Source organism: uncultured Anaerococcus sp. (assembly GCF_963512375.1).
In the GTDB taxonomy this organism is placed as follows: Bacteria; Bacillota; Clostridia; order Tissierellales; family Peptoniphilaceae; genus Anaerococcus.
Genome location: NZ_CAUPMI010000007.1, coordinates 1 through 84988 on the forward strand (window position 1 = coordinate 1; position 84988 = coordinate 84988).

The 84988-nt window shown below is 34.5% G+C and carries 84 protein-coding genes and 1 pseudogene; 31 read left to right on the forward strand and 54 right to left on the reverse strand.

The window, feature by feature from the left end:
- Positions 1–1170 precede the first annotated feature (1170 nt).
- The gene (locus RRB46_RS04295) at positions 1171–2496 is read left to right on the forward strand and encodes a hemolysin family protein (protein WP_311537640.1); all 1326 of its coding nucleotides are present in this window, start codon (positions 1171–1173) and stop codon (positions 2494–2496) included.
- A gap of 51 nt (positions 2497–2547) precedes the next feature.
- Here RRB46_RS04295 and RRB46_RS04300 read toward each other — a convergent pair whose 3' ends face one another.
- From RRB46_RS04300 to RRB46_RS04340, 10 genes are all read right to left on the reverse strand, one after another.
- Entirely contained in the window at positions 2548–3414 is an 867-nt protein-coding gene (locus RRB46_RS04300) for a hypothetical protein (RefSeq protein WP_311537641.1), read from the reverse strand.
- Positions 3415–3530: 116 nt separating this feature from the next.
- A complete protein-coding gene (locus tag RRB46_RS04305) occupies positions 3531–4004 on the reverse strand; it encodes a PTS sugar transporter subunit IIB (protein ID WP_311537642.1) in 474 nt (157 codons plus the stop codon).
- Between the two features lie 95 nt (positions 4005–4099).
- Entirely contained in the window at positions 4100–5023 is a 924-nt protein-coding gene (locus RRB46_RS04310; protein WP_311537643.1) for a sugar phosphate nucleotidyltransferase, read from the reverse strand.
- Between the two features lie 2 nt (positions 5024–5025).
- Positions 5026–6051, reverse strand: a complete 1026-nt coding sequence (gene galE, locus RRB46_RS04315) for a UDP-glucose 4-epimerase GalE (protein WP_311537644.1) — start codon at positions 6049–6051, stop codon at positions 5026–5028.
- 9 nt (positions 6052–6060) lie between these two features.
- Positions 6061–7161, reverse strand: coding sequence for a sn-glycerol-3-phosphate ABC transporter ATP-binding protein UgpC (locus tag RRB46_RS04320; protein ID WP_311537645.1), 1101 nt, complete (start codon positions 7159–7161; stop codon positions 6061–6063).
- Positions 7162–7171: 10 nt separating this feature from the next.
- The gene (locus RRB46_RS10625; RefSeq protein WP_399529911.1) at positions 7172–7351 is read right to left on the reverse strand and encodes a DUF6903 family protein; all 180 of its coding nucleotides are present in this window, start codon (positions 7349–7351) and stop codon (positions 7172–7174) included.
- Position 7352: 1 nt separating this feature from the next.
- Positions 7353–9512 (reverse strand): 1,3-beta-galactosyl-N-acetylhexosamine phosphorylase, encoded by a 2160-nt coding sequence (gnpA, locus tag RRB46_RS04325; RefSeq protein WP_311537646.1) that lies wholly within the window; start codon positions 9510–9512, stop codon positions 7353–7355.
- A complete protein-coding gene (locus RRB46_RS04330; RefSeq protein ID WP_311537647.1) occupies positions 9509–10363 on the reverse strand; it encodes a carbohydrate ABC transporter permease in 855 nt (284 codons plus the stop codon). Before RRB46_RS04330 ends, gnpA begins: the two co-directional genes overlap by 4 nt.
- 9 nt (positions 10364–10372) lie before the next feature.
- Complete coding sequence (locus RRB46_RS04335; protein ID WP_311537648.1) at positions 10373–11263, reverse strand: sugar ABC transporter permease; 891 nt, start codon at positions 11261–11263, stop codon at positions 10373–10375.
- A gap of 52 nt (positions 11264–11315) precedes the next feature.
- Positions 11316–12749 (reverse strand): carbohydrate ABC transporter substrate-binding protein, encoded by a 1434-nt coding sequence (locus tag RRB46_RS04340; RefSeq protein ID WP_311537649.1) that lies wholly within the window; start codon positions 12747–12749, stop codon positions 11316–11318.
- 447 nt (positions 12750–13196) lie between these two features.
- Here RRB46_RS04340 and thrS point away from each other — a divergent pair, with 447 nt between their 5' ends.
- The 8 genes and pseudogenes from thrS to RRB46_RS04380 all read left to right on the forward strand — a co-directional run bounded on the left by thrS (position 13197) and on the right by RRB46_RS04380 (position 22922).
- Positions 13197–15119 (forward strand): threonine--tRNA ligase, encoded by a 1923-nt coding sequence (thrS, locus tag RRB46_RS04345; RefSeq protein ID WP_311537650.1) that lies wholly within the window; start codon positions 13197–13199, stop codon positions 15117–15119.
- Positions 15091–16296: an ATP-grasp domain-containing protein gene (locus RRB46_RS04350; RefSeq protein ID WP_311537651.1), complete on the forward strand. Its 1206-nt coding sequence runs from the start codon at positions 15091–15093 to the stop codon at positions 16294–16296. Before thrS ends, RRB46_RS04350 begins: the two co-directional genes overlap by 29 nt.
- A 69-nt stretch (positions 16297–16365) precedes the next feature.
- A complete protein-coding gene (locus tag RRB46_RS04355) occupies positions 16366–17727 on the forward strand; it encodes an MATE family efflux transporter (RefSeq protein WP_311537652.1) in 1362 nt (453 codons plus the stop codon).
- Between the two features lie 183 nt (positions 17728–17910).
- Positions 17911–18113, forward strand: a pseudogene (locus tag RRB46_RS04360) (helix-turn-helix domain-containing protein).
- 65 nt (positions 18114–18178) lie between these two features.
- Positions 18179–18832 carry a response regulator transcription factor gene (locus tag RRB46_RS04365; protein WP_311537653.1) on the forward strand — a complete coding sequence of 218 codons (654 nt, stop codon included), beginning with the start codon at positions 18179–18181 and terminating at the stop codon, positions 18830–18832.
- The gene (locus tag RRB46_RS04370; protein WP_311537654.1) at positions 18820–19692 is read left to right on the forward strand and encodes an ATP-binding protein; all 873 of its coding nucleotides are present in this window, start codon (positions 18820–18822) and stop codon (positions 19690–19692) included. Before RRB46_RS04365 ends, RRB46_RS04370 begins: the two co-directional genes overlap by 13 nt.
- 88 nt (positions 19693–19780) lie before the next feature.
- Entirely contained in the window at positions 19781–20458 is a 678-nt protein-coding gene (locus RRB46_RS04375; RefSeq protein ID WP_311537655.1) for an ABC transporter ATP-binding protein, read from the forward strand.
- On the forward strand, positions 20421–22922 hold the full coding sequence (locus RRB46_RS04380) for an ABC transporter permease (protein WP_311537656.1): 2502 nt from the start codon (positions 20421–20423) through the stop codon (positions 22920–22922). The genes RRB46_RS04375 and RRB46_RS04380 overlap by 38 nt, the downstream gene beginning before the upstream one ends.
- A gap of 193 nt (positions 22923–23115) precedes the next feature.
- Here RRB46_RS04380 and RRB46_RS04385 read toward each other — a convergent pair whose 3' ends face one another.
- Positions 23116–24315, reverse strand: a complete 1200-nt coding sequence (locus tag RRB46_RS04385) for a hypothetical protein (RefSeq protein WP_311537657.1) — start codon at positions 24313–24315, stop codon at positions 23116–23118.
- Positions 24316–24467: 152 nt separating this feature from the next.
- On the opposite strand from RRB46_RS04385, the gene RRB46_RS04390 reads away from it, so the two are divergent.
- The gene (locus tag RRB46_RS04390; protein ID WP_311537658.1) at positions 24468–24947 is read left to right on the forward strand and encodes a GNAT family N-acetyltransferase; all 480 of its coding nucleotides are present in this window, start codon (positions 24468–24470) and stop codon (positions 24945–24947) included.
- Positions 24948–25109: 162 nt separating this feature from the next.
- On the opposite strand, the gene RRB46_RS04395 is transcribed toward RRB46_RS04390, so the two are convergent.
- The gene (locus RRB46_RS04395; protein ID WP_311537659.1) at positions 25110–25286 is read right to left on the reverse strand and encodes a hypothetical protein; all 177 of its coding nucleotides are present in this window, start codon (positions 25284–25286) and stop codon (positions 25110–25112) included.
- A 256-nt stretch (positions 25287–25542) separates the two neighbouring features.
- Positions 25543–26256 (reverse strand): hypothetical protein, encoded by a 714-nt coding sequence (locus RRB46_RS04400; RefSeq protein WP_311537660.1) that lies wholly within the window; start codon positions 26254–26256, stop codon positions 25543–25545.
- Between the two features lie 329 nt (positions 26257–26585).
- Here RRB46_RS04400 and RRB46_RS04405 point away from each other — a divergent pair, with 329 nt between their 5' ends.
- The 4 genes from RRB46_RS04405 (at position 26586) to RRB46_RS04420 (ending at position 32227) form a co-directional block, all read left to right on the forward strand.
- The gene (locus RRB46_RS04405; RefSeq protein ID WP_311537661.1) at positions 26586–28511 is read left to right on the forward strand and encodes an acyl-CoA dehydrogenase family protein; all 1926 of its coding nucleotides are present in this window, start codon (positions 26586–26588) and stop codon (positions 28509–28511) included.
- A 12-nt stretch (positions 28512–28523) separates the two neighbouring features.
- Positions 28524–29777 (forward strand): FprA family A-type flavoprotein, encoded by a 1254-nt coding sequence (locus RRB46_RS04410; RefSeq protein WP_311537662.1) that lies wholly within the window; start codon positions 28524–28526, stop codon positions 29775–29777.
- A gap of 199 nt (positions 29778–29976) precedes the next feature.
- Positions 29977–31728 (forward strand): dihydroxy-acid dehydratase, encoded by a 1752-nt coding sequence (gene ilvD, locus RRB46_RS04415; RefSeq protein ID WP_311537663.1) that lies wholly within the window; start codon positions 29977–29979, stop codon positions 31726–31728.
- 85 nt (positions 31729–31813) lie between these two features.
- Positions 31814–32227, forward strand: a complete 414-nt coding sequence (locus RRB46_RS04420) for a hypothetical protein (RefSeq protein ID WP_311537664.1) — start codon at positions 31814–31816, stop codon at positions 32225–32227.
- Between the two features lie 94 nt (positions 32228–32321).
- On the opposite strand, the gene RRB46_RS04425 is transcribed toward RRB46_RS04420, so the two are convergent.
- Positions 32322–34238: a BglG family transcription antiterminator gene (locus RRB46_RS04425; RefSeq protein WP_296129252.1), complete on the reverse strand. Its 1917-nt coding sequence runs from the start codon at positions 34236–34238 to the stop codon at positions 32322–32324.
- Between the two features lie 247 nt (positions 34239–34485).
- Here RRB46_RS04425 and RRB46_RS04430 point away from each other — a divergent pair, with 247 nt between their 5' ends.
- The 4 genes from RRB46_RS04430 to RRB46_RS04445 are packed head-to-tail and all read left to right on the forward strand — an operon-like array spanning position 34486 to position 38886.
- Positions 34486–34923 carry a fructose PTS transporter subunit IIA gene (locus RRB46_RS04430; RefSeq protein ID WP_311375882.1) on the forward strand — a complete coding sequence of 146 codons (438 nt, stop codon included), beginning with the start codon at positions 34486–34488 and terminating at the stop codon, positions 34921–34923.
- A 10-nt stretch (positions 34924–34933) separates the two neighbouring features.
- On the forward strand, positions 34934–35239 hold the full coding sequence (locus RRB46_RS04435) for a PTS fructose transporter subunit IIB (protein WP_296129248.1): 306 nt from the start codon (positions 34934–34936) through the stop codon (positions 35237–35239).
- An 18-nt stretch (positions 35240–35257) separates the two neighbouring features.
- Positions 35258–36274, forward strand: a complete 1017-nt coding sequence (locus RRB46_RS04440) for a PTS fructose transporter subunit IIC (RefSeq protein ID WP_296129246.1) — start codon at positions 35258–35260, stop codon at positions 36272–36274.
- Positions 36274–38886, forward strand: a complete 2613-nt coding sequence (locus RRB46_RS04445) for a glycoside hydrolase family 38 C-terminal domain-containing protein (protein ID WP_311537665.1) — start codon at positions 36274–36276, stop codon at positions 38884–38886. The genes RRB46_RS04440 and RRB46_RS04445 overlap by 1 nt, the downstream gene beginning before the upstream one ends.
- 129 nt (positions 38887–39015) lie before the next feature.
- Here RRB46_RS04445 and RRB46_RS04450 read toward each other — a convergent pair whose 3' ends face one another.
- The 4 genes from RRB46_RS04450 to RRB46_RS04465 all read right to left on the reverse strand — a co-directional run bounded on the left by RRB46_RS04450 (position 39016) and on the right by RRB46_RS04465 (position 41824).
- Complete coding sequence (locus RRB46_RS04450) at positions 39016–39612, reverse strand: PepSY domain-containing protein (RefSeq protein WP_311537666.1); 597 nt, start codon at positions 39610–39612, stop codon at positions 39016–39018.
- Between the two features lie 142 nt (positions 39613–39754).
- On the reverse strand, positions 39755–40324 hold the full coding sequence (locus RRB46_RS04455) for a PepSY domain-containing protein (RefSeq protein WP_311537667.1): 570 nt from the start codon (positions 40322–40324) through the stop codon (positions 39755–39757).
- Between the two features lie 126 nt (positions 40325–40450).
- Entirely contained in the window at positions 40451–41065 is a 615-nt protein-coding gene (locus RRB46_RS04460) for a PepSY domain-containing protein (protein WP_296129234.1), read from the reverse strand.
- A gap of 156 nt (positions 41066–41221) precedes the next feature.
- Positions 41222–41824 carry a PepSY domain-containing protein gene (locus RRB46_RS04465; RefSeq protein ID WP_296129231.1) on the reverse strand — a complete coding sequence of 201 codons (603 nt, stop codon included), beginning with the start codon at positions 41822–41824 and terminating at the stop codon, positions 41222–41224.
- A 370-nt stretch (positions 41825–42194) separates the two neighbouring features.
- Between RRB46_RS04465 and RRB46_RS04470 the strand changes: the two genes are divergently transcribed.
- From RRB46_RS04470 to RRB46_RS04505, 8 genes are all read left to right on the forward strand, one after another.
- Positions 42195–42716: a radical SAM protein gene (locus tag RRB46_RS04470; protein WP_311537668.1), complete on the forward strand. Its 522-nt coding sequence runs from the start codon at positions 42195–42197 to the stop codon at positions 42714–42716.
- 143 nt (positions 42717–42859) lie between these two features.
- Positions 42860–43540 carry a response regulator transcription factor gene (locus tag RRB46_RS04475; protein WP_296129225.1) on the forward strand — a complete coding sequence of 227 codons (681 nt, stop codon included), beginning with the start codon at positions 42860–42862 and terminating at the stop codon, positions 43538–43540.
- Complete coding sequence (locus RRB46_RS04480; protein ID WP_296129223.1) at positions 43521–44633, forward strand: HAMP domain-containing sensor histidine kinase; 1113 nt, start codon at positions 43521–43523, stop codon at positions 44631–44633. The genes RRB46_RS04475 and RRB46_RS04480 overlap by 20 nt, the downstream gene beginning before the upstream one ends.
- A gap of 41 nt (positions 44634–44674) precedes the next feature.
- A complete protein-coding gene (locus RRB46_RS04485) occupies positions 44675–44812 on the forward strand; it encodes a CD1871A family CXXC motif-containing protein (protein WP_199792195.1) in 138 nt (45 codons plus the stop codon).
- On the forward strand, positions 44805–45674 hold the full coding sequence (locus RRB46_RS04490; protein ID WP_311537669.1) for a 4Fe-4S binding protein: 870 nt from the start codon (positions 44805–44807) through the stop codon (positions 45672–45674). The genes RRB46_RS04485 and RRB46_RS04490 overlap by 8 nt, the downstream gene beginning before the upstream one ends.
- Entirely contained in the window at positions 45664–46338 is a 675-nt protein-coding gene (locus RRB46_RS04495) for a TlpA disulfide reductase family protein (protein WP_311537670.1), read from the forward strand. Before RRB46_RS04490 ends, RRB46_RS04495 begins: the two co-directional genes overlap by 11 nt.
- 144 nt (positions 46339–46482) lie before the next feature.
- Positions 46483–47781, forward strand: a complete 1299-nt coding sequence (locus tag RRB46_RS04500; protein ID WP_311537671.1) for a C39 family peptidase — start codon at positions 46483–46485, stop codon at positions 47779–47781.
- Complete coding sequence (locus RRB46_RS04505; protein ID WP_311537672.1) at positions 47778–49064, forward strand: C39 family peptidase; 1287 nt, start codon at positions 47778–47780, stop codon at positions 49062–49064. The genes RRB46_RS04500 and RRB46_RS04505 overlap by 4 nt, the downstream gene beginning before the upstream one ends.
- Before the next feature lie 26 nt (positions 49065–49090).
- Here the strand turns inward: RRB46_RS04505 and RRB46_RS04510 are convergent, their stop codons facing one another.
- On the reverse strand, positions 49091–49948 hold the full coding sequence (locus RRB46_RS04510) for a hypothetical protein (RefSeq protein WP_311537673.1): 858 nt from the start codon (positions 49946–49948) through the stop codon (positions 49091–49093).
- Positions 49949–50005: 57 nt separating this feature from the next.
- Here RRB46_RS04510 and RRB46_RS04515 point away from each other — a divergent pair, with 57 nt between their 5' ends.
- Genes RRB46_RS04515 through RRB46_RS04525 form a run of 3 tightly spaced genes read left to right on the forward strand, consistent with a single transcriptional unit; the run spans position 50006 to position 52443 of the window.
- Positions 50006–50656, forward strand: coding sequence for a hypothetical protein (locus RRB46_RS04515; protein ID WP_296129203.1), 651 nt, complete (start codon positions 50006–50008; stop codon positions 50654–50656).
- A complete protein-coding gene (locus tag RRB46_RS04520; protein ID WP_311537674.1) occupies positions 50643–51539 on the forward strand; it encodes a CPBP family intramembrane glutamic endopeptidase in 897 nt (298 codons plus the stop codon). The genes RRB46_RS04515 and RRB46_RS04520 overlap by 14 nt, the downstream gene beginning before the upstream one ends.
- A 28-nt stretch (positions 51540–51567) precedes the next feature.
- Entirely contained in the window at positions 51568–52443 is an 876-nt protein-coding gene (locus tag RRB46_RS04525) for a helix-turn-helix transcriptional regulator (protein ID WP_311537675.1), read from the forward strand.
- 118 nt (positions 52444–52561) lie between these two features.
- Here RRB46_RS04525 and RRB46_RS04530 read toward each other — a convergent pair whose 3' ends face one another.
- Entirely contained in the window at positions 52562–52684 is a 123-nt protein-coding gene (locus RRB46_RS04530) for a hypothetical protein (RefSeq protein ID WP_265213392.1), read from the reverse strand.
- A gap of 447 nt (positions 52685–53131) precedes the next feature.
- On the opposite strand from RRB46_RS04530, the gene RRB46_RS04535 reads away from it, so the two are divergent.
- The gene (locus RRB46_RS04535; protein WP_311537676.1) at positions 53132–53467 is read left to right on the forward strand and encodes a hypothetical protein; all 336 of its coding nucleotides are present in this window, start codon (positions 53132–53134) and stop codon (positions 53465–53467) included.
- Between the two features lie 28 nt (positions 53468–53495).
- Complete coding sequence (locus RRB46_RS04540; protein WP_106461324.1) at positions 53496–53762, forward strand: hypothetical protein; 267 nt, start codon at positions 53496–53498, stop codon at positions 53760–53762.
- A 374-nt stretch (positions 53763–54136) separates the two neighbouring features.
- Here the strand turns inward: RRB46_RS04540 and RRB46_RS04545 are convergent, their stop codons facing one another.
- The 34 genes from RRB46_RS04545 to RRB46_RS04710 all read right to left on the reverse strand — a co-directional run.
- Positions 54137–55564: an ABC transporter ATP-binding protein gene (locus RRB46_RS04545; RefSeq protein WP_311537677.1), complete on the reverse strand. Its 1428-nt coding sequence runs from the start codon at positions 55562–55564 to the stop codon at positions 54137–54139.
- Positions 55552–56247 carry an energy-coupling factor transporter transmembrane component T gene (locus tag RRB46_RS04550; RefSeq protein ID WP_311537678.1) on the reverse strand — a complete coding sequence of 232 codons (696 nt, stop codon included), beginning with the start codon at positions 56245–56247 and terminating at the stop codon, positions 55552–55554. The genes RRB46_RS04545 and RRB46_RS04550 overlap by 13 nt, the downstream gene beginning before the upstream one ends.
- A complete protein-coding gene (locus RRB46_RS04555; protein ID WP_019118518.1) occupies positions 56234–56824 on the reverse strand; it encodes an MptD family putative ECF transporter S component in 591 nt (196 codons plus the stop codon). Before RRB46_RS04555 ends, RRB46_RS04550 begins: the two co-directional genes overlap by 14 nt.
- Before the next feature lie 10 nt (positions 56825–56834).
- Entirely contained in the window at positions 56835–58568 is a 1734-nt protein-coding gene (locus tag RRB46_RS04560; RefSeq protein ID WP_019118519.1) for an ABC transporter ATP-binding protein, read from the reverse strand.
- A gap of 1 nt (position 58569) precedes the next feature.
- Positions 58570–60300 carry an ABC transporter ATP-binding protein gene (locus RRB46_RS04565; RefSeq protein ID WP_311537679.1) on the reverse strand — a complete coding sequence of 577 codons (1731 nt, stop codon included), beginning with the start codon at positions 60298–60300 and terminating at the stop codon, positions 58570–58572.
- A 57-nt stretch (positions 60301–60357) separates the two neighbouring features.
- Positions 60358–60996: a TetR/AcrR family transcriptional regulator gene (locus tag RRB46_RS04570; protein ID WP_311537680.1), complete on the reverse strand. Its 639-nt coding sequence runs from the start codon at positions 60994–60996 to the stop codon at positions 60358–60360.
- Between the two features lie 193 nt (positions 60997–61189).
- Positions 61190–61999, reverse strand: a complete 810-nt coding sequence (locus RRB46_RS04575) for an N-acetylmuramoyl-L-alanine amidase (protein ID WP_311537681.1) — start codon at positions 61997–61999, stop codon at positions 61190–61192.
- Entirely contained in the window at positions 62000–62401 is a 402-nt protein-coding gene (locus RRB46_RS04580; RefSeq protein ID WP_094206258.1) for a holin family protein, read from the reverse strand.
- A 1-nt stretch (position 62402) separates the two neighbouring features.
- Positions 62403–63782, reverse strand: coding sequence for a hypothetical protein (locus RRB46_RS04585; protein WP_311537682.1), 1380 nt, complete (start codon positions 63780–63782; stop codon positions 62403–62405).
- Positions 63775–65664: a hypothetical protein gene (locus RRB46_RS04590; protein WP_311537683.1), complete on the reverse strand. Its 1890-nt coding sequence runs from the start codon at positions 65662–65664 to the stop codon at positions 63775–63777. The genes RRB46_RS04585 and RRB46_RS04590 overlap by 8 nt, the downstream gene beginning before the upstream one ends.
- 82 nt (positions 65665–65746) lie before the next feature.
- Positions 65747–66109, reverse strand: coding sequence for a hypothetical protein (locus RRB46_RS04595; RefSeq protein ID WP_019125120.1), 363 nt, complete (start codon positions 66107–66109; stop codon positions 65747–65749).
- Positions 66110–66210: 101 nt separating this feature from the next.
- On the reverse strand, positions 66211–69276 hold the full coding sequence (locus RRB46_RS04600) for a phage tail tape measure protein (protein ID WP_311537684.1): 3066 nt from the start codon (positions 69274–69276) through the stop codon (positions 66211–66213).
- Positions 69277–69288: 12 nt separating this feature from the next.
- The gene (locus RRB46_RS04605; RefSeq protein ID WP_311537685.1) at positions 69289–69453 is read right to left on the reverse strand and encodes a hypothetical protein; all 165 of its coding nucleotides are present in this window, start codon (positions 69451–69453) and stop codon (positions 69289–69291) included.
- Positions 69454–69470: 17 nt separating this feature from the next.
- Positions 69471–69827 (reverse strand): hypothetical protein, encoded by a 357-nt coding sequence (locus RRB46_RS04610; protein ID WP_102197781.1) that lies wholly within the window; start codon positions 69825–69827, stop codon positions 69471–69473.
- Positions 69827–70423, reverse strand: coding sequence for a major tail protein (locus RRB46_RS04615; RefSeq protein WP_311537686.1), 597 nt, complete (start codon positions 70421–70423; stop codon positions 69827–69829). The genes RRB46_RS04610 and RRB46_RS04615 overlap by 1 nt, the downstream gene beginning before the upstream one ends.
- Positions 70413–70760: a hypothetical protein gene (locus RRB46_RS04620; protein WP_311537687.1), complete on the reverse strand. Its 348-nt coding sequence runs from the start codon at positions 70758–70760 to the stop codon at positions 70413–70415. The genes RRB46_RS04615 and RRB46_RS04620 overlap by 11 nt, the downstream gene beginning before the upstream one ends.
- Complete coding sequence (locus tag RRB46_RS04625; protein WP_311537688.1) at positions 70753–71133, reverse strand: HK97 gp10 family phage protein; 381 nt, start codon at positions 71131–71133, stop codon at positions 70753–70755. The genes RRB46_RS04620 and RRB46_RS04625 overlap by 8 nt, the downstream gene beginning before the upstream one ends.
- Positions 71130–71462, reverse strand: coding sequence for a phage head closure protein (locus tag RRB46_RS04630; protein ID WP_311537689.1), 333 nt, complete (start codon positions 71460–71462; stop codon positions 71130–71132). Before RRB46_RS04630 ends, RRB46_RS04625 begins: the two co-directional genes overlap by 4 nt.
- Positions 71449–73293: a hypothetical protein gene (locus tag RRB46_RS04635; RefSeq protein WP_311537690.1), complete on the reverse strand. Its 1845-nt coding sequence runs from the start codon at positions 73291–73293 to the stop codon at positions 71449–71451. The genes RRB46_RS04630 and RRB46_RS04635 overlap by 14 nt, the downstream gene beginning before the upstream one ends.
- A gap of 9 nt (positions 73294–73302) precedes the next feature.
- Entirely contained in the window at positions 73303–73575 is a 273-nt protein-coding gene (locus RRB46_RS04640) for a head-tail connector protein (RefSeq protein WP_004835105.1), read from the reverse strand.
- Between the two features lie 10 nt (positions 73576–73585).
- Positions 73586–74776 (reverse strand): phage major capsid protein, encoded by a 1191-nt coding sequence (locus RRB46_RS04645; protein ID WP_311537691.1) that lies wholly within the window; start codon positions 74774–74776, stop codon positions 73586–73588.
- A 4-nt stretch (positions 74777–74780) separates the two neighbouring features.
- Entirely contained in the window at positions 74781–75467 is a 687-nt protein-coding gene (locus RRB46_RS04650) for a head maturation protease, ClpP-related (protein WP_311537692.1), read from the reverse strand.
- Positions 75454–76695: a phage portal protein gene (locus RRB46_RS04655; protein ID WP_399529932.1), complete on the reverse strand. Its 1242-nt coding sequence runs from the start codon at positions 76693–76695 to the stop codon at positions 75454–75456. Before RRB46_RS04655 ends, RRB46_RS04650 begins: the two co-directional genes overlap by 14 nt.
- An 80-nt stretch (positions 76696–76775) precedes the next feature.
- Entirely contained in the window at positions 76776–77270 is a 495-nt protein-coding gene (locus tag RRB46_RS04660) for a hypothetical protein (RefSeq protein ID WP_311537694.1), read from the reverse strand.
- A 51-nt stretch (positions 77271–77321) separates the two neighbouring features.
- Positions 77322–78911 carry a terminase TerL endonuclease subunit gene (locus RRB46_RS04665; RefSeq protein WP_311537695.1) on the reverse strand — a complete coding sequence of 530 codons (1590 nt, stop codon included), beginning with the start codon at positions 78909–78911 and terminating at the stop codon, positions 77322–77324.
- A gap of 97 nt (positions 78912–79008) precedes the next feature.
- Positions 79009–79296 carry a transcriptional regulator gene (locus RRB46_RS04670; RefSeq protein WP_311537696.1) on the reverse strand — a complete coding sequence of 96 codons (288 nt, stop codon included), beginning with the start codon at positions 79294–79296 and terminating at the stop codon, positions 79009–79011.
- A gap of 96 nt (positions 79297–79392) precedes the next feature.
- Positions 79393–79698, reverse strand: a complete 306-nt coding sequence (locus RRB46_RS04675; protein WP_311537697.1) for a hypothetical protein — start codon at positions 79696–79698, stop codon at positions 79393–79395.
- A gap of 91 nt (positions 79699–79789) precedes the next feature.
- A complete protein-coding gene (locus RRB46_RS04680; RefSeq protein WP_311537698.1) occupies positions 79790–80014 on the reverse strand; it encodes a DUF4314 domain-containing protein in 225 nt (74 codons plus the stop codon).
- A gap of 45 nt (positions 80015–80059) precedes the next feature.
- Positions 80060–81502 carry a DNA (cytosine-5-)-methyltransferase gene (gene dcm / locus RRB46_RS04685; RefSeq protein WP_311537699.1) on the reverse strand — a complete coding sequence of 481 codons (1443 nt, stop codon included), beginning with the start codon at positions 81500–81502 and terminating at the stop codon, positions 80060–80062.
- Entirely contained in the window at positions 81495–82730 is a 1236-nt protein-coding gene (locus RRB46_RS04690) for a site-specific DNA-methyltransferase (protein WP_311537700.1), read from the reverse strand. The genes dcm and RRB46_RS04690 overlap by 8 nt, the downstream gene beginning before the upstream one ends.
- On the reverse strand, positions 82727–83509 hold the full coding sequence (locus tag RRB46_RS04695; protein ID WP_311537701.1) for an S-adenosylmethionine synthetase N-terminal domain-containing protein: 783 nt from the start codon (positions 83507–83509) through the stop codon (positions 82727–82729). The genes RRB46_RS04690 and RRB46_RS04695 overlap by 4 nt, the downstream gene beginning before the upstream one ends.
- A 5-nt stretch (positions 83510–83514) precedes the next feature.
- A complete protein-coding gene (locus RRB46_RS04700) occupies positions 83515–84087 on the reverse strand; it encodes a P27 family phage terminase small subunit (protein ID WP_200226310.1) in 573 nt (190 codons plus the stop codon).
- A gap of 128 nt (positions 84088–84215) precedes the next feature.
- Positions 84216–84572: an HNH endonuclease gene (locus tag RRB46_RS04705; RefSeq protein WP_311537702.1), complete on the reverse strand. Its 357-nt coding sequence runs from the start codon at positions 84570–84572 to the stop codon at positions 84216–84218.
- A gap of 111 nt (positions 84573–84683) precedes the next feature.
- Positions 84684–84988, reverse strand: a 305-nt coding sequence (locus RRB46_RS04710; RefSeq protein ID WP_311537703.1) for a DUF1492 domain-containing protein, incomplete at its 5' end; no start/stop codon positions are given.

Consider the following 84988-nt stretch of genomic DNA (forward strand, 5'->3'; position numbering starts at 1 on the left):
GGATTGAGAACAAAATGTAGTATTTATTACTACAACTATAATATACGAGGAGGTTGGACAAATAATATGGGGGTTAGGGGGCTTCCCCCTAAAGGACCCCCTTATTTGGGATTTTTTATCCAAGATAATATTGTTATTTAGTGTTTTTCTTCGGAACTTTATCTTTTATTAAATTATATTCATTTACAATTGTATCTTCGTACCTAGGGGGAACCCAAGGGGGCGGCAGATGCCCCCTCACCGGTTCCCCCTAAGACCCCCTTACGCTACACCCCCGACTGCTCCTAAAGCGGAGTGCGAACAGAGAAGATTGCCTAACGGCAATCCACTCTTGGTAGACATAGTTCCTTGTTTTAGTTATCCTTACTCTTACTGATTTTGACATTCCGATGCCTAAAAATCTCAATCTAGTCCAAATTTATGTTTTGTATACACTCTACATCTTAGTAGTTACAGAATTTTTATTTTTACTCGTGCGTCAGGAGATTTTCTTAACGGCATCTCCATTTACAAAATCTCCCGACCTTGGGAGATTTATTCTGTATTTTGAGAGAATATTAACGTCTGATTAGTTCTAAAGCTCGTTTGCTTCGCAAACATTGCGATTAGAGAGTCTAATAAACTAATTTATAGAGAGATTTAAAAGCAAAAGTCACCGTAAAGAAAATCACACTGACAACTAGACTAAAATACAAATACTGTAACTACTAAGACGACAAGTAACTATAAAGATAACAGTTAGACTAGATTGTGATTTTTAGGGGACTTTTAATTTTAAATCAGTAATAACAAGGCTAAATAAATACGAAGTAATCCACCATAATAAAGAAGATTTTTGAAAAAAATCTTCCTTTTTTGCCCTCCGCTAAGGAGTCGCTTGCGGGGGGTAACGGAGAGGGGGTATAAGGGGGAGGCCGATGGGGACCCATGCGAAAGGGTCCCTGGGCCTCCCCCTTTGTACGAAGGGATAGGTTTATAATTATAATTTATTATGAGATGACAGTACGAAGAATTAAAGGTTATAATACTATTATCTTTATAATTAAGAATGGGGTATTAGGGGTAACACCCCTAAAATAATTTATCTTGGATAAAACACCCCTTTGACTTTAGCCCCAACACTTGATATAGTTATAGTAATTGATTATTTTACAATAAGGAGAGATTTTTATGGAAACTGGGCCCTACCACAGTTTGATTACGATTTTAGTTACAATTGTATTAATTTTATTAAATGGATTTTTGACTAGCTTACATACTTCGCTTATTTCCCTTAATGGAGCTAAGCTTAGGGAGGCGGCTGAGTCTGGAGATGATAAGGCGGCTAGCCTTTTTAAGCTGGTTACCGATCAGGATAGGCTTAATCAGTCTTTTGCTATGATTAATGCCTTTTTATCCCTTACTACCCTTGCTTTTTTGGCTAAGAGGATTAGGGATATGTCTTTGCTTGCTTCCTTTATTTCAGATACTTCTGTTTTATTTTTTATAATCATTGCTTATATCATTATTAAGATAATTTTTGTAGACAAGATTCCGCAGAGGTTTGGGGTTAGAAATCCTATGGCACTTTCTTCTGGGGCAAGCGGCCTTGCTAGGCTTGTTATGGTCCTTACCAGTCCCTTGGTTAAGTTTACCGACCTTATTACCAATTTTATTATGAAGATTTTTGGGATTAAGGCTAAGGATATACAAAGGGAAGTTACTGGCGAGCAGATTAAATCTATTGTCCAGATTGGAGAAGACCAGGGAATTATTCGACCTATGGAGTCTAAGATGATCCATTCTATCATGAGTTTTGATGATATCTTGGCTGAGGAAATTATGACTGCTAGGACTGATGTCTTTATGATTGATATTAACGATAAGGATAGGACTTTCCTTGAGGAGTTTGTCAAAATTAGGCACAATAGGATCCCTGTATATGAGGATGATGTGGATAATATTTTGGGTATTATCTATACTAAGGATTATCTTTTGGAGGCGACTAAGGTTGGCCTTAGTGATGTTAATATCAAGGATATCCTAAGACCGGCTCATTTTGCTCCTGATAAGATTGAGGCTGACAAGCTCTTTTCTGATATGCAGAAAAACCACATCCATATGGCAATTCTTATCGATGAATATGGTGGATTTTCTGGAGTTTTGACTATGGAAGACTTGATTGAGGAGATTGTAGGAGATATGGAGGATTCCTTTGACTATGATATTCCTGACATTAGGATTAATAATAAGAATGTCTTTGTGGTTAAGGCTTCTATAGGCATCAAGGACTTAAATGAGAAGATTCCAATTGATATAGATGAAGAAAATGAAAATTACGATTCGCTCGGCGGCTTTATTATTGATAAGCTTGGCTATATACCAGAAAAAGATGCCAAGGAGACTATTATCTATAATGGCTACGAGATCAAAATCCTTTATATGGAGGATAACAGGATTAAGGCCTGTAGGATTCGAAAATTGAAGGAAGATGAAGATAAAAAAGAAGAGGAATAAAAAAGTCATTGCCCGCCTAGCTTTTGCTAGGTTTTGGCCAATGACTTTTTTCTATTCTTCTGCTTCTAGGTTTGGTTTTAGGATTATGGTTTTTAATTTGCCTTCCTGATCAAAGCTAAAGAGTATTTCTATGTTGTCCTTATTTTTTGATACAGCAGTTATGAAGATATTTACCATGTCTTTCTTATCCTTTAGATCTATGAGATTTGGGTTGGATAGGAATTGGTATTCCATGCCTGTAATTTCACCTGCTTCATCAAAGGCTGCTTGTAGGTCTTGGTAGATTTCTTCCTTATCTACTAAATCTGGAGTTTCCTGGTCAAATTCTTCTTTTCTTTGGTTGTAGATTAAGTTTACCAGGTCGTTGGCCTTTTGGAGGTTGTCTTGGTATTTATCTGTCATGTATTTTTGCTCTTTTTCGAAGGTGTATGGGCTTATTTGATAATTGGTAAGTTTGCCATCCTTATTCCTTACGAGGGTAAATTCCAAGCTTCCTTCTTCATTTATGCTTATTACCCTGAGTATTGTTTCATCTGTCGTATCGCTTGTTTCGTTTGTTATAGCCTTTATCCCGCCTATGTGGCCATAGTCATCTATTGGTTTAAAGGATGCGGCAATTTTGTCATTATCCATAAGCTTTCTATAATCATCGGCTAAGAGGTTTGAAAATTCTTCGCTCCTTTGCTCATCGACTAGTCTTAAGACATTTAAGATGAAGCTTTTATCATTATCTTTTATATTTTTCCCTATAAAGGTGTATTTAAGCCAAGCTTCTCCTATATCATCTTTTACCATGACACTTTCTAGCTTATTTTCTGTATTTTCTTCTACTGGGGCCTTAGGTTTTTCTTTTTTTCCGCATCCTGCAAGGGCTAGGGCACAAAGGCCTAGGGCTAGTAGTTTTTTTATTTTTCTCATATATCCTCCTTGAACTTATTCTTATTTTACCATAAAGGCTTGAAAAATCTTCTTTGAAGGATTTTATTCCCTAATAAGTGGCACAAAAAAGCCAACCCATATGGATTGGCTAATAATTAAAATAATAGGTTTTCGTCTGAAGGAGCATCGCTTGATAGGATTCTTAGGTCAAGGGCTACACCCTTGTCGTGAATTTTCTTAAAGTTTGCTCTATCTTCTGTACTTACAAAGACATCATCGATTACTTTTTCTTTGCCTGGTAGTTCTCTCATGTTTCCTACGTTGATTGATTTGATATCAAGACCAGCATCCAGTAGTTTTAGGGCATCTTCTGGGCCTTCTACTAGGATTAGGACCTTTTTGCCGTCGTGGTCATCTTTTATTTTTTCGATTAGGTTTTCAACGCTTAGAAATCTTGAGTCAGCGTAAAGTGGAGTTGCTATGTTCATTAGCTTTTGTGTTTCTCTATCTTCTGCTACTTTGTCATTGGCTACTACTATTAGGTTAGCGCCTTCTTCTTTTACCCAGCTTCTTGCAACTTGTCCGTGTAGAAGTCTGTCATCGATTCTTACAAATACTATTTCTACCATTTTAGCCTCCTTATTTATTTTGTAATGATTGTTTAATTAATTTTATAATTTCTCAAATACTATATATCACTTATAATTTAATTCAAATTAATTTTTTACTTAGACCAGATATTTTCTGGATAGACCCCATCATCTAGCATTTGTTTAAAGGCTTCTTGAGCTAGGGCTAAATCCTCTTTGTAGGTGATTCCTATCCATTTTTCGCTTGTTGGGATTATTGTTACTTCTGCCTTGTCACTTCTTATTAGCTCATCTATCATTTCTGGTAGGACGTATTCGCATTTTTCTAGATTATCCTTGTTTTTTTCTAGGTAGGATATAAAGTGCTTTTCGCCTAGGTCTATAAACTCAGGGAAGGATGCCCAGAGATTCATTGATACTAGGGATTCTAGGTTGAGGATGTCAGAGTCAAGATTTTCCTTTGATGAGAAGGTCTTAGCTTCCTTGTCATAAGAAATTTCGTGGGTTTCTATGATTTTTACTAGCTTGTTATCTTCATTTCCTAAAGATACTCCTCTTGTGACTGTACCGTTGTCTGATAGGGTGTTTTTAAGCTTGTAGCCTGCCATGGCGATTTGAAGCTTGCCATTTTCATCTGCAGGAGTCCTTACCAAGAAGTCGTGGAGGTCTTTAAAAACTGATTTGCCATAATAATCATCTGCATTTATTACAAGAAATGGATCTTTTACAAGGCCTTTTGTGGATAGGACTGCATCTACTGTGCCCCAAGGTTTACTCCTGTCCTTTGGAGATTCAAAGCCTCCTGGCAGACTCATATCTTGGTATGCATATTCTACTTCGATTATTTTTTCTATCCTATTGCCTATTATTTCTTTGAAGTCTTTTTCTATGTCACGCCTTATGATAAAGACTATCTTGTCAAAGCCTGCTTCGATTGCATCAAAGATTGAATAATCTATGATTGTATAACCATTTTCATCCATCTTGGCTAGTTGCTTGATGCCTGCTCCGTATCTTGATCCTATGCCCGCGGCAAGGACCACTAGACTTGTTTTCATTCTTACTCCTTTTCTTCATAACCATTTGGGTTATTTTTTTGCCATCTCCAAGAATCTTCGCACATCTCATCGATTCCATTTTCTGCCTTCCAACCAAGAAGTCTGTAGGCCTTAGAGGCATCTGCGTAGGTTCTTGCTATGTCTCCTTCCCTTCTTGGGACGATTTTGTAAGGGATTTCTCTTCCAGATGCCTTTTCAAAGGCCCTTAGGACCTCAAGGACTGAGTAGCCCTTACCTGTGGCAAGATTTATTATCTCAACACCTTTTAGCTCGTCTATTTTATCGCAAGCTAGGACATGACCCTTGGCTAGGTCTACTACGTGGATATAATCCCTAACTCCAGTGCCGTCGACTGTATCATAATCATCGCCAAAGACTCTTAAATAGTCAAGTTTTCCTACTGCTACCTGGGCGATGTATGGGAGGAGGTTGTTTGGAATGCCTTGTGGGTCTTCTCCAATTTTTCCTGATTTGTGGGCTCCGATTGGGTTAAAGTACCTGAGTAATACTACCTTCCAAGAAGAATCTGATGTGTAAAGGTCAGTCATGATTTGTTCCATCATTGACTTAGTCCAGCCGTAAGGGTTGGTGCATTCGCCTTTTGGGAAGTCTTCTGTTACAGGTACCTCTTCTGGGTCTCCATAGACAGTGGCTGATGATGAGAAGATTATATTTTTACATCCAACTTCATTCATAGCCGCTAGGAGGGAGAGGGTTCCTGTGATGTTGTTATGATAATATTCTAGAGGTTTTTTTACAGATTCTCCTACAGCCTTAAGGGCTGCACAGTGGATAACTACGTCGATTTTTTCGTTTTTTAGGACTTCTATGAGCTTATCCTTATCTAGGACATCTGCTTCATAGAATGTTAGCTTTTTGCCAGAAATTTCTTCGACCCTGTCTAGGGCAATGGTTGAAGAATTTATGAGGTTATCATAAATTACGACTCCATAATCCTTTGCTAAAAGCTCTACTGCTATGTGGCTACCGATGTAGCCGCATCCTCCAGTTATCAATACATTTTTCATGTCTACTCCTTATAAAAGAATGTTTTTCTGGGAGTCCTTATCAAAAAAGTGCATTTTTTCTTCATCCATGTATAGGGTGATTTCGCTGTGTTTAGCAATATTTTCATCCATGCTCAAAACTGCGTTTATCTCTTGGCCACCTACATTGAGATAGGCATATTGTTGGGCTCCTAATAGCTCTATAAAGTCCACAAGACCTGTAATTTCTGAATCAGTCTTTCTGTATGAACTGTAGATATGCTCAGGTCTAATGCCTAGGACCAAGTCTTTTTTGATATATCCCTTGGATTCTAATTCGTATCCTTTTTTCTTACTTATGTGAATTTTGGTAAATTCATTTACTAGATAGTAATTATCTTCTTCTTTTATTACTTTACCATTAATTAGGTTCATTTGTGGAGAACCGATGAAAGTTGCTACAAATAAATTTTCTGGCTTGGTGTAAACATTGATAGGGCTATCGACTTGTTTGATTTCCCCATCTTGCATTATGACTATCCTATCAGCCATGGTCATGGCTTCTGTTTGGTCGTGGGTTACGTAGATAAAGGTGGTATCAAGCTGTTCGTGGAGCTTGGTGATTTCTGCCCTGGTTTGGACCCTGAGCTTGGCATCAAGGTTTGATAGGGGCTCATCCATCAAAAAGACCTTTGGATCTCTGACTATGGCTCGGCCTAGGGCTACCCTTTGCCTTTGACCACCAGAAAGGGCGGCAGGTTTTCTTTCTAGGTATTGGACAAGACCTAAAACTTCTGCTGCAGCCATAACTTTCTTGTCAATTTCTGGCTTTGGCACCTTGGCAATCCTTAGGGCGTAGGACATATTTTCCCTGACTGTCATTTGTGGATAGAGGGCATAGTTTTGAAAGACCATGGCTATATCCCTGTCCTTTGGCTCTACATCATTTACAAGCTTATCTCCTATATAAAGCTTGCCCTTAGAGATTTCCTCAAGACCTGCCACCATTCTTAGAGTTGTAGACTTACCACAACCTGATGGGCCTACAAATACAACAAACTCCTCATCTTTTATTTCTAAGTTAAAATCTTTAACTGCTGTGAATTTATTATCGTAAATCTTATATATATTTTCAAATTTTAATCCAGCCATCTAGGCCTCCTTAAGCGTGTCTCTTGTTATAAAGGTATAAAACTAAAAGTAATATTGCAAGTGATATGAATTGGACAAGGAGAGGAAGGTAACCTTCTTTCCTGTGGCCTAAAATTTGGAGGATGACTCCTAGGACAAAGAGTAAGCCCAAAGCCCAATTCGCAAGTTTCTGTTTTTTATAATAATCCATACTAGTCCTCACAATAAATAAGTTCGCCGCCGGCAAGTTCTATTTCGTGGCCGCAGCCCTTGCCATCATAGACGGTGCTTATTACCCTATCATTTGAATTATTTATCACGCAATATTTCTTTAGGTCTGGATAGGCTGTCACCTCTAGCCTTAGGTCATCTGCGTAGTATTTCTTAAGGTCATCTTCCTTGTGGGCTACATAGTGGATGGCTCTTTTGAGAAGTCTGGTGTTTTCTAGACTATAAGGAAGGCCCATAGCATAAAAGCTCCTGCCCTTGCCGTAGTCCTTGGCTGCAAGATAGACTTGGTCATTTTCATATTTTAGGATTTGGGTATCTTCATCAAGAGCATAAATATTTGCCTTAAGCTCCCCATAATCGTAAGATTTTAAATCTTCTGTGATAAAGTGGCTGTCAATTTCTTTTGTAAAATACCTGTCATAGCCTTGGGAGTAGCCTTTTTCCATATCAAGGCCAAAGACATCAGCTAGTTGGAAAAATCTACCGTTGGCAAGATAGGCTGAAGGCTCGCCGATTCCTATTAGGCCGCCGCCTTCGTAGACAAATTTTCTAATATTTGCCACGACTTCTGGGTCTAGGAAATTTTCTCCGCCAGAAAATGAAGTATAGGCATCGCCTGCATTTATGATTACATCAATTGATGGGTCAATTCCCTTTCTCACATCGTCAAAGCTTATAAAGGACACATCCATATCCATACCTGTCAAGGCTTCCATCATACCTGCATAGGCATAGGCAAGTTTGAATTTTTTGCCGTGGGCAACTACATAGGCTCCCCAGGTTCTTAGAGATCCCCAAGAGTTAAGTATTGCGACCTTGCAAGATGTGTAGGCCTTAGCCTTTGAAGAGATTTCATAAATTTCCCTAAATTCATCGGCAACCTTTGTTATATAGTCGATAAATTTTGGAAACTTGTAGGCAAGTGATAGGTAACCACCATAGCCAATCCTATCTAGAGGGCTCCTTAGGAGGGCACGTCTAGCCTTAACCCAATTGTCCTTGGCTTCGATTGATGGGTCGTTGCCTTCGTAGAACTCATCTGGGAAGAAATATGGCAAGAACCTGCCTTCTGTAAATGGCACATCTATGTCAGCTATGATCCTAAGGGTCGCCCCATCTCCTACAGAGCCTACAACTCCATCAAGACCAATATCTTTAAAATATTTGCCATATGGTTCTGTTCCAATCCAATGGTCGCCCAAAAACATGATAGCCTTTTTATTGTATTTATGGACTAAATCTACAAGTCTTTTGGCCTTTTGGGAGACAAATCTTTGTTGGAAGTCTATATAGTCCAAAAATTCTTTGGAAGGAATCCTGTAAGGGCTGTTGTAATAGCCTTGGTCGATGAAATCTTCGCTCTCAAGCCTGTAGCCGTATTCTTTTTCAAAGGCTATCATAGCTTCAGGGGATACGCTGTTTTGGTAACCGAACCAATCTACGTATTTTTCTAAGCCGTCCTTGTTAAAAATTAGGGAAAATTGATAGAAGAAGGTTGTAAATCTGACTACATCAGTTTTTGGATTGGCCTTAAGCCAATTTTCTAAGTTTTCTTCTACGAATTTGCTTGATTTTTCATACCTAACATCAAAAGGGATGTGGTGGGCAACTTCATCTCCCCAGTCATTTGTGATATGGTTATACATCTGCACTGGATCCCAGATGCCGTAGGCTAGGAAATTGACTGTGTAGACGTGGAAGGGCTCTGTTTTTATCTTTACAAGATTATTCTCCTTATCCACTTCCCACAAGCTAGGGTCAAGCTTAGCCCCTCTTGTTCTATCATAGACATCCCACCATTCTTTTGGGTCATAGTCATAATCTGCTCTTATTTGGTCCTTGTAATAGTCTCTTAAAAAGTCAATTTCTGTCAATTCTCCCTTTGCAGTTACAAAATCGCTTATAAGGTAGAATCTTGACATCTCAAAAGGCACGGTTTGGGCAAAATCGTTGTGGCCCCTGGTTGGGAAGAAGTTGGTGTAAATATCAACTCCTTCTATGTCTTTTATATCTTCTGGAAGATAGGTTCCATCAGAATCTCTTAGGGCATCAGCCCCTAGTTTTTCAATCATTTCGATAGTTTCGTCATAAAAATTAGCTTCGCTTGGAAGGGTGAGCCTTCCTCTTTTCTTATTTGTCATCCTTTATCTCCTCCTACCATCATTCCTTCGGTGAGTTGTTTTTGTACTAGTATATAAATTATTAGGGTTGGGATCATTACAATTACAAGACCTGCGTAGAGCCTGCCGTAGTTTGCAGCTCCCCTTGCAGCTTGTTGTAGGTTTATAAGGCCTACTGGCAAGGTTCTCTTGCTTGGCTCGGTCATGAGTGTTAGGGCAAGTATATATTCATTCCAAAAGCTTAGGAAATTGAATAATATTACTGTAATAACAGCTGGCTTTGCCATTGGAATCATGATATCTACCATGGTCCTAAAATATCCTGCCCCATCTATATAGGCTGCTTCCTCATAAGATTTGGAAATGGAAGCAAAGAAGTTTGTCAATAGATAAACTGTAAATGGGACTGCTGTTGATGCATATATGAGGGCTAAGATAAACCTGTTATTTAAAAGGCTTGTTGGAAGAGCCTTTGACGCATCTCTTAGGAGTAAAAATATTGGAATTACTATATAAGATAGGTTTATAAAAAGTCCTGCCTTGATATATGAATTTACAAAACGTCTACCTTTAAAGGTCATCCTAGCCAAAATATATGAAAATGGGAGGGCTATGGCAAGTAAGATTATTAGGGCCATAAGGGTCACTATCACAGAATTTAGGAAGTACTCACCCATGTTGGCCGCTGACCAAGCATCCTTAAAATTGTCTAGGTAAAAGGATAGGGGAAGGGCCCAGGGATTTTCATAAAATTCTGCATTTGTCTTAAGAGATGCCATAAAGACCCAAGCCACAGGGATTAGGATCGATAGGGTAAAAAGTATAAGACATAGGTAGGTGAATATTTTAAAAAGTTTTGTCTGATTTTTCATAAGTTGCTCCTAGTATTGCATGATATCTCTTTTTGTCAATTTATGAATTATAGCTGATAGGACAAAAGAGAATATAAATACAACTACGCCTATGGCAAGTCCATAACCAAAGGAGGAATTTGTGTAAGCTTGTTCATATTGGTAGTTAAGCAGGGTAAGGCTTGCCCCGTCAGGACCTCCACCTGTAAGAGCCTTGATTATCTGAAAGGCAATATTTATGTTGCTGATTACATAAAAGGTGAGGGTGGTTCTGATTGTTTCCCAGCTTAGGGGAATGGTTATATCAAAAAACTGACGCATCTTGCCAGCCCCATCTAGGTTTGCTGCCTCATAGAGGTGTTCAGGGATTTGGCTTATGGTTGACATATACATTACCATATAATATCCTACAGCCTGCCAAATCATGGCAAAGGCGATGGAATAGACAACAAGCATCCTGTCACCTAGGAATGCTGTATTTGTTCTTGCCGGATTAAAAAGTCTCATAAAGCCGTTTATAAGTCCTTGGTCCATCCCATAAATAGAAGCAAAAATTGAGGCAATTACTGCTATTGATAGGATATTTGGAATATAGAATATGATTCTAAAAAAATTCCTGCCCCTAAGCTTTTCGCGAGATAAGATTGAGGCGAAGACTATGGCCAATACTATGGTTACTATTGTTACGATTACTATGAGAAAAATTGTGTTTTGGAAGGCTCTTATGAAATTTTTGTCAGTGGCTAATAGCTTGAAGTTAGAAAGGCCTACAAAGCTCCTCTTTCCAGAAAGCCCTCCGGTTTTAAAGAGGGATTCGTAAAATACCTTGATAGTTGGATAGATCATAAATAAGGTATAGAGGATTAGAGAAGGAGTAAGGCCAAGGGCTATAAATCTTTTTTTGTCCTTAGAATTTTTCATATAAACTCCTTATAAAAATTAAAGGGCGGTTGCCCGCCCTGATTATTAAATATTATTGAGCTTTTATAGCATCTGAAATTTTACCTGCTGCTTCTACAACATCTTTTTGCCAGTCTGCTACACTCTTATCGCCATTTGCTACTGAGTTTACAGCATCAAATAGTTCAGTTTTCATATCCACACCTTCTACTGCTGGTGCTTGAGCCCAACCACCTACTGCAGCTTTTACGCCTTCTTCGTAGATTGAGTAGAATAGTTTTTGGTTTTCATCTGTCATCATTGCTTCAACGCCATTTATTGGTTGAACGGCTCCGCCGTTTTCTAGGAAGGCTTTTGTTGCAGCATCTGAATATAGGTAAGCGATAAATTCTTTTGCAAGCTCAGGTTCTTTGCAAGTTTCTGTTACAAATATTTGTTCAAACCATGAATAAGCGTATCTTTCTCCATCTTTCATTGATGGTAGAGCCATTAGACCCCACTCAAAATTATCAGAAACGCCTTGAGCATCCTTCATCTCTTCTATAATCCATGTACCATTTGGCATGAATAGAGATTCATTTTTCATAACTTGTAATTGGTTTTGGGTAAATGATTCGTTATTTGCTTGGGCAACTGTGTTTGGATTTAGGTATTTTAGAATCTTGTCTACAGTTTCAAAGTATGGTGTCGCTTCTTTTTCCCAAGCTTCCTTGTCATAGTTCATTAGCTTATCAAATAATTCAGCTCCACCGATTTCATAAAACATTGCAAAAGAGAAGGTATCAAAATAACCAGTTGTTGGATAGGTAAATAGTGAAATACCATCTTTTTTGGCTTCTTCGCCTAGGGCTAGGAACTCATCCATTGTCTTAGGAAGTTCGTATTTGCCGCCACCTTCTTTAAACATAGCCTTGTTATACCATAGACCTGTTGGTGAATAGAAAAGTGGGGCAAGGTAGGTTTTGCCATCCCCATATGGGTTTGTTACAGCTGTATCTGTAAAACCTGGGATTATTTTAGACTTAACTGTAGCATCCTCTCCAGGAACTGTCATATCTAAAACATCTGTAATATCCATAAGCATTTTTTCTTTGATCATTGTTTCTGTTAGACCAGATTCTTGTCCGATGTTGTTATAGATTACATCAGGAGCATTTCCTGCTTGGATTTCTGGTCTGATAACTTCGTGGATATTTTTTTCAAATTGTGCCTCAACCTTAGCACCTGTCAATTCTTCAAAATCAGCTATGACTTTTTTCCAGCCTTCTGTACCATAACCGCCATCAAGACCTGCAAGGGTTAGGGTTTTGCCGGCAAATTTCTTGTCAGAAGCATCATTTGCAGCATCCTTGTCATCTTTCTTTTCGCTATCTTCCTTTTGGTCTGCGTTTTCACTAGTTTCTGCTGGGGCATCTTTTGTGGTATCCTTTGCCTCTTGGTTGCTAGAGCATGCTGTAAAAGCAAAAATAGCTAATAGGGCTAACATTGTTGTCTTCAACTTGTTCATTTTTTCCTCCTTGAAATGGTAATTACCTATATTTATATTATAAAGGTAATAAGACTTTCTGTCAAGATGAAAGTAAAACATTTTCACGGAAATTTTTTGTTGTTTGATTTAGAAAAACCGTGGAGATTTTGCTTATAATTAGCAAAATAATTTATAAAATATTTGAAAAGTTTAAATTATAAGGTAACATAAGTTTATAATTAATATTGACTTAGACAGGGACCTTTGATTTATAAAGTGTTTACAGAAAGAAACGATAGCTGAGAAGTTTTGGCACAAAGATTAAAGCACCACCCCGGAGTTTCTCATGTAATGTGAGGCGTTAAGGCGCGATAAGCCTTCTAATGAGACTAAAATTAGGTGGAACCACGAACGAAAGACGTATCGTCCTATAGCCGTAAGGGCTGGGACATACGTCTATTTTTATTAAAAAAACAAGGAGAGATTATGATTAAAATTAAATTACCAGACGGATTAATTAAGGAATATGAAAGTGGAGTCTTGGTAGGAGATGTAACAAAGGATATCTCTGAAGGACTTTATAGGGCAGCAGTCGGTGCTGTTGTAAATGGCAAGGTTATGGGCTATGAAGAGCCTATCAATGAAGATAGCGACTTTAGAGTTGTTAAATTTGAAGATGCAGAAGGTAAGGAAATATTCTGGCATACATCAAGCCATGTTATGGCTGCAGCAATAAAAGAGCTTTGGCCTGAGACAAAATTTGCTATAGGACCTGCCATAGCTGATGGTTTCTACTACGACATGGACCTAGACCACAGATTTACTCCAGAAGATTTAGAAAAAATCGAAAAGAAGATGAAAGAGATTGCCAAAAAAGACCTTAAGCTAGAAAGAGTTGAAATCTCAAGGGATGAAGCTCTTAAGCTCTTTAAGGAAGAGGGCCAAGACTATAAGGTTGAGCTTATAGAAGATTTACCAGCAGATGAATTAATTACCCTTTATAAGATGGGTGATGCTTTCACAGACCTTTGCAGGGGACCACACCTTGTTTCAACAAAGAAAATTAAGGCAATCAAGCTTAAAGCTATAGCAGGTGCTTATTGGAGAGGTGATTCTGATAAGACCATGCTTCAAAGAATCTACGGTATATCTTTCGAAAAGGCTAAGGAATTAGAAGAATACGAACTCTTGCAAGAAGAAATCAAAAGACGTGACCATAGAAAGATCGGCAAGGAAATGGACCTATTTGCCTTCCACGAAGAAGGACCAGGCTTCCCATTCTTCCATCCAAATGGCATGATTCTAATGAATGAGCTTCTTGATTGGTGGAGGGGTGTTCTTGATAACAATGGTTATGGGGAAATCAAAACACCACTTATCCTAAATGAAGACCTATGGCACAGATCAGGCCACTGGGACCACTACAAGGAAAACATGTACTTTACAAAGATAGATGATGAAGACTACGCAATCAAGCCAATGAACTGCCCAGGATCAGTTTTAACTTACGCATCTAACCAACATTCTTATAGGGACCTACCAATAAGACTTGCAGAATTTGGCCAAGTTCACAGACACGAGCTTTCAGGTACTCTTCACGGCCTATTCAGAGTTAGAACTTTCACCCAAGATGATGCACACGTTTATTGTCTTCCAAGCCAAATCAAAGAAGAAGTTTATAGAATGATCGACCTAGCTGACCTTCTTTACTCAACATTTGGTTTTAAATATACAATAGAATTATCTACAAGACCTGATGATTATATGGGAGATATCAAGGATTGGGACTTTGCTGAAGACCAACTAAAGGCTGCCCTTGAAGAGAGAAATATAGAATATCAAATAAACCCAGGCGATGGTGCCTTCTACGGTCCAAAAATCGACTTCCATCTACTAGATGCTGCTAAGAGAGAATGGCAATGTGGTACAATCCAGCTTGACTTCCAATTACCAGCCAACTTCAACCTAGAATATGTAGATGAAGATGGTTCTAAAAAACGTCCAGTAATGCTTCACAGGGCCCTACTTGGTTCAGTAGAAAGATTTATCGGTGTCCTAACAGAACACTTTGCAGGAAGATTCCCACTTTGGATTAACCCAAGACAAGTAACAATCATCCCTGTAGCAGACAGATTTGCAGAAAAGGCAAATGAATTAGCTGATAAAATCAAAGAAGCAGGCTTTAGGGTAAATGTAGATTCTAGAAGCGAGGGAGTAGGCTATAAGATTAGGGCTGCTCAAATGATGAGAGCAAACTACATGCTAGTAGTAGGTGAAAAAGAAATCGAATCAGGCCTATTAACTGTAAGAAACAGAGACGGCGAAGAAACTAAAGATGTCAAAGTAGAAGACTTCATCTCACAAATCTCAAAAGAAAGAGATGAAAAATCAAGGGAATCAATCTATTAATATGACCTATAATGCTATAATCCTAGGCACAGACCACAACTCCTACTCGGTAGCCAGGTCCTTTTATGAGGCCTATGGCAAAAAGCCAATAGTAGCAGGCTCTGCAGTCCTTGTGCCCTTCTATAAGTCAAAGATAGCAGATATATACACGGCCAAGGACTTTTCATCAGATGATGAGGTCTTTGTCAAAACCCTAAATGATCTAGCCAAGGAAAGGGATGAGGAAGATTTTATCTTCTTCGCCCCAACAGAGCATTACGTAGACTTGCTCTTAAGAAATATAGACAAGCTTGACTTTTCTTATAAGGTTCCTTATCCAAATCCAGAAGAAGCTTCTAAGCTAATCAAAAAATCTGAATTTTACAAGCTTTTGGAGAAATTTGGCCTCCCATATCCTAGGACCTTTAGGGCGGCTAGGGATAATTGGAAGGACCTAGACCTTGATGGCGAGCTCTTCCTAAAGGCTGATGAATACGATGATTTCATAGCAAGTGACATAAAAGTTAAGCAAAAGGGTTACCATGTAAAAGATAAAAACGAAGCCCTAGAAGTTTTGGAAAATATCTACGATAGTAAGTATCAAGGCCATGTCATTGTCCAGGAATTCATCCACGGCGGCCAGGGAAGCGAATATTCCCTAAACGGCTACAGGGCCAAGGATGGGTCCATATCAATGGTCCTTGCTAGAAACCTCCTATCAGATATGCGTCCTATGTGGGTAGGCAACCACCTAGTCCAGGTTGACCATGACGAAAAAGCCATGTATGACCTAGCAGAGGATATTGTGACTAACTTATCTTATGAGGGCCTTTTCAATTTAGACTTTAAAAAGGATAGTAAGAGTGGTAAGATTTATATCCTGGAGATGAATATTAGGCAAGGCAGGACCTTCTATTATTCAACCCTAGGTGGAGTCAATCTCATAAAGATAGCGACAGATGATCTAATTTTAGGCAAATCTGTTAGCGAGAGGACCAAAAGGCCTTTCATGCTTACAGCCATCAACAAGGATGTGGCAAGAAGCCATGTAGATCCTTCACTATTAGAAGAGTTTGACAAGAAAGAAAGAAATGAAAACTCAGCCATCCACATCATAAACAAGGCAGATGATGGCTTTATGAGAAGTTTGAAAGTTAAAGAAGCCCTAAAAAGGCAAGAAAAAGAATTATTTGACTAAGCTTAAAGAGATAGAAGCAAAAAAATGCGGCTATCTCTTTATATTGTAAAGAAAGTAAAAGGAGGTTTTATGAGCGAAAGAAAAGTTACAGAAAACAGAATGGGGACCATGCCCGTTGGCAAGCTCCTATTTTCTATGTCTTTGCCGATTATAATTTCGTTTTTGGTCCAGTCAGTCTATAACCTGGTCGACTCAATCTTTGTGGCAAGACTATCTGAAAAGGCCCTAACAGCGGTATCCCTATGTTTTCCGGTCCAAAATATAATGATATCTGTGGCTGTCGGCATAGGAGTAGGATCTGCAGCCCTTATTTCTAGATTTTTGGGCATGAATGATAAAAAAAGGGTAGGCCAAGTTGCAACCCACGGCTTAATCTTAGCGGCCCTTGCGGCAGGATTATTTGTTTTATTTGCAATATTTTTTACATCCTTTTATGCAAGCAGCCAGTCAAAAGACCCAGAGATAATTAGATATACAGAAGACTACCTATCTGTAGTCCTCATATTTTGTGGAGGAGTCTTTTTCCAGATATTTTTCGAAAAGACCCTCCAAACAACGGGTAACACAGTCTACACCATGATTACCCAAGGCATAGGAGCAGTTATAAATATAATCCTTGACCCAATCATGATCTTTGGCCTACTTGGCTTTCCAGCCATGGGTGTAAGGGGAGCAGCCCTTGCAACAATCATTGGCCAAGCAGGAGGAGCCCTAGTCGGCCTATATTTCCACACCTATAAAAATAAGGAAGTTAACTTCGAATTCCATAAGTTCCGCTTTCATGGAGATATACTAAGACAGATATTTACAATAGGACTTCCTTCAATAATAATGAGTGGTATCGGTGCCTTTGTCTTATTTTTTATGAATGCCATGCTTTATGGATTTGGATCATCTGCGGTAGCTGCTTATGGTATTATGTTTAAGCTCCAGTCCTTTGCTTTTATGCCAATGTTTGGTATTTCAAATGCCCTTCTTGCCATAGTTTCTTTCAACTACGGGGCAAGAAATAAGGAGAGGATAAAGGAGGCTATCAGACTTGCTCTAACAGCATCCTTTGCCATAGTGGCCCTTTCAGTTATCCTCATGTGGGCCTTCACCAATCAGATTTTTGACCTCTTTGCTGCCACTGATGTCATGAGAGAGATTGGTATACCAATGGTAAGGATTGTTTCCCTATCCCTTATTATTTCTATCCCATCAGTAGTGGGTGTAGGTGGAGTCTTTCAAGCTCTTGGCAATTGGAAGTTTCCTATCTTCCAGTCTTTCTTAAGACAGGTCATAATACTCCTTCCTATTTTTTATCTATTTACAAAAACAGGCAGGCTAGATATAGCTTGGTGGGCCTTTGTAATAAGTGAATTTATAAATTCCACCTTCTGTGTTTATTTCCTAAAGAGAGATATCAGAAATAAAATTGATGTTTTATAAAATTTAGCCCTCAGGGGCTATTTTTTGTGAATAAATCTATATTTGAAGATTTTGTTCTAATATAATTTTGATTGAAAAAGAGGGAATAAATCTGTCATAAAAATACACAAAGATTAACTTGTAGAATATAGTATAATATTACAGAAATACTGTACAAAGTAGAAGACTAGATTGAGGTGTATTATGGGATTTTCCTATGATAAATTATGGAAAAAATTAATAGATAGAAAGATGAATAAACTAGACTTACAAAAATCCATAAACAAACTCCTCACACTATAGCAAAAATGGGACGAGATGAGAATGTAAGTATGGAAATACTTGGCAGGATATGTAGGTATTTTAAATGTGATATATCTGATGTATTGGAGTATAGAGATGAGTGAAAACTTACATAAGAATTCGATACTATATTTGTGATTATGGAATTTAATTAATGGTGGTAGAAACTATGAAAAAGATATTAATAATTGAAGATGATAAAAATTTAAATAAAGGACTTTCTATAGCCTTAAATAAAGATTATGAAGTTTTTTCTGTAAACACAATTAGTGAAGCTAAAAATTTTATTGATAATGTCGATTTGATTTTACTTGATATGAACTTACCAGATGGAGATGGCCTTGAAATAATAAAAAAAACTAGAGAAAGTTCGTCAATTCCCATTATAGTTTTATCTGCCATAGATCTAGAAGCATATATCATTTCAGCCATAAATTTAGGTGCAGACGACTATTTAACCAAGCCTTTTTCTTTAGGAATCCTAGAAGCAAAGATAAAGAGAGCCTTTGAAAAAATAGTTTCTAGTGATTTAAATCTTTATAAGAAAGATGGTCTAGACTTTAATTTCAATGAAAATATTTTCTTTGTAGACAATAAAAATATAGATTTCACAAGGACGGAGACAAAAATTTTATACTACTTAATAAAAAACAAGTCTCAAGTTATTACTAAGGAATTACTATTTGATTTTGTTTGGGGAATAGATGATGAATTTATTGATCAAAATACATTGAGCGTCAACATTTCTAGGATAAGAAACAAATTAAAACCCTATGACCCAATAGAAACAGTCTTTGGAGTTGGTTATAAATGGCAGTTTTAATAGGTCTTTTAGTTTTTATAATTGGAATTCTTTTATATAAATATATTGTCTTGAGAAGTGAAATGCGTGAATTCTCAGACTATATTGACCAGGCTTTGGATGGAAATTTAGAAATTACAGAATTTGATGAAAAGGAATTATCTAAAATTAAATCAAAGCTCATTAAGTTTTTGTATGCCAGCCAAGTAAAAGAAGCGAAAATAAATACAGAAAAAAGTAAAACAAAAGATTTAATTGCAGATATATCACATCAAACCAAGACACCCATTACCAACCTTTCTTTATACATTAGTCTTTTAGAAGATGATCCCAAAGAAGAGTATCTTGAAATTATAAAGTATGAGCTTAAAAAACTAGAATTTTTGATACAAAATCTAGTAAAATCTTCTAGGCTAGAATCCGATATTATAGGACTACAAAAACATCAAGCAAATTTAAAAGACCTAGTAGAAGATGTTTTGAGAGAATTTAAAGTAATATTAGATGAAAAATGTATAAGCATAAATTTAAAAGACCAAGACTTAATTTTCAATTTGGACGAAAGATGGCTTAAAGAAGCCGTTCACAATCTAGTAGATAATGCTATAAAATACTCGCCAAATGGTTCTACAATTAATATTTCAGTTTATAAATCTTACCTAAACTATAATCTAGACATAGAAAATGAGTGCAAAGACATATCAGAAGAAACTTTGCCAAAGATATTTGAAAGATTTTATAGAGGAAAAAATTCAGTTTCCAAGGACGGCTTGGGTTTAGGTCTATTTATAGCCAGAGAAATTATAGAGAAACATGGTGGAAATATAAGAGCGTCTTTGGATGAAAATAGAATAAAATTTTCAGTAGACTTCCCTTTGTGAGAAGTCTTTTTTCTTACAAAACTGTAAGAAGTCTTGTAAGTACTTTGTAAGATATGAATGTTATATTAAATATAGAGAGGTGATAGATATGTTAAAAGTGGAAAATTTAAAAAGATATTATAAAACAAATGACGTGGAAGTAAGAGCTCTTGATGGAGTATCTTTCGAAGTAAAAAAGGGAGAATTTATTTCTATAATTGGAGCAAGCGGATCTGGTAAATCAACTTTATTACATTTGTTAGGTGGACTTGATTATCCTACAAGCGGAAAAGTTATTATTGATGGTACGGATATATATGCTCTAAAAGATGATGAGAGAACCATTTTTAGAAGAAGAAATATTGGTTTTGTCTTTCAAGCATATAATCTTTTGCCCATGCTAAATGTATATGAAAATATAATTATTCCCTTTGGTCTTGATGGGGATAAGGTAGATAAAAAATATGTTGATTCCGTAATAGACATTCTAGAGATAAGTGATCAAAAATATAAAATGCCTAACGAATTATCTGGTGGACAGCAACAAAGAGTTGCCATAGCAAGAGCCTTGGTTACTAAACCATCATTAATTCTAGCTGACGAACCCACAGGTAATTTGGATTCAAAATCATCTTCTCAAGTTGTTTACTTACTAAAAAAGATTAATAAAGAACTTGGAAATACTATTCTTATGATTACTCACGATGATGCTGTAGCTCAAGCTGCAGAAAAAACTCTAAGGATAGAAGATGGAAGGCTGGTGGGAAATAATGAAAGTCAAAAATAAAGCTTATATAAGGAGTCTAGCAAAAAATATTTTAAATGCGAATAAAAGCAGGAGAAATATTCTCTTATTAGCCATTGCTTTGACTTCTATACTTTTTACAAGTTTATTTTCCGTAGCCTTAGGTTTAGGGAAAAGTATGGAAACCCAAACGATGAAAACAATTGGTACAATCAGCCATGGTTCTTTTAAAGATATTTCTGACGAAGATGTAGAAATATTAACCCATGATAAGGATATAAAGGATTTTTCAGTAAGAGAGAAAGTTGGAATTCTTGATGATGAAAAAGTTATGGCAGAACTATCTTATATGGATAAAAAAGGATTTGAATGGTCTTTAATAGAAAAAGTTAAGGGAAAGTTTCCAGAAAAAGAAAATGAAGTATTTCTAGATATATCAACTGCTAAAAAATTAGGTTATAAGGGTGAAATAGGAGAAGAAATAGAAGTTCCTTTTAAAATAGAAAAAGCGTACACAGGAGAGGTTATCGAAAAGAAAAGTGATAAATTTATTATATCGGGGACTTTTCAAAATCCTATTGACTCCAATGTCGGTGTAGGTCAAATCTATTTATCAAAGGCTTATGTAGATAAATTATCGATTCCAAAAAATAATAGCGATTTGGAAGTAATGTTAAATAATTCTTTTAAGATAGGGGATAAACTTTTAAAAATTGCAGAGAGAAATGGTTATAAGGTGGCAGATAATCCTGGAAATCTATCCGACAAAGAAATAAGAATTGGTGTTAACTTTGCCTATCTTTTATCTGGTGATAGTAGTTTTGACTTTAAAACATTTCTACCCTTCTTAGCTTTTTTGATTTTAGTAATAGTCGCTGGCTACTTAATAATAAACAACATTTTTAAGATTTCAGTAAATGAAGATATTAAACTTCTGGGACTTTTAAAAACAATTGGAATGACAAAGCCACAAATCAAAAAACTCGTTCATCTAGAGTCTTTAGCAGTCGCACTTCCAGCAATAATAGTTGGAGATATAGTAGGGATTTCTATCGGTAAAATTATTTTAAATAAAATATTTGCAAATAATGAGATGTTAACGGATGTAAAATTATCAATCATCGTAATAATCTTAATTATCTTATTTTCGACAGCCTTTACTTTGCTTACAGTATTTCTATCGGTTATGAGACCTGCAAGATATGCAGCAAAAGTTTCTCCAATAGATGCCAGCAGATACAACGAAATCCAGATAAAAAAGAAATATAAAAGCGAGGATATTTCTCTAGGAAAGCTTGCTAGAAGACAAGTTTTCTCAAATAAATTTAGGTTTATATCTATTGTTCTTTCTATTAGCTTATCTGCAGTTATTTTAAATAGCGTTTTAACTTATACTGGTAATATTGATCTAGAAAAGGGGATTTCTGATGTTATTGCAACGGACTATAATATAGCAAGCCCAAAATATTTTAGGTATATGTACTCAGGAAGTGAGGACAGTATAAAGGATAATTTCATTGATGAAATAGAAAATCAAAAGGGATTTAAAGCTGGTGGAGCATTATACTATTATGGTTATGAGTACGATTATCAAGATATAAAAATAGAAGACAATAAAGTTGCTCCAATATTATTGGGAATAGATGATTATCTAATAAATAAACAAAAATTCATAGATGGAGAGTTTGATAAAGACAAATGGCAAACAGGAAATTATATTATCATAGGAGAATATGGAGATAAAAAATCTGCATTTAAAGCTGGTGATAAAATAAAAATCAATGTAAAAAATAAAATCAAAGAAGTCCAAGTGATGGGAAAGGTTGAATATAACTTTTCAATTGGTCTTAGATATTTCCCTGTAATTAAGGAAGATGTAAACGATGAATCTAGTCCTACTTTAGGCTTGGAATATATTTATATGAATCCGAATGAGTATAAAGAGCTTACAGGAGATCAAAGTATAATGTCCTATGGATTTGATGTAGAAGATAGTGAAAAGGAAAATTTTGATAAGTTATTAAAATCTTTTGAAAATAACCCAGACTTTTCCTATGACTCAAGAGATCTTCAAATAAAGTCTTTTAAAGATTTCAAAAATCTTATAGAATTTGTGGGTTATAGTTTATCTATAGTATTGTTTTTAATTTCTGTACTAAACTTTATAAATATTATTGCTACAGAAATTCTAAGAAATATGGTTAATCTATCAATCCTTGAAGCTATCGGAATGACCAAGCGTAATATTAAGAAATATTTAATCAAAAAGAATTTGATATATTCAATTTCAAGCTTAGTATTTTCTTTTATAGTAATGCTACTTGTAGATAAATTTATTTTGATAGATTTTATGGCAGAAACTAAGTGGACTTCCTATAAATTTGTAATCATGCCACTTATACTTGTAAACTTTGTAAATATAATCATTGGGATAATATTTACAGGGGGGTTCTATGAAAAGCACAGCCAAAACAGTCTTGTAGATAGAATAAGAAGTTTAGAATAACATTTTTTATGTTAACCAGAAATAAAAAAGGCTGTGGGCATTCAAACTCATAGCCTTTTATCTTGCCACCTGAAGACTCTATAAATTAGTTCTTCTAAAATTCCTAATTTAATGAGCCCTTTGGGCGCTTTTTTACAAAAAAACTAGCAAGCTCATCTTAAGATTTGCTTGCTAGTTTTGATTATAGACTTATTTATTTGTCTTCTTTTGTAGCAGCCTTGTAGATTTCTTCTAGGTAGCCTACTGTGTTATTAAGGGTTGCACCTGTTACTGCATCTACTGCTTTGCCATTTTCGTTTGCATCTATTACTTCTTTGATTTCTTCTGGAGTCTTGCCTACTACGAATTCTTCGATAGCCTTGTAGTTTTCGTCAAGGTTTTTAGTAGCCTTGGCCATATCCTTCATCATCTTTGAATATTCTTCGTTGTTTTCAAGTTTGCTTGAAAGCTTCTTAGCAGGATCTGCGTAGTTTTCGCCGAATTTCTTATCTGAGTTTGGTACTCCATCTTCTCCTATATATTGAAGTTCATCTATACTTGCTGCGACGATTTTGCCATCTTCTACTACTACAAATGTGTCTGTTACAGCATTATTTGCACCAGCTGTACCAAAGAATTGTTGAACTTTGATATTTGCAGGGTCACCTTCAAAGGCAACTGCATTGTCATCTTCTTGTGCTGTTTCGATGATTGCTTCTAGGTAGCCTTTTGTATCAACAAGTGTAGCTCCTGTTACAGCATCAATTGCCTTGCCATCTTCAGCGCCATCTACTACTTCTTTAAGCTCATCTATAGTTTTACCTTTAGCGAAATCTTGGATAGCCTTGAAGTTATCTGCGATTGATACTGTAGATTTAGCCTTTTCTGTCATAAGTTTAGAATAAGCTTCGCTGTTCATAAGTTTTGAACCAAGGATTTTGCCTTCTTTTGCACCTTTTTTGAATTCTGTGTCAGAATCTTGGTTTGGAAGGGCTACGAAATCTGATCCTTCGTCAAAATATTGGAACTCATCGATGCTTGCATCTACGATTTTTTCTCCATCTGTTACAACAGCAACTCTAGCAAATGAACCTTCTCCGTGTGGAGCTTTTAGGCTACGTCTTAGGACAAGTTTGCCCTCAAAGTTTGCCTTAAGATCTTCTACCCTATCTTTAGCTTCATCTTTAGCTTCGTTAGCAGCATCTTCAGCCTTATCCTTTGCATCTTCAGCGGCATCTTTTGCATCTTCAGCGGCATTTTCAGCCTTATCTTTTGCATTTTCTGCAGCATCCTTAGCTTCTTCAGCTACATTTTCAGCCTTTTCGCCAGCATCCTTAGCAGCTTGGTTGCCACATCCTACAAAAACTAATGAAAGAGCAAGAGCTAGGCTTGCTAACTTAATTTTGTTTGTCATTTTTCCTCCTATAACATTCCTTTATGCAAGTAGTTTGCGTTTTACTTGCAAATGTTTACCGTTTGACTATACCTAACCAATATGAAAATTCAAGCTTTTTTATTTTAGCAAAAATAATATAATTATAGGCGGAAAATAAAAGGAGAATAAATATGAGATTAATTATTACAAATAAGGCAGAAAATCTTGATTTAGACAAGTTGATGGAAGTTTATAAAGAATCTAATTATGAAAATATGATAAGCCTATCTTATGATTGCCTTGATGATTTAGAAAGTGCTTACAAGGAATATTTAAAGAAAGATTTTTTAGAAAATAAAGACAATTACCTAGCCGTATTAGCTAATGGACAATCTTACTTATCAGCCCTAAGGCTTCATAGGGGAGATGGTGGATATTTAATAGAAGCTATCGAAACAAAGCCTGAATTTAGAAATTTAGGATATGGGTTAAGCCTTCTTTTCCTTGTTAGAAAGAGGATTCCAGAAGGTTTTTATTTAAGATCTGAAGTTAGTGAGAAAAATATAAAGTCTCTTGGTCTCCATAAAAAATTGGCCTTTGATGAGAAGGAAAAAATTGGAAATACTATTATATTTATTAGCAAGGGGCAAAGAAAAAAGAAAGCCAAATAGAAAACAGATTAGGGAAACACTTTCGTAGGAAACTTTATTTTTGTTAAGAAAAAAATTATGGTTTATGGAGAGTATCTAATATTAGATCGCATCTATATTTTCTGTTTTCTATGGCTTTCTTTGTATGGAAACTATAAGTTGTATTTATTTTTTAATTTATGCTCATTTCTTGTTAGCCTGGTAGATTGCACCTAGGCCATAGCCAAGACCTAAGCATATAATAAAGGCTGGTACCATACCATCTTTGAGGGATAGACTTGCAAATAAACCAAGCATAGATCCTAGCTGCAGGCCTATAAGCTTGTAGTTTTTGGTAGCGTTTTCTTGGATATTAAACATAATTAGTCCTTTCTCATTTTCTATATCTATCGATTTATCATGATATCTTGCTCTTGCAAATATTATACCATAAAGATTTAACTTTATCAAGATAATGTATTATCCAAGTTCTAAAAAATTAAATTTTTATCAATTTTTTACAAACAAACCCCTAAATTTAACTATTTTCTTTTGGTAAAAATAATATTTTTATAAAATCAAGTAAAATTTTCAAAGAAAAAACCAGTAGTTTCCTACTGGTCATTAATTGTAGATTTTATGATGAAATTGAAACTGATTTAGCCACGCCATTTTCTACAAATATTATTAGGCCAAGGCCTGATTCTTTTACTTCTTCAAAATATTTTACAAATTCATCCCTTGTCATTTCTTTAGCTGGTGCCATACCGCCAACAGCTTCAAAAACAGTCTCATCATCTATGACAAATTTTTGGTCTTCCTTATTTTCGATTTCTTTTGCATTTTCATAGTCGGCTGGATCTTTATAATAGTCAAAAGATCCTGATACTATAAGCTTGTCATCTTCGATTTTTGCAGCATAAGATGTAGCGCTTATATAGTCATCGCCCTTTCCTTTTAGGCTGGCAATAAGGCTTGTAGAATACTTGCCATCTTCTGTAAGGGCATCTTCATCCTTTGTTTCGTCCTTAGCCTTGGCAGGTGCGTCTGCCTTCTTGTCTGTATTTTTATCTTCTTTTTTCATATCGTTTTTCTTAACTTCTATAGTTTCTTTTTTGATATTTTCATCATCTTTATCTGTATCTTCTGTAGGCACTTTAGCATCTTGATCATCAGAGGCTGGTTTATTATCACTTGCCTTGTTTTCTACATTCATATCTTCACTTGCACCTTCGCTTGCAACAGCTTCAGCTTCTGTAATTTCACTTGTTTGTGGTTTAGTATCATCACAAGCTACTAGGGCTAGTGCCATCATTGAAATTATTACTGGTTTTAAAAGTTTATTTTTCATATTCCACCTCACTATTATTATACCCTAAATGTAATTTTAAAAACTTAAAATTTATGTAAGAATCAATTAAAATGGGTATCTATATAACAAGTGAGCATGACAATTAGGAAAATGTTTTTATTAGAATGCCAAGATATTTAATTTTGATAAAAATTATCATGATGTTTTATCAAAGCTTGAAAGATGACACTATTCTTTTAGTTATCTTGGGAAAATTTGCTTTTCACTCAAACAAATTTATAAGATATTTGACATAAAAAATATACTTGACAAAACGTTTTCTTAATATTATAATTGACTCATAAGGATAATAATGTAAGGAGGATTATATGCTTTTTAAAACAACAGAACAACACGAAGAGCTTAGAAAAAAAGTTAGAGCTTTCGCAGAAGAAAAGGTAAAACCAATAGCCTTCGACCTCGATCAAAATAACCAATTTCCTGATGATATAGTTAAGGAAATGGGTGAAATGGGCCTTATGGGTATACCATATCCAAAAGAATATGGTGGAGCAGGCCTTGATGTTACCTCTTACGCTATAACAGTAGAAGAATTATCTAGAGTAGACGGTGGTGTGGGCGTTATTTGCTCAGCACATACTTCTTTAGGTAGCTGGCCAATCTTTGGTTTTGGTACAGAAGAACAAAAACAAAAATACTTAGTTCCACTTGCAAAAGGTGAAAAAATCGGTGCTTTCGGTCTAACAGAAGAAAACGCTGGTTCAGATGCTGGTGGTACAGAAACAACAGCAGTTCTTGATGGAGATTACTATATCCTAAATGGTAAGAAAATCTTCATCACAAATGCACCAAAAGCTGACATATATGTAGTATTTGCAGTTACTACACCAGGTATTGGTACACATGGTATCTCTGCTTTCATAGTAGAAAAAGAATTTGAAGGATTCACCTTCTCAGACCACTATGATAAACTAGGTATCAGATCATCTTCAACAGCAGAACTTCATTTTGACAATGTAAAAGTTCCAAAAGAAAACTTACTTGGTAAAGAAGGCCAAGGATTTAAGATAGCTATGGCTACCCTAGACGGTGGTAGAATCGGTATAGCTTCTCAAGCCCTAGGTATCGGCCAAGGAGCATATGAATCCGCACTTGCTTATGCAAAAGAACGTGAACAATTTGGTATGCCAATAGCTCACCTACAAAGAAATACATTCAAACTTGCTGATATGGCAACATACTTACGTGCAGCAAGACTAATGATCTATTCTGCAGCAGAATTAAAAGAAAATCACGAAAGATATTCTGCAGAAGCAGCAATGGCTAAACAAGTAGCATCAGACCTTGCAATGAAGATAACAACAGAAGCTATCCAACTATACGGTGGTTCAGGTTATATCAAGGGTGTAGATGTAGAAAGATTCTTCAGAGATGCTAAGATAACACAAATCTACGAAGGAACCAATGAAATCATGAGAGTAGTAGTTGGTGCTAGTACAGTAGGTCGTGCTCCAAAGATGAAGAGAGCAGGCTCTGCTGCTAAATCAGGCCCAATCGCAGGCGTTCGTAAAGGCGAAATCTTCGAAGGAGACCCAAAAGAAGCAGTTAAAAACCTAGTAGCAGCCCTTAAAAAAGACGGCTACGACTTTACAATAGGCATCGACCCAATGACACCAATTGGCGAAGCACAAAGAGTAGTAGTAGCAGGCCGTGGTATAGGTGAAAAGAAAAACATGAAGCTAATAGAAGACTTAGCTTACCAAGCAGGAGCAGCTATATCATCATCTAGACCAGTAGCAGAAACATTAAAATACGTACCACTAGATAGATACATTGGTATGTCTGGACAAAGCTTCAGAGGCAACCTATACATCGGTGTAGGTGTATCAGGAGCAGGCCAACACTTAAAAGGCATGAAAGATGCATCAACAATAGTAGCAATCAACAACAGCAAAAACGCTCCAATCTTCAATAACTGTGACTACGGTATAGTAGGCGATGCAATGGAAATCCTTCCACTATTAATCAAAGAACTTGATAATGGAAAAGAAAAGAAACCAGCACCACCACAACCAAAAATCAAAAGAAGTAAACCAAGAAAAATGGCTCCAAAAGAAGACGTTTATCTAGACCTAGGTTCAGGATATGAATACGACCCAGAAGTAGGCGATCCAAGCCAAGGAATAGAACCAGGAACACCATTTGACAAACTACCTGACAGCTGGGTAAGCCCAGTATCTGGCGAAGCAAAAGAAGAATTCATCAAAATGGAATTCCCAGAAGATAGAAAGTAGTAGGAGGAAATAATGTATACAGTTAGAAAAGTAACAGATGATTTATATTATGTAGGTGGCGATGATAGAAGACTTGCCTTATTTGAAAATATATTTCCAATTCCTGAAGGCGTATCCTATAACTCCTACCTATTAATGGATGAAAAAACAGTCCTAATTGATGCAGTAGACTGGGCAATTACAAGAGAATACATGGTAAACGTAGCAAGAGTACTAGACGGAAGAGACCTAGATTACTTAATCGTTCACCACATGGAACCAGACCACTGTTCATCAATAGAATTGATGCTACAAAGATATCCAAACCTAAAGATAATTTCTTCTGAAAAAGGAGTTATGTTCATGAGACAATTTGGTTATCATGTAGACGATAGATACATCGAAGTAAAAGAAGGCGACACAGTAAGCTTTGGTAAACACGAATTCACCTTCGTAGAAGCACCAATGGTACACTGGCCAGAAGTATTAATGTCATATGACTCATACGACAAAGTCCTATTCTCAGCAGATGCCTTCGGATCATTTATAGCAAACAACGGTAGACTATTTGCAGACGAAGTAAACTGGGATAGAGACTACCTAGACGAAGGACGTAGATACTACACAAACATCGTAGGAAAATATGGTACATTCGTACAAAAAGCCCTAGCAAAAGCAGGTGGCCTAGATCTCAAATACATCTGCCCACTACACGGCCTAGTATGGAGAGACAACTTCGGCTACATCATCGACAAATACGTACACTGGGCAACCTACGAACCAGAAGAAGAAGGTGTCCTAATCGTATATGCATCAATGTATGGTAACACAGAATTTGCAGCCCAAGCCTTAGCAAGCAAGCTATGTGAAAGAGGCATGACCAACATCTCCCTAAGAGACGTATCAAGCACTCACGTATCAACCCTAATAGCAGAAAGCTTCAAATACTCAAACATAGTCCTAGCATCAGTAACCTACAACCTAGGAATCTATCCAGTAATGCTCAACTACCTAGAAGACATGAAAGCTCTAAACCTACAAAACAGAGCAATCTCAATCATAGGTAACGGAACATGGGCTCCACAAGCAGCAGAAAAAATGGAAAAATTCATAGACGAAGAACTAAGACTAATGGACGTCCTACCAGAAAGCTTAGACATAGTATCATCACTAAAGAAAGCAAAAGAACCAGACATGGATGCCATAGTAGAAGGAATCTTCGACTCAATGAAGAAGAGAAGAGAAGAAAAAGCAAAAGCAGCTTCACAAAAGAAGGGCAAAAAATAAATAAAAATCTAAAGGCGAGGATTTCCTCGCCTTTTTGCGTGGAAATTTTTTCAAGCCTACTTATAGGAAATTGAAAGAAGGCTTGAAAAAATGAATCTGCTCCTTATAATGGTAAAAAGTAGAAGATATCAATTACAATTTAAAATTAATAGTGATAAGTCAATATAAAATCATTTTAAAATCATAAATAGGAGAAAAAATGAAATTAAGATCACAAGAATCTAGAAAAGTAGCACCTGAGCTTGACCCCTTAAGAATCGGCATGGGCTGGGAGGTGGAAGACCTATCTAAGGCTCAAATCTACATAGGGTCAACCTTTGGAGATTCCCATCCTGGTTCAGCCCATTTAGATAGCTTGGTTGAAATAGCTAGGAAGGAAATTTACGATAAAGGTGGATTTGGGTCAAGATATTATTACACAGACATGTGCGATGGGCAAAGTCAAGGCACAGATGGGATAAATTATTCTCTAGTAAGTAGGGAAATGATTGCAAATATGATAGAAATCCAAGCAAGTGCCTTACAGTTTGACTCTGCAATTTTTGTGGCATCTTGCGATAAGGGAGCGCCCGGATCTTTGATGGGCATGCTAAGGGTAGACTTGCCAGGACTATTTCTTCCTGGTGGAGTCATGGCGGCAGGGCCAGAAATGCTAACCCTAGAGCAACTTGGCATGTATTCTGCCCAATATGAAAGAGGAGAAATTACAGAAGAAAAATTAAACTGGGCCAAGCACAAGGCCTGCCCATCTTGTGGGGCCTGCTCTTTCATAGGCACAGCTACAACCATGCAAATAATGGCAGAAGCCTTAGGTCTTGCCCTACCAGGAAGTGCAGTCTTACCTGCCCTAGGAGATGATATTAAAAAATACGCTCAAATGGCAGGGGCTAGAGCCTTTGAAATAGCAGGCGATGAGTCTATGAAGCCATCTAATATTTTAACAAAGAAAAGCTTTGAAAATGCCATCCTAATCCACGCAGCCATATCAGGATCAACCAATGCCATGATCCACCTTCCAGCCATAGCCCACGAACTAGGTATAGAAATAGATGGGGATGACTTTGACAGAATTCACAGAAAGGTAAACTTCCTATTAAATATAAGGCCAGCTGGCAAATGGCCTGCAGAATTATTTTATTACGCAGGAGGCCTTCCAGCTGTGATGAAAGACTGTTATGACCTACTAAATCTAGATGAGATGACCATAACAGGCAAAACAATCAGGCAAAATCTAAAAGATTTAGAAAGAGATGGATATTTTGAAAAATGCCAAGACCTTCTTGATAAATTCAATGAGAAGTTTAAGCTAAATATCAAAAAAGAAGACATAATATTTCCTTATAACAAAGCAATAAGTGTGGGTGGGTCAGTAGCAGTTCTAAAGGGCAACCTAGCCCCAGAAGGAGCGGTCATAAAGCATACAGCTTGTCCTAAAGAGATGTTTGTGGCAGAACTTATCGCAAGGCCCTTTGATAGCGAAGAAGAATGCCTAAAAGCAGTATTAAATAAAGAAATTAATAAGGGAGAAGCCGTATTTATTAGACATGAAGGCCCAGTTGGAAGTGGCATGCCAGAGATGTTTTATACATCAGAAGCGATCTCTTCAGATAAGGACCTTGGAGCATCAATCGCCCTAATAACAGATGGTAGATTTTCTGGAGCATCAACAGGACCAGTAATAGGTCATGTAAGCCCAGAAGCAGCCAAAGGAGGCCCTATTGGCCTAGTAGAAGATGGAGATATAATCGAAATAAATATCCCTGAAAGAAGGCTAAATATAATAGGAATAAATAGGCAAAGATGCAGTAAGGAAGAAGTAGAAAAGGTCTTAGAAGAAAGAAGAAAAAATTATAAAAAAAGAAAGCCAAAATACAAGAGAGGAGCCATCAAAATTTTGATGGAACATTCAGTAAGCCCGATGAAGGGTGCTTATTTGGAATTTGATGATTAGGAATTTTCAAATACTTACAAAACTTGTAATTAAATTTTTTCTGATTTCATGGTATTATTTAATAAACAAAAATGAGGAGGATATTATGAAAAAAATATTCAAAATCCTTGCCCTAATTTTAATATTAACAGCCTGCAACTCTCAAGGCAAAGTCAAAAATCCAGCCACCCAGGAATATATAGTAGGAACAGGCAATATAAAGGGCAATGTAGATGTAGATAAATATTTGAAAATAGATCAGAGATTTGAAATAGGGGCAGATAAAAACGGAATGGCAGTATTTAAGGATCCTCACAAAGCCTACCAGGCCCTCACAGAAAAATACACAGATGGCATAAATCTAATCCAAAAAGAATTTGACCTAGAAGATTTAAGCGAAACAACCTACCAAGCCTACAAAATTTACGGCGGGCAAGTAGAAACAGGGACTCCAGAAGAAAAGGACCAAGCAAATTTTGTATCGAGATTCTTTGATATTTATGAAAATAGTTTTGAGTAATATTTTTATGAAATTTATGTTTTAATCTATGTAAAATATATGAAAATATAATATTTTAAAAAAATGACCTCTAAGTCAAGTTGTAGAGGTCATTTTATGATTTTGAAAAAAATATTTTCCAAAAATCATCTATGTTAGATGATTTTATAGATTTTAAAATCCTAGTGTCATCATTTAGAAAATCGCTAAGATATTTATAAAAATTTTCAATAGTGGATCTTTTTACTTTATCATTTAAATTTAGTAAAAAGACTATATTTACTGGTTTTCCCTCCCAATCAATCTCGCTTGTGCTAATATATAAACCCAGGAAATTATAATCTATTACTTGATTTAGAGGATGAGGAATAGCGACTCTATTTTCTAGGCCTGTACTAGCAAATTCTTCTCTTCTCATTAATTCTCTAAGAAAAATTTCCTTATCAATTATAACATCAATTTTATCGACCATTTCTTTAAGGAGTTCTTCTCTAGTGAATTTGTTGGATTTGTTAGGATTAAAGAAAATATTATTAGCAAAAAGATCTTTTATTTCTTGGATGGATTCTTCGCTCTTTAAAGCCATGAGAATCTTATCTACATCTTTTTTATATAGATAAGCACTTACCTCTATTATTGGGACCTCAGTTTTAAGTTTTATGGGAATTGTTGAAACTATTAAATCGTATGAACTTAAATCCATGCTTATTGCCATTAGATAATCACTTGTATCCAGTATATTTATATATTTTGAAAATTCATGCATAAATCTATACTTTAGCACTCTTGCTGTAGCTCTACCACTAGCACAAATTAGAAGTATGTTCTTTTTGTTTAGATTATCCCTTAGCTTAGCTAAGGAAGCGCTGAAGTGTAAGGCTATGTAACCAAGCTCATCTGGGTTTATATTAATTTTGTAAATATCGTTAATATAGGATGCACAGAGTTTTGCACATTCCATAGCTATGTGATCTCTTTTTATATCATCTAAGAGAGGGTTTTTAAGTTTGATACCGTATTTAATTCTCTTAATCATTGGTGTTAGGTGAATAGTGAGTGATGATTTTAAATCGGTATCGTTTGATAAGTCAATAGAGAGGGTGTTTCTAATTGCCATTAAGGATCGTTCAATGATTTGTTCAATGTTTTCGTTATATTCTGATGGAATATAGGAATCTATTTTACTAAGGAGATTTATATATAAATATTCAATTTCTTTATTGTCAAGCTTTACATTAAAAAGTTTTTCTGATTCTTTTGCTATACTTAGGCTCAATTTATATATTGATGAATATTTTTCATAAATTGGTTCATTTTTATTATCATTAGATATTAAAAATCCTATATTCACTCTTGAAATTGATATTATTAAATAGTTAATAAAGTTATTGTATTTAACGAGGTTTGTATCGAATCCATATTCCTTAAATTTATTTAGGACAAAGGAACTTATTTGATTAGTTCTATAAGTGCTTATTTTACTAACTTCTTGTAAGATGTTACTATTAAATTTAGAACTTTCTTCTATATATTTTACAATAAAAGATCTTACATCTATCTCTTGCGCTTCTATCTTCATTCCATAATGAGGTTTAGAAATTATATTTATGTTGTTTTCAGATAGAATTTCTCTAACAATTTTCAAATCTTGGTTTAATTGAGACCTGCTTATATATAATAAGTCTAGAAACTCATCAGATTTAAAATAAGATTTTTCTTTTACTAAGGTTAAAATTATTTGATTAACTCTATATTCTTGATTGTTAAGATCATCGTTAAAGGCATAATTAGGCCATTCTTCTTTGACAAACCTATAGAATTTATTTTTATCACTTAATATAAATCTATAACCAACACCTGATTTGGATTCAATACGTGCTCCGTTATTTTTTAAAAGTAAGTTTAATTCTTTGATATCTTCCCTAATCGTTTTACTAGAATATCCGACAATTTTAGAAATATCGTTTGCAGTATAAGCTTTAAAATCATCGGTAAGGATTTCAAATATCTTTTTAATTCTATTTTCTTTCATTTCCATCCTCTCTTTAGATATAAATAGCTCATTTAATCCTATTATATCATCTTTATAACTATTTATAATTTACATTTCTTCCACAAGTCTACTTAACTTGTGGAAGAAATGAATAAGGACAAATATAAGTATTTGATATATGATATAAGCAACAGGAAAAGGTATTCTTAATCAGATATCATTTTTCAAAAAGTAATATAAGGGGGCGATATTTTAGAAATGAAAAAATATGAAGGGAGGTATTTATGTGTCTTATATTGAAAAATCAAATATCATATACAATCTAGAGGCTAAAAATAAGTATGAAGCTATTAAAGCTCTAGCAAAGAAATTAGATGATAACGGTTATTTAAATGATTTTGATGTATTTTTAGAAGATGTAATTGAAAGAGAAAACCAAATAACTACAGGAGTTGGTAATGGGATTGCTATACCACATGGAAAAAGCAAGGCTATAAAAAAATCAGCTATAGCAATGGCAACTTTAATCAATCCCATTAACTGGGAAAGCCTAGATGGTGAAGAAACAAAATATGTTTTTTTATTGGCCATAAAGGATGGAGATGGAACAGAACATTTAAGGGTTTTAGCTAACTTATCAGCTAAATTGATGGATGATGCTTATATATCATCCATAAAAGAATCAAAAAGTTTAGATCAATTATACGAAGCAATTAATATTTAGGGGGTAATAAATGAAAATAGTAGCAGTAAGTGCATGTATAGCAGGAATAGCTCATACTTATATGGCTAAGGCTAATCTTGAAAAGTTTGCAAAAGAATTAGGTCACGAAATAAAAGTTGAGACCCAAGGAGCAATGGGATTTGAAGATAAGTTATCTGAAGATGACATTAATCAAGCAGATGTAGTGATTTTTGCTGTTGATACAGTAGTTAGTGAAAAAGATAGATTTGATGGTAAAAAAATTTATGAATTCGGAACTAATGAAGTAATAAAAGATGGTAAATCAGTTATCGAGAAGGCAACAGGTGAAATTTAATTATTAGGGGGAAGTTTTATGAAAAATAAAGGTAAGGAAATTTTAAGGCATTTACAGACTGGCGTTTCTTATTTGATTCCACTTTTAACGGCGGCAGGTTTGTTGACATCAATTGCTGTAATTTTTGGTGGTTTAAGCGTTTGGGATGAAACAGAAACATTCTGGGGAGTTCTCAGAATGATTGGACAAACAGGTTTGAATTTTATTGTTCCTATGATTTCAGCTTTTATAGCTTTTTCAATAGCTGATAGACCGGGTTTAGCACCAGGATTTGTTACTGGTATTATAGCTTACAATATGGGAACAGGATTCTTAGGCGGAATGATTACCGGTTTACTATGTGGTTATCTAGCACAAGAATTAAAGAAAATTCCTATTCCAGCTAGAGTTCAAACTCTTAAAGTTTTATTTATTATCCCTATAATTACAACCTTCGTAACAGGTTTGCTTTTATGGTATGTAATAGGTACTCCAATTTCAATGATGACAGAAGGGGTTTCTAATTGGTTAAATGGACTCTCTGGTGTAAATAATGCTATTTTAGCAGCTGTAATCGGTGCAATGATGGCTTTTGATATGGGTGGTCCTATAAATAAAATAGCCTATGCTTTTGGAATGGCAGCATTTACTGATGGAAACTACGCTATAAGTACAGCTATGCTTATTGCAATAGGCCTACCTCCATTTGGTATGTTCTTAGCTACTCTTTTAGCACCAAAACTTTATTCTGATTCTGAAAAAGAAAATGCAAAATCCGCTATAGTAATGGGAATTGTAGGAATTACAGAAGGTACAATACCATTTGCTGTTGCAGATCCGCTTAGAGTTATACCAAGTATAATGATTGGTACTGCTATATCAAGTAGTATGAATGCTGTATTTGGAATTACTCATGCCACAACAATGGCAACGTTCTTTGCGATTCCATTTGTTAACAATATACCTTTATACCTAGTATCTATAGCAGCTGGCGGTATTGCCACAGCTCTAATAGTTAATTTCTTAAAAGGTAGAAGTAAAAAGAAGGAAGCTTAATGAAAAAAATACACTTAGTAAATCATACTCATTGGGATAGAGAGTGGTATTTTACTCTCCAAGATTCACTGGTATTAAGCGATATAGTTTTTTCGAAAGTTATAAATGAACTAGAAAACAATCCAAATATGAAATTTGAGATAGATGGTCAAGCGTCTGTAGTTGAAGAATATTTAAGATGTAATCCTAACGATATAGGAAGGGTTAAGAAGTTAATAGAGAATAAACAATTGTTCATCGGACCATGGTATACACAAACTGATTGTTTATTAGTTACTGATGAATCAATTTTAAAAAACCTATTGATTGGTATTAGGGAAGCGAATAAAATGGGTGGATCATCTATGTGTGGGTATTTGCCAGATACTTTTGGCTTTAATGCCCAACTTCCTACTCTATTAAACCATGCTGGAATAAACAATTTTTTCTCATGGAGAGGAATTGACTATGGCGTTAATGTTGATGCACCGTATTATATTTGGAAGGGACTTAGCGGTAAAAAAGTTGTTGGAGCAAGCTTCCCATATGGATATTCTATTGGCGCAATTTTTAAAAAAGATTATGAAAATCCAGATTATTTTGCAAATACAAGAATAAAAAATCACGTGGATTTCATATGTCAGTGGAAAAATTTTAATAATATTTTAATGCCTGTAGGTGGAGATCAAAAAAATATTACACCGAATTTTGAGGAATATGTAGAAAAATTAAATGAACTATCTGATTATGAAATATTAATAAGCGATTATCAAACTTTTGCAGATGATTTAATTGAAGAGGATTCTTTAGTTGAATATGAAGGAGACTTAAGAGCTCCGAGATTTTCTAGAATCCACCGTACAATTGGTGGAATAAGAATGCCTCTAAAATTAGAGAATTTTGACATTGAGCAAAAAATGATAAGAAGAATTGAGCCTTTAGCAGTAATAGCAAAAAGTTTAGGTATACATTTATCAACTGAAATAATAGTTGAAATTTGGAAAAAAGTTCTTCAAAACCATGCTCACGATAGCATTGGTGGATGTGTATCTGATGATGTTACAAAAGATATTTTGCAAAGGATAAAAGAAGCAAATGAATTAGCAGATGGCGTTGAAAATTATATTAAAAAATATATATCAGAATCATTAAAGTTAGAATATAACGAAATATTAGTATTTAATACTGATCCTTATCCTTTTGAAGGTTATAAAGAGATAGAATTTATAAGCAAAGAGGAAAATATAAGATTTTTAAATCATGGAAAATCAATCCTTATAGATAAAGAGTATGTACCAGGTAGAAACAATATAAAATTATGGAACTCTGATGGTGACACATATATCAATGAAGACGGATATTATAAAATAAAAGCTAAAATCTATTGTAAATTACCAGCTATGGGCTACGAAGTAATTAGCTTTGAAGAGTCAGATACAGGTTTAGATAATCTTCGAAAAATGACAGGTGAGAATTATATTGAAAACAGTAAATATAGATTTGAATTCAATGATGGATCTATAGACATGATTTGTGAATCAAATGTATATAAAGATTTTATTAGGTTAAAAGATATGGGAAATGGAGGAGACACATATGACTTCTCGCCTATATCAGAAGATAAAGAGATAATATTATCTTGGGAAAACTTTGAAGTTTATGAATATGATGATTATAAGATCATGGTGGTTAGAGGAAGTGAGAAACTTCCGAAAAATCTAGAAAATAGATTAAGTAATAACGAAATGGAAGAAGTTTCTTATGAGCTAAAAATCACCTTGATAGAAGGCGAAAATGCCGAGTTTAACTTAGTTTTCGACAATATTATATATTCTCATAGACTAAGATTATCTGTTAATACAAATAGCGATGCTGGCAATTCTTATTCTCAAATTCAAAATGGATTCTATGAATATGATAATAAAATCATTGATGAAGACTGGAAAAATGTTTATGAAGAAAAACCAGTGAATATATACAATATGGATAAATCTGTATCTTGTACTAACGAAGAGCAAACACTAACTATATTTACTAATGGTTTGAAAGAATACGAAAAAAACGAGAATAGAATTGACATAACATTATTATCAACCACTAATCAACTTGGAAAACCAAATTTATTGTGGAGACCAGGAAGGGCTTCAGGGGATACAACAAATGCTGGTCACATCATGATGCCAACCCCATTAGCAGAAGAAATAGGATTAATTGAGTATAAGTTTGGCATTTTAGTAAATGATGGACCAATAGATGAGGAGTTAATATCAAAAGAAAGTGCGTTAAGGCTGTCACAAGATATAAGCTACCAAAAACAAGAACTAAATAAATTTATAAATAGATTAGATAATAAAATATGGTATGATTTTGAGTATTTAGAACTGCCAAGAGAGTATTCACTATTTGAAAATAAAGATAATGTATTAGTGACTTCAATATATCCTGCCTTTACAAATGATGGTGGTTTTGTAATAAGATATTCTAACCCAACAAATAAAGATAAGAATCTTAGGTTCGAAGGACTAGGTGATTGGGAAATAAAATATCTAGATGCGGCAGAAAACGAAATAGAAACAGATTCAATAATTAGAGCTTATGACTATAAGACGATTTCTATATCTAAAAGAGTTTGATAAAAATCAATCTGATAAATAGTTTATAATCAATTAAGATCTCTAGAAATAAAAATAAGCAAAAACCAGAGCTAAAGTATTATAAGCTCTGGTTTTGTATTGGTAGAATTTTTAGAATAAATCAAGGATTTACATTATCTTCTTATTGATAGCATTAACAGTAATTTCCTTGCCATCTTTTAATTCAAATTTGTATTTTTCGCCTTCGCCGTCGTTATAGAGTTTCCATTCTTCTATTTCTCCGCCGCCGTTTGATTCTAGGGCTATGTGCATGGCTTCTTCTGGTGGGATGGCCTTGCCTAGGTCTACTGGGTTTTCCTTATCGGCTTCCTTTTCCATTTCAGCTTCTGTTGTTTCTGCTGAGTTGGCATTTACCTTTAGCTTATATTCATCTCCATTTTTTTCGCCTTCAAAGGTATAGTAAGCTTCGCCATCTTCAACTTCATAGCTTACCTCTGTAAGATTGTAAGGAGCACCACCCACGTGGTTTTCAAATTTGTAGCTTGCAGCCTTTAGGGTTACCTTGTTATCTGGCATGACCATTTCAGCTGTAGTTTTTTCTTTATTGTCATCTGCTTGATCAGTAGCTTGTTCTTTATTATCGTCAGCAGGAGCTTCTGCTTTTTCTTCAACTTTAGTTTCTTCTTTGGTATCAGCTTTTTCACCATTGCATCCAGCAAAAACAAAACTTGTTGCTAGAAGTAGAGCTAGTATTTTTTTATTCATATTTTCCCCCTTATAAAAGCTTTGAACATTAGTATTATACCAAAAGGCCTATGTTTTACAAATTATAGAGTTTAATGTCTATTCTATATCAAAAGCTTTTTAGACTTGATAAATCAATTAAATTGTAGCAGGATTTTTTAGTCTATTTTATTATCTCTCCCGTTGACCCGTTGATTTTTATATCTCTGCCTTCTGCTATATTTATGTAGTAAACTGCCTTTTTATCTTCGATTTTTAACTCGTATCCCTTTACCCAAGCGCCTTTACTTTGCTTCTCTAGGGCCTTTTCCATTGCATCAACGCCAGAAATAATATTTTTGAAGTCTAGGGCGAGTTTTTTATTGTTAGTGTCTTTTTCGATTTTTTCTTCTAGGATTTGGGCATTGTCATCGATTTTTAGCTTATATATCTTTCCGTTTTTAAATCCCTCAATATTTAGGATGAAAAGCTCATTGGTAAATTCCATTTTTATTTTATCTATATTTATTGAATCCATGTCTGCCTCACCAAAGTTGTGGTTGTGGAATATTTTTAGGGCGTCATCTAAGCTTTTTGCAAAATCTGGGACAGGTTTCTTTTTTATTTTGGAAATTTTCGTATTTTTATTTTCAACTTGCCTTATACCTGTTTCACTATTTTCCTTATTTGTATTATAACATCCCGTTAGCAAGAAAACAAAGGCTAATAAACCTATTAACACTTTTTTATTCATCTATATCTCCATAAGAATCTCTTTGTTATTGAGATTATACTAAATAGCTTTGCCTTATCAATTTTTATTGGTTTGCTTTGATTTTAGCGAAAAAATAGACCCATTTGGGCCTATTAATTTTAGAATTTAGTCTCTTTTTATTATGTCGCCTGTTGTGGCGTCAATTTTTACGTCCTTGCCATTATCTAGCTCTATGTCGTAGACTACCTTGCCGTCTTCAATTTTTAGTTCATATTCTTTGACTTTAACATCTTCAGCTTGGCCTTCTAGGGATTTTTCCCAGGCGTCCTCACCAGAAATTATCTTAGTAAAATCTATGGCAAGTTTTTTATTATCGTCATCATCTTCGATTTTTTCTTCTAAAATTTTGCCATTGTTGTTTATCTTAAGCTTGTATTCCTTGCCGTCTTTAAAGCCTTCAATGCTATAGATTATATCCTTATCTAAGATTTCTACCTTAATTTTATCGAAATTAAAAGAATCAGCTGATGCATCTCCGAAATTGTGTTCGTGGAAAATTTTGACTGCGTCTTCCATATTCATGGCCACTTCAGGAGCTTTTTCTTTATCTGTGTCATCAGTTTTTTTGTCATCGTCAGAAACTTCTTTTACACCAGTATTTGTATCTTCGACCTGGCTTGTTTCTTGTTTAGGTTTTTCTGCAGGTTTTACTTCTTTATTACCACAGGCTCCTAAAATAAGGCTTGCTAAAAGAATTAGGCTTAAATTTTTGATTTTCATATCTTACTCCTCTTATATAATATCAGCTCAAAAAAGGAATTCCTGTTTTCTTAAATATATTATACCAGAGATTAGAAAAGTTCAATATTTCTTACAAAAGTTTTAAGATTTGTAAGTATGATAATAAAAAAATAGACCCGAAGGCCTATTTTAAAATTATTTAATTATTTCGCCAGTAGCTGCGTCGATTCTTACATCTTCTGCGTTTTCTAGGTCTATGTCATAGACTGCCTTGCCATTTTCTACTTCTAGTTCATATCCTTCGATATAAACATTTTCAGCTTGGCCTTCTAGGGCCTTTTCCATGGCTTCTTTGCCTGTGATTATAGCTTTTCTATCTATAGCCATTACCTTTGTGTCATCTTCTGCTTCTGTTTTTTCGCTGATGACTTCTAGAGTATTAGCATCTAAAACAGCCTCGTACTCTTGGCCATCTTTAAAACCCTTTACGCCATAGCAATATTTGCCATTTTCTTCGTCAAGCTCTGCACTTGTTAGCTCTATTGCCTCATCTTTATAGTGGGCATAAAAAGCGTCGATTGCTTCTTCTAGTGTTTTTTCTGTGGTTGGGATTGGTTCTTTTGCAGCTGTGTTTGCATCGTTTGATACTTCCTTTACTGCATCATTATTTTCTGCCACTTGGCTTTCTTCTTGTTTTACTTCTTTTGCTCCATCATTAGCTGGCTTTGCAGCTTGATTTCCACAAGCACTAAGGGCTAGGCCTGCTGCTAGGATCATTATTAATTTTTTATTTTTCATTTTTTCTCCTTAATATTAATCTCTTTCTAATTTACATTATACTCTAAAATTAATAATTTCAATCTTTTTCTTTAAAAAAATACTTTATATTGAAGTCGAGTTTAACTTTTTGAAAATGTTATTTACATTTAAGCATGAAATGTATATATTTATTTTTGAAGTAGAATCATAGGTAAAGATTGAAAAAATTACTTAGGGAGGTGGTTTTATCAATAGGTATTCAAAGATTACTGATAAGACTAAAAGGGAGATTGTTCTTTTAAAGGCTAGGCCTTGCAAGTGGGGCAGGTGTGCCTTTTGTGATTATATAGATGATAATGAAGTCGATGAAAAAGCGATTGATGAGGTTAATTTTGAGGTTTTAAAAAATGTGACCGGAGAGTATGGGGTCCTTGAAGTAATCGATTCAGCTTCGGTTTTTGACCTGACTGATGCTACTCTTGCGGAGATTAAGAGGATTGTAGATGAGAAAAATATCAAGCACTTGTTTTTTGAGGCTCATTGGATTTATAGGCATAGGCTAGATGAGATTAGAGATTATTTTAAAATTCCTATTACCTTTAAGACTGGCGTTGAGACTTTTGACAATGACTTTAGGGAAAAGGTCCTAAGAAAGGGTGCTACCTTTACAGATTATAGACAGGTTAAGAAATATTTTGATTCTCCTTGTGTGATGGTTGGAATTAAGGGCCAGACTAAGGAGATGATTGATAGGGATATGGAAATAATTAAGGAATTTTCCCATGCTACTGTCAATATTTTCATGAATAATTCCACACCCATAAAGAGGGATGAAGACCTGGTTAGCTGGTTTGTCGAAAAATACAGGTATCTAGAAGATGATCCAAAGGTTGATATTTTATTTGAAATCACAGATTTCGGTGTGGGTTGATTAAAATTTATTCAAATTGGGTTGTTGGCAGGTAAATAGTCTTTGGGCTAGATTTTACTTGTGGCATCCCATTTTTATTTGCAAAACTTTATCTAAATTTAACAAGGATTTGATATAATTATTGTAGAAAGTTAGGAGGATTTATGAAGGTTCTTATTGTTGAAGATGAACTCGACTTGCTTGATTCTATTGCCGAAGGCCTCAATCTTTTGGGCTATGCTACTGATAAGGCAAGTGATGGAGATACTGCCATTGATATGGCTTATGTGGAAAATTATGATATCATCATCCTTGATGTGAATTTGCCTGTTAAGGATGGTTTTGAGGTTTTAAAATCTATTAGGTCTTTTGATAAGGAAGTTGCTATAATCATGCTTACAGCCCGTTCTGATATAGAAGATAGGGTGGCAGGACTTGACCTTGGGGCAAGTGATTATATGACCAAGCCCTTTGCCCTTAAGGAGCTTGATGCTAGGATGAGAAGCCAGCTTAGACGCAAGCAAGTCCACACAGAAAGTGAAATTGCCATAGCAGGCTTAATTTTTGATACGGCCAAGAGAGAGGCTTCCTATCAGGGTCAAGTAATTAGCCTAACTAGTAAGGAAACAGGTATTTTGGAATATTTATTCTTAAATTCTGAACGCTTTGTTCCAACCGAGGAGCTTATAGAGCATGTTTGGGACTCTAATGTGGATGAATTTTCAAATTCAGTCAGGGTTCATATGTCATCTTTGAGGAAGAAAATCAAGAAGGTTTGCGGGAAAAATCTGATTGAAAATGTGATAGGCAGGGGCTATCGTATCCATGAAACAGAAGTTTTATGATTCGATAATTTTTAAGCTCATCGCATCTGTCGTGATAATTTTTGCGCTTATGCTCCTTGTGGTTATGTATCTTGTAAACCGCAAGCAGTCCATGGTCATAGATGCTGTGATGGAGGAATTTCAGACCAATCTTCCCTTTAGGGACCATTCGGTGGTCCTATTTGTGGATTCGTCCAAACTCCAATTCACCAGCGATTTTAAAATCTATCTTTTCTTCATAATCACCGGTGTGATTATAGTTGGGTCCTTTGTTTTTGCCCTAATTATCAGGAAAATCTTGGCACCCCTTAAAAACCTCCAGGAAAAGATAAGCGATGTGGATATAGATAAGCCAGAAAGCTTTGAAAATCTGGCCCTAGTTGATTCTAAATCGACAGAGATTGTCGAGCTTTCTCAAAGTTTTGACAAGATGCTTAGGAAAATTTACGCAGATTACAAAAGGCAGAAGGATTTTTCTTCAAATGTAGCCCACGAACTGAGGACTCCAATTGCTGTTATGAAAAGCCAGCTTGATGTCTACAAGCAAAAAATCCACACAGAAGACTCTATGAAGATGGTGAGGGTCCTTGAACACAATGTAGACAAGTTAAATGGCCTTGTCGATGCGATTTTATCCTTGAGGAAGAAGTCTCAGCTTAAGCTAAGCAAGTTTTCCCTAGAGAGCTTGGTCGATGAGATAATCCTTGACTTAGAGGATAAGGCAAGTGATAAAAAGGTCAGCCTTGCCTATGAGAATTTAGACCTAGATATAATAAGCGATGACTCCCTCATGCAGAGGCTCCTTTACAATATTATTGATAATGCCATCAAATATAATAAGGAAGGCGGTTCTGTTAAGGTCAGCGGGGAAGAATCGGGCGATGAGATAAGGATTTTGGTTAAGGATACAGGCATTGGCATAAGCGATTCTGATAAGGCTAGGATTTTTGATCTTTTTTATCAAGTCGATAATTCTAGGGGAAGCGAGGGTTATGGCATTGGCCTTTCCCTTTCAAAAACTATAGCTGATATGCTAAGGGCAGATATTGATATCAAGGAAAACGAGCCTTGCGGGTCAATATTTATTATAAAAATCCCTAAGTCTTTATCATAACTTAACAAGGTCTATGTTATCATGATTAAGGAAGGTGAGAAATGAAAAAATATAAAAAATCATTGGCCATCTTAGCCCTAAGCCTGGCCTTCATTGGCTACGGGCTTTATAGAAAAGAGGCCGACACAGTCTTTATGAAGGCAATTAACTTATGTTTGGAGTGTATAGGAATTGGATAGAGTAAAAAACACAAAGAGAATAATAATTCAAGCCCTATCAACCCTAGCTCACAACTTCCACTTACCCAACTTCCTAAAGGGAAAGATTTACCAGGGTCCTGGCAAGAAAATTTGCCTGCCAGGCCTTAACTGCTATTCCTGCCCAGGTGCTGCAGGTTCTTGTCCTATAGGAAGTCTACAAGCTGTAATTGGCTCAGCCAAGTACAGGGTCTCCTTTTATGTGATGGGCCTTATGATGTTTTTTGGTGTCATGGTCGGTAGGCTTATATGTGGGTTCTTATGTCCTTTCGGATTTTTCCAAGACCTATTTTATAAGATACCAACAAAGAAATTTTCCACCAAAAAACTAAAGGTCCTAAGATCAGTCAAATACATAATCCTAACTAGCCTATTAATTTTTGTAGGCTTTGCCTTGAAGGGAAAATACGAAGTGGTTCCCCCTTATTTCTGTAAATATATTTGTCCCCAAGGCATAATGGAAGCAGCCCTTCCCCTAGCAAGCAGAAATGCCAACTTAAGGATGGCCCTAGGCCCATTATTTAGGATGAAATTTGTAATATTAATCATTACAATAATCTTATCAATCATATATTTTAGACCATTTTGTAAGTGGATTTGCCCACTTGGAGCCTTTTATTCTTTATTTAATAAGTTCTCATTTTATCAATTAGAACTAAGCAAGGATAAGTGCATAAATTGTGGCAAGTGTGCTAGAGTTTGTAAGATGGATGTGGATATAAGACAGTCAACCAGTCACTTAGAATGTATCAGATGTGGCGATTGCCTAAAGGCTTGTCCAACAAAGGCAATCACAAGCGAATTTTTAAATATTAAAAAGAAAGAGGAAAAAGATGAAAAATAATATCAAAAAAGGCCTAGGAGCCCTAGCCCTAGTTCTAGTACTTGCAGGATGTGGATCAAACGCACCAAAGGAAGAAGCTAAAGATAAGGGAGCTGAACAAGCTCAAGAAATGGAAGTTCCAGAAGGAAAAATGCCAGAAGGCGCCCAAATAACAAAAGATACAACTACAAAAATTGAAGATGTAGACCCAAGCCAAAGACCATCAAATCTTGGCAAATTTGAAGCAACAGATCAAGAAGGTAAGAAATTTACCAACGAAGATCTAGGAAAATATGATGCAACAGTCATCAACCTATGGTTTACAGGCTGTTCTGCTTGTATACAAGAAATGCCAGAGCTAAATAAACTAGCTGATGAATTCAAAAAGGATGAAAAAGTAAACTTCGTAACCCTCTGCACAGACAGCGAATACGATGACTCAACAAAGGCAGCCTATAAGAGAATAATCGAAGAAAACAAGCCAACTTACCAGGCCCTAGGAGTAAAACAAGAAGGCGACATCAAAAAATTCATCGACAATATCTTTGCCTACCCAACAACAATAGTAGTAGATAAAAATGGCAATGTCATAGGAGATGATGTAGTAGGAGCCATCACAAGCAAGGACCAACAAGAAAAATTGATGAAAAACATCGAAGCTGCTAAAGAAGCAAGCAATAAATAAAAACCTAACCCCTTAATAAATAACTTTTTTCCCGGCAAGAGCCGGGATTTTTTTGCCTAAAGATGGCTTTATTTGATATAATAAACTTATGTAAGATGAATTTATTAAGTTAATTTTTGCAAGTGAAAATTTTTAAGGAAGGTAATGTTTAAGAATAAAATGAAAAAGAAATTTTTAGTCGCAAGTTTATTGTTATCAAGCATTCTTAGCGTAAATACTGCCCTTGCAGCAGAAGATATTGTTTATTACGATGATTCAAATCTAGATGCCCTTCTTGAAGAATATCAGACAGGCACTAGTGGGGAAACAGAAAAGGCTCCAGCTCCACAGGAAGAAGTGGCCACCAGGGAAGATGTCTATTATAAGAATCCTGACGGGACCCTTGCCAAGGGTCTGACAGATACAGGCGAGGTCCGCAAATATTTTGACAAGGAAACTGGCCAGATGGTCAAAAATACTCAGATTGCTAGCGAAAATATCCACGTAGATAAAAATGGCGAAGCCCACTACATAGGTTGGGATTATTTTAATGGAAAACTCGGCTACTACCAACCTGAAACAGGCTTTGTCAAGGGCCTAAAAGAAATAAATGGCAAGCTTTATGGCTTTGATGAAGATGGAGCCCTTATTCGCAGCAGAAACAAGGTTTTTGATGGGCAAAATTATTATTTTAATAAATTTGGCGAAGGCAAGAAGACAAATGGTAAGTATGCCAGGGGTTGGGTTGGAGATAGGTATTATTTTGAAGATGGTTCTCCTGCCTCAGGCCTTGTCACAATCGGAAATTACAAATATTTTTTCAATGACTCTGATAAGAGGATGCTTAGAAATACCAGGGTGACCTTTGACCATAAATCCTACTGGCTTGATAGGAATGGCCGTGCAAGCTTTATAAAGGATATAACCTACAAAAAGCTAAATCCAGGAACTCATGGCCAGTTTGAACCGGGATTTTCACAAGATTTGGGCAGGAAGACCCCATACTTTAACCAAAATGACAAGAGATGGGAGAAGACTGCCTATGCCACAAGCAATATGTCTGACCTAGGTTGCGGGCCAACAGCCATGTCCATGGTCCTAGCAAGGAAATTTAAGTCAGATAATATTTACCCAACCAATATGCTAGATGTGGCTAATAATTATTCATCATCAGGCGGAACTTATTGGCAATATTTCACCCAAGGATCTGAGGCCTATGGTCTAAAGACCTACGAGGTTCCTGTCCATGAACAGGCCTTTATCCAAGCCCTTAAGAAAAATCCAATCGTGGTGAGGGTAGGCCCAGGCCACTTTATTTTCTGCGGCCACTTCCTAGTCATAGACTCCTATAAGGATGGATATTTTTATATAAATGACCCAAATTATTCAAAAAGAAACACCTTGGACAAGCACCCTTGGTCAAGGCTTAGAAAAGAAGTAACAGTAGCTTGGGAGATCAAATGAAAAAGAAATTATTTTTAATAAGTCTGGCCTTATCAGGCTTGTTGACTATAAATACAGCCTTTGCGGCAGATATTGTCTATTATGATGATACAGACTTAGATGTCATCCTTGAAGAATTAAAGGAAAACCAGGGCATAAGCGATGAGAAAATTCGTAAAGAAGCCCCAAAAGAAGAAGAGCCAACAAGAGAAGACATCTACCACAAAAATCCTGACGGGAGCCTTGCCAAGGGCCTGACAGATACAGGCGAAGTCCGCAGGTATTTTGATAAAAAGACCGGCCAAATGATCAAAAATATGACAATTGCAAGCGAAAATATCCATGTGGATAAGGCTGGCGAAGCCCATTATATAGGTTGGGATTATTTCAATGGCAAGCTCGGCTACTATGACCCTCAAACAGGCTACGCCAAGGGCCTAAAGACCATTGGCAATATCACCTATGGTTTTGATGAAAATGGGGCGATTTTTAGAAAGCAAAATAGGATCTTTAATGGGCAAAATTATTATTTTAATAAATTTGGCGAAGCTACTAAGACCGATGGCAAGTATGCCAGAGGCTGGGTTGGGGATAGGTACTTTTTTGAAGATGGCAAGCCTGCTGAGGGCCTGGTAGAAATTTCCGGCAAAAAATACGCCTTCCACGAAAGAAGCCTAAGATTACTTAGAAATACAGAGAAGGTCTTTAATCATAAGCTTTACAAGATAAATGATAGGGGCGAGGCCATTTACCAATACGATGTTGCCCATTCCAACCTTACTAGGGGAACAAATGGCGAATTTAAGCCGGGCTTTTCCCAAAATCTCATGAGAAAGACTCCTTATTTTTACCAGAAAGATGGGCGTTGGGCAGGCAGGGCCTATGCAACAGGTACCATGGGAGCTTTTGGTTGTGGACCAACAGCCATGGCCATGGTCCTAAATAGAAAGCTTAATACCAACGATATCTACCCAACCAACACCATGGCAGTAGCCCGTGACTACTCATCTTGGGATGGGACTGATTGGCAATATTTCATAGAAGGAATCGAAGCCTACGGCCTTAAATCCTACGACATACCAGTCCAAAAAGACGCCTTCGTCCAGGCCCTTAAAAATAATCCTATAGTTGTAAGGGTAGGGGCAGGATCCTTTATAAATGCAGGCCACTACATGGTTGTAGATTCCTACCAAAAGGACCATTTCCTCATAAACGACCCTTATAATATGAGAAGAAATACCCTTGATAATATACCATGGAGGAGACTAAGGGACGAAGTGACAGTGGCCTGGGAGATAAAATAAAAAAGCAAGCCTATAAAGCTTGCCTCTCAATCAATTCCTAAAAGCAAATAGGAAAGGTATTTATTTTTTATCTTGTAAATAGCTTCAGCAATAATATAGGTGGCAAGGATTGAAATTATCAAAATTCCAATATCTTCTATAGGCATCCATGCCTTAATTATCACAAAGAGGGCTGGATATATATAAATTAATCCAAAGATAAGATAATCGCTAAAGCCCATAGCCTCTTCCTTGCTAATGGTTTTAAGGGCTAGATAGGTCAGAGGGAAAATTGTAAGCATAAAGCCGTAGTCGACTTTGACCAACCTTTCTTTTAGGTAGACTTCTCCTGCCACAAGGCCTAGGGCAAGGACTAGGAGTACAGGCCTGATGCTTGATGCAGACCTTACCTTAATTGCCATCAGATAAAAGCTAAAATAAAGAAAATAATCCTTAAAAGGATCAAGAATTTCTAGCCTTCCTATAAAAATTATGGCAAAAAATATTAAAAGAGAAAGTCCTGCAAGAATTGGAATTATGCGGCTTCCTAGGATTTGATTTATAATAAGCTCTAGGATAAAAAATCCACCCACCATAAGCATTAACTTGTAAATATTTGTAATGATTTCAACTAAATCGTAAGGAACTTTTCCAAAATTTTTACCATTTATAACTATGGCCATGACTAGGCTATAAAAGATGAGTGGTACAAACATGACAAATACCTTTTTTGTATCTATAAAGGAAATCTTAAAGGCCAGATAGGCGATTGTTAGGGATGTGAGAGTCCTTTCTATTAAATTTTCATCAATAACTAGGTATTTTGCAAGAAAAGCCTTAAAAATCAAGCCTAAAAGGCCTAAAATACATAAAGTGCTTGCAAAATTATTTTTAAAATACTTCATACTATTATCATATCATAAATTCATCGTAAATGGTATAATAAATAAAAGGAAGGAATTATGGCAAGAAATACAACAAGACAAAGAAGAGACAATCGAGAAAGACCTTCACCATCTAGGGAAAGGGTAGATAGGACCAGACGTAGAAAGGCTAGGGAGAAGAAAAGAAGAAGAAGGACCTTTGGACCTTACATACTCATATTGATCCTCCTTATGACCAGCATATTTTTTGTAGCAAGGTCCATAAGCCACAATGTGGACAGGACTGTGGCAAGAATTGAATCAGCAATCAAAAACGACGATGAGCTTTTCATGAAAGAAAACATGGATAGGATCGATCTGATTTTTGAAGTGCTCAAAAAATCCTACTCAGAAGATGAAGTCAAGCAAAAGGACTTTGTAAAAAATAATTTTAAAAATCTTGATATAAAAGTTTTAAATAAATTAGACATAGACGGGGGCAAGGAAATAAGTCTAAGGATATCAAATGTGAACTATGTAGAGGAATTTGACAAGGTCAAAAACATAGAAGAAATAAACCAGCACGAAGAATACATGAGAAAGCTATCGGCATCAGATGCCAATCTTAAAAATACCGATGCTAAGATATTTCTAAAGAAAAAACTCTTCGGCTATGATATCTACGAATCAAGAGAATTTATAAATGGGATAATAGGCGGAGCCTTGGATTTAGTCAATGAAAGCAAATAGATCAATTAAGAGAACAAAAGAAGAAGCCTACGACCTAAATCCTGTCCTAATCACCCTAATCCTGTCAATCCTTATAATAATTCCCCAATACCTCTTGGGACTTATAGTAGGTCTTGGCAAAAATATCAAGGTCATCGACGACTTTTTCACCTACATGGACACAAATAACATGTCCTTCTTGCTAATAATTTATTTAACCGCCCTCACCCTTTTTTTTGCTTATATATTTGCAAGAAAAATCTTAAAAAGAGATAAAATCTCCCTAGGACTTGTAGATGATAGGAAATTCATCTCCTATATCAAGGGAATCCTCTTAGGGTTTTCCCTTATAAGTCTCATAGTCCTAATCTTAAAGTCATTAGGCTTTGCAGATATAATCACAAACAAGGCCGATCTTAATATAAAGCTTTTTTTAATCTTCATTCCAGCCTGGATGATCCAAGGTTTTGAAGAAGAATTTCTAATGAGGTCAATCCTAATGAACCAAATTGCAGGTAAGGCAAGTATTTACCAAGGCTTATTTGCAAACTCCCTAATATTTTCTATCCTCCACTTAGGAAATCTGGGCTTTAACCTCATGTCCTTCATAAATTTATTTATGGTAGGCCTGATATTTTCCCTAATATTTTATAAGGAAGACTCCATATATATGTCAGCAGCAGCCCACTCCTTTTGGAACATGACCATGGCCAATATCTACGGCATAAGAGTCTCAGGCTTTAGCCAAAGCGGAGCAAATATATTAAAAACCACCCTTAAGGGAAGCCCTCTAATCTCAGGAGCAGACTTTGGCCTAGAAGGCTCAATCATAACAAGCCTGGTCCTAGTAGGAGTTTTGATAATTTTAATAAGCAAAATAAGAAAGAAATCTTGCTCAAAGTAAGCAGGATTTCTTTTTGTAAGGAAAACCAATGTCTATATATAAATTTGCAAATAATCTAAGAAAAATTAGAGAAAATAAAAAACTTAGCCAAGATGACTTGGCGCATCTTTCAAGAGTAAACCGCAGGTCCATATTAAGGCTAGAAAATGGCCTAATAAAGGAGCCGACCATCGACACCCTTTTGAAATTATCAGCAAGCCTAGAAGTTGACCTAGTTGATTTATACATAAAAGATATCTATCAGTCCCACTACCTATATAGGGACCTTCTATCAAGCTTTGACATCCTCTGCGGTTTTAAATCCAGAGAAGAAATTCTATTATTAGAAAAGAAACTCGAAATTTTAGAAAAGGATCCGAATTTTAAGGGAAAAGACTATGAACTTGCCCTTATGAGGCTTTTTATAAAAAATCTAAAAACTCCAATCCTAATCAGCCTTAAAGAAGAATTTGAAGATCTTACATCTACTAGGCTTAACAAAAACAATTTGCTGACTAAGGATTTGAGTTTTTTAGAAGCTAGATTGCTGCTTAATATTTGTAATAGAAATAAAGCTTATAAAGAAATAGAAAGGGAAGATATTCTAAATAATCTAATTTTAAAAAGAGAGCCTCCTATTATAGTCATAATGGCATATAATATTCTTATAAATAGAATGTATGTAAATGGGACATCTAAGGAAGCCTTAGAATTGGCGGATAAATCGATACAGTATGCTATAGATAATCATATTATTAATTCATATGCTCTTTTATATTACTTAAAATTTTTGTGTTTATATGAAATAGGAGATGAAAGATATATAAATTCACTTAATTTTGCAAATATGTTTTCATCACATTTAGATAATTGTATGTTATCAAAAATTATTGACAAGAAATCCAAAATTGTTTTTGGAGATTAATTATATAAATTTATATAACTAAATCAATAAATCCTAAATTTAATAAATTTTTTCAAAATACAAATTTGAAGTAATTTAAAACATCTAATTATTGTTTTAATGGGTTTTGATAAAAGATTTATTTTAAATTTTTATAGGACTTAATTTCTATTATAGTAGACTCTTTTTTATCATTAGCATAAGAAGTACTAACGTTTAGTGTTAATAATATTGCAATTAGAAGTAATATATTTTTTTTCATAAAGCAACTCCTTTTAATATCGTTTGTAATATTATATAGTTGAATTAATTATAAAAAAGTGACATGGATGTCACTTTGAATATTTCAATTTGCTTGTAAAGTTTATATGCAAATTATTTGAATGGTAAAGGAGAAACTTATGAAAAATAAAAAAACAGATATTTTGCCTGCTTATTAAGCGCTAGCATATTAGCTAGCCCAATTGGCCAAGCTTTTGCTAGCCAATGTAATATTGGAATAAATAAAGATGATATAAAAATCAATTCGATAACTCAAAGCTCAACAAATCTTACAAACCAGAGTATATTAAATAATATAGAAATTAAAGATGAAGGTGATAAAAGAATCGTAACAATAACTGATAGTAAAACTGGAGAAAAAAATCAATTAATTGCGAATTTTAATGATAATACCCTCTATTCTACAATCACCAAAAAAACAATAGATTTGCCAGCTGATTTATCATTTTATAGGGTAGAAACAACCTATGAGACAAAAAGGCTTACCTATAAGCAGATAAGTGATTCCCTAGGTGATAAGATTGATGTTGCTAGCCTAGTTGGTCTTGTTATGTCTTATGTACCAGGATTAGAAGGAGCTGGTGGTGTAACTGTTGTGATTAGTGAAATTGTAAGGTATTATAATAATCATCTGGCCAATAAGTCAACTGAGCATGGTCTTATATTTAAGATAAAAAAGGTAAGACATATAAGGCGTAGAGGATCAAATAAGAATGTGGCGTATAGAACTTCAAAAACAATTGTGGGTGTGACTAAGTTCTAAAAAGTAAATATTTATACGGAGCAAAATTATGCAAGAAAATACAAATAAATTAAAGATAGTCAATATAATATCTATAGCATTAACAGCACTTATTCTTTTATCTATATTTGATATATTTAAATTAAAAGAGTATAGGTCAGTTTTTGTAGGAGCTTTTTTAGTGACATTATTTTTAAAAATCTTATTGTCTGATTTAAACAAAAAGGAGAAAATTTATTCACTAGTAGCTTTAGTGATAATAGCAATAATTTTTGTATTTATATTTGTTAAGTTTTCCTATCTATGGGTTTTGTAAAATAAGGGGATTTATAGATTTAATAGTTACTATATAAATTTATGTTGCTTGAGCTTGTAGTAAATAAGGATTAATTTTACTAAGTTAAGAAGCTCTATGATTAGGTGAATACTCTAAAATAGGTGATGATAAAAAGCTTATAAGAGAAATTTAAGGAGACCTCGGAGAAAATGAGGTCTTTTTATATGACTAATTTTAATGTATCTATTAAGTTAAGGTGGTATGATATTAGTCAAAGCGCAAGGAGGTTCTAAAACTCTCACTATTTTGATACAATTTAATTATTGGTTTTTGATAGCTTATTTTATGAATTTGCACACCCTTATTTGAAAAGTGTTAAAAAGTATAAAAAAAAGATGGTATTTCTACCATCTTTAAGCATTACTACTAAATATAAAATTAAAAATTACATCTTCATTATAAATAAGACTCACCTTGTCATAAGTGTAATCCTTTATTAATAAAACAGAATTACAACACTTAAAAAGAAATTCCAAATCATGAGTTATAATAACTATTGAAATCTTTTTAGAATACTCATTTATAAGCTTAGCCATAATTTCCATATTCTTATAATCAAGTCCTGATGTTGGTTCATCTAATATGATTACTCGTCTATTTGATAGAAAAGCAGTAATTACAGCTAGCCTTTGTTTCTGACCTCCTGATAATTTTTGAGGATGTGATGTTCTTTTATCCCAGAGATTTATTTCCTTTAAAAGTTTTTTAATTTCTTCTTTATCAGATGACATAGACAGGAGTTCATTTTCAACTGTATCTAAAAATATTTGTGAATCTACATCCTGCTGGACTAGGTAAGAATTTTTTAGTCTTTCTTTTTCTCGTACACCTATACTTGTATCTTGATTTTTTCCAACAAGTCCAGTTATTATTCTTGATAGAGATGTCTTACCCGATCCATTTTTCCCAAGTATTCCTAAAACTTCTCCCTTCTTTAAATCAAAAGAAATGTTTTCTAAAATGCTTTTCTTACCAACACTTACATTTATATTATTAAAAAATTCTACAGAATCTTTTTCAAAAAAAATTCTTTCAGTTTTTAAATTTCTTTCTTCTAAAGTCCTAAGTCCTAATTCTTTGGCTAGATTATTATTAAAATTTTCTCTTGTAAAAATTTCATTGATTGTTGCACCTTTCATAAACACAATTCTATCAAATAAGTTTTTTAGATAATAAAGTCTATGCTCGGCTACTATTATGGTTTTACCCATAGATTTTAATTCTTTTAAAATCTCTTTAAAGCTTTCAATAGAATCATAATCTAGAGAAGAAGATGGTTCATCAAAAAATAAAATTCTACTATCTTGAATAAGAGCTGAAGCAATAGCTACTCTCTGTCTTTCTCCTCCTGATAGTGAAAAAATAGATTTATCAAGCAGTTTTTCTATTTTAAGCAATTTACTTATAGACTCTATCTGTTCTATAATCAAATCTCTTTTAATTCCCAAGTTTTCTGCCCCTAAGGCAATTTCATCATAAACATTTGTACAAAAAAACTGATCTTTGGGATTTTGAAAAACAATGGATAAAATTTTTGAAAGTTCTCCTTTTTTATATTCATTTATATCTCTTCCTAAAATTTCAACCTCTCCATCTAATTTTCCTTCATAAAAGCTTGGAAAAAGACCCGTAATTATTCTTATTAGTGTGCTCTTCCCACAACCAGAATTGCCTGTTAATACAATAAACTCTCCATCTTTGATATTAAATTTAATATTTTTTAAATTCTCATTTTCTCCATAAGAAAAAGATTTAATATTAACACTAATCACATTTTCCATAAACTTGCTCCTAGCATAATAACTGTGCTAACCCACATAAAATAATCAAATTTTGAAAATTGCAAATTATATATGGATGTTTTTTTACAATCTATTTCAATCCCCTTTAAAATAATTGAACAGGTTAATACATCGCTTATTTCAAGACATTTATAAAGTAAAGGCACAAAATAAAGCTCAAAAGTCTTTATTGGGTGAAATATACTAGTCTTAAATCCTCTTATCTTTTGTCCATCTTTTATTTCTTGGAGTCTTATTTTTATTTCAGGTATAAACCTAAAGAATAAAGCAATAGGAAGTCCAAAGCTTGTAGGCATTCCTATATTAGTAAAAGAAGCTACAATAAAAGATGCCGAATATAGACTCATGACTCTTGCCATAATAAATATAGGAGCGTAAAGAAATATAATTCTAAGCATGAGATATATCGAGCCAATAAAGACACCACCCAAATAATTTTCTAAAATCCTTATTAAAATAAAAATTACAATCAAAAATAAAGTAAATTTAAAACTTAACTTTAGTGAATAAATGGATAATGATAATAAGCTTAATAGTAGACATGTAATATAAAAAGCTTCATCTCCTATTGTGAGTATTATAGAAAAGATTATAATTAGCCCAATTATAGTAATTGGGCTAATTACTTCCTTTTTCTCTTTTTTACTTTTAACCAAGAACACTTTTTTTATTCCTACCAGCAAAAAACTTATTATAGATATATGATCCAAATTTTGCACCAATGATTGATGCAATTATGGAAATAACAAAACAAATTCCAATATTTGCAGGTGTGTAAAAGTTTCTTAAAAAGTCAAAGTAGTCCGCTCCCATCATTTCAAGCATCGCCTTAGATTTTGAAAAGAAAAACACAATTATCATAGGATGAAGTGAATATACAAACATACCCGCTCCAAAAGCAAGACCAACCTTACTATTGCCTCTATCATAATTTTCACTACTTCCCACTACAAGTTCAGCTAATATTCCAGCAATGGTATTTATAATTATAATAGGCCACATCCCCATAAGAGTGTAGAATAGTCCTATCAAAAAGAAATATAAAAATGCGGTCCCCCTCACCTTTACACTCCTTGCCAAAATTACAAATACTGGTGCTACTACAATCGTAGCAAAGGCACAAGACAAATATAAACTAGGCATTACACCTAAAGCTCCTGTAGCATAACCAAGTCCCATTGTTAACACAAATCCTATAACTGAAAAAACAGCAATTTTTACAATATTTTTTAAATTCATCTTCTCCTCCTTATTTAATTTTCCAATTTTCAGCTTTTTCTCTGATTTTAATGAAATCAGAATATATACCTTCTTCTTTAATTAATTCATCATGTTCACCTTTTTGAACAATTTGACCCTTTTCTAAGACGATGATTTGATCAGCGTTTTTTATGGTATTTAATTTATGGGCTATCATAATCACCGTCTTCTCTTTCATTAATGAGTTAATCGCAATTTGTAATTTGTCCTCATTTTCTGGATCAACATTTGCAGTTGCCTCATCTAAAATTATAATTGGTGCATCTTTAATAATTGCTCTTGCTATTGATATTCTTTGTTTCTCACCTCCCGAAAGATTAGCACCCCCTTCTCCTATTACTGTGTCATATCCCTTTGGCAAAGCCATAATAAAATCATGACACGCAGCTTTTTTTGCAGCATTTATGACTTCCTCATGACTTGCATTAGGATTTCCAAATTTTATATTGTTTTCAATAGTATCATTAAATAGATATACTGATTGAAAGACTATGGAGATATTATCCATCAATTCTTCTAAACTAATATCTTTTATATTTACTCCACCTATTGTAATATCTCCACTATCTACATCCCAAAATCTAGCAATGAGCTTTGATAGGGTTGTTTTCCCAGCTCCTGATGGTCCTATAAATGCCACAGTAGTTTTTTCAGGAATTTTAAAAGATACCTTATCGATTATTTTTTTATTTCCATAGGAAAAAGAAACATTATTAAATTCAATATTTCTTTTACTTGTTAACTTTAGACCAGACTTCGATTTCATCTCACTAAGCGACATAATATCATCAACTTTATCAATAGAACTTGCTACTATTCTTAGCTCTGACATTGAAGATCCTGCCTCCTGAATCTGAGAAAATATCATATAAGACATAATCAATGTCATCAAAGAGTTTGTTAAATTCATAGTTTGATCAAAATAAAATCTAATAGCCAAATACATCAATATAAATGATGCAACATTTAAAATTAGAGAAGAAAAAATTGTAAAAGGAGTAAATCTTCTCTCTACTTCTAAATTAGTTTTTTTACTCTCAAAAATAGCATCTCTTGTGTTTTTATCTCCCTTACCCGTTAAATTAAATGATTTAATAACAGGCATGGCTTGTATATGTTCTAAAACTCTATCAGATAAATTAATTTGGGCATTGGCTCTTTTGGGAGCAACTTTAGCTGAAACTTTTTGCATTCTATCACTAACATAAAGGTATATTAATGTTGCTATTGCAACTACAATCCCAATTCTAATATCAAAAATAAAAACCATGATAGTAAAAACAAAGGCTGTTAAAAATCCAGTAAGCATAGTTATGAGAATTGAAGGAACAGTGTTTTCTGTTTCGCTTAGCCCTGTTGTTAATATCCCTGAAATATTTTCCATTTTTGAATTATTTAGTAAACCCATTGGAATTTTTTTCAACTTATCTGTCATTTTAATTCTTGCATTTGCAACCATAAAATAACCTGCATGAGTTTGTCTTAACTGTGCGTAATAATTTGTTATCATTCGTCCAAATATAGATGCAAGAATAATAGCAAAAGACATTAAGGATGTTCTTAATTTTTCTCCATTATTTACAATACTTAACAAAATAAAATAAACGGCTCCCATTTGCAAAACATAAAAGAATGCATGAATTACTGATATAACTAAAGATTTATTTAAGTTTGACTTCTCCTTAGCTGAAAACCTCCAAATTTTACTTAAGGTTTCTAACATATTAATCCTCCTTTCCTATACTTGTTTTCCAAAGCTTCTTATAAGTCTCTGAAGAATTTAGAAGATCTTCATGCTTACCAGAGTCTTCAATTTTTCCATTATTTACTACAAAAATCTTATCCGAATCTTTTATTGTATATAATCTGTGTGCAATCACGATTACAGTTTTATTTTTAATTAATTCATTTAAAGAATTTTGAATTAAATATTCATTTTCTGGATCCATATAGGCCGTTGCTTCATCAAATATAACTATAGGGGCGTTTTTTAGCATTGCTCTAGCTATAACGATTCGCTGCCTTTCGCCTCCAGAAAGACTTTCTCCCTGTTTTCCAACCCTAGTTTCATATGCATTTTCCAAATGAGATATAAATTCATGACAGCCAGCTTTTTTTGATATCTCCTCAACTTCTTTATCGCTCGCCTTAGGGTCACCCATTCTTATATTTTCCCTTATAGTATCATCAAATAAAAAGTTGTCTTGGGACACAAAAGAAACCTGATCATAAAGCTCTTCTAAAGGAATGTTTTCATAAGGAATATCGCCCATCTTAATCTCACCCTTCTTTACATCCCAAAATCCTGCAATTAATTTTGCAATAGTAGATTTTCCGCCACCTGACAAACCTACAAAAGCATTTTTAGTTCCTTCTTTTATTTGTAAGGAAATATCTGATAAGATTTCTTGACCATCTTCATACTCGAAACTCACATTTTCAAACTCTATATCATGATTTTTAATAACAATTTTTTCTTCACTGTGAATTTGCTCAGTCGCATTAAGAACAGACTCCACATTTTCTACTAAAGTGCCTACTTGAGCTCCTATAGTTGTAAATCTCATCATAGTATTTAGTAATCCTTGTAAGGAAAAGGATAAAATTATGGAAAGTAGATATCCTGTTAAGGATAAAGATCCATTCTTATAAAAGATATATCCCAATGGAAGTATGGCTAGAAGAGTAGTTGGAGTGATTGCTTTTGACATTGACATTCCAAATTGAGTTTTTGTCATCCAGTCATAATAATATTTAGCATTAGCATAAACTTTGTCAGTGATTTTTTTATAAGTTTTATCAGTCTGATTATATGACCTTATCACTTCTAATCCATTTACGTATTCTACAAGAGAAGAATTCATTTCTCCTCCGATTTTCATCGCACCAGCAAAATTATCTCCATAAGATTTAAAAACACTTCCCATAAAAAACATACCTATTGGAAATGATACGAGGGATAAGAGTCCCATTCTCCAGTCTACAAATAAAAGATATAAAAATACAAAAACAGGACCTAGTAAATTTGCTGTCATTTCAGGGAACATGTGAGCAAGTGGACTCTCCATACTTTCTACCTGATCAACTATTTTTTGCTTAAAAGCTCCACTTGGAGTTTCGCTTATTGTTCCAAGAGAAAGTTTAGGAAGTTTCTCTATCATTTTTATCCTAATATCAGCAAGTATAGAAAAAGTAGCCTTGTGGGAAATAGATAGAGACCATGCATATAATAAAGTTTTTAAAGCATAACCAAGTAGTCCAATTAAACACCACAAGATATAGTAATTTTTATCAGTATCATTTGATATAAGTCCTTCAGCAATTTTCCCTCCACTTATAAAGGGAAGTATTCCAAAAATAACTCCAAGACTTGCTAGTAGCACTGACAGATTTAAACTTGACCTATGATTGTTCGCCAATATCATTAGTTTTTTAAATTGATTTTCTTTTTTCATAATTTCCACCTCCATAAAAAGATAACTTAGTTATCATATTTTTAAAAAAATTAAGGATTATAATCCCCTAATCTTTTTCCAACCATCATTAAAAAATCTCGCTATAATCTTTGCATTATGAATTGCTTCTTCCTTACTATTAGAATGTACTACTAATTCTGATAGTGCATAAATGTAAGCATGGTTTATAAGATGTAGTCCCTCATCAGTAATAACGCTCCTATATCCATTCTTATAAATTAGGTTTAAAATTTTTTTATGATTTTCATCTTCAAATCCTATAATTTCATCAATAAAGTTCTCGTATTTTGTGCCATATGAAGAAAAAATCAAAAGTTCAAAAATATCTTTATTATCATAAAAGAAAGATACGGACTTTACAGATGCTTCTTCTTTCATTTTCAGTATTTCTAATAACTTATTTTTACTTAACTCTTCATCAGATTCATAAGTTTTAAGACTTTTGTCTTCATAATTTTTATAAATATCAAGAATCTGACTTGCAAAAGGTTCTACCAAATTTGTAAACAAATTTTCCTTATCATCAAAATGACGGTAAAAAGCTCCTGTAGTTACCCCAGCTTCTTTGCAAATCTTTCTTAAGTTAGATTTCTCATAACCATCTTTTAAAAAGTTTTTTATACCACTTTCTAAAATTTTGCTATGAGTAGCATCATACCCACTTATATCTGACATTAGTTCACCCACTCTCTATAAATTAAATTTCTAATTACTAGGTCGATAACTTAGTTATCATTATATACGTTTTTCCTAAATTATGCAATCTCCGAAAAAGATTATTTTAAAATTATATTTTCTGGTTTTTTATTTATTGTGTGTACAAAAATGAGCCTGCACTACATAAATGGCACCGGCTCATTTTTTCATATTATAAAAGTTGATTCACTCTTCTCTGAACATCATAATAATCATATCCAGCATTAGTTAACCTTCTTTTTCTTTCTTCTCCATTTCCCCATTTTCCACTTATAACTTCTCTTGCTAACTCATCGATTGTCTTTCCAATTGGATAAACTATCTTGCCATTAGCATCGAATACTTTTAATCCAAATCTATCGGCACATCTTTTGGCATTTTCTAAATTCTTAAATGCACCTTTCTGGCTTTTTACATCAGACCAAGATTTTCTAACTCTATATAGTCCACCTATTGATTTACTAATAGTATTATTTCCTCTGAGTCTTTTATTGACTTCTCTTGCAATATATGAAAACTTTCTGCCAAGATATGGGCCTGGACAATTTGTATTAGAATACCACTCATGCTTTTGAAGTACACCATCCTTTCCTCCAGTATATGTGCAAGGATAGATTCCATTTCTTCTACAAATATCTGTAACTAATTCAATTAGTCTATTTAAAACATAATCAGAAACTAACCACTGAGGACCTCTAGTAGAGTTTCCTACTTCAATTGTTACTGCTTGGTTATCGCACCAACCAGATGAGGTTGTCCATGCTCTATTGGCTTCATCAACTCCTAAAACAATAATTCCGTCAGATCCCAAATTATAGTTAGCTGAGGCTTGCCTTGATTTGGGAACAAAAATTCTTGCCAAGTTCCTACCACTTATGACTCCTGCTGCGTGGTGTATAGCAATTTTTGTTATCTTCTGATTTCTTCTTCCACTATGGTTAGGTGAAAGAATTGTTGCTTGTACTAATGAACTATTACTCATTTATTTTTCCTCCTTAAATTGTTTTAGTATATCTTTTAATTTTTCTGGTACTGGTAATCCTAAAGCTACAGAATTCTCCAAAATAGAAAGCCCCTCATTTGCAATATAAAAAAAGATGATGGCTGTTCTTATCATTGTTCCATCACCTTTAATTAAATTTACATCACATAGATTTGCTATGCCTACAACTATAAAAATCATAATCTTTTTAGCTATCCCTTTAAATCCTATGGATGAAGATAGCTTTCTTTCGACTCCTGCTCTTAAAACTCCTGTTAGATAATCAGCAATTACAAAAGCTAGCAGCGTATAAATAAAAGCATCCACGCTTCCAAGGAAAAATCCTAAACATCCTCCAATCGCTGTAAATAATACTTTCATTGTTTCTAAGAATTTATTCATTTTACTCCTCCTCTGTTAAGGTATATGTTATTTTCATTGTCTTATCTGCCGTTTTTAATATTGGACTAGATAAGTTATTAATTGTTCCAAGATAGGGAGTGTGAAGAAATAATAGTTTATAGAATCTTTCCTCATAACCTCCAAAACCTATTGCAAATGGTCCAATTGTCTGTGTCTCCATCATTAAGTTGCCTATTCCACTACCATTATATGAATCAACATTATTTACAATTACTTGGTCTTTCTTATCAATTACAAATTCATAACCTAATATATAGTCTCCCCACTTGTAAAGATAATTGTATTCTCCTCCATATTTCGAAGAGCTAACCTCTTTACCTAAAGAAATAACTGTTATATCTACTGGATTATTTATATTAACCTTATAAACTTTATTTGTTCTATAAGGACTTATCGAATACAGATATCCATTTTTAACACAACTATATTTATACCTATGGCAATAACTTCTATCTTTTTCATTATAACTCCCTAAACTTCCAAGCCTTATTCCATTAAGTGACCAAGTATCTGTACTAGTAGAATAGTCATTCTTATTTATTTTTACTCTTATTAAATTGTCTCTATTGGTCCCAAATCCATACCAATATCCATCCTCTCCATCATAAAAACAACATTCATACCAGGTGCCTATCTTGCTGAAAAACTCTGATACATCAATAGTAATCCTTTCTTCAGCTTTGTAGCCTTTAGTATAAATAGGATCATTTAAGCCTATGCTTGTTAATGGCTCTTTTAGTTTTACCAATTCAATTGATTTGTCATTTAATGGCCATATTGATACTATTGTGTTTGACTTAAAGTCTATCTCAATACAGCCATTATAACAATCTGAAACCTCACGCTTTTTATATAAGGATGTGCTATTTAATAATAAAAATGGGTCTTTTCCATGTGTATCTCCATAAAAGTATTTACCACCTCTGTAGTGAGTAAGTGCTATTGATGATATTCTTCCATTAGCTTGAGAAGTTGAAAAGTCCCATACAAATTTATATCCGTTTTCAAGTGGAATTGTTTCTGTTAAATTAGCAGAACCTCTTCTAGGAGCATCTGTCTGATTCACGTCATTTGATGCATAGCCAATTATCTGATTATCAGATGGTGCAAATATCTTTTCTGGATTTTCTTCCAGTTTATCTTCAAAAAGAAGAACGCCTCCATAGCATTTATTAGCTATAGGAAATATTTCCTTCCAAAATTCAACTTTCTTACTATCATCTATCGGATACATAAGTCCCATAGGATTCAATCTTAATAAATCTGGGACTGCATTAGTTATTAAGTTTTCATCTTCATATATCTCCTTCCTATTTGTCCTCACATCAGTTAGTTCAATGACTGATTTACCCTTAAGCATTTTCTTCCTCCTTATCTTTAAATTCTGTAGTGATTTCTTCTTTATACTTTCCAAGCATCAACCCTTGATATTTAAATCTTCCTACCTTTTCATTAAATACTAGTGGTCTTGGGACTTGTCTTTCTACCTTGTATTCAGCTTTAAGTTTCCTAAGCAAGAATGAATGACTGAGTTCTATTATCTTCCATGATTCATCAATCTTAATTTTTCCATCCCAAGCTTCTGAAGAACCAAGAGACTGACCAGATATAGCTGCGATAGCATTATCTTTTCCAATCATTGCTTGACCAGACTCAAGCCTAATTAATACCGAGAAGTTGTTCATCGTCTTTTCCTGAAGTTTAGTTAACGGATAAAAAAGATTTAAAATGTGGTCACCACTTAGGTAGGTTTCTTTTGGAATGTGATGTTCTATTTTCGTATCATTAAAAACGTAAGTAACAACTAGCCTTGTTGGTATTTCTATATTTTCAATAAAGTCTAATTCCTCTACTTCTTCTTTTTCTTCAAACTTTGGAGGATCATAGGATTTACCTTCATCATTTAAAACCTCTACTTCTTTCTTAACCTTCCTTGATATCTCTCTAGTTTTTTCTTCAGTATCACAAATTATATTTAACAAAATAGACGCATTAAAAATTGCCTCCGTTTCCTTATTGGAGGCAAATTCTATACGAATTATTGGTGTATCCGTTGTGGAAAGATTAAAGGCAGAGTAATTAGAGTAGGCATGAACTACTAATTTTTCAGATTCAATTTGATTTAACAGTCCTACTATATTCTTATCATTCTTACTCTTAGCTTTAGATAAATATGGATTCTTACCTACGCCAAGAATTCTATGCTTGCTATTTATTTTATATTCTATGTCAGTGATAAGTCCTTCAATCTTTTCTTCTTCATAAGAAATAGCTATCCTATCTCCAACATCAAGACTTGGGTCTCCTATAGTTACCATATCAAAAGGTGTGTGATGAATTTTGCAAATTTCAGTAAGAAGTGCCTCGCACATCCTTTTTCTTTTTTCTGGAAGTCCTAATTGCATCAATGGATTTATTCCAAGGTTCATAGTTAGTCCATCATCATTTTCTAAAGAGTAGTATTCAGCTATTTTAGTCTTTGCATTTGTTGAGTTGATGGCTGTATATCTTGTCTTAAAATCTGATATTGATGAAGAAAATCTTTCTCTTGTTTTAATTTCAGTTGATATGCTTTCTGCATACTTTCTTAAAACCAACTTACCATCACGAGAAACCCCAGCAAACGCACCAAGAGTCGATGCTATATAGTGAATAAAGTCCCTGTAAGTTTCTATATCATGGTCTTGATAAATTGCCAAGACTTCTTCACCATTAACAAAAGCTTTCACCTCATCTTCTGTCATACCTAGTTCTACCTTGCACTTCTCACATGATAATGTAAGTAATTCAAAAGCTGTACCAAAGGTATCTGTTACTGGGAAATTCTTATCAAATCTAAGCATATAGTCATAGCCTTTTAGTTCTAAAATTTTCTTAGACCTATTTGCTTCAGTGACATCAAAAATTCCCATTGGTATGGTTTCTATCTTTTTATTCTCTAATTCTTGATGATAAAAAAGTTCTAGCTTTGAATCTTCTAGAGAATACCTATCTATATCTGAAAAAAGACTGATTCCAAACTCTCCAGCATAAACTGTACCTATTTCAAGTTCAGAAGATCCAGAGCATGAACGATGAATGTATCCAGACCCTTTAAGAATATCTTTATTGGTAAATGAAATGATTGTTTCATCTTTTAAGATGATATTTCCCGTCCAGTAAAATTTACGAGAATTCTTTTTTATGACTGTTTTATATTCATTGCTTGTTAAGAACAACTTATCACCTCCATTTTTGTACATTAGTCGCTTTTTGACAAATCAAAGATTTGAAACAAAGCGACATCTGACCTACCAACAAAATCATAGATTTTGGGTTAGGTCATTAGTATTCCTCCAATGAAAAAGATACTTCCCACAGCCCTTTATAAGAAGTATCTTTTATTAATTTGACCTGAAACTTATCTATATACATCTGTGTCTCTTTTAGTTCCAACGTTTCGGTATCTAAGTATTTAACTTTAAGATTAGACTTGTTAGCAAGACCACTCAATATCTTCACAAGCTTAGGACTACATGAAAAACCTACAGAAATACTTGCTACTTTATTTCTAACAATATCCCTTTGAATAGTGCCTGCCTCTGTTTCTCCTCCAGTATCTGCCTCTATATCTCTAAACTCCAAATCATAAGAATTTGGTAGAGGTAGGTCTACTCCATCAATAATTAAATATGATTGATATTTCATTATACGACTACACCTCCATTCACTGCGTCGCTTTGCTCCTTGTTCATGGGGTGAGACTGCATCTGACCTACCAACAAAATCACAGATTTTGGGTTAGGTCATTATCTACCTCCACTTCTTAAATTCTTGCGCATAGATGCATTAACAATAACTTCATCAAGGAGTGTGCCTCCAAGATAAACTGGGATAACTATATCTCCAGAATTTTCCGATTTTAAATTGATGTTTGCAAGTGCATCGGATATTTGTCTTCCTATATCAATTCCATTTGCAGTAGGTTCTTTATCGTGTCCACCAATACCTAGAGATGATATATTTGGACTTAAAACCATATCACTTGCTACGTTTTTCATAGAAGATTGAACTAATCTCCTACTCTTTTCAATTCCCTTAGATAGACCTTCCATAAAGTCTGGCATCCATGATTCATAGTCAGTAAGTGGGCCAACATCTGGAACAGAGAAGTGCAGGTAGGACCTAATAGTTGATGCTACATTCGATACAGCAGATGTCACATTGCTAATTGCACTTCTAATCCCTCTAGCAATTCCGTTAATCATATCGGCTCCCCATGTATAAGCTTGGGATGCCAAATTCTTAATGTGATTAACTGCATTATTAAATCCATTTCTAATAGTGGACTGAATATTCGACATAGTCGATGAAATGCTTGATCTCATCGAATTAAAGGCAGACGATACTGCTGACTTCGCAGTATTCACTGCAGATGAAATAGTCGACTTTATAGAATTCCAAGCAGATGAAACAAAGGTCTTAATATTATTCATTGTTGATGAGATAAAGGTCTTTATCCCATTCCAGATTGATTCAAGGATTGTCTTAATGGAAGTCAAGATAGTTTCAATTGTAGTTTTTATGTTTGTCCAGGATGTAGAAATAAATTCTCCAATGGCAGTAATGACTGTTGTTAAAAACTCTTTTAATCCATTCCAAATAGTCTCAACTTTTACTTTGATTGCATCAAGAAGTGTTGAAATTAAAGTCTTGATACCTTCCCAAGTAGTCCTGATAAACTCTCCAACTGCTGTAAATACTTCTGTAGTTGTAGTTGAAATAGCTGTCCATATATTGGTAAAAGTTGTTTGAATTCCCGTCCAGAGGCTTGTAAAGAAATCTCCTAAACTTTGCCATAAACTCTTGGCTCCTTCAATAAAGGTATTCCAAGATTCAGTTAGAAAAGTTGTTATAGATGTCCAGATAGTATTCCATCCTTCAGCAAGTCCATTCCATAGATTGGCAAAAAAGTCCTTGATACCTTTCCATGTAGTTTTAACTCCTTCAATAAATCCAGTCCAGAATTCTGATAGAAAACTTGTGATTTCAGTCCAGGTACTTGTCCATGAATCAGATATCCCTTGCCATAGGTTTACGAAGAACTCTTTTATTCCATTCCAAATGGCAACAGTTGATTCCTTAATAGTTTCCCATATGGAGATGACCCCTTCTCTAAACCAGTCGCACTTCTTCCATAAAAGAACAAGACCAGCTATTACTGCACCAATAGCAATAGGAACAATACCTATGGCTGATACTACTGCAGTGATTGCTGGTATAAGTGTACCTGTAAAGATTCCAACTATCTTAGTTATTCCTCCTACTATTAGAGGGCCTTTAGTCATAATAGTTCCTATTGACCAGATAAGTTTTCCTACAATCATAAGTACAGGTCCAAGAGCAGCTATAAAAAGACCTATTCCTGCAATGACACCTTTTACTGGACCAGGAAGTGCATTAAGTCCATTTACCAGTTTTGTTAATATATCTACTACTTTTCTAACAGTAGGCATCAAAAGTTCCCCAAATGATATAGCTAATTCTTCTAAGGCAGATTGTAGGATCTTTAATTGACCACCTAAGTTATCCTGCATAGTAGTTGCCATTTTTTCTGCTGTTCCATCTGCGTTGTATATGGCATCACTCAAACTGTTATAATCTTTCTCACTGGCATTTATAATTGCCAACATTCCAGACATAGCATTCTTACCAAATATCATTGATGCTGCCTGTGCTTTTTGAGTTCCATCTAAATTAGCAAAGGACTCTCTAAAAATTCTTAGAGTTTCATCAAGAGAAAGCCCCTGTACATCCTCAATAGATAGGCCTAACATGGACATTCCATTCATAACTTCTTTAGTTGGTGATGCAAGTCTAGTTAGTCCAGCCCTTAAAGCTGTACCTGCTTGTGAACCCTTTATTCCTGAGTTTGCCATTAAACCTATGGCTACTGCAGTATCTTCAACTGAGTATCCAAGAGCACCAGCAATAGGTGCAGCATATTTAAAGGTCTCACCCATTAGTGAAACATTGGTGTTTGCATTAGATGATGCAGCGGCAAGAACATCAGCAAAGTGAGAAGAGTCTTCAGCTTTTAAACCAAAGGCTGTAAGGGCATCTGTGACAATATCAGAAGTGGTTGCTAAATCCTCACCACTGGCTGCAGCGAGGTTCATAATTCCTTCAATACCACCAATCATGTCCTTGCTTTTCCAACCAGCCATTGCCATGTAGTTCATAGCATCAGCTGCTTCACTTGCTGAGAACTTTGTCTTTGCTCCCATTTCACGTGCTTTCTCTCTTAAAGCATCAAAGTCAGATCCAGTTGCACCAGATACTGCTTTTACCTTTGCCATACCAGAATCAAAATCCGATGCCGTCTTTACAGCTGCTGCTCCAAGACCAGCTACTGCAAGAGATACTGGCATAATATTTTTACCTACATTCTCAATATTCTGACCAGTATTTTGCCACTTTTCTCCAGTAGCTGCTATATTTTGTAGGGTCTGATTAGTTGTTGCTCCTTGTTTTTCTAGAGACTTTAGAGCTTGTTCTGTTTCAATAATCTCTCTTTTAAGGGCATCATATTGCTCCTGAGAAATTTTACCCTCTGCAAGAGCCTGTTCAGCTTGTTTCTGTGCCTCTTTTAAAGAGGATAATTTATTTTTTGTTTCTTCTAAGGTCTGTCCTAATAGCTTATGCTTTTGTGAGATAAGTTCTGTATTTCCAGGGTCAAGTTTAAGAAGTTTGTTAACATCACGAAGTTCTGATTGGGTATGTTTAATCTCCGTATTAACTTGTTTTAAAGCTGTCTGTAATTTGGTAGTATCTCCACCAATCTCAACAGTTATCCCTTTTATTCTATTTGCCAATATCTCACCTCCTTAAAACTTATCAAAGTCTTCTTGTGTAGCTACTTCTTTGTATTTATAGTCGTCATTATTCTTTTCTGTGAATATATCATTTACAAGTCCAATTGTTAGTAGAGATAAATCAGAAACAGAAAGACCAAGTTCCACTGCCCTTAATAGGAATAAGGGTGTAGTCATTGGTCTTTCTGTTGGTCTTACTTTTTTTTAGGAATTTCTTCCGACTTTATGTTAAGTCCCCATAACTCAATTAACTGAGGTAGAATTTGGTAAATTGAAAAAGTTGAGAAATTATCTAACCATTCTTCTGGACTATCTGGCACAGATTTATCTCCATGCTTTGCCATTACATAGGCTATATTTTCAAATAACTCAAGTGAACCAATATCAAGATTAGATTTATCTTTATCGTTTTTCTTCATGGACTTTTCTAGTTCCATCAAGTCTTTAAAGATGTCTCGACCAAACTTTAATCTATAGATTCTGGGAATAGCTGCAGATGCACGAAATATAACATCTTTTCCATCAATTTTTATAGTTTTTGTTAATGCCATTATCTACTACCTCCTGTTGTCCTTGCCACAGAGGATGAACTTTCTATTGGTAAATAAACTGATTTATACCAACCATCATAAGTTTCCTTAGTTGTCTCATCACTTGTTCTAGCCTTTACATTACCATTTGGAAGTGGTCTTGCTTGGATAGATAAGGTTTCTGGTTGAACTTCTCTTGATTCTTCATTAGTTTCTCCTTCAAGGGTAGGTCTTGCTGCTGAACAGTTATACATGACATGACGGATTTTCTTTTGATCACCATCAAACTCAAAAAGAAGTGCAAAGTTTGCAGTTTCAGAATTTGAAGATTCAATAAGAACTTTATTTGAATCTGATTTTTCCATCAAAACATCAGTCCTAAAAGATTCTGGAATAAGAGCAATTTCTAAATCTCCATCATATCCCATATTGTTTGAAATAGTGTAGTATTCAATTCCATCAGCATAAAAGCTTTCTGGCTCTCCATTAGGATCCAATGAAATTGAAACAGCACCAGGCATTGGTACTGGTGTCTTATATTTAATAACGCCCTCTTCAGCTTTATCGAAGAGAGCGTAGTGAACATTACAAATATTAAATTTTACCTTATTTGCCATTATTATTTACCTCCGTAATTTTTAAATTAAGTGTGAATTTATATAAAACTTCATAGAGTCTTTCTGATTCAATCCAAACTTCAGATTTTTCATAATAGATTTTTTCTCTATCAAGTATCTCTTCTATTTTTTCTTCTAATTTTAAATCTTTCTTATCAGTGTAAAGTTCTAAGTCTATCTGTGTGTTTTTATAGAAAACTACTCCATCTGCACCAAAGTGTTTATTCTTTGGAAATAGATAGACAATAAATGGTGGGTTTGGACTTTCTCCTTCAGCAAAGTGAGAGTATGCAAATGGAAGTCCCATATCTTCAATTATCTTTAATAGCCTATCCATCTTGTAATTTCCTCATAATATTTTCTTCCAATTCTCTGACCCCTTTCTCTTCAGCTGGCCCAATGTGTGGCTTAGCAGACACTCTTCCACCTTGCCTAAGAACATGGCCTTTCTCAAGTAGATGAGCCAGCTGGTATCTATTTCTTGAATGGACCACAAGTTCTATTGAGTTTGAAGTTTCTTTTATAGTTTTTACTGACCAAGATTTAGAATATTTCTTTGTTTCTCCTACAGGTGCATTTTCTTGTATGTCTTTTCTAATATTGCTACCAGCTTTTTTGACTTCCTTTTTGACTTCATCTGTTGCCATATCAGAATATTCTTCTAAGCCCTTCATTATTTCACTAGCGAGGTTTTCAATTTTTACATTCATCTACTCACCTTCCTACATCTAAACTTTATAAATCTATTTTTATAGTTCATAAAATCAATAGAGATGATATTGTACTTTTCATCATCAAATAGAATTCTGTATTCTGAAGTATTAATATTCTTTAACCTATTTTGAAATCTTACAGTAAAAGAAATGTCTGACCTGTCTACTTCCATTCCTAGAAAAACTTCTTCGCCTTTACCTTGAAAAGATATATATGAATTAGTTGTTAGATAATCAGACCATATTGATTTATGATTACCTATCTCATCAACTTCAACATCTTTATTTAGAAAAGTTATTTTTCTATTAAAATCAGCTATTTTCATAATAGTCTCCAGTATCTTCTGGGAGTTCTGGTAGGATATAATAAGCTAGATAACGACTTTTATTCCATCCACAAAAATTTCCATTAAGGATAAAAAATAACATATAATCGTCGTAACCCTCGTTACTTTCATACCTTGTTTTCAATAACTTTTTATAGTTAGGTGATTTAGTAATCCTTTTTTCCTTTGTAAATAAGTTTATTTTATCTGTTGTTTTCATATCACCATTTACATAGGATATAAATAAGATATCATCATCAGTTTTAACTTCTGTATTTTCATCATATTCCCATTCGTAAGCTATGCTCACATTCTTATTAGATTCAACTAATAAAGATATTCCTTCATATGTGTACCTTTCACCAGAATAATTTCTACTATAAGATAAAAATTTTCCTTTTGCCCATTTTGATAAGTCAACATTTAGCCTTGGACTTTGAGGAACACCATTCTTTAATTCAAAATAATATATTTTATTATCTAAAGTATGGATTCTTAAACCACTAAGATTAGCATGTATTATTCTGTCAAATTTATAGTTAATTAAATTAAGTGAAAAAATATTACCATTTGCACTCAATCCCGATACGGTGTTATTAATTTGGACATAGGTTGTATCAAAGTAGCTAAAAAAATCATCATATTCATTAACCCTTAGATATTTTTTATTCTTCAAATTATGAAACTCTGCTTCAGACTTATCATTTGCTGATACAATTAAGGTATCATTAACAGTTTCTAGATTTATTTTTTTATTTGATGGGATTTTTGTATCGATAACCCACAGTTCCTCTAATATCATGGATATCCCATAAATTGAAATAAACCCATTATTATCTGCACTAACTATTCCAAAACAATCTCCATTACTATAACTACATAAGTTTAAATATCTACGCTTATTAGAACTTAAAGCTTCGTTAAGGTGGATAAGTAAGGATAATTTTCCTTCTTTTATAATAAAATATGCATCACCTACATCCTCGATACCTAAAGCATCGTCTATATTTTCCAAGATTGGAAAGGGATCTGTATCATATTGGTAGTTATATTCTATTTTTAATTCGTATGGACCAAATTTATGCCCAGGCTCCCATCCAGTTTTTATTTCACCAATTTTATTTGCTAAGTCTGTAAAGCTATCATCTTTATTAGCTTTTCCTTTCTTGTCGACAATAGCCTTAGCAATTAAATCTTTACCATTATCGACATCGTAAAAAAGCTCATCATATTTTTTATTTAGAATTTTACCTTGTCTAGCAGACAGGGCTTTTTCTCCGTTTTCACTTTCAAGGTTATCTATAACTTCACAGTCTTTTCCATCTTCTCCTTTTGGACCAGGTGGGCCTTCTTTGCCTTGAGAGCCGTCATCACCCTTGTCTCCCTTTGGTCCTCTTATATCTTCTAGATTTTTTTCAATAGCTTTTTTTATAGCTTCATCAGCTATATTTTTAGCATTTTCAATGGCAACTATTGCACTTTCAGAATCAGTATATGACTCATAACCCTTTGTTATTCTTATATAAGTTCCTTGGTCTGATGGGAATATATGACCGTCTATTTTGATTTCTATTTTATATGATCCTATGGCAAGTGGCTCATCAATCCTAAAAGAAATCTTATCCTCATCTACCTTTGTCTTACATTTCCATTCTAGTTTCTTTTCTTTACTATAAAGATGAATACTAGCATCTTTATCATTTAAAAAACTTATAGGGTCACCTTTTGAGTCACATAGCTGAAAACTTAGTTCTGAAGATATATCTCCTTGCTTTATATTAATTCCACCCTTTATTTGGATTAAATTTAAAGTATTTAAACTTTTAGCCATAAGTCCTCCTTAAAAACCTGGTTTTCTATCACCAAATAATAAAGCTCTTAGAGTTAGGTTCAGTTCAGAATAATCTGCCTCTTCTCTATGTTCATAAAGATAAGCTGTCATATATAAGACGGCTATCTTTCCATTTGGATTTTTAGAAAGTTCTTCTTCACTATCAACCCTGGCTACATCCATGGAGTGTTTGATTGATGATTGGATGAGAGATTCAATCATCTCATCCTCATCATCAAAATCAACCCTTAAATAGGACTTTGCCTCTTCAAGAGTAATCATAATTTACTCCTTAGGCAGTAGCACCGATTTTTAAAAGTTTAACTGCCTCTCTTAAAACTAAGATTCCATCAACTCTTTCTTTACCTAAGAAACCAACCATGCCATTACCAGCAAATAGTTCCTTTAAATCTTGGAAAGACCTATTTCCTCTGTCTCCAATCTTGTAATATGAAAAATCGCCAAAGGCTACTGCAAGCTTTCCTTTATCAGCTTTTGGAGCAAAGGCAGATGTATAGGCAGGATATCCTAAAAGTCTATCTGGTTCTCCATCCTTGAGTGATGGTTGCCAAATATATGCACCATTAACATCTTTAAGCTTTCTAATCTGAGCAACTGTTGCATCATTTAAAATGAAAGCTGCTCTCTTCCTATATGGTCTGTCTAAAGAGTAAACTAAATCAATTAACTCATCTGCAGTAATTGTTTGAGCTTTTGTTGTTCCTCCAAGTTCTCCACCCTTTTTAGAGTCAAATATTCCTGTAGGCTTATTTACTCCGTCTCCATTTAGGAAAGCATCCTCTTCAGCATTTGCTAACGCTCTAGTAAATTCTTCAGTGATGTATTTTTCTAAATTAAAGGCTGCATCATATAGAAGTTCTTCAGTAACTTTAATTCCAACATGAAGTTTGTGTGCATCAAGAGATACTTGATCGAATGTGCCATCTCCAAAGGTAAGTTGACCACCTTCTTCTACCCATAGAGCAGCAGGCTTTGTAGCTGCAATATTAATTTTATGAAGTCCAGAAGTTTGAACTTTTGTAGCTAGTTTTCTTACAATATTTTCATCTTCAAGGCCATTTACAATATCTGCTTCCATCTCTTCTGGAACTAAATATCCACCACTTTCATCTGTTCCTACTTTTAATTCATTGGAGATATCTCTAAAGTTTGTTCTTAATGCCTTCATCATAGATTTCTTATAGACATTTCTTGCCCTCATCGGCTTTTCTTCTTCATTAAAAGTAGCAGGTTCATTTGTTAGTGCTTGAGTTGTAGGTTTTTCTAAAGATTTATCCATTTCTTCTTCCCTCTTCTTTCTTTCAATTTCACGAGTATAATTCTCGATAGTTCTTTCCATCTCTTCATATGTCTTGAAGTCTTCGTCAGACATTAGTCCATTTTCATCTTTCTTAGATTCAGCAAATGCTTTTGCCTCATCCCAAGCTTTAGTCCTCTTTTCCATTAGTTCTTTTAAATCCATATCTTTACCTCCAAGTGTTTTTAATTTTGTTTAATCTGCCTTCGACCTCACTCATTGAGTGAGTTTTCACTTCTTTATTTATCTTTGTTAAGAGCGAATTTGTAACTGCTCGCCTTGAAAAGACCATGTTTGTAGTTTTTTCATCTTTTCTTTTGTCAGTGAGAGTTCCATCACAAAAACCCATCTCGATGGCCTTATTCTTATCAAACCAAGTCTCCCCATCCATTAGATTAGAAATCTCTTCTCTGGATAAACCTGTCTTAATCTCATAGGCATTGATGATTGATTCTTTAACTTCCTTTAACATATCTATGGCTTTTTGCATTTCTTTTGAGTCACCAATAGCTACAGTTAAAGGGTTGTGAATCATCATTAATGATGTTGGACTCATCAATACTTCAGTTCCTGCCATGGCAATAACCGATGCTGCTGATGCTGCAAGTCCGTCAATCTTAATGGTCACATTTCCCTTGTGCTCTAAAAGCATGGTGTAAATTCTCGATGCAGCTATACAATCTCCACCAGGGGAGTTAATCCACACAGTTATATCTCCACTTTTGTTTTTTAATTCTTCAAAAAAGAGCCTTGGAGTGATTTCATCATCAAACCAAGACTCTTCTGCTATAACTCCATCTATATAGAGTTCATTTGAATCCTTTTTCCAGTTCCAAAATATCTTATTGTTCTTCATTAGGATTTATTTCTTCTCCTTTCTGCTGATAAAAACTACCTGCCTTTTCAAGTGGTAGCATATTTCCATTTACAAGATATAGGTCACCACCTTCTTCAGGTGATATCCTATCTAGGTTCTCTAATTCTCTTATGTCATTTGCACTCATCCACCCATTCTGTCTTCCCACAGCATATCCATTCATTCTTGATTCATAGTCTCCTCTTAGAAGTCCATCAAGATTGAATTTAATAAAGTAGGATTCTTTTTCTTTCTTTGTTAATAGTGCTCTTTCCAAAGATTGCTCCCAACGAACAATCCAAGGGTCAAGAGTGTATTTAACAAACTCAAGTGATTGTTGTTCTATATTTGAAAATGATGACTTCTCCAAGTCGCCAATCATATGAGGTGGTATTCTAAATATCCTTGCTATCTCATTTAACTGAAACTTTCTTGTTTCCAAAAACTGGGCTTCACTTGGCGCAATAGCTATGGGTTGGTATTTCATTCCTTCTTCAAGTACAGCCACTTTATTGGCGTTCTTAGGGCCTTGAAAGGCAGCATTCCATGACGCTCTAACTCTTTCTGGGTCTTTAATTATGCCTGGATGTTCTAAAACCCCACCTGGCTGTGCTCCATTTTGGAAAAAGCTAGCACCATAATCTTCACAAGCCATAGCCATACCAATTGCATTCTTGGCCATTGTAATTGGCGAGTAACCAATAAGACCATCAAAACCAAGTCCAGGTATATGAAGAACATCTTCTTTTAAAAGGTAAACTTCTTCTGATTTGTGATTATATTTATAAAAGATTTCTCCATCCTCACTTCGCATAACAGTCATTTTATTTGGCATTAATGGGTAAAGTCCTATGACCTCATTTCTGCCATTACGAATTATCTGAGCATAGGCATTACCCCAAAGTAATAGATGGGTCATTAATGTTTCTCTAAATACAAAGGAAGTCATTTCAGTATTTGGTTCATCGTGTAATAAAAAATATATGGCATGGTCTTTTGCTTTTTCCTTTGAGTTTAAATCTCCTCTTTTATATAAATGAAGAGGAAGTCCTGCTAAGGTTTCAGCAAGAACTCTCACACATGAGTAAACTGCTGTCATTTGCATAGCAGTAAACTCGTTTACATTCCTGCCTGCTGCTGTTCTCCCAAATAAAAAAGACGATGAAGATATCCTCTCCCCGTCTTTAGGTTTGTCTCTCGACTTGAATATTAAATTTAAAATATTTATATTAACACCTCCTAAAAGTAAGCATAAGAAAAGCACCTACAGATGTAGATGTTTAACCTTTATTGTAATATTTGTTTGATTTAATCTTCTCTATATTTATAAATTCTATCGATAGTATCCATATCTGTATTCACAATGTATACGTAATTATGATCGTCTGAAACATAGTACTTATATGGTCTGAAAGGATTTCTTAAAAATAAATCAGATACATAAAGGTCATCGGTGTTGTCATTAAGATTTATAATTAGAATTTCCTCTAGTTGTTTAACTTGATCCAATGTAATACTTCTTTTAGAGATATCTATCATACTGTACACTCTGCATTTATTTGGATTAGATGGATCTTCCCCATCCCATAAATATACAGACTGACATCTATCGCATTTCCAAAAGTAATCATTAAACAGTTCATAATCCTCATGAAAAACTATATCCTCAAGCTTTGGATTCTCTTGATTCAAATATTTTCTGTTAAAATCTTGCAATTCCTCTTTTGTGTAAACATCAAATACAATGCTACCATCATGATCTCTCAATATATTTCTGCAAATATAACATCCCATACCGGCCATATCGATTTCTCCTAGTTATTTATTATTAATAATTTAATACCCATTTTACTCTTAAATTACTATAAGTCCCCTGTCATCATAAACTGATTCACTTGTATCATTCCCACACCTTATAGCCCTATCAAGAGCCATGATTGTAGCAATAACTCCATCTATCTTTTCTGTGGATTTTTCCTTATCTGCCTTTATGTTCCCAGCAGGATCTGTGCGAATAAAAATATTGTCCATCATCCATCTAAGAACTGGATGACCTCCATGGGCTATTTTTCTTTCGAGAGTTAGTTTCATTAATTCTTTTGTTGGCGGAGACATATCTTTAAATCCTTGACCAAAGGGAACTACTGTAAAACCCATACCTTCTAAGTTTTGAACCATCTGAACAGCTCCCCATCTGTCAAAGGCAATTTCTCGAATATTATATATTTCACCTAAGTCTTCTATAAATTTTTCTATAAAACCATAATGTACTACATTTCCTTCTGTTGTCATAATATAGCCTTGTTTTTTCCATAGGTCATAGTTTACATGGTCTCTTTTTACTCTTAGGTCGAGGTTATCTTCTGGCAACCAAAAGTAAGGTAATATTTGATATTTATCATCTTCGTCTATTGGAGGAAATACTAAAACAAAGGCTGTAATATCTGTTGTAGATGAAAGGTCAAGACCACCATAGCAAACTCTACCTTTTAATTCTTCTTCATTAACAGCAAAGTTACACAAGTCCCATTTTTCCATAGGCATCCACCTGATTGCTTGTTTGACCCATTGATTAAGTCTTAGTTGTCTAAAAGCATTCTCTTCAGTTGGATTTTGTTTAGCCGATTCACAGGCTTGTCTTACTTTTTCTATAGGAACTGTAATTCCAAGAGACGGATTTGCCTTATGCCATACTTTTTCATCTGTCCAATCATCTTCCCTGTCTGCTCCATAGATTACAGGATAAAAAGTTGGATCCGTTTTCCTGCCTTCAAGTATGTCGACTGCCTTTTGATGCGTCTCATAGCAGATTGATTTGGTATCTGTCCCAGCAGTTGTTATAAGAAAATATAGAGGCTGGGTTCTTGCATCTCCAGACCCTTTTGTCATTACATCAAATAATTTTCTATTTGGCTGAGTATGAAGTTCGTCAAAGACGACACCATGAATATTAAATCCGTGTTTAGAATAAGCCTCTGCAGATAAAACTTGGTAAAAAGAATTAGTCGGCTTATATATCATCCTCTTTTGAGATGCCAAAATTTTTACTCTTTTAGAAAGGGCAGGACTCATTCTTACCATATCAGCTGCAACATCAAAAACTATGGTTGCTTGTTGTCTATCAGCAGCACACCCATAAACCTCTGCTCTTTCTTCTCCATCACCACAAGTAAGGAGGAGTGCTACAGCAGCTGCAAGTTCTGACTTTCCCATCTTCTTTGGTATTTCAATATAGGCTGTATTAAATTGTCGATATCCTGTATCTTTTACAATACCAAATAAATCTCTTATTATTTCTTCTTGCCAGTCAATAAGCTTGAAGTCTTTGCCTGCCCACCTACCCTTTGTATGCTTCAGACATTCTATGAAGGTAACAGCATAGTCTGCTTTGTTTTTATCATATCGGGATGTTTCAAGCATAAATCTACTTGGTTTATATTTCATTTGACCTCCTTCCTCTAAAAACAGGCATAAAAAATAGCCACATGATTGTGACTTCTACTACAACAAATAGAGCCTAAACCCTATTTGGAATTTTATTTTATCTTTGTCTTGCTATGTTTAATTCTTTGTAAGCTTTCTTTAGTTCTCTTTCTAGTATTTCTGATTCTGCAAAAAGTTCAAATTCTTCTTCGTTTAGATTTCCTTGTGACTCTTTCCAAAGTTCTTCATGAAGTTGGTCTGCACATTTCTTTGCTGTTCCTGCTATATCTAAAAGGTTAAATGCTGATCTCATATTTCCTTCTTTTGATTTTTTTATTGAGTTTTCTGAGTATCTTTTGCAGGCTTTGACTTCTGTTTCTAATCTTTCTAGGATATCTTTTTTCATGGTTACTCTCCTTTGATTTTGTTATATACATATTCCCGTATAAGAGAGTATTAGTCAAGTCTTTAATGCCTATAAATCGGCTATTTTTCAATCTTTTTAAAGATTATCTATGAAGTCATCAAACCACTTTGCTCCAATCTCAAGCCTTATCATTGGAAGTCTTCCTAACTTATTGTATTTTAGACGTACTATCCTTAAGTCCTCGGGTAGGTTAGTTTCGTAAAGTGCATTGATTGTTTTTCCCATTGTGATGTAAATTATGTCATCTTCAAGGTAGTCTTTTAAATAATCTTGAAAAGCTAAGTCTCCATTTTCTCCTTCATAAAGTCCAAGCATTGTAATTGCTGAAGAGTCAATTAACTCATTTAAATCTTCTTGTGTTTTCATATATTTGTATGCCATTTTTATTCTCCTTATCTTTTTTTGTTATGTACATATTCCCGTACTATCGAAGATAAGTCAAGTAATTTTTTACCTAAATATCGGCTATTTTTCAACCTTTATCCGATATTTTTTCTATAATATCTTCCCTAAAAATAACATTTAATGTTGAACCATTATCCCATTTTACTAGGATCGATCCAATAGCATCAACACCATAAACTGTACCAAGAGTTCCTTTTGGTGGTACTTGCACATCCTCCATCTTAATTAATTTAACTCTTGTTCCTGATGGATAAATTTCTTTTAATTTTTCTATAATTTCCCTTGAAATCATCTAATCACCTCTTACATACATATATTGCTCAAATACTGATTTATATCAAGTATTATTTATTGTATTTACAAGGCTTTTAAAAATATATATGGCGCATGGAAGAGCAATACCATTGCCCCACATTTTATATTCTGCAGAATCAGTATGAGGATTTTTAAGCCATTTTAATATCTGCTTATCTGTTTTCTTCTTTTTAAGACCTTTTATTTCAGCATCCTTATCAAAAACTTCTCTCCAAAATTCCAAGTCCTCATCTGTTGGATTTTCTATTTCTAAGTTATCACACCAGTAATCTGGGAATCCTTGTAGTCTTCCACATTCTCTTGGCGTTAATCTTCTTACAAGTCTCTGGTTAACAAGTGGAGGGTCTTTATAATCAGTAGCAACTAAAGAAGACGATATATTCTTGTCTGCTTTTGTAAAATGAGAATTCTTGCTCATGGTGTATATATCCTCAACTATTGCAACTCCACCTTGATTTCTTGTAGGAGTATTCCCAGATGTGTCAATTGTTCTTGAAACATCACACTCGTAAATATTATGTCTTTCATTTTTAGTGTTTTCTGAAGTTTGTCTTATATCGTAGACTACAAATGGTTGGTTATTCCCACCTTGTCCTAAGTTTGATGCAAGTGTTTGTGTTTCTTTTAATGGTCCTTTATACCTTGAGTCTTGACTGTGATTTTCAAAAACGAATGGTGCAATTCCTCCACTTGCTCTCAAGGTTCCACTTTCATCAGAATAAAAGTCCATCCTTTGACCACCTTGGTCATTTAAACAGATTGTTTTATTAAAGCTTTCTTTAATGGCTCTGGTATTTCTTTTCCCTTTCTCGCAGCCCTCTGAAGTATCCCCTGACATGCTTTTTTGCTCAAATAATATTTCTCTGGAACTTCCTCCATCAAGATCTGCGACAAGGAAGATTCTTCTCCTTCGTTGGGGTACTCCGAAGTATTTAGCATCAAGGACTCTCCAAGCAAGGGAAAAATTGTCTTCCAGGATTTCTCCCGCTTTTTCCCATTTCTTAGGTCGAGTAAGTTTAACTGTGGAATCCTTAATTCTTGTAATTTCTTCAAGGACGCATCTAAAGTCTTCTCCTTTGTTTGATGAAAAGGCTCCTGGCACATTTTCCCATAGTAGGTATCTTGGATACTTACCATTACTTTTACACCTCATTTCTTTTATAACTCTAATTGCTTCATAAAAAAGGTTAGATTTTTCTCCTTCAAGTCCCGCCCTTTTACCAGCAATAGATAAATCTTGGCAAGGACTGCCAAAGGAGATAATATCAACAGGTTCGATTTCAGACCCGTTGATATCTTTTATATCTCCTAAATGTTTAACTTGAGACAGATTTTTCTGTGTAACTCTTATTGGAAAAGGCTCAACTTCAGATGCCCATATTGGTTTAATCCCACAAAAAATAGCAGCTAAAGGAAAGCCGCCACTGCCGTCAAATAGTGAACCCAATCTTAGTTCTTTATTCATCCTTTACTACCTCAGAGTATTTGTACTCTTTGCCGTTTCTTAAAAGGCTTACATCTTTATCGCTACCAACCAATTCAATAAATCTATTTACTATTACATCTACAAATTTTTCATCAAGTTCTATCATCCTACAAATCCTTTCAGTTTGTTCACAAGCTATTAGTGTACTTCCACTTCCACCAAATGGATCAAGTACAATGGAGTTTGTCATTGATGAGTTTTTAATTGGATAAGATAAAAGTGGAATAGGTTTCATAGTAGGGTGGTCACCATTTTTTCTTGGTTTATCAAATTCCCAAATGGTAGACTCTTTCCTTCCTGTGTACCAGTTATGTTTTCCTTTTTTCTTCCAGCCATAAAGTATTGGTTCATGTTGCCATTGATATGGACTTCTTCCAAGTACAAGGGACTGTTTCTTCCAAATACAAGTACCAGATAAATAAAATCCAGCATCTTGAAATGCCTTTCTAAAATTAAGTCCTTCTGTATCAGCATGGAAAACATATATCGAACCATCATCTGCTAGGAACTTCTCCATATTTAAAAAGGAGCTTAGTAAAAATTCATAGAATTTACCTTGCTCCATATTATCATTTTTAATTTTTCCAGCTGATCCTTCATAGTTTACATTGTATGGCGGGTCTGTGATGATAAGATTTGCCTTTGATTCTACCATTAATTTCTCGTAGGTTGTCTCATCTGTAGAATCTCCACAAACAAGTTTGTGCTTACCTAAGGTCCATATATCTCCAGCTTTTGAAAAAGTAGGTTTTTCTAATTCCTTGTCTACATCAAAATCGTCATCTTCTGTATCATTTCCTAAGTCAAAAATATTAGATAATTCATCTGGTGAAAAACCAGTAAGTTCTACATTAAAACCATAATCTTCCAGGGATTCAATTTCTACCCTTAGTAGTTCTTCATCCCATCCAGCATCAAGAGCCATTCTGTTATCAGCTAGGATATAGGCTTTCTTCTGTGCCTCGTTTAGATGGTCTGCAAAGACACAAGGCACTTCTTTTATACCTTCTTCCTTGGCTGCCATAATTCTTCCATGACCTGCAATAACTCCGTAGTCCTTATCAATAATTACAGGATTGATAAAACCAAACTCTCTAATTGATGATCGTAGTTTGTTAATCTGGTCTGCTGAGTGAGTTCTTGCATTGTTTACATAGGGTACAAGTTTTTCAATATCAACTAATTTCATTTCTTTTGTTGTAATCATATTAGCCCCCACTTAGCAAATTCTTCAAAACCACCAATAGAATTAATATATTTTCTAGCAATTTCTACAATTTCAGAATATGGTCTACCATCAACGGTCTCATCTCCGATTGCACAGGATAATTCAATCTCTTTATTTTCATCTTGTGCCTTTAGGTGGGCATAAATATTAACTGATACATCGGCCTTGGATAGGTCTTTACCATGAAGACCTCCACCTGTTACTGCTCGTCCCATGTCTGAGCCGAGCTTTCTATTAGTTGCTCCAGTATCAACATTATATCCTCCAATCCAATCTCCTAATGGATTTACAATTGCTCTTGGATAAATTGATTTTAAGATTTTTGTAGATATATTTGACTGACAAATAATAAGTTTATCCCCATCAAGAATGTATTTCCCATCGTAAGGATAATTAGAATAAATTTCACGAGCAATTAAAGATAGTTTATTTTCTTCATCTGATGTAGGCACTCCCTTAAAGATTCCATTGTCACCACATCTTATCTTTTCTTTTTGATTATTTGATAGGTGAATATCCTGTTCTACGATTTTAATATTTGAATCAACCTTTCCAGCGATTCTTTGAATTGCTTCTTCAATATCTTTTTTATTTAGATTACAGTCCGTTTCTATAATCACATGACAATTTCCATGCCCCAGCAAAACTTCAACTGCTATTTTAGGATTATCTTTTTCTTTATATGCTAAATCTACAATTGCACCAGCAATACAATCTGCTATTTTATCTGGATGCTTTGGATTTACTTTTTCAAACAATACAATTACCTCCTCTGCCTTAGTAATTTTTCCATCATATCTTCTCCATAGTCTTCATATACTTCCGTGCAGTTTTCTTTAACTATGTCATAAATCTCGTACCATAGAAGATTGGCCGTCTTTTGAAACTGGCTAGACATCTGTACAAATGGAGATGCAATAACTCCACCAGTAGTAGGGTGCTTTCCTAAAAGTCCAAATTGACTTATTGCCTCTTCACATTGAATATATCTTGCAAAAGCCTGGGAGTAGGATTCTAATAATCTTGGATTTACTAAGTTTTCACAGTTTCTCTGTTTTAACCATCCCCAAGTCTCTTTATATATTTCATCAGCACCAAGTGGTATACCATTTTTTTGTTTTGCAGATAGATAATCACTTGGTGTAGGCATATCCGTTCCATCAAGAACTGCTCCATCTGGTAAGTCAACTGCATCTATTTCTTCTGGAGTGAAGGTTGGAATATCATTCATTAGTATTTCTACTTTTTTACCTTTTTCTATTTTTTCAGCAGCAGGCTGTGGTTTACCTCCTGCTTTTACTCTTCTACCACCTCTGTATGTTCCGTCCTTAGCGATAGTATCACCTCCTAATTCATCATCTTCTTTAATAGGGCCTTTGAACCCGTTTTTTTGTGCGTGAGAGGGCGGCACCGTTGGTAGGGAAATCAGTCGTAGAGATTTGACATCCCCCTCCCCACGGAAAACTATCCTCCAAACCTATCTCCACTCTTTGCATGAATCTTTGAGTGACAAGATTTACAAAGACTCATAAGATTATCTTCATCATTAGTTCCACCACGAGAAAGAGGAAGTATGTGATGTACTTCCTCTACCTTTGTCATTCTATTTTCTTTTAAACACATCTCACAAAGCGGGTGCTCTGCTACATATCTTTTTCTTATAAGTCTCCATGCTTTTCCATAACGCTTATGAGTTTTAGGATCTCTTTTATATTTTTCATAGTTTTTGTTGTATTCTTTCTCATGTTTCTTACAGAATCGTCCTTCAACTAATTCAGGACAACCTGGGTGTGAACATGGTCTCTTAGGTTTTCTTGGCACTTTATCACTCCATAAAGAAAGCCCTGAAGATTAAATCTCCAAGGCTCTTTTAATTATTCTTTTGCTATTCTAACTATACTACAACTACTTACTCTCATTCTATCAACTTTACTACATAGATTTAATCGGAATAGAAATCTTTCCTAGTGCATTTCTATGGACATTAAAACAGTACTGAATTGAGTAATTCATATCTACTGCAATCTGCTCCCAAGTATTAAAACAAAGATATCTTTTTTCAAGCACTGTTTGTTCCTCTTTATCTTTTAATTCAAAAATTGAATTAGCTATTTCCTTCTTCAAGTCCACCAACTTATCTATATCCCTATTTATTTCTTCTTGGAGATCTATAATCTTAACAATAGTATCTTCAAGTTTTGATGATCCTCTATTAGGACTCTTAGGCATATCTGATA

Bases quoted from the DNA above. Each gene is read 5' to 3' on its own strand.
- RRB46_RS04560 (WP_019118519.1), bottom strand. From the start codon at position 58,568: ATGTTAGAAACCTTAAGTAAAATTTGGAGGTTTTCAGCTAAGGAGAAG.
- RRB46_RS04635 (WP_311537690.1), bottom strand. From the start codon at position 73,293: ATGGCTAAAAGTTTAAATACTTTAAATTTAATCCAAATAAAGGGTGGA.
- RRB46_RS04605 (WP_311537685.1), bottom strand. From the start codon at position 69,453: ATGACTACACCCTTATTCCTATTAAGGGCAGTGGAACTTGGTCTTTCT.
- RRB46_RS04575 (WP_311537681.1), bottom strand. From the start codon at position 61,999: ATGAGTAATAGTTCATTAGTACAAGCAACAATTCTTTCACCTAACCAT.
- RRB46_RS04425 (WP_296129252.1), bottom strand. From the start codon at position 34,238: ATGAAAGAAAATAGAATTAAAAAGATATTTGAAATCCTTACCGATGAT.
- RRB46_RS04640 (WP_004835105.1), bottom strand. From the start codon at position 73,575: ATGATTACTCTTGAAGAGGCAAAGTCCTATTTAAGGGTTGATTTTGAT.
- RRB46_RS04670 (WP_311537696.1), bottom strand. From the start codon at position 79,296: ATGAAAAAAGATATCCTAGAAAGATTAGAAACAGAAGTCAAAGCCTGC.
- RRB46_RS04380 (WP_311537656.1), top strand. From the start codon at position 20,421: ATGGAAGGCTGGTGGGAAATAATGAAAGTCAAAAATAAAGCTTATATA.
- RRB46_RS04420 (WP_311537664.1), top strand. From the start codon at position 31,814: ATGAAAAAAATATTCAAAATCCTTGCCCTAATTTTAATATTAACAGCC.
- RRB46_RS04665 (WP_311537695.1), bottom strand. From the start codon at position 78,911: ATGAAATATAAACCAAGTAGATTTATGCTTGAAACATCCCGATATGAT.
- RRB46_RS04305 (WP_311537642.1), bottom strand. From the start codon at position 4,004: ATGGTAGAAATAGTATTTGTAAGAATCGATGACAGACTTCTACACGGA.
- RRB46_RS04505 (WP_311537672.1), top strand. From the start codon at position 47,778: ATGAAAAAGAAATTATTTTTAATAAGTCTGGCCTTATCAGGCTTGTTG.
- RRB46_RS04355 (WP_311537652.1), top strand. From the start codon at position 16,366: ATGAGCGAAAGAAAAGTTACAGAAAACAGAATGGGGACCATGCCCGTT.
- RRB46_RS04675 (WP_311537697.1), bottom strand. From the start codon at position 79,698: ATGGCATACAAATATATGAAAACACAAGAAGATTTAAATGAGTTAATT.
- RRB46_RS04540 (WP_106461324.1), top strand. From the start codon at position 53,496: ATGCAAGAAAATACAAATAAATTAAAGATAGTCAATATAATATCTATA.
- RRB46_RS04460 (WP_296129234.1), bottom strand. From the start codon at position 41,065: ATGAAAATCAAAAATTTAAGCCTAATTCTTTTAGCAAGCCTTATTTTA.
- RRB46_RS04530 (WP_265213392.1), bottom strand. From the start codon at position 52,684: ATGAAAAAAAATATATTACTTCTAATTGCAATATTATTAACACTAAAC.
- RRB46_RS04340 (WP_311537649.1), bottom strand. From the start codon at position 12,749: ATGAACAAGTTGAAGACAACAATGTTAGCCCTATTAGCTATTTTTGCT.
- RRB46_RS04630 (WP_311537689.1), bottom strand. From the start codon at position 71,462: ATGAAAATAGCTGATTTTAATAGAAAAATAACTTTTCTAAATAAAGAT.
- RRB46_RS04480 (WP_296129223.1), top strand. From the start codon at position 43,521: ATGAAACAGAAGTTTTATGATTCGATAATTTTTAAGCTCATCGCATCT.
- RRB46_RS04405 (WP_311537661.1), top strand. From the start codon at position 26,586: ATGCTTTTTAAAACAACAGAACAACACGAAGAGCTTAGAAAAAAAGTT.
- RRB46_RS04455 (WP_311537667.1), bottom strand. From the start codon at position 40,324: ATGAATAAAAAAGTGTTAATAGGTTTATTAGCCTTTGTTTTCTTGCTA.
- RRB46_RS04590 (WP_311537683.1), bottom strand. From the start codon at position 65,664: ATGTACAAAAATGGAGGTGATAAGTTGTTCTTAACAAGCAATGAATAT.
- RRB46_RS04525 (WP_311537675.1), top strand. From the start codon at position 51,568: ATGTCTATATATAAATTTGCAAATAATCTAAGAAAAATTAGAGAAAAT.
- RRB46_RS04510 (WP_311537673.1), bottom strand. From the start codon at position 49,948: ATGAAGTATTTTAAAAATAATTTTGCAAGCACTTTATGTATTTTAGGC.
- RRB46_RS04660 (WP_311537694.1), bottom strand. From the start codon at position 77,270: ATGGCCGGTATGGGATGTTATATTTGCAGAAATATATTGAGAGATCAT.
- RRB46_RS04365 (WP_311537653.1), top strand. From the start codon at position 18,179: ATGAAAAAGATATTAATAATTGAAGATGATAAAAATTTAAATAAAGGA.
- gnpA (WP_311537646.1), bottom strand. From the start codon at position 9,512: ATGACAAATAAGAAAAGAGGAAGGCTCACCCTTCCAAGCGAAGCTAAT.
- RRB46_RS04690 (WP_311537700.1), bottom strand. From the start codon at position 82,730: ATGATTACAACAAAAGAAATGAAATTAGTTGATATTGAAAAACTTGTA.
- RRB46_RS04435 (WP_296129248.1), top strand. From the start codon at position 34,934: ATGAAAATAGTAGCAGTAAGTGCATGTATAGCAGGAATAGCTCATACT.
- ilvD (WP_311537663.1), top strand. From the start codon at position 29,977: ATGAAATTAAGATCACAAGAATCTAGAAAAGTAGCACCTGAGCTTGAC.
- RRB46_RS04595 (WP_019125120.1), bottom strand. From the start codon at position 66,109: ATGAAATATCAATCATATTTAATTATTGATGGAGTAGACCTACCTCTA.
- RRB46_RS04570 (WP_311537680.1), bottom strand. From the start codon at position 60,996: ATGTCAGATATAAGTGGGTATGATGCTACTCATAGCAAAATTTTAGAA.
- RRB46_RS04580 (WP_094206258.1), bottom strand. From the start codon at position 62,401: ATGAATAAATTCTTAGAAACAATGAAAGTATTATTTACAGCGATTGGA.
- RRB46_RS04620 (WP_311537687.1), bottom strand. From the start codon at position 70,760: ATGGATAGGCTATTAAAGATAATTGAAGATATGGGACTTCCATTTGCA.
- RRB46_RS04335 (WP_311537648.1), bottom strand. From the start codon at position 11,263: ATGAAAAATTCTAAGGACAAAAAAAGATTTATAGCCCTTGGCCTTACT.
- RRB46_RS04615 (WP_311537686.1), bottom strand. From the start codon at position 70,423: ATGGCAAATAAGGTAAAATTTAATATTTGTAATGTTCACTACGCTCTC.
- RRB46_RS04650 (WP_311537692.1), bottom strand. From the start codon at position 75,467: ATGAAGAACAATAAGATATTTTGGAACTGGAAAAAGGATTCAAATGAA.
- RRB46_RS04500 (WP_311537671.1), top strand. From the start codon at position 46,483: ATGTTTAAGAATAAAATGAAAAAGAAATTTTTAGTCGCAAGTTTATTG.
- RRB46_RS04370 (WP_311537654.1), top strand. From the start codon at position 18,820: ATGGCAGTTTTAATAGGTCTTTTAGTTTTTATAATTGGAATTCTTTTA.
- RRB46_RS04555 (WP_019118518.1), bottom strand. From the start codon at position 56,824: ATGAATTTAAAAAATATTGTAAAAATTGCTGTTTTTTCAGTTATAGGA.
- RRB46_RS04610 (WP_102197781.1), bottom strand. From the start codon at position 69,827: ATGGCATTAACAAAAACTATAAAAATTGATGGAAAAGATGTTATATTT.
- RRB46_RS04475 (WP_296129225.1), top strand. From the start codon at position 42,860: ATGAAGGTTCTTATTGTTGAAGATGAACTCGACTTGCTTGATTCTATT.
- RRB46_RS04300 (WP_311537641.1), bottom strand. From the start codon at position 3,414: ATGAGAAAAATAAAAAAACTACTAGCCCTAGGCCTTTGTGCCCTAGCC.
- RRB46_RS04400 (WP_311537660.1), bottom strand. From the start codon at position 26,256: ATGAAAAATAAACTTTTAAAACCAGTAATAATTTCAATGATGGCACTA.
- RRB46_RS04450 (WP_311537666.1), bottom strand. From the start codon at position 39,612: ATGAATAAAAAAATACTAGCTCTACTTCTAGCAACAAGTTTTGTTTTT.
- RRB46_RS04385 (WP_311537657.1), bottom strand. From the start codon at position 24,315: ATGACAAACAAAATTAAGTTAGCAAGCCTAGCTCTTGCTCTTTCATTA.
- RRB46_RS04410 (WP_311537662.1), top strand. From the start codon at position 28,524: ATGTATACAGTTAGAAAAGTAACAGATGATTTATATTATGTAGGTGGC.
- RRB46_RS04495 (WP_311537670.1), top strand. From the start codon at position 45,664: ATGAAAAATAATATCAAAAAAGGCCTAGGAGCCCTAGCCCTAGTTCTA.
- RRB46_RS04390 (WP_311537658.1), top strand. From the start codon at position 24,468: ATGAGATTAATTATTACAAATAAGGCAGAAAATCTTGATTTAGACAAG.
- RRB46_RS04310 (WP_311537643.1), bottom strand. From the start codon at position 5,023: ATGAAAACAAGTCTAGTGGTCCTTGCCGCGGGCATAGGATCAAGATAC.
- RRB46_RS04680 (WP_311537698.1), bottom strand. From the start codon at position 80,014: ATGATTTCAAGGGAAATTATAGAAAAATTAAAAGAAATTTATCCATCA.
- RRB46_RS04545 (WP_311537677.1), bottom strand. From the start codon at position 55,564: ATGGAAAATGTGATTAGTGTTAATATTAAATCTTTTTCTTATGGAGAA.
- galE (WP_311537644.1), bottom strand. From the start codon at position 6,051: ATGAAAAATGTATTGATAACTGGAGGATGCGGCTACATCGGTAGCCAC.
- RRB46_RS04330 (WP_311537647.1), bottom strand. From the start codon at position 10,363: ATGAAAAATCAGACAAAACTTTTTAAAATATTCACCTACCTATGTCTT.
- RRB46_RS04625 (WP_311537688.1), bottom strand. From the start codon at position 71,133: ATGAATGTAAAAATTGAAAACCTCGCTAGTGAAATAATGAAGGGCTTA.
- RRB46_RS04515 (WP_296129203.1), top strand. From the start codon at position 50,006: ATGGCAAGAAATACAACAAGACAAAGAAGAGACAATCGAGAAAGACCT.
- RRB46_RS04585 (WP_311537682.1), bottom strand. From the start codon at position 63,782: ATGCTTAAGGGTAAATCAGTCATTGAACTAACTGATGTGAGGACAAAT.
- RRB46_RS10625 (WP_399529911.1), bottom strand. From the start codon at position 7,351: ATGGATTATTATAAAAAACAGAAACTTGCGAATTGGGCTTTGGGCTTA.
- RRB46_RS04350 (WP_311537651.1), top strand. From the start codon at position 15,091: ATGAAAAATCAAGGGAATCAATCTATTAATATGACCTATAATGCTATA.
- RRB46_RS04320 (WP_311537645.1), bottom strand. From the start codon at position 7,161: ATGGCTGGATTAAAATTTGAAAATATATATAAGATTTACGATAATAAA.
- RRB46_RS04485 (WP_199792195.1), top strand. From the start codon at position 44,675: ATGAAAAAATATAAAAAATCATTGGCCATCTTAGCCCTAAGCCTGGCC.
- thrS (WP_311537650.1), top strand. From the start codon at position 13,197: ATGATTAAAATTAAATTACCAGACGGATTAATTAAGGAATATGAAAGT.
- RRB46_RS04520 (WP_311537674.1), top strand. From the start codon at position 50,643: ATGAAAGCAAATAGATCAATTAAGAGAACAAAAGAAGAAGCCTACGAC.
- RRB46_RS04565 (WP_311537679.1), bottom strand. From the start codon at position 60,300: ATGAAAAAAGAAAATCAATTTAAAAAACTAATGATATTGGCGAACAAT.
- RRB46_RS04375 (WP_311537655.1), top strand. From the start codon at position 19,781: ATGTTAAAAGTGGAAAATTTAAAAAGATATTATAAAACAAATGACGTG.
- RRB46_RS04465 (WP_296129231.1), bottom strand. From the start codon at position 41,824: ATGAAAAATAAAAAATTAATAATGATCCTAGCAGCAGGCCTAGCCCTT.
- RRB46_RS04440 (WP_296129246.1), top strand. From the start codon at position 35,258: ATGAAAAATAAAGGTAAGGAAATTTTAAGGCATTTACAGACTGGCGTT.
- RRB46_RS04645 (WP_311537691.1), bottom strand. From the start codon at position 74,776: ATGGATTTAAAAGAACTAATGGAAAAGAGGACTAAAGCTTGGGATGAG.
- RRB46_RS04295 (WP_311537640.1), top strand. From the start codon at position 1,171: ATGGAAACTGGGCCCTACCACAGTTTGATTACGATTTTAGTTACAATT.
- RRB46_RS04445 (WP_311537665.1), top strand. From the start codon at position 36,274: ATGAAAAAAATACACTTAGTAAATCATACTCATTGGGATAGAGAGTGG.
- dcm (WP_311537699.1), bottom strand. From the start codon at position 81,502: ATGAATAAAGAACTAAGATTGGGTTCACTATTTGACGGCAGTGGCGGC.
- RRB46_RS04395 (WP_311537659.1), bottom strand. From the start codon at position 25,286: ATGTTTAATATCCAAGAAAACGCTACCAAAAACTACAAGCTTATAGGC.